At 42.6% G+C, this 115343-nt stretch carries 104 protein-coding genes, 1 riboswitch and 1 other annotated feature (1 of these 106 running past the window's edge); of the genes, 20 read left to right on the forward strand and 84 right to left on the reverse strand.

What is annotated here, in order from left to right; all coding sequences use genetic code 11:
• The 3 genes from BLU58_RS05940 to pepF form a co-directional block, all read left to right on the forward strand.
• Nucleotides 1-567 (forward strand): replication initiation factor domain-containing protein (locus BLU58_RS05940; protein ID WP_143123720.1); only part of this gene is annotated, 567 nt, incomplete at its 5' end.
• Nucleotides 568-581: 14 nt separating this feature from the next.
• A complete protein-coding gene (locus BLU58_RS05945) occupies nucleotides 582-1736 on the forward strand; it encodes a site-specific integrase (RefSeq protein WP_093291316.1) in 1155 nt (384 codons plus the stop codon).
• A 362-nt stretch (nucleotides 1737-2098) separates the two neighbouring features.
• On the forward strand, nucleotides 2099-3913 hold the full coding sequence (gene pepF, locus BLU58_RS05950; RefSeq protein ID WP_093291317.1) for an oligoendopeptidase F: 1815 nt from the start codon (nucleotides 2099-2101) through the stop codon (nucleotides 3911-3913).
• A 49-nt stretch (nucleotides 3914-3962) separates the two neighbouring features.
• On the opposite strand, the gene BLU58_RS05955 is transcribed toward pepF, so the two are convergent.
• The 7 genes from BLU58_RS05955 to BLU58_RS05985 all read right to left on the reverse strand — a co-directional run bounded on the left by BLU58_RS05955 (nucleotide 3963) and on the right by BLU58_RS05985 (nucleotide 11783).
• Nucleotides 3963-4451 (reverse strand): hypothetical protein, encoded by a 489-nt coding sequence (locus BLU58_RS05955; protein ID WP_093291318.1) that lies wholly within the window; start codon nucleotides 4449-4451, stop codon nucleotides 3963-3965.
• 580 nt (nucleotides 4452-5031) lie between these two features.
• A complete protein-coding gene (gene recG, locus BLU58_RS05960) occupies nucleotides 5032-7080 on the reverse strand; it encodes an ATP-dependent DNA helicase RecG (protein ID WP_093291319.1) in 2049 nt (682 codons plus the stop codon).
• Entirely contained in the window at nucleotides 7077-7967 is an 891-nt protein-coding gene (sdaAA, locus tag BLU58_RS05965) for an L-serine ammonia-lyase, iron-sulfur-dependent, subunit alpha (RefSeq protein ID WP_093291451.1), read from the reverse strand. Before sdaAA ends, recG begins: the two co-directional genes overlap by 4 nt.
• A gap of 86 nt (nucleotides 7968-8053) precedes the next feature.
• Nucleotides 8054-8713: an L-serine ammonia-lyase, iron-sulfur-dependent subunit beta gene (gene sdaAB, locus BLU58_RS05970; protein WP_093291320.1), complete on the reverse strand. Its 660-nt coding sequence runs from the start codon at nucleotides 8711-8713 to the stop codon at nucleotides 8054-8056.
• A gap of 113 nt (nucleotides 8714-8826) precedes the next feature.
• Entirely contained in the window at nucleotides 8827-9690 is an 864-nt protein-coding gene (locus BLU58_RS05975) for a DegV family protein (protein ID WP_093291321.1), read from the reverse strand.
• A gap of 11 nt (nucleotides 9691-9701) precedes the next feature.
• Nucleotides 9702-11405 carry a DAK2 domain-containing protein gene (locus BLU58_RS05980; protein ID WP_369813688.1) on the reverse strand — a complete coding sequence of 568 codons (1704 nt, stop codon included), beginning with the start codon at nucleotides 11403-11405 and terminating at the stop codon, nucleotides 9702-9704.
• 12 nt (nucleotides 11406-11417) lie between these two features.
• On the reverse strand, nucleotides 11418-11783 hold the full coding sequence (locus tag BLU58_RS05985) for an Asp23/Gls24 family envelope stress response protein (protein ID WP_072334258.1): 366 nt from the start codon (nucleotides 11781-11783) through the stop codon (nucleotides 11418-11420).
• Nucleotides 11784-12009: 226 nt separating this feature from the next.
• Here BLU58_RS05985 and rpmB point away from each other — a divergent pair, with 226 nt between their 5' ends.
• Complete coding sequence (gene rpmB / locus BLU58_RS05990) at nucleotides 12010-12198, forward strand: 50S ribosomal protein L28 (RefSeq protein WP_072334255.1); 189 nt, start codon at nucleotides 12010-12012, stop codon at nucleotides 12196-12198.
• 99 nt (nucleotides 12199-12297) lie between these two features.
• Here rpmB and spoVM read toward each other — a convergent pair whose 3' ends face one another.
• The 11 genes from spoVM to BLU58_RS06040 all read right to left on the reverse strand — a co-directional run bounded on the left by spoVM (nucleotide 12298) and on the right by BLU58_RS06040 (nucleotide 23080).
• Nucleotides 12298-12378 carry a stage V sporulation protein SpoVM gene (gene spoVM, locus BLU58_RS05995; protein ID WP_131848127.1) on the reverse strand — a complete coding sequence of 27 codons (81 nt, stop codon included), beginning with the start codon at nucleotides 12376-12378 and terminating at the stop codon, nucleotides 12298-12300.
• Between the two features lie 130 nt (nucleotides 12379-12508).
• The gene (locus tag BLU58_RS06000) at nucleotides 12509-13153 is read right to left on the reverse strand and encodes a thiamine diphosphokinase (protein WP_093291322.1); all 645 of its coding nucleotides are present in this window, start codon (nucleotides 13151-13153) and stop codon (nucleotides 12509-12511) included.
• Nucleotides 13154-13165: 12 nt separating this feature from the next.
• On the reverse strand, nucleotides 13166-13828 hold the full coding sequence (rpe, locus tag BLU58_RS06005) for a ribulose-phosphate 3-epimerase (RefSeq protein WP_093291323.1): 663 nt from the start codon (nucleotides 13826-13828) through the stop codon (nucleotides 13166-13168).
• A 1-nt stretch (nucleotide 13829) separates the two neighbouring features.
• Nucleotides 13830-14720: a ribosome small subunit-dependent GTPase A gene (rsgA, locus tag BLU58_RS06010; protein ID WP_093291324.1), complete on the reverse strand. Its 891-nt coding sequence runs from the start codon at nucleotides 14718-14720 to the stop codon at nucleotides 13830-13832.
• A gap of 79 nt (nucleotides 14721-14799) precedes the next feature.
• Complete coding sequence (locus BLU58_RS16865) at nucleotides 14800-14934, reverse strand: hypothetical protein (RefSeq protein ID WP_255404625.1); 135 nt, start codon at nucleotides 14932-14934, stop codon at nucleotides 14800-14802.
• A 257-nt stretch (nucleotides 14935-15191) separates the two neighbouring features.
• A complete protein-coding gene (pknB, locus tag BLU58_RS06015; protein ID WP_093291325.1) occupies nucleotides 15192-16946 on the reverse strand; it encodes a Stk1 family PASTA domain-containing Ser/Thr kinase in 1755 nt (584 codons plus the stop codon).
• Nucleotides 16947-16972: 26 nt separating this feature from the next.
• Nucleotides 16973-17710, reverse strand: a complete 738-nt coding sequence (locus BLU58_RS06020; RefSeq protein ID WP_093291326.1) for a Stp1/IreP family PP2C-type Ser/Thr phosphatase — start codon at nucleotides 17708-17710, stop codon at nucleotides 16973-16975.
• A gap of 171 nt (nucleotides 17711-17881) precedes the next feature.
• Nucleotides 17882-18922: a dual-specificity RNA methyltransferase RlmN gene (gene rlmN / locus BLU58_RS06025; protein ID WP_093291453.1), complete on the reverse strand. Its 1041-nt coding sequence runs from the start codon at nucleotides 18920-18922 to the stop codon at nucleotides 17882-17884.
• Between the two features lie 136 nt (nucleotides 18923-19058).
• The gene (locus BLU58_RS06030) at nucleotides 19059-20189 is read right to left on the reverse strand and encodes a Ger(x)C family spore germination protein (protein ID WP_093291327.1); all 1131 of its coding nucleotides are present in this window, start codon (nucleotides 20187-20189) and stop codon (nucleotides 19059-19061) included.
• Nucleotides 20173-21393 carry a GerAB/ArcD/ProY family transporter gene (locus BLU58_RS06035; RefSeq protein ID WP_176786519.1) on the reverse strand — a complete coding sequence of 407 codons (1221 nt, stop codon included), beginning with the start codon at nucleotides 21391-21393 and terminating at the stop codon, nucleotides 20173-20175. The genes BLU58_RS06030 and BLU58_RS06035 overlap by 17 nt, the downstream gene beginning before the upstream one ends.
• Nucleotides 21380-23080, reverse strand: coding sequence for a spore germination protein (locus BLU58_RS06040; RefSeq protein ID WP_255404626.1), 1701 nt, complete (start codon nucleotides 23078-23080; stop codon nucleotides 21380-21382). Before BLU58_RS06040 ends, BLU58_RS06035 begins: the two co-directional genes overlap by 14 nt.
• A 153-nt stretch (nucleotides 23081-23233) precedes the next feature.
• Here BLU58_RS06040 and BLU58_RS06045 point away from each other — a divergent pair, with 153 nt between their 5' ends.
• Together BLU58_RS06045 and BLU58_RS06050 are read left to right on the forward strand one after the other, a co-directional pair.
• On the forward strand, nucleotides 23234-24436 hold the full coding sequence (locus BLU58_RS06045) for a S8 family peptidase (protein WP_093291329.1): 1203 nt from the start codon (nucleotides 23234-23236) through the stop codon (nucleotides 24434-24436).
• Between the two features lie 91 nt (nucleotides 24437-24527).
• Nucleotides 24528-25352: a cobalamin-binding protein gene (locus tag BLU58_RS06050; RefSeq protein WP_093291330.1), complete on the forward strand. Its 825-nt coding sequence runs from the start codon at nucleotides 24528-24530 to the stop codon at nucleotides 25350-25352.
• Between the two features lie 120 nt (nucleotides 25353-25472).
• Here the strand turns inward: BLU58_RS06050 and rsmB are convergent, their stop codons facing one another.
• The 13 genes from rsmB to BLU58_RS06115 form a co-directional block, all read right to left on the reverse strand.
• Nucleotides 25473-26843: a 16S rRNA (cytosine(967)-C(5))-methyltransferase RsmB gene (gene rsmB, locus BLU58_RS06055; protein WP_093291331.1), complete on the reverse strand. Its 1371-nt coding sequence runs from the start codon at nucleotides 26841-26843 to the stop codon at nucleotides 25473-25475.
• A 3-nt stretch (nucleotides 26844-26846) separates the two neighbouring features.
• Nucleotides 26847-27800: a methionyl-tRNA formyltransferase gene (gene fmt, locus BLU58_RS06060; protein WP_093291332.1), complete on the reverse strand. Its 954-nt coding sequence runs from the start codon at nucleotides 27798-27800 to the stop codon at nucleotides 26847-26849.
• A gap of 3 nt (nucleotides 27801-27803) precedes the next feature.
• Nucleotides 27804-28271, reverse strand: coding sequence for a peptide deformylase (gene def, locus BLU58_RS06065; protein WP_093291333.1), 468 nt, complete (start codon nucleotides 28269-28271; stop codon nucleotides 27804-27806).
• A 40-nt stretch (nucleotides 28272-28311) separates the two neighbouring features.
• The gene (priA, locus tag BLU58_RS06070) at nucleotides 28312-30762 is read right to left on the reverse strand and encodes a primosomal protein N' (RefSeq protein ID WP_255404627.1); all 2451 of its coding nucleotides are present in this window, start codon (nucleotides 30760-30762) and stop codon (nucleotides 28312-28314) included.
• The gene (coaBC, locus tag BLU58_RS06075; protein ID WP_093291334.1) at nucleotides 30749-31957 is read right to left on the reverse strand and encodes a bifunctional phosphopantothenoylcysteine decarboxylase/phosphopantothenate--cysteine ligase CoaBC; all 1209 of its coding nucleotides are present in this window, start codon (nucleotides 31955-31957) and stop codon (nucleotides 30749-30751) included. Before coaBC ends, priA begins: the two co-directional genes overlap by 14 nt.
• 79 nt (nucleotides 31958-32036) lie before the next feature.
• On the reverse strand, nucleotides 32037-32243 hold the full coding sequence (gene rpoZ / locus BLU58_RS06080; RefSeq protein WP_093291335.1) for a DNA-directed RNA polymerase subunit omega: 207 nt from the start codon (nucleotides 32241-32243) through the stop codon (nucleotides 32037-32039).
• Between the two features lie 21 nt (nucleotides 32244-32264).
• A complete protein-coding gene (gmk, locus tag BLU58_RS06085) occupies nucleotides 32265-32867 on the reverse strand; it encodes a guanylate kinase (RefSeq protein ID WP_093291336.1) in 603 nt (200 codons plus the stop codon).
• Between the two features lie 16 nt (nucleotides 32868-32883).
• On the reverse strand, nucleotides 32884-33153 hold the full coding sequence (gene remA / locus BLU58_RS06090; RefSeq protein WP_072334172.1) for an extracellular matrix/biofilm regulator RemA: 270 nt from the start codon (nucleotides 33151-33153) through the stop codon (nucleotides 32884-32886).
• A 142-nt stretch (nucleotides 33154-33295) separates the two neighbouring features.
• Complete coding sequence (locus tag BLU58_RS06095; RefSeq protein ID WP_093291337.1) at nucleotides 33296-34201, reverse strand: YicC/YloC family endoribonuclease; 906 nt, start codon at nucleotides 34199-34201, stop codon at nucleotides 33296-33298.
• A gap of 67 nt (nucleotides 34202-34268) precedes the next feature.
• Nucleotides 34269-34565 carry a 3'-5' exonuclease gene (locus BLU58_RS06100; RefSeq protein ID WP_255404628.1) on the reverse strand — a complete coding sequence of 99 codons (297 nt, stop codon included), beginning with the start codon at nucleotides 34563-34565 and terminating at the stop codon, nucleotides 34269-34271.
• A 95-nt stretch (nucleotides 34566-34660) separates the two neighbouring features.
• The gene (locus BLU58_RS06105) at nucleotides 34661-35131 is read right to left on the reverse strand and encodes a hypothetical protein (protein ID WP_143123721.1); all 471 of its coding nucleotides are present in this window, start codon (nucleotides 35129-35131) and stop codon (nucleotides 34661-34663) included.
• 16 nt (nucleotides 35132-35147) lie between these two features.
• Nucleotides 35148-36359 carry a polymorphic toxin-type HINT domain-containing protein gene (locus BLU58_RS06110; RefSeq protein WP_176786520.1) on the reverse strand — a complete coding sequence of 404 codons (1212 nt, stop codon included), beginning with the start codon at nucleotides 36357-36359 and terminating at the stop codon, nucleotides 35148-35150.
• A gap of 73 nt (nucleotides 36360-36432) precedes the next feature.
• Nucleotides 36433-37275, reverse strand: a complete 843-nt coding sequence (locus BLU58_RS06115; protein ID WP_143123722.1) for a hypothetical protein — start codon at nucleotides 37273-37275, stop codon at nucleotides 36433-36435.
• Nucleotides 37276-37510: 235 nt separating this feature from the next.
• Between BLU58_RS06115 and fabV the strand changes: the two genes are divergently transcribed.
• The 3 genes from fabV (at nucleotide 37511) to BLU58_RS06130 (ending at nucleotide 42723) form a co-directional block, all read left to right on the forward strand.
• Nucleotides 37511-38656, forward strand: coding sequence for an enoyl-ACP reductase FabV (gene fabV, locus BLU58_RS06120; RefSeq protein WP_093291341.1), 1146 nt, complete (start codon nucleotides 37511-37513; stop codon nucleotides 38654-38656).
• A 114-nt stretch (nucleotides 38657-38770) separates the two neighbouring features.
• Nucleotides 38771-40378: a putative polysaccharide biosynthesis protein gene (locus BLU58_RS06125; protein WP_093291342.1), complete on the forward strand. Its 1608-nt coding sequence runs from the start codon at nucleotides 38771-38773 to the stop codon at nucleotides 40376-40378.
• A 167-nt stretch (nucleotides 40379-40545) separates the two neighbouring features.
• On the forward strand, nucleotides 40546-42723 hold the full coding sequence (locus BLU58_RS06130) for a S8 family serine peptidase (RefSeq protein ID WP_176786521.1): 2178 nt from the start codon (nucleotides 40546-40548) through the stop codon (nucleotides 42721-42723).
• Nucleotides 42724-42770: 47 nt separating this feature from the next.
• Here the strand turns inward: BLU58_RS06130 and BLU58_RS06135 are convergent, their stop codons facing one another.
• From BLU58_RS06135 to BLU58_RS06155, 5 genes are all read right to left on the reverse strand, one after another.
• Nucleotides 42771-43391, reverse strand: coding sequence for a nitroreductase family protein (locus tag BLU58_RS06135; protein ID WP_093291344.1), 621 nt, complete (start codon nucleotides 43389-43391; stop codon nucleotides 42771-42773).
• Nucleotides 43392-43553: 162 nt separating this feature from the next.
• Nucleotides 43554-44972, reverse strand: a complete 1419-nt coding sequence (locus BLU58_RS06140; RefSeq protein WP_093291345.1) for an amino acid permease — start codon at nucleotides 44970-44972, stop codon at nucleotides 43554-43556.
• A gap of 197 nt (nucleotides 44973-45169) precedes the next feature.
• Nucleotides 45170-45754, reverse strand: coding sequence for a putative glycolipid-binding domain-containing protein (locus BLU58_RS06145; protein ID WP_176786522.1), 585 nt, complete (start codon nucleotides 45752-45754; stop codon nucleotides 45170-45172).
• A gap of 120 nt (nucleotides 45755-45874) precedes the next feature.
• Nucleotides 45875-46399 (reverse strand): hypothetical protein, encoded by a 525-nt coding sequence (locus tag BLU58_RS06150; RefSeq protein ID WP_093291347.1) that lies wholly within the window; start codon nucleotides 46397-46399, stop codon nucleotides 45875-45877.
• Nucleotides 46400-46597: 198 nt separating this feature from the next.
• Nucleotides 46598-47956 (reverse strand): glucose-6-phosphate isomerase, encoded by a 1359-nt coding sequence (locus tag BLU58_RS06155; RefSeq protein WP_093291348.1) that lies wholly within the window; start codon nucleotides 47954-47956, stop codon nucleotides 46598-46600.
• Nucleotides 47957-48040: 84 nt separating this feature from the next.
• Here BLU58_RS06155 and BLU58_RS06160 point away from each other — a divergent pair, with 84 nt between their 5' ends.
• Nucleotides 48041-48811, forward strand: coding sequence for a DUF3153 domain-containing protein (locus BLU58_RS06160; protein WP_093291349.1), 771 nt, complete (start codon nucleotides 48041-48043; stop codon nucleotides 48809-48811).
• 84 nt (nucleotides 48812-48895) lie between these two features.
• On the opposite strand, the gene dapF is transcribed toward BLU58_RS06160, so the two are convergent.
• Entirely contained in the window at nucleotides 48896-49750 is an 855-nt protein-coding gene (gene dapF, locus BLU58_RS06165) for a diaminopimelate epimerase (RefSeq protein ID WP_093291350.1), read from the reverse strand.
• A 135-nt stretch (nucleotides 49751-49885) separates the two neighbouring features.
• Nucleotides 49886-52615, reverse strand: coding sequence for a calcium-translocating P-type ATPase, SERCA-type (locus BLU58_RS06170; RefSeq protein WP_093291351.1), 2730 nt, complete (start codon nucleotides 52613-52615; stop codon nucleotides 49886-49888).
• A gap of 168 nt (nucleotides 52616-52783) precedes the next feature.
• Here BLU58_RS06170 and BLU58_RS06175 point away from each other — a divergent pair, with 168 nt between their 5' ends.
• Nucleotides 52784-53158, forward strand: a complete 375-nt coding sequence (locus tag BLU58_RS06175; protein ID WP_093291352.1) for an ArsR/SmtB family transcription factor — start codon at nucleotides 52784-52786, stop codon at nucleotides 53156-53158.
• Between the two features lie 16 nt (nucleotides 53159-53174).
• Nucleotides 53175-55307 carry a heavy metal translocating P-type ATPase gene (locus tag BLU58_RS06180; RefSeq protein ID WP_093291457.1) on the forward strand — a complete coding sequence of 711 codons (2133 nt, stop codon included), beginning with the start codon at nucleotides 53175-53177 and terminating at the stop codon, nucleotides 55305-55307.
• A 189-nt stretch (nucleotides 55308-55496) separates the two neighbouring features.
• Here the strand turns inward: BLU58_RS06180 and BLU58_RS06185 are convergent, their stop codons facing one another.
• Entirely contained in the window at nucleotides 55497-56108 is a 612-nt protein-coding gene (locus BLU58_RS06185) for a lipoprotein BA_5634 family protein (protein WP_093291353.1), read from the reverse strand.
• A gap of 127 nt (nucleotides 56109-56235) precedes the next feature.
• Entirely contained in the window at nucleotides 56236-57054 is an 819-nt protein-coding gene (locus tag BLU58_RS06190; RefSeq protein ID WP_093291354.1) for a methyltransferase domain-containing protein, read from the reverse strand.
• A 153-nt stretch (nucleotides 57055-57207) separates the two neighbouring features.
• Between BLU58_RS06190 and BLU58_RS06195 the strand changes: the two genes are divergently transcribed.
• The 4 genes from BLU58_RS06195 (at nucleotide 57208) to BLU58_RS06210 (ending at nucleotide 60677) form a co-directional block, all read left to right on the forward strand.
• A complete protein-coding gene (locus tag BLU58_RS06195; RefSeq protein WP_093291355.1) occupies nucleotides 57208-58932 on the forward strand; it encodes an Rqc2 family fibronectin-binding protein in 1725 nt (574 codons plus the stop codon).
• Between the two features lie 25 nt (nucleotides 58933-58957).
• Complete coding sequence (gene pcp / locus BLU58_RS06200; protein ID WP_093291356.1) at nucleotides 58958-59599, forward strand: pyroglutamyl-peptidase I; 642 nt, start codon at nucleotides 58958-58960, stop codon at nucleotides 59597-59599.
• Nucleotides 59600-59711: 112 nt separating this feature from the next.
• Nucleotides 59712-59963, forward strand: a complete 252-nt coding sequence (locus BLU58_RS06205; RefSeq protein WP_093291357.1) for a hypothetical protein — start codon at nucleotides 59712-59714, stop codon at nucleotides 59961-59963.
• Nucleotides 59964-60011: 48 nt separating this feature from the next.
• Nucleotides 60012-60677 carry a hypothetical protein gene (locus tag BLU58_RS06210; protein WP_093291358.1) on the forward strand — a complete coding sequence of 222 codons (666 nt, stop codon included), beginning with the start codon at nucleotides 60012-60014 and terminating at the stop codon, nucleotides 60675-60677.
• A 55-nt stretch (nucleotides 60678-60732) separates the two neighbouring features.
• Here the strand turns inward: BLU58_RS06210 and pyrE are convergent, their stop codons facing one another.
• From pyrE to BLU58_RS06250, 8 genes are all read right to left on the reverse strand, one after another.
• Nucleotides 60733-61320: an orotate phosphoribosyltransferase gene (gene pyrE, locus BLU58_RS06215; RefSeq protein ID WP_093291359.1), complete on the reverse strand. Its 588-nt coding sequence runs from the start codon at nucleotides 61318-61320 to the stop codon at nucleotides 60733-60735.
• The gene (pyrF, locus tag BLU58_RS06220) at nucleotides 61317-62054 is read right to left on the reverse strand and encodes an orotidine-5'-phosphate decarboxylase (RefSeq protein ID WP_093291360.1); all 738 of its coding nucleotides are present in this window, start codon (nucleotides 62052-62054) and stop codon (nucleotides 61317-61319) included. The genes pyrE and pyrF overlap by 4 nt, the downstream gene beginning before the upstream one ends.
• A 72-nt stretch (nucleotides 62055-62126) precedes the next feature.
• On the reverse strand, nucleotides 62127-65351 hold the full coding sequence (carB, locus tag BLU58_RS06225) for a carbamoyl-phosphate synthase large subunit (protein WP_093291361.1): 3225 nt from the start codon (nucleotides 65349-65351) through the stop codon (nucleotides 62127-62129).
• Nucleotides 65344-66453, reverse strand: coding sequence for a glutamine-hydrolyzing carbamoyl-phosphate synthase small subunit (gene carA, locus BLU58_RS06230; RefSeq protein WP_093291362.1), 1110 nt, complete (start codon nucleotides 66451-66453; stop codon nucleotides 65344-65346). Before carA ends, carB begins: the two co-directional genes overlap by 8 nt.
• Nucleotides 66454-66468: 15 nt before the next feature.
• Nucleotides 66469-67752 (reverse strand): dihydroorotase, encoded by a 1284-nt coding sequence (locus BLU58_RS06235; RefSeq protein WP_093291363.1) that lies wholly within the window; start codon nucleotides 67750-67752, stop codon nucleotides 66469-66471.
• Nucleotide 67753: 1 nt separating this feature from the next.
• Entirely contained in the window at nucleotides 67754-68674 is a 921-nt protein-coding gene (locus tag BLU58_RS06240) for an aspartate carbamoyltransferase catalytic subunit (protein ID WP_255404629.1), read from the reverse strand.
• A 208-nt stretch (nucleotides 68675-68882) separates the two neighbouring features.
• Nucleotides 68883-69425 carry a bifunctional pyr operon transcriptional regulator/uracil phosphoribosyltransferase PyrR gene (gene pyrR / locus BLU58_RS06245; protein WP_093291364.1) on the reverse strand — a complete coding sequence of 181 codons (543 nt, stop codon included), beginning with the start codon at nucleotides 69423-69425 and terminating at the stop codon, nucleotides 68883-68885.
• Nucleotides 69426-69590: 165 nt separating this feature from the next.
• Complete coding sequence (locus BLU58_RS06250; RefSeq protein WP_093291365.1) at nucleotides 69591-77024, reverse strand: non-ribosomal peptide synthetase; 7434 nt, start codon at nucleotides 77022-77024, stop codon at nucleotides 69591-69593.
• A gap of 377 nt (nucleotides 77025-77401) precedes the next feature.
• Here BLU58_RS06250 and BLU58_RS06255 point away from each other — a divergent pair, with 377 nt between their 5' ends.
• On the forward strand, nucleotides 77402-78682 hold the full coding sequence (locus tag BLU58_RS06255) for an MFS transporter (RefSeq protein ID WP_093291366.1): 1281 nt from the start codon (nucleotides 77402-77404) through the stop codon (nucleotides 78680-78682).
• A gap of 216 nt (nucleotides 78683-78898) precedes the next feature.
• Here the strand turns inward: BLU58_RS06255 and BLU58_RS06260 are convergent, their stop codons facing one another.
• The 6 genes from BLU58_RS06260 to thiD form a co-directional block, all read right to left on the reverse strand.
• Nucleotides 78899-79771: a calcium-binding protein gene (locus BLU58_RS06260; protein WP_176786523.1), complete on the reverse strand. Its 873-nt coding sequence runs from the start codon at nucleotides 79769-79771 to the stop codon at nucleotides 78899-78901.
• Between the two features lie 86 nt (nucleotides 79772-79857).
• Nucleotides 79858-80652, reverse strand: a complete 795-nt coding sequence (locus BLU58_RS06265) for an energy-coupling factor transporter transmembrane component T family protein (protein ID WP_093291368.1) — start codon at nucleotides 80650-80652, stop codon at nucleotides 79858-79860.
• Nucleotides 80606-82114 carry an ABC transporter ATP-binding protein gene (locus BLU58_RS06270; RefSeq protein WP_093291369.1) on the reverse strand — a complete coding sequence of 503 codons (1509 nt, stop codon included), beginning with the start codon at nucleotides 82112-82114 and terminating at the stop codon, nucleotides 80606-80608. The genes BLU58_RS06265 and BLU58_RS06270 overlap by 47 nt, the downstream gene beginning before the upstream one ends.
• Nucleotides 82092-82673 carry an ECF transporter S component gene (locus tag BLU58_RS06275; protein ID WP_093291370.1) on the reverse strand — a complete coding sequence of 194 codons (582 nt, stop codon included), beginning with the start codon at nucleotides 82671-82673 and terminating at the stop codon, nucleotides 82092-82094. The genes BLU58_RS06270 and BLU58_RS06275 overlap by 23 nt, the downstream gene beginning before the upstream one ends.
• Before the next feature lie 23 nt (nucleotides 82674-82696).
• Nucleotides 82697-83335, reverse strand: a complete 639-nt coding sequence (thiE, locus tag BLU58_RS06280; protein ID WP_176786524.1) for a thiamine phosphate synthase — start codon at nucleotides 83333-83335, stop codon at nucleotides 82697-82699.
• On the reverse strand, nucleotides 83316-84128 hold the full coding sequence (gene thiD, locus BLU58_RS06285; RefSeq protein ID WP_093291372.1) for a bifunctional hydroxymethylpyrimidine kinase/phosphomethylpyrimidine kinase: 813 nt from the start codon (nucleotides 84126-84128) through the stop codon (nucleotides 83316-83318). Before thiD ends, thiE begins: the two co-directional genes overlap by 20 nt.
• A 60-nt stretch (nucleotides 84129-84188) precedes the next feature.
• A riboswitch (TPP riboswitch) is annotated at nucleotides 84189-84289 on the reverse strand.
• A 157-nt stretch (nucleotides 84290-84446) separates the two neighbouring features.
• Between thiD and BLU58_RS06290 the strand changes: the two genes are divergently transcribed.
• Complete coding sequence (locus tag BLU58_RS06290; RefSeq protein ID WP_093291373.1) at nucleotides 84447-85016, forward strand: TVP38/TMEM64 family protein; 570 nt, start codon at nucleotides 84447-84449, stop codon at nucleotides 85014-85016.
• A gap of 66 nt (nucleotides 85017-85082) precedes the next feature.
• The gene (locus tag BLU58_RS06295; protein ID WP_093291374.1) at nucleotides 85083-85337 is read left to right on the forward strand and encodes a YciI family protein; all 255 of its coding nucleotides are present in this window, start codon (nucleotides 85083-85085) and stop codon (nucleotides 85335-85337) included.
• A gap of 71 nt (nucleotides 85338-85408) precedes the next feature.
• On the opposite strand, the gene BLU58_RS06300 is transcribed toward BLU58_RS06295, so the two are convergent.
• The 17 genes from BLU58_RS06300 to BLU58_RS06375 form a co-directional block, all read right to left on the reverse strand.
• Nucleotides 85409-86056: a class I SAM-dependent methyltransferase gene (locus BLU58_RS06300; protein WP_093291375.1), complete on the reverse strand. Its 648-nt coding sequence runs from the start codon at nucleotides 86054-86056 to the stop codon at nucleotides 85409-85411.
• Nucleotides 86057-86207: 151 nt separating this feature from the next.
• Nucleotides 86208-87131: an RluA family pseudouridine synthase gene (locus BLU58_RS06305; RefSeq protein WP_093291459.1), complete on the reverse strand. Its 924-nt coding sequence runs from the start codon at nucleotides 87129-87131 to the stop codon at nucleotides 86208-86210.
• A 15-nt stretch (nucleotides 87132-87146) separates the two neighbouring features.
• Nucleotides 87147-87638 (reverse strand): signal peptidase II, encoded by a 492-nt coding sequence (gene lspA, locus BLU58_RS06310; protein ID WP_093291376.1) that lies wholly within the window; start codon nucleotides 87636-87638, stop codon nucleotides 87147-87149.
• An 80-nt stretch (nucleotides 87639-87718) separates the two neighbouring features.
• Nucleotides 87719-90505 (reverse strand): isoleucine--tRNA ligase, encoded by a 2787-nt coding sequence (gene ileS / locus BLU58_RS06315; RefSeq protein ID WP_093291377.1) that lies wholly within the window; start codon nucleotides 90503-90505, stop codon nucleotides 87719-87721.
• Between the two features lie 66 nt (nucleotides 90506-90571).
• Nucleotides 90572-90809 (reverse strand) — a binding site (T-box leader).
• Nucleotides 90810-90882: 73 nt separating this feature from the next.
• Nucleotides 90883-91842 carry a DivIVA domain-containing protein gene (locus BLU58_RS06320; protein WP_093291378.1) on the reverse strand — a complete coding sequence of 320 codons (960 nt, stop codon included), beginning with the start codon at nucleotides 91840-91842 and terminating at the stop codon, nucleotides 90883-90885.
• A gap of 100 nt (nucleotides 91843-91942) precedes the next feature.
• Nucleotides 91943-92722 (reverse strand): YlmH family RNA-binding protein, encoded by a 780-nt coding sequence (locus BLU58_RS06325; protein ID WP_093291379.1) that lies wholly within the window; start codon nucleotides 92720-92722, stop codon nucleotides 91943-91945.
• A gap of 11 nt (nucleotides 92723-92733) precedes the next feature.
• A complete protein-coding gene (locus BLU58_RS06330) occupies nucleotides 92734-93009 on the reverse strand; it encodes a YggT family protein (protein ID WP_369813689.1) in 276 nt (91 codons plus the stop codon).
• 26 nt (nucleotides 93010-93035) lie between these two features.
• The gene (locus tag BLU58_RS06335) at nucleotides 93036-93449 is read right to left on the reverse strand and encodes a cell division protein SepF (RefSeq protein ID WP_218122186.1); all 414 of its coding nucleotides are present in this window, start codon (nucleotides 93447-93449) and stop codon (nucleotides 93036-93038) included.
• A gap of 22 nt (nucleotides 93450-93471) precedes the next feature.
• Entirely contained in the window at nucleotides 93472-94155 is a 684-nt protein-coding gene (locus BLU58_RS06340) for a YggS family pyridoxal phosphate-dependent enzyme (protein WP_093291381.1), read from the reverse strand.
• Between the two features lie 7 nt (nucleotides 94156-94162).
• Nucleotides 94163-94990, reverse strand: a complete 828-nt coding sequence (gene pgeF / locus BLU58_RS06345; RefSeq protein ID WP_093291382.1) for a peptidoglycan editing factor PgeF — start codon at nucleotides 94988-94990, stop codon at nucleotides 94163-94165.
• A gap of 51 nt (nucleotides 94991-95041) precedes the next feature.
• The gene (locus BLU58_RS06350; protein ID WP_072331676.1) at nucleotides 95042-95344 is read right to left on the reverse strand and encodes a YlmC/YmxH family sporulation protein; all 303 of its coding nucleotides are present in this window, start codon (nucleotides 95342-95344) and stop codon (nucleotides 95042-95044) included.
• Nucleotides 95345-95526: 182 nt separating this feature from the next.
• A complete protein-coding gene (locus tag BLU58_RS06355) occupies nucleotides 95527-96177 on the reverse strand; it encodes a response regulator transcription factor (RefSeq protein WP_176786525.1) in 651 nt (216 codons plus the stop codon).
• A gap of 51 nt (nucleotides 96178-96228) precedes the next feature.
• Entirely contained in the window at nucleotides 96229-97656 is a 1428-nt protein-coding gene (locus BLU58_RS06360) for a sensor histidine kinase (protein WP_093291384.1), read from the reverse strand.
• Nucleotides 97657-97671: 15 nt separating this feature from the next.
• On the reverse strand, nucleotides 97672-98676 hold the full coding sequence (locus BLU58_RS06365; RefSeq protein WP_093291385.1) for an alpha/beta hydrolase family protein: 1005 nt from the start codon (nucleotides 98674-98676) through the stop codon (nucleotides 97672-97674).
• 118 nt (nucleotides 98677-98794) lie between these two features.
• Nucleotides 98795-98950, reverse strand: coding sequence for a hypothetical protein (locus tag BLU58_RS16330; protein ID WP_176786526.1), 156 nt, complete (start codon nucleotides 98948-98950; stop codon nucleotides 98795-98797).
• A gap of 38 nt (nucleotides 98951-98988) precedes the next feature.
• Nucleotides 98989-99927: an ABC transporter ATP-binding protein gene (locus tag BLU58_RS06370; RefSeq protein ID WP_093291386.1), complete on the reverse strand. Its 939-nt coding sequence runs from the start codon at nucleotides 99925-99927 to the stop codon at nucleotides 98989-98991.
• Nucleotides 99928-100157: 230 nt separating this feature from the next.
• Nucleotides 100158-101873, reverse strand: coding sequence for an acyl-CoA dehydrogenase family protein (locus BLU58_RS06375; protein WP_093291387.1), 1716 nt, complete (start codon nucleotides 101871-101873; stop codon nucleotides 100158-100160).
• Nucleotides 101874-102050: 177 nt separating this feature from the next.
• Here BLU58_RS06375 and BLU58_RS06380 point away from each other — a divergent pair, with 177 nt between their 5' ends.
• Nucleotides 102051-102818: a nucleotidyltransferase domain-containing protein gene (locus BLU58_RS06380; RefSeq protein WP_093291388.1), complete on the forward strand. Its 768-nt coding sequence runs from the start codon at nucleotides 102051-102053 to the stop codon at nucleotides 102816-102818.
• A gap of 89 nt (nucleotides 102819-102907) precedes the next feature.
• Here the strand turns inward: BLU58_RS06380 and BLU58_RS06385 are convergent, their stop codons facing one another.
• From BLU58_RS06385 to murF, 13 genes are all read right to left on the reverse strand, one after another.
• The gene (locus tag BLU58_RS06385) at nucleotides 102908-103405 is read right to left on the reverse strand and encodes a D-glycero-alpha-D-manno-heptose-1,7-bisphosphate 7-phosphatase (RefSeq protein WP_093291389.1); all 498 of its coding nucleotides are present in this window, start codon (nucleotides 103403-103405) and stop codon (nucleotides 102908-102910) included.
• 21 nt (nucleotides 103406-103426) lie between these two features.
• The gene (locus BLU58_RS06390) at nucleotides 103427-103906 is read right to left on the reverse strand and encodes a DUF6530 family protein (RefSeq protein ID WP_093291390.1); all 480 of its coding nucleotides are present in this window, start codon (nucleotides 103904-103906) and stop codon (nucleotides 103427-103429) included.
• Nucleotides 103907-104073: 167 nt separating this feature from the next.
• Nucleotides 104074-104850, reverse strand: coding sequence for an RNA polymerase sporulation sigma factor SigG (sigG, locus tag BLU58_RS06395; protein ID WP_093291391.1), 777 nt, complete (start codon nucleotides 104848-104850; stop codon nucleotides 104074-104076).
• 153 nt (nucleotides 104851-105003) lie between these two features.
• Nucleotides 105004-105726 (reverse strand): RNA polymerase sporulation sigma factor SigE, encoded by a 723-nt coding sequence (sigE, locus tag BLU58_RS06400; RefSeq protein ID WP_093291392.1) that lies wholly within the window; start codon nucleotides 105724-105726, stop codon nucleotides 105004-105006.
• A 33-nt stretch (nucleotides 105727-105759) separates the two neighbouring features.
• Nucleotides 105760-106671 carry a sigma-E processing peptidase SpoIIGA gene (gene spoIIGA, locus BLU58_RS06405; RefSeq protein ID WP_176786527.1) on the reverse strand — a complete coding sequence of 304 codons (912 nt, stop codon included), beginning with the start codon at nucleotides 106669-106671 and terminating at the stop codon, nucleotides 105760-105762.
• Nucleotides 106672-106834: 163 nt separating this feature from the next.
• On the reverse strand, nucleotides 106835-108061 hold the full coding sequence (gene ftsZ, locus BLU58_RS06410) for a cell division protein FtsZ (RefSeq protein WP_176786528.1): 1227 nt from the start codon (nucleotides 108059-108061) through the stop codon (nucleotides 106835-106837).
• Between the two features lie 54 nt (nucleotides 108062-108115).
• Entirely contained in the window at nucleotides 108116-109351 is a 1236-nt protein-coding gene (ftsA, locus tag BLU58_RS06415; protein ID WP_176786529.1) for a cell division protein FtsA, read from the reverse strand.
• A gap of 140 nt (nucleotides 109352-109491) precedes the next feature.
• Nucleotides 109492-110220: a cell division protein FtsQ/DivIB gene (locus BLU58_RS06420; protein WP_093291395.1), complete on the reverse strand. Its 729-nt coding sequence runs from the start codon at nucleotides 110218-110220 to the stop codon at nucleotides 109492-109494.
• Between the two features lie 176 nt (nucleotides 110221-110396).
• Complete coding sequence (gene murB / locus BLU58_RS06425; protein WP_093291396.1) at nucleotides 110397-111308, reverse strand: UDP-N-acetylmuramate dehydrogenase; 912 nt, start codon at nucleotides 111306-111308, stop codon at nucleotides 110397-110399.
• Between the two features lie 79 nt (nucleotides 111309-111387).
• A complete protein-coding gene (gene spoVE, locus BLU58_RS06430; protein ID WP_093291397.1) occupies nucleotides 111388-112488 on the reverse strand; it encodes a stage V sporulation protein E in 1101 nt (366 codons plus the stop codon).
• 39 nt (nucleotides 112489-112527) lie between these two features.
• Nucleotides 112528-113898 carry a UDP-N-acetylmuramoyl-L-alanine--D-glutamate ligase gene (murD, locus tag BLU58_RS06435; RefSeq protein WP_093291398.1) on the reverse strand — a complete coding sequence of 457 codons (1371 nt, stop codon included), beginning with the start codon at nucleotides 113896-113898 and terminating at the stop codon, nucleotides 112528-112530.
• Nucleotides 113899-114954 carry a phospho-N-acetylmuramoyl-pentapeptide-transferase gene (gene mraY, locus BLU58_RS06440; RefSeq protein ID WP_218122187.1) on the reverse strand — a complete coding sequence of 352 codons (1056 nt, stop codon included), beginning with the start codon at nucleotides 114952-114954 and terminating at the stop codon, nucleotides 113899-113901.
• Between the two features lie 19 nt (nucleotides 114955-114973).
• On the reverse strand, nucleotides 114974-115343 hold the final stretch of the coding sequence (murF, locus tag BLU58_RS06445) for a UDP-N-acetylmuramoyl-tripeptide--D-alanyl-D-alanine ligase (RefSeq protein WP_093291400.1). It continues 1022 nt past the right edge of the window; the window shows 370 of its 1392 coding nt (coding positions 1023-1392); its start codon lies beyond the right edge, outside the window; its stop codon occupies nucleotides 114974-114976.

Raw genomic sequence — 115343 nt, forward strand, 5'->3', positions numbered from 1 at the left:
AAAGATGGGAAAGAGGATGAATTAGAAGGGATCCAGTTCTGGAACCGCACAGAGTTGGAATTAAAGGACGAAAGAGCCGTTAAGGTTGCTTGGCTAATCGCAAATGAAATGGATGCAGGTGAGATTGTAACGGGAGTTTTAAATCACTATGTACGCTTCACGACCAAAGGAACGGATAGTAATAAATGCCGCTGGAAGACATGGAAGAAGTGGGAACGCTTCATCGGAGACGCATCCAAAATCAAGCTTACAGAACTACCAAAAGAAAGAACCGTTGAAACGAAACTTAGTTGGTTAGAACGCCAAGTAGCCCCTACCCTAGCTACTATCGTGAAAGCAGAATCCGAAGGGTTCTTATTGGATCTAGTGAAGAAAGCAATTTCACGATTAAAAGAGAAAGACTTCATGATGATTGATCAGTACAAAGACACCAAGAAAGAGCGGAACAGGGAACTGTGGAATCGCACCAAGCATATTAGGTGGAAGTTGATGGGGATTGAAGTAGACGAGACAACGGGTGAGATTAGTTCGAAGTATCTGCCATTGAAAGACTCGACAGCCATATAAGGAGGAAACAGACAATGAGAGGTCATGTACGCAAAAGAGGTTCTAAATGGTGTTATGTTATTGATGTTGGTCGTGATCCTCAGACAGGAAAGCGTAAGCAAAAGTGGTCAAAAGGATTCCCAACTAAAAGAGAAGCTGAGAGGGAATTAAATAAGACGATCAATGAAATTGAAAACGGAACCTTTGTAGAATCAAACAAGATGACATTAGGAGAGTATCTGGAGATCTGGCTTCAAGATTATGCCAAAAATGCTGTAAAGCCTACTACTCTAGAATCTTATTCCTATCTAATTAAAACACACATTGTTCCTTTCCTTGGCCCTCTGTCTTTAGATAAATTGCAGGCTATCCATGTACAACGTTTTTATAACAAAATGCTAGAAGAAGGTCGAATAAAAAGTGAAGGTGGTTTGTCGTCTGGAACCGTTCGTAGGCTCCACGGCCTTTTAAACACAGCATTGAATCAGGCAGTTAAATGGCGATTAGTGAATCTTAACGTAGTCACATTGGTTGAATCGCCTAAACACCGTAAGAAAGAGATTTCACCTCTTAATCTCGAAGAAGTAAAACGATTTCTGTTTTATGCCAAAAATGATCGATACTATATAACATTTCTTTTGGCTATCACTACAGGACTGAGAAGGGGGGAGATACTAGGACTGCGATGGAAGGATGTTGATATGAACACATGTACAGCAAGTATTCGGAAAAATCTCGTTCTTGTTAGTCATACACCTGTATTACAAGAACCCAAAACGAGGAGAAGTGTGAGATCAGTCACTTTACCACCTATTGTGATACAAGCACTAAAAAATCATAAACAGGTACAAGATCAAGAGAAAACTAATGAACTTTATCAATGTTATGATTTGATTACCGCAACTTGTTTTGGTTCACCTTTAAATCCATTACATTTGCGCAAAAGATTTAAAAAAATACTGACGAAAGCTAATCTCCCAGACATCCGATTTCACGACCTTCGTCACACTCATGCCACACTCATGTTACAGCAAGGGGAACATCCGAAAGTAGTTTCAGAAAGGTTGGGTCACTCAAATATAAACATTACATTAGATACCTACAGCCATGTACTACCTAACATGCAACAGGAAGCAGTGGAGAGGTTTGAAAAGATGTTGCTTCATGATGAGGAGAATAACGATTCATAGTAGTTGGAGGTATCAATCGTATTGTTTGCAATTTGTTTGCAAACCCACTTTTTTTCACTTCCCTCCTCTTAGTTAACCTTAATTAAGTCTTGGTATCTAAGCTTTATTGGACTATGGGTGTTATGGTGGTACTCTTTTAATCATAAAGGTTTTTACTAGGCTTGACCAGTCCTTCAGCGGGAATTACCCATTCAGTCAAAATGATGACACTTGTGTATGAGAATACTATCATACATTTATTGCATAAAAATCCATTCGAAAATTCGGCGTACTTGCAATTCGATTTACCTCGCATCATCACATCGGTATAATAAGTTAAGAATGTCCATTTTTATCGTTTTATATCATAAGGAGGGTCTGCGATGGAGTCGAAAGCAAAAAAATTACCGAAACGATCTGAAATTGCCACTCCAGATACATGGCGATTAGAAGACATATTTGCCACAGATGATGCATGGGAACAGGAATATAAGGAGATCAAAGCAACTCTTCCTCAGTTTACCCAGTTTCAAGGAAAGCTAGGAAGTTCAGCCAATATTCTTTTTCAAGCATTACAAACTCGTGACCAAGTTTCAGAGAGATTAGGAAAAGTATTTGTCTATGCTCGTATGCGTTACGACCAAGACACCACCAACTCTCATTATCAAGCATACAACGATCGAGCCGCTAGCTTAATGACGGAAGCAAGTAATGCGATGTCCTACTATCGCCCTGAAATCTTAGCAATTCCCGAAGAAAAAGTCACCTCTTTCGTGAAAGAACACGAAAAACTTTCTCTATATGGATATGAACTGGAAATACTAAATCGTTTCCGTTCCCATACCTTATCCGAAAAAGAAGAATCACTACTCGCACAAGCCAGCGAGGTATTAGGATCATCTAGCCGAACCTTTAGTTACATAAACAATGCCGACATCAAATTCCCTTCGATTCTGGATGAAAAGGGCGAAGAAGTGGAGATTACCCACGGCCGCTACATTCAGCTTCTCGAAAATAAAGATCCTCGAGTACGAAAAGAAGCGTTCCAATCCGTCTATGAAACATACGGCAAACTACGTAATACCCTTGCAAGTACATTATCCGGACAGGTGAAAAAGCAAAACCTCATTGCGAAAATCCGTCATTACGGATCGGCACGCCAAAAGGCGCTACATGACAATCAAATCCCTGAATCGGTGTACGATCAACTAATCGAGACCGTTCATGAACACCTACCACTTCTCTACCGCTACTTTGATATCCGAAAAAAAGCACTTGGCCTCGAGGAGCTACATCTCTACGATTTATTCGTTCCCCTCACTTCTGAGCTAGAGATGAAGGTTAGCTACGAAGAAGCAAAAGAATTGCTCCTCAAAGGCTTGCATCCACTTGGGGATGAGTATCTACAAGTGTTACAAACGGCTTTTGATAACCGGTGGGTCGACGTATATGAGAACCAAGGGAAGCGAAGTGGAGCTTACTCTTTTGGAACCTATGGAACCAATCCATACATCCTCATGAACTGGCAAAACTCCGTTGATAACCTATTTACACTCGCTCACGAATTTGGTCATTCGGTCCATAGTTATTACACTCGGAAGACCCAACCACACGTCTACGGCGACTATTCCATCTTTGTAGCGGAAGTCGCTTCCACTTGTAACGAAAACTTGTTGAACGACTACTTACTAAAAAACACCACAGATCCTCAGAAGCGTCTCTATCTAATCACGCATCATTTGGATAAGTTCCGTAGCACCATTGTTCGTCAAACCATGTTTGCGGAATTCGAGCTACTGATTCATCAAAAAGATCAGGCTGGCGAGGCGTTAACAGCAGATGTGCTTTCTCAGATGTACTATGACCTAAACAAGAAATACTTTGGTGAAGGTGTCGTAATCGATCCAGAAATTGCTCTAGAGTGGGCTCGTATCCCTCACTTCTACTACAATTTTTATGTATACCAGTATTCCACGGGGATTAGTGCGGCTACTGCCTTGTCTAAGCAAATTCTCGAAGAAGGACAGCCGGCAGTAGATCGTTATCTAGACTTCTTGAAAGCAGGAAGCTCACAAAGTCCGATTGACATCCTCAAACATGCAGGTGTCGATATGAACTCTCCAGAGCCGATTCGCGAAGCATTTGTAGTGTTTAAGGAGTACTTAGATGAGTTGGAAATGTTGCTAGGGCAAAAGTAAGAGACTTCAATAAAAACAGCCTAACCGATATATAGTTAGGCTGTTTCGTTTATAACAGTTTTTGGATCGTATTTAAGGGACTTTGTAATCCTAAGCATACTAGGAAAACCGCAATCACTATGCAACTCATAACGATCTTAAGCATTTTGTTATCATTCTGGCATATCTTTTTCCCACGGAATTTACTTACAATGATATCTGTAAGAAAGTAGATATAAGAAAAAAACACAGTCAAATATATCATGGTGAACTCAGAATCAAATGATAGCATTGCATCTGCCATATAGCCAAAGGTACCGTACAAAGCAATTTTTAGTGCCCGTTTGAAAATTTTATTCTCCATATCGTGAGAAATCCAATCAATATAAATCGAAGAAGCTGTACCAAAAGAGGCTGAGATCAGAAAGCATGCGAAGAACGTAATGATAGTATAGATTATTAGATCCTCCAAATCATAATACAAACAAAAATATAGAAGCGCACAAACAAAGCCAGTAACAGCTGCAACCTTCGTTTTTCTCAATACAATACTTTCCAAAACTTTTATTCTCCTTTGCTTATTAAAGATAAACCTCTTAGCGATTCACACTAAGAGGTTATCACCAAACAAACTATTCCATGTTCAAAATTATATTAGTAGATGCAGTATTACCAACGACATACAACCTATTTGTACACGACAACTATCTATAACAGCAATAGTTTGTCCTTCTGTACGAAGAATTCCTTTCGCAAGTTTCAAAATCGTTTTTCCCAATAACATGTTGGTGCACCTGGAATAAGATAACCAAAGCCCAATTGATTGGATTTCTCACGATATGGAGAATAAAATTTTCAAACAGGCACTAAAATGTGGTTTTTTTATGTTATTTAACAATAAAATTACACAAAAAATTATATATGCATATACACACTTAGGTCAACACATACATTAATCAAAACAGGTATGTTGATTAAAAAAATAGAATAAAAATAGAGAAAGACACCTTTCTCCAAAATGGTAAAGTACCAACTAAACTAGAAGAAAGGGTCTTCATGAAGCAGACTACTATCCTTTTATCAAAACACTACCATACCTGAAATCAGCAGATGAATTGCTACAGTAGGGGATCTTCACCTTAATCAAAACTCTTACTCTCCAGCCCCTCAGCCTGCAAACGATCGTACATCTGCTTCGTCTCTGGCTTAGATCCGAACTCAGGATTATTGACGATCAGAGTCGCATCGGCTCTAGCTATCTCCATGATCTTCAGATCCTCAGCTAAATTGGCAACTTTAAACGCAGGAAGCCCGCTTTGCTTCACGCCTAGGAAGTCCCCTGGGCCTCTCATCTCTAGGTCGCGTCGTGAGATCTCAAATCCATCTGTGGTCTCCGTCATCACTCTCATCCGTTCATTCCCTTGCTCAGAACGAGGATCGGCAACTAGAACACAGGTAGATGCACCGCCACCCCTCCCTACCCGCCCACGCAACTGGTGAAGCTGGGCTAGGCCGAAGCGATCAGCATCATAGATCACCATCACCGTAGCATTGGGGACGTTTACGCCTACTTCGACGACTGTTGTAGAGACTAGCACTTGAATCTCATTTTCAGAAAAGGCTCGCATCACTTCTTCTTTTTCCGCTGGGTTCATCTTCCCATGAAGAAGCCCAACTCGCACGGGCGAAAGCTCTAACGTTAGCTGTTCATATAAATCATGCGCGTTTTGCAAGTCTAACTTCTCTGACTCTTCGATAAGCGGACAAATCACGTATGCTTGATGGCCTGTCTGGCATTCTTTTTCAACAAAGGAAACGATGCGGGGAAATAGATCTTTTTTTACCCAATATGTATCAATCGGCTGTCGCCCGGCTGGCATCTCATCGATCGTAGAGATATCCATTTCGCCAAAGACAGAGATAGCTAGCGTACGCGGGATCGGGGTCGCTGTCATAAATAAAACATCGGGGTTACTCCCTTTTTCACGAAGCAAGGCACGTTGTTTGACTCCAAAACGATGCTGTTCATCCGTAATCACAAGGCCTAGTTGACGGTAAACAACCCCCTCTTGAATAAGGGCATGTGTCCCTACAACAATATCCGCTAGTCCCATTTGAATCTGGCTTAATGTGTCCCGGCGTTCTCTTGCTTTCATATTCCCTGTGAGCGAGACAATCGTAAGGCCTAGTGGCCCTAGAATAGCTCGCAGTGATTCTGCATGTTGATCCGCTAAGATCTCCGTTGGAACCATTAACGCTCCTTGGTAACCAGATAAGTAGTTAGCATATAAGACAATCGCGGCAACTACGGTTTTCCCAGATCCCACATCTCCCTGTAGTAACCGATTCATCTGAGAAGATGCTTGTAAATCATCTAAAATTTCGTCTACGACCCGCCTTTGCGCACCTGTCAGCGGAAAGTCCAGTCTAGAGATAAGTTCCTCTACTTTATCATGGTCAAAACGATGAGAAATCCCCTCTATCTCCGTCTTTTGGAGCCTTCGGAGATAAAGTAATTTTGCTTCATAAAGGAGGAGTTCCTCATATGCCATCCGTCTGCGCGCCTGATGACCTTCTTGCTGTCCCTTAGGAAAGTGGAGATAGTACATCGCTGTGGCACGAGGAAGCAGACGGTATTGGTCAATGATATCAGAAGGCAAAATCTCCTCGATCTCCCCTCCAAATCGCCGGTAAGCCTCTTCGATCAATTTTCGTAGCCAGTTTATTTGTACATTAGCATTTACAGAGTAGACAGGTTCTAAGCGACCAGCCTGCTTCTCTTGCTCAGCCTGACTCACAAATGTCCGCTTCGCTAAAATCTCCAATTTATGACGATCAAAGCGCCCCGAAACCATAATTGTTTTTCCGGGGATCAGTTTATCTTTTAAAAAATGTTGATTAAACCAGACCACTTGGACTATGATTCCATCTACATCCAGACGAGCCGATAACCTGGAGCTATTCTTTTTAAACCACCGGAAGCTAGGGGTTTGATACACTTTTCCTTGAACTGTTACTTGGGATTCGTGCTCTGCCTCCCCTAGATCCGTCACTCGGTAGTCGATATAACGATATGGGTAATACTCTAAAACATCCTGAATCGTGGAAATTCCTAGTTCCTCCAGATGTTGCTTCCGTTGAGGTCCCACACCCGACAACACATCAACCGGATACTGAGCCAAACTCATGATTCAGATGTCTCATTTCCAAAAATTTGCCGCTCCAAACTACGACCTGTCGGAGTAGCGGCTAAACCGCCAAGTGCTGTCTCACGCAATGCTACCGGCATATCTCGACCGATTTTATACATCGCATCGATCACTTCATCAGTCGGAATCACACTTTCAACCCCCGCCATAGCAAGGTCAGCGGCTACCATCGCAATCGCCGCACCCATTGCATTCCTCTTCACACAAGGAGCCTCCACTAATCCAGCTACCGGATCACAGACGAGTCCTAGCATATTTTTAAGCGCGATGGCTACTGCTTGTGCCGACTGAGAGGGGGTCCCACCAGCCATCTCGACCACAGCGGCCGCAGCCATGGCAGTCGCAGAACCTACTTCTGCTTGGCACCCACCAGCTGCACCGGAGATACAAGCATTATTCGCGATACAAAAGCCAATCGCACCGGCTACAAATAAGGCTCGTACCATATCATCACGACTAGATTTCAATTTTTTCGATGCAGTCGAAATCGTGCCAGGTAAAATCCCACAAGCTCCAGCAGTTGGAGTCGCGACGACGATCCCCATGGCCGCATTTACTTCCGAAACCGCTGTAGCACTGGCAACCGCTTCTAAAACAGTCGATCCCGTTAACAAAACTGGAGCATTTCCACGATATCTCATAATCTTCCGTGCGTCTCCACCGGAAAGCCCACTTTTGGACTTTAGATCTTCAGTTGTACCTCGTTCAATGGCTAATTCCATCACTCGAAGGTTTTCTTCCATTTCACGATAAATTTCTTCTATCGGACGATTCATAACATCGGACTCTTGCCTCATCATCACATCCGAAATTTTTAGTTGTTCTGATTCTGCATATTCGACTAGTTCTGCCACTGAGCGGAACAACATACTTAACTCCCCTTTCCAACAGTAGAATAACCCAAGAAAAAGACACTTTCAAAGGCCTTCTTACTTGGGTTACAAGTTGTTATTTATGAAAGAACGGTAACTGAAAGCATGCCATGTTGTTTGCGAATCTCTTCTTGGAGTGATTCATCCACAACTTGATCTGTCTCAATCGACATCAATGCTTGAGACCCTTTTTCTTTACGAGATACTTGCATATATCCAATATTAATTTCGTGTTTGGCCAAGATCGTAGCTACGGCAGCGACCGCTCCATGTTGGTCATGGTGGTAGACCAACAAAACAGGAGCATTTCCCGATAAACTGAGCTGGAAACCATTTAATTCGATAATCTCCATCTTCCCCCCACCAATCGAGATACCTACCACTTCTAGGCGATGATCACCATCCTGAAGGATCAAACGAGCCGTATTCGGATGATCTGTAAGTTCATCCGACTCGATAAACTCGACATCCATGCCCATTTCACTGGCAATGTCTAAAGACTCGGCCATACGTGTATCAAACGTATCAAAGTCAAGTAATCCCCCGACTAGAGCGATATCAGTTCCATGACCGCGATACGTTCTTGCAAAAGAGCCATATAAAATGATACTAACACGCTGAGGCATCTTCCCAAACATGGTGCGTGCCGCTCTACCGATCCTCGCCGCGCCTGCTGTATGTGAACTAGAAGGGCCGATCATAACTGGCCCAATGATATCGAAAACTGTACGATATTTCATATGCAATCGCACCCTATCCATCTAAGATCTACAAAATCCGCTTACCAAATCAATTATTAACAAATGTATCAGACCATGAAAAAAGGTACAAGGGATTTCATCATAGAACCTCGTTAGACTTCTAGGTACGGTACTACTGAGATCGCAACAGTACCTGGTCCTGCATGCGTTCCAATTACCGGACCGATTTCCGTCACAATTAGCTCTTTCACTTCAAACTCCTGCTCGACTCGTCGCACCCATTTATCCGCTTCCTCTGGATTGCGTGCATGCATAACTCCAACTGATACAGCTCCTGCTTGAACCTGCTCTTTGATCAGCCCGAATAATCGTTCAAACGCTTTATTTTTTCCCCGCACTTTATCCACTGCATAAACAACGCCTTCTTGGTTTACAGACAAAATGGGTTTAATGTTCAAAAGTGAGCCGACAACTGCGGAAGCTTTCCCGATTCGTCCACCTTTTTGAAGGTATTCCAATGTATCTACTAAGAAAAAAATAGAAGTATGTTCGCGATTTGATTCCAAAAGCCCCTTGATTTCCTCTAAAGACTTACCCGCCTTTGCCGCACGCGCAGCTGCAATGACTTGTAATCCACTACCTAAAGAAGCAGAGCGAGAATCAAATACTTCGATCTCCACATCTGGATTTTCCAGCATAGTAGAGGCAAGAACAGCCGTCTGATATGAACCACTTAAACCAGATGAAAGAGAAACGAGCAGAATTTTCTTCGCTCCTTCATCAATCGCTTTCTGGTATGCATTTACATAATCCATCGGCGAAGGCTGAGAAGTAAATGGAATCTCTTTGCTCTCTGCTAATTCTGCATAAAACTGGTCAGCAAAGATATCTACCCCATCATAATACGTCGTTCCTTCAATATGACACGGAATCGAAACAAGGCCGATCCCAAGCTCCTCCCTTAACTCTTGAGGTAAATCTGCAGCGCTATCACAAATTACATATACTTGATTCATAAGGCACCTCGCTATTCAACAGAAAATAAGAAGTAATAGAGTGGCTGTCCTCCGTCATGAACCTCAATTTCTACATCTGGATATGCATCTCCCAGACGCTTTGTAAGCTCATTTGCTTGATCGGAAGAGACATCTTGACCGTAAATCACAGTAACTACATCTGCTCCATCAACTGCCATCTCGTCTAACAGCGTCAAGGCAGTATCCATCAAATCTTGACCCACTACCTCAATCTTACCTTCTGTAATTCCTAGATAATCACCTTGTTTAATCTGATGCTCATCAATCTGCGTATCACGCACGGCATAAGTAAGCTCACCAGACCGGATAGCCTGATAAGCCGAAGTCATATTCATTTTGTTTGCCTCAGGAGTGGCATCCTTATCAAATGACAATAATGAAGCTATGCCCTGCGGAATCGTCTTAGTAGCAAGAACCGTTACAGGCACTTCCACTACTTCGCCAACTTGTTCCGCAGTCCAAATGATGTTCTTGTTATTTGGCAAAATGATAATATGCTCTGCATGAATTTGGCCAATTGCCTTCACGATATCTTCCGTACTTGGATTCATCGTTTGACCACCTTCGATCACGACATCGACCCCCAAACTACGCATAATATCTGCTACTCCAGAGCCTGCCACTATCGAGACAATTCCATATGGCTTTTTCTCTATTTCTATAGCTGGTTTTTCTACTTGTTTGCTATGAGAATGAGTAGATGTATGCCCTTCCGTTGCCGTTGCATATTGTTCACGCATATTTTCAATCTTGATTTTAATGAGATCACCATATTTTTGAGCATAACTAAGAGCGTCACCTGGATGTTCCGCATGAATATGCACCTTTACAAGCTCTTCGTCTGAGATTACTAAGAGGGAGTCCCCAAATTCAGATAGCTCTTCACGGAATTCTCCTTCAGAAAATGCGTCTACCGGGCGACGAGTTGTTTTTAAATCCACCATAAACTCAGTGCAGTAGCCATTCTCAATCGTAGCTGGATCAATTTTCGCTTGTGCATTATCATGGGCCATTTCAGCTAAACTTTCTAAACTAGGAAGATTCTCTTTGGTTGTTGCTTGATCTACAACCACTTCACCTGTTAAAACAGAGAGCATTCCCTTGTATACTAGTAACAAACCTTCTCCACCTGCATCCACAACTCCCGCTTGCTTTAATACAGGGAGCATCTCGGGTGTACGGTCTAAAGTCGCTTTTGCTTCGTTTACAACCGTTTCTAATACTTCAATCGGATCGTTAGTACTCCGAGAACGCTTTACACCGGCCTCTGCCGCTTCCCTCGCAACCGTAAGGATCGTTCCCTCAACCGGTTTGAGAACCGCCTTATATGCCGTCTCCACTCCTCGTTGAAACGCTTCTGCTAACTGACGAGGGCTCATCGTTTCATTTCCTGCTAGTGCTTTTGAAAAACCACGGAAAAGCTGAGACAAAATAACACCGGAATTTCCTCTTGCACCCATCAGTAATCCTTTTGCAAGCGCTTCCGCTAGTTTCCCGATGTTCTCTTCATGTGCAAACTTCTCCATCTCTTTTACACCAGAGGTAATCGTCAAACTCATATTGGTTCCAGTATCACCATCTGGAACAGGGAAAACGTTGAGGGCGTTTACCATCTCAACGTTGCGATTAAGATTGTTTGCGCCCGCCCGCATCATTTGTAAAAATAGACTTGCAACAATTTCGCGTTGTGCCAACTGGGCTCCTCCTTACTCTTCATTCACCAATCGAACACCTTGAACAAAGACATTTACATAGTTTACTTTAATTCCTACTAATTGATCTAAAGTATATTTCACTTTTGCTTGCACATTATGTGCTACCACGGAGATTTTCGTACCATATCCCACAATAATATGCATATCGACGATCAGCTCGTTTTCTTCTTGACGAACCTCAATGCCTTTACTGAGATTTTCACGACCGAGCAATTCCGCAATTCCATCTTTAATTTGTTTACGGGAAGCCATTCCTACGAGTCCATAGCAATCCATCGCAGAAATCCCTGCAATCGTAGCAATAACATCATTGGAAACTTCGATTTGACCTAGATTGGTCGAAACATCAATACTCATAACTACTCCTCCTTGAAGAGGTTTCTCAGGCGTTTTTACTAGGACAATTTTACAACAACCCTCTTGATAAAGAAAGAGAAAAAGCCTTATCTACTATTATACTCGCATCCCGCCCATCAATAATGGAAACTACCTTGCAGAGAACAGGCATGTGTGTTAGAATTGCATGGTGATTTATACCGACCGATCGTACGTGATTGTGATGGTTTAGGTAGGAGGTGCAAAAATGGCTCGTCGTTGTTTTATTACTGGTAAACAAGGCTCTACTGGAAACAAAGTTAGCCACTCTAACCGTAAAAGTCGTAAAAAATGGGGCGCGAACGTTCAAAAAGTGCGCATCTTGGTAGATGGTAAACCAAAACGCGTTTATGTAAGCACCAGAGCTTTAAAATCTGGCAAAGTAACCCGCGTTTAGATATCGTGGGTTTTTTAACGCCCAACCATACTGAAAAAAGCACTCGATTATACGGGTGCTTTTTTTGTATCTTTATCATTCCCTATCAGATTATTTCTATCAGCTTTTTTTAAATACCCCGATCAATGCCTTGACCATCCCACCGAGGAATTTCGGAAGCTTGATGGTATAGAACTTCACCCCGATTCCCTCCTTGTTCTATTAGCGTTTGGATCCGCACGATGACGAGCCCCATCGTGTCATCACTTATTTATATTCTATCCCCACTATTATGTACCTAGAACAAAGAAAGAAAATTCCCTTAGGAAAGTTAACGATCAGCACTTTGCATACAAAAACATTTACCCAAGCGGATCGTAATCTCACCCGATTCCTGAGCAATTTCATTGCTTACACCTAAGCTGACTCCCCGAATCAAGGTAGCATCGTTTAGAGGGTAACGAAAGCCCTTTAAAGTGACCCCAACAACCTGATCACTACATGGCAAAAGAGAGATATACCCAGTATCCCCTTTCGTTACCCGAATCGTCGTCGGGCCGACTAATAGACAAATCTGATTCTTTCCCGAAACGAGCGTACAGGGAATAGAAGTAGTAGCAATCCACTCTAACAAATATAGATTTGCTAGGGCATGATCAAATCGAGACCCACCTAGTGCTCCTAACAGTAAAATCTCACTGGGCTGTAGCTTAACTGCTTCTTCGAGTGCAAAATGTGTATCCGTAACATCCTTTTCACGTGGCAATGTACGATACGGAATTTTCAGGTCTTGAAGCTGAAATAGGTAGTCCTGCTTGGTGGTATCGAAATCTCCCACAGCTAAATGAGGGCGCATTCCCAGATCAAGTAGGGGCTCAACCCCTGCATCCGCTGTAATAAGAAAATCATCTGATTGGATGAGGTGTAAATCTTCAGGGGACACTTCTCCCCCCGCAATCACAACAACCCGCTTCATCCACTCCACTCCTTACTTAGAGCCCGATAAAGCCGCATCGCGAATCTCCGTGATAGCGCGAGCACGATCTTTTGCACCGAACACGGCCGATCCTGCAACAAGCACGTTTGCACCTGCTTCTGCCACTAACCCGGCCGTCTTATTATTTACACCACCATCTACTTCGATGTCTAAGTTTATGCCCAATCGGTCTGCCATATCCCGTACTTGGCGGATTTTTGGCAGTACCGAATGAATAAACTTCTGACCACCGAATCCTGGGTTAACGGTCATTAATAATACAAGATCTATATCAGGAAGGATCGATTCAATCGTAGATGCCGGTGTTGCTGGATTCAAAACGACTCCTGCTTTTGCACCACATTCTTTAATATGATAAATCGTGCGATGAAGGTGAGGGCATGCTTCTTGATGAACCGTAATAATATCAGCACCCGCCTGCGCAAAAGCCGGGATATACTGGTCTGGATTTTCAATCATGAGGTGACAATCAAGCGGTAACTTCGTATGCGGACGAATCGCCTCTACCACTAGGGGCCCCAGCGTAATATTAGGTACAAAGTGACCATCCATCGCATCTACATGAATCCAATCTGCTCCAGCTTGATCGATTAACTTTATATCTCGCTCTAAATTTGCAAAGTCTGCTGATAAAATTGATGGTGCAATCTTCATGTCAGTACCTCCGAAGTTGAAGTTCTTTGATCTCTTCTAAAAATGTTACATAGTGTTCATAGCGTTTCGGGTCAATCTCGCCAGTTTCCGCCGCGTCCCTTACCTTACAGCTTGGTTCATTTAAGTGTAGGCATCCACGGAAACGGCACTCTTCCGCCTTCTCACGAAACTCAGGGAAACAATGCCCAAGATCCGCGGGCTCCATACCATCAAAGGTGAGCTGGCTAAATCCGGGAGAGTCAGCCACTAGTCCACCCGTTTCAAGCGGAATGATTTCCACGGAACGGGTAGTGTGTCGTCCCCTGCCGATTTTTTGGCTTACTGCGCCCGTCTCTAGTTCACGATCCGGGATGATTTTGTTCAGCAGAGATGACTTTCCCACTCCAGACTGTCCTGCAAACACTGAAGTCTGGTCTTTTAAGTATGGCTTGATCTGCTCGATCCCGTCTGTCGTTTCGATACTGGTAGCCACAATAGGGTAGCCTGTAGGTGCGTAACGGGTGCGAATCGCTTCTAGTTCAGCAGGGTCTTCTAACAAATCTAATTTTGTTAGCACAACCACGATTTCGAGCCTAGCATGTTCGGCATGGACTAAGAAGCGATCTAGTGGCATCTGTTGGAACGAAGGCTCCCGTAGTGAGCAAACGACCACCGCCTGCGTTACATTGGCAATCGCAGGACGCACTAACTCGGTCTGACGTGATTCAATTGCAGTTATGTATCCCTTTCCCATGTCTGTTTCGTCAAACTGTACATAATCCCCTACTAGTGGCTTACATTTTTTCTTCTCAAATTTGAATACACCACGGGCTTTGCATTCATATAGTTCTTCATGCTCCGTTCGAACGTAATAAAATCCGCTGATTGCTTTGATAATTTGACCTGATGGCATACATACCTCCTATAGGGTAAAGTCCCTCTGTTCAAGTTTGATTATTAACCATTTATTGGGTTGTTTAGGGGAATCTATTCTATCTGGTCACTGCTAGTCCAGGGCATGTATCTGTCCACAGCTCAAATAGTGAACCTAAGAAGATGTGAGGATGTCCGCTTCGTCCTTCTTCGCTGCGGGCAAGTGGCAAAACTCGCAAAGAACGCTCAAACATTGCCACAAAACTCCCTAGCTCAGAGGGACTACGCTAAGTAGGTTCACTAACATCGCAGTAGTCAGATACATTACCCCTAACCTATTCTGAACCACAATAGATCTGTTGATTAGGGAGAGATGGAGTGGGTCCTTCTCATGATTTTGTGGTTAATGAACAAATGCATCTTATGTAGACAGGAGGTTGCTTGGTCTGTAACGAGACGGAAGCAACCTCCTGTGATGGCATATTAGTTATATGTTTACAATTTAGTTACCTTACCATTTTCCATCTTGTGAAGGCGGAGGCTTGCTACATTGTTTATTAACATTCATCCAAGCATAAATCACTTTATCATCTGGAATTGGGTCGCCTGCTTTGGGAATCGTTTCAATAATAGCACCATGCCCTGCTCTACCACCTGTCGTATCTGTCCAACAATGGCGATTATCATATTTAAACGTTAATCCTGCAGCTGTAGCTCTTGCCTGTGCTGTTGTGGCTGGAAGCCCCACAAAATCAGGAACCGTACCAGCACTACTATCCATTCCACCTTTAGGTCCAAGACTTAACGTAACCGTTATCGAATTACCTTTTTGCTCGACCTCAAGCACTGTATTTTTCGGTTCATCACTTGTCTTAAAGTTTTGCGTTCCATCAATCTTTACGTTGTTAGCTTTCGCCCACTTCTGTAACTCACTAAAAGGCTTTCCCTTAAAATCAGTGGCCTTCTTTTGCTCTTTCTCTTGAGCCTGAGAACTGCCTTCGGATACGGGAGCCGCACCACCTTTATTATTTTGACCGAGGAATCCGATAGCGGTGTTAAATAGCCACAGTGCAAGAGCAAAAATAAGTACAATACTAATGAGTCCAAAGATTGCTTTTTTCCACCAGGGTAGCTTTTGTTGCACGTCGTCTAGCCAGACAACTGTTTTTTGAAGAACGGTCTGTTCTCCCACAGGAATGTTACGGAGCCCTTCGATTCGGCTTTTCGTTAGTCCGAACTTCCCTGTAGTGGGACGATCAAATTTCCGCCCGTCGTCCTGTAGCTCACTACCACCACGGAATTTATTACGGCTCTTGGGTATCGAATCGGTTTCGGATTGATCGTTTGAAAAATTCGTATCACCTGTCAATGGAACGGTTGCATAGAAATCTTTCGTCCGTGACTTTTCCTTGCTATTGCCCCAAGTAAATTCATTGCGATGTCCGATTTGGAGCGCGTAGCGAATATCTTGCATCATTGCTCTTACGGACGTGTATCTCATCTCCGGATCTTTTTCCATCGAACGGAGCAAGATTTTTACGATATTATCGGGAATGTCTGGATTGAGCTCTTTTGGATCTGGCACAGGTTCTTGTAAATGTTGCAGGGCAATCCCAATCGCAGAATCACCGTCGAAAGGAAGTTTTCCTGTAAGCATTTCATAAAACACAACACCGAGAGAGTAGATATCTGATTTCTCGGTAATCACTCCGCCGCGTGCTTGTTCAGGTGAGAAGTAATGTACGGATCCCATGACCGACCCTGTTTGGGTAATCGTCGAGGAACTTGCGGCCCTAGCGATCCCGAAGTCCGTTACTTTTGCTCGACCATTCCCGCCGAGTAAGATATTATGAGGCTTGATATCTCTGTGAACGATACCGTTATCATGCGCATTAGATAAGCCATCACAGATTTGAATGGCGATCTCCGCTGCTTCTTCTACAGAAAGAGGTCCTTGTTCTTGAATATGTTGTTTAAGAGTTGGACCTTCGATTAATTCCATTACGATAAATTGCGTATAGTCGTCTTGCCCCACATCGTAAACATTTACAATATTCGGATGAGACAAACTAGCTGCTGCTTGAGCTTCTCGACTAAAGCGACGAATAAACTCTGAATCATTACTGAGCGATTCGCTGAGCACTTTCACTGCTACATTACGATGAAGAGACATGTCTTTAGCTTTATATACGACTGCCATCCCACCGCCACCGATCCTATTTAGGATCTCGTAACGACCACTCAGTCTCTTCCCTTCCATCCGCATAATTACCTTGCTCCTCCTCAGCCTATTTATAATATCTCTGTATTCTTTAGTAGGATTACGGAAATATTATCTTTGCCACCCGCTTGAATGGCTTGCTGAATTAGCTCATCAGCTTTTTCTTCAATCGTTATCTCGCTTGATAAAACTAATCCAATTTCGCGTTCGGCTACCATATCGGTTAATCCATCGGAACATAGAAGTAACATGTCATCTGGGTTCCATGGGGTGTGAATGAGATCCACCTCTACATCCTCAGCAGTGCCGATCGCTCTAACGACCATGTTTCGTTGAGGGTGATTCTTTGCTTCCTCTGTCGTGATTTGCCCATATTTTTGTAACAAATTCACGTATGTGTGATCTTCTGTTAGCTGATAGAGACCACCTTTATGTAACATGTAAGCCCGACTATCCCCTACATGTCCCAATACAACCTCACATGAATCCATAATACCCGCTATAACGGTAGTGCCCATTCCTTGATATTGCTCATTATTTTGAGATAAATAAAACACTTCGGCATTTGCTTTTCCAACCGCACTTAGTATGGAATTGGTCCGCTCTTCTGTGGAGTGGAAATTTTTACTTTGTAAGATGGATTCAATCACCTTGACTGTTGTCTGACTGGCAATTTCACCAGCTTGATGTCCACCCATACCATCTGCCACAATTGCAAGTACTGACCCATCTTCACGGCGGACAAGAGCAGCACTATCCTCGTTTAAGTCACGCACGAGACCGACATTTGTTCGGTGTGCAATCTCCATTGCGGCTTACCCCTTTCCCATCGGCATTCCTAAAATTCGTGAGAACCATATGTGAAGAAATACCTTTCATTTCTATCATTTTGAAAATGAAAGAAGAAGATAGGAGCTATATCTCCTCCTTCATTCAGGGTACTCTAACTCTATATTATATTGTAAACGATTTGGGCTTAGTTAGACTAATTTATTATGCTTAGCACGTAACTGTCCGCAAGCAGCATCTATATCGTGACCTTGCTCACGGCGAATCGTCGTATTGATTTTATATGAATCCAATACCTTTTTAAACTCGAAAATTTGGTTTCGGGAGGTTCTTGTAAAATCGCGCTCTGGTACATAATTAACAGGAATCAAGTTTACTAAGCAGTTCATTCCTTGTAATAATTTCCCTAGTTCATGTGCATGCTCCAATTGATCATTTTTCCCACCAATAAGGGCATATTCAAATGTGAGCCTGCGACCGGTCGTCCGTAGGTAGTACCAACAAGCATCCAACAATTCTGCCAACGGATGTCTGCGGTTAATCGGCATTAAGCTAGAGCGCAAGTCTTGATTCGGCGCATGTAGGGAGATGGCCAATCCTACTTGCCAACCTTCATCCGCAAAACGATAAATATTCGGAACCACACCACTGGTCGATACTGTAATATGACGTTGCCCGATGTTAAGCCCTTTTGGCGAGTTGATAATCTTAACAAACTGGATCGTAGGCTCGTAGTTCTCAAACGGCTCACCCGATCCCATAATCACAACCGACTTCACTCGCTCTTCAGATTCATCTAGCGCTTTCTGAGCAGTCATTACTTGAGCAACAATCTCACCCGCGGTAAGGTTCCGTTTCAAACCTCCCAGAGTAGAGGCGCAAAATGTACAACCAATTCGACAACCGACTTGAGTCGTTACACAAACACTCACCCCATAATTATGGCGCATCACCACTGTTTCAATTGCGTGATCATCCACTAATCCAAATAAAAACTTAATCGTCCCATCTTGTGATTCTTGAGAAGTGATGATTTTTAATGGTTGTAACTCAAATGCATCTGCTAAACGATCACGGAGTTTCTTAGAAAGATTGCTCATCTCTTCAAACGAATTCACTCGTTTTTCATATAACCAATCCATTACTTGTCCAGCGCGGAACTCTGGTTCACCATGCTCTTTCATCCAATCTTTCCAATCAGGTAAATCTAAATCATATGCAAATGGTTTCATAAACTTTTTCACCAGATCTTCCTCAATTTATCTTCATCATCCTTTAAAAAACTTTCCCTATTATATCAATCCATAACGGGAAAGAAAAGGAAATAACCCCCTTTTTCAGCCCTTCTTGTTTCGAATTTTTGACAAGTTAGTCTGAGCTAATTCCATACCGATGAATGGTTACATGATACTTGGTTGTAATGGGGATGTTCGGATAATCCTCTTGCCAATTGATGCTATTGTAAAACTTCGGTTGATACGCTCGTACATACTCACCTAAATTAAAAATATCTGCCTTTAACTCTTTTTGAGAACGATTAACCAAATCCTTCATCTGATTTTGATAGGTCGCTGATACTTGATTGCCAACATCTTCCAGAACTTCCGCTTTCGATAAATCATCTGTAGATGTTTTCTCTTGAATAAGTCCCGTCACTTCTATATTGATAACAACGGAACCATCTGGATTCACCTTAATTTTCCGATTGCTACTGTATGGATGAAATGCAATCATACCATCCTTACGCTGTACGATGACCACATGCCCTTTTTGATTGGTTCTAACCTGAAGAACTCCCGCAACGTTTTGTCTTCCCTCTATAGCACCAACCATTTTCTCTCCTTTAAATACAGCGATTCCGTCCCACCTATACCCGCCTTCTATCGGCTCCATATAGTTCATAATAGGAAATTGACAGCCCGGAAGCCCCATATCAATGAGAAGTTGTCCAAGTGTAATATCGGCATAAATACCATTTCTCGTTCCAGAACGTAACATTCCTCGTATATAATTGATTGGAATCTCCTCAGATGGCACTTTCACATTGAGCGCATCTTTTGCTTTTCCCTTCACCACAATTGGATATAATTGGCGTCGAACTTCGGAAGTACGTTTAACGGCATCCATAAAGCGTTCGATTCCCTTTTTAGCTTGATCTTCAGAGATCATAACAACCTGCATATTCCCGAAGAATAATGGATCATTAGAAGAGACAACAATTTGATGCATAGCTTCCGAATATGTCTTTCCAACCCCGGACAGTAGCTCAAAAGGCCCACTCGGCCCTTTCCCCCCTTCCGCTTGACCACCGCCTCCTCCTCCCACTACCTGATTTGGAATTGGAATTTGAACACTAATCTCCGCTGTATCATCATCCTCCGTACTATCAATGGCAATAGCCGATACATATAACCGATCCTCTATCTCCCTTCGGTCCCAACAACCTGCCAAAAGAGGGAAGATCAACAAAAGAATTATAATCTTAGGAAGGTGTCGCATGATGATTCTCTGCCCCTTTCTGGTCTTTTTTCTTAGATGGGACTTTTTTACGACGAATGATCGCCAGTAAAAATAAAACAACTGGTACCACGATTGAAAAAACAAAGCCAATATAGCTGTATTCTTGAAACTTGGTGAAGAAATCACTTATATTTTCCGAAACCATCGCTCCACCATAGAAAAAAGGAAGTAACGTCCAAGCCACATATTTGGTTTGTTCTTCTTTTACACGAAATGCTTCACAGATGGTGCGAACTAAAACAAACTGTAAATTCGTTATCGCAATAAAAGCAATCACGACCCAAATGGCTAGAACAAATGCCTCAATTCGCTCAATCACTAACAACTCAGGCCTTACCTCTTTGTAAAAATCGAGAGCCGACCATAGATTTTTAGATAACGCATCTACTCCGAATACAAGGTATTGGGCAATGATGGTACTGGAAAGTAAAATCATAGTAGTTAAGATGGCCTTAGCACTCACCTTAGCCGAATGTTCCACCTTTTGGCTGTAACCCATTATTAAAAACAACACTTCAAATCCAGAAAATCCTAGACCGTTTGATAATATCCCTTTACATAATCCCTTCCAATCACTTTGGAAGAGGGGAAGGATATGAACCCACTCCCCTTTTTTAAACACAACGTATAACTGTAATAAAAAAGGAAGTAAGATAATCGGAAATAAAAATTCATTTAACATTCCAATCACTGCCGGACGAGAATAAGAAGCGAAGGTAGACGCCAGCAATAATGTCAGAATCGTAACTTCAATCGGCGTTTTCGGCAACAATGTAGTATTGGTCGCTTCACTAAATAGCCGCACTTGAAACGAAATCTGATTCATCCAGTACAAAGCAAAACAAATAATAATGAGGCTAGCAATCCCCTTGCCAAGCCACTTCATCCGCTTCGTTTCAAAAATTTCCGGAATAAATTGTACAAAAGTTTGACCTGTAAATCGTTGACACAGCTTACTAACCATATAAACAAAGCCCATAAGTAGCAACCCTGATATCACGCTCAGCCAAACCCCATCCGGCCCTGCCTCCGCTGCTACAAAGCGAGGAAAGTTAAGTAAGGGCGCCCCAATAATAGAAAGTATAATCAAAACGTAAATCTGATAAGAAGAAAGACTGCCTTGATGATCCAGTTTCTTAGAGGCAGGAGACTGAGAAGATTGTGATGAGTTATTTGGTGTCATTGGATGCATCCCTCCCTGTCTTCACTGCTTCTTCTGAGCTCTGGTTTTTCTGTCTATATCGATCTTGTGGCTGCAAGAAACTAGGACGAGTATTCATATACTTCCACGGAACCCGTACTAAAGTATCTCTGATTGCCCCACGACGAAACGGAGCGAATGGAGTCATATAAGGTACACCAAACGAGCGGATCTGAACCATATGAAGAACCATCAGCATAAGAGAAATCATGATCCCAAACAGCCCTAATATGGAAGCAGCAATCATGAGTGGAAATCTCAGCAAACGAATACTAATCGCCGCATTGTAACTAGGATTGGCATACGAACTAATCGTAGTCATCCCAACCACAATTACGATCGCCGGCGAAACGAGACCTGCTTGTACGGCTGAAGTACCGATTACCAAGCCCCCTACGATGCCGATCGTGGGGCCAATCGGTCCCGGCAAACGAATACTTGCCTCCCTGAGCACCTCTATACTCCCTTCCATCACCAGTGCCTCGACAATAGACGGAAAAGGAACCGATGCCCTTCCTGCGGCCATCGCAATCGATAATTGATCTGGGATCAGCTCCGGATGAAATGAGACAAAGGCGATATAAAAAGCAGGCAATAACAAGGCAATGGCAAAACTACATAAACGGATCAGTCTTAAAAAACTCGAGATAAGGTAACGCTCGTAATAATCCTCAGGACTATTGTAGAATTGAGTAAAAACAGCTGGAGCAATCAAAGCATGTGGGGATCCATCTACCAATATCGCAATCCTTCCCTCTAGTAGATGTGCCACTACCGAATCCGGGCGCTCTGTGTTTTGGATTTGTGGAAACGGTGTCCATGTTTGATCCTGCAAAAATTCCTCCAGATACCCTGTTTCTAAAATCCCATCAATCTTGATATCCTTTAACCTATTTCTAGCCGTCTCCACGATCTGTTCGTTCGTTAATCCCTCTACATATAGAAGAGAAACAGCCGTTTGTGTCCTCTCCCCAATCACAAAAGATTGAATCCGAAGATCGGGATCTTTAAACCGATGCCGAATCATAGCCAAGCTAAAAGTAGACGTTTCGCTTAAACCCTCACGCGGCCCCCGCACAACAGACTCCGCACGTGGTTCCCCGACACTTCGCGTAGTCCAACCCTTTGTACCAATAACGAGAGCCCTGGTCGTCCCTTCCAATAAGAAGATCGTATCACCACTTAAAACCCCGTTGATGACATCCTTCATCTTCGTGATTTCCTTGACCTCTCCCGCTTCGATCAACTTCTGGACAACGTTTTTCCATATATCCGTTTGATCTTTAATCTCCTCTTGCATCAACGGCCTTAAAATATAATTATGAGTAATATCCTTATTCACCATTTCATCGATATAAATAACCGCACCCTTCAAATGATCTGGTGTTTTCATCGCAAACGTCCGCGTTATAATATCTGTCGAGTTTCCAAATACATTCTTTAGAAAATCCAGATTCTCATCCAGATCATCCGAAATACCCTTATTTTCAGATCGTTCTTCTACTTTCTTTTTACTATGTTGCTCTAATATTTTCTTCCGTTTCTGATCACGTAGAAAACGCAACTGTCTCATTTTCATATACATCACCGCCACAAGATTATGATGTGCGTGATGCATAGAAAGCATACACAATGTGCCAAGTTTGAGTCGCTCATTGTCCATTCGCATATTCTTACTCTCATTTTATTTATGGTATTTTTGTTGTTTTGTTCATTTTTCTTAATGAAAATGTTATTGTTATAAAAATAAATGACGAAGGAGGAATAATCGCAATTTTTATAGTATGTTGGTCCTTATATAAAAGGAAGAGGGGAAAATAAAATGAAGCATATAAAGCATTGGTACTCTTTGTTACTGGTTGTAGTTCTTGTTTCATCTCTATCATTGTCAAGCTCTCTTGCTGTACAAGCTGCTCCTAATAAACCAAGTACAACTGAAAATGAAAAACTCATTGTCAAATTTAAAAAAGGGGTCTCTTCAGAACAAAAAAATGCGCTTTATCAACAGAAAAATGCAAAAGTAATCTCCCGTAATTCACAAATTGGCTTTGAGGTCATTCAGGTACAAGGTCAATCCGTACAAGAGGCCCTGCAAGAATATCGTAAAATGCCAAATGTAGAGTATGCAGAGACAAGTAAAGTCTCTCAAGCAGTATGGACTCCAAACGATCATTACTACTCTTCAAACCAAAGTGCTCCCTTGCAAAAAATGCAGATTCCAGAGGCATGGGATATTACCCGCGGAAGCAATGATACTGTAGTAGCAGTTGTCGATTCAGGTGTTCAAGGCAATCATCCTGATCTAAAGGGAAAAGTCATCCCGGGTTACGATTTTGTACAAAATGATAATGATCCAAGCAATGATGAACTGGGACACGGTACGCATATAGCAGGAACCATCGCTGCCCAAACCAATAACGGTATTGGAGTGGCTGGAGTCGCTCCAAATGTAAAAGTACTCTCCGTTCGTGTACTAGATCGGAATGGATATTCATATAGCGAAGTCATTGCAAATGGAATTACGTATGCCGTTGATCATGGTGCAAAAGTCATCAATCTAAGCATCGCGATGTCTATCCCTGCCGAAGTATTAGAAGATGCAGTTAATTATGCTTGGAACAAGGGTGTCGTGGTAGTAGCAGGGGCAGGAAATTCGACTACTTCCGAGCCTTATTATCCAGCAGCCTACCCTAATGCGATCTCTGTAGCGGCTACGGATTCAGACGATGCAAAATGGAGCCGCTCCAACTATGGAACCACAGTAGATGTCGCCGCACCCGGGGTTGGCATCATGTCGACCGTTCCAACCAACTGGGACCCTGAAGATCCATATACCGTTAAAGAGGGGACCTCGATGGCTACCGCTAATGTATCGGGAGTAGCCGCACTCCTAGCCTCACAGGGCCTCACAAACAAACAAATTCGCTCCGCACTTGAAGAAAGCGCAGATAAAATCCCCGGTACAGGAGAATATTGGAAATTCGGAAGAGTAAATGCTTACAAAGCTCTACTTCATTTTCGTTAAGTAAAAAATAGCTTGAGAATCTGTCGTAGATTCTCAAGCTATCCTTCTGGATAACAAGCTGGAATTACCTTGGAAAGTAGGAGAGGCTGCTGTGAGAATTGTGTCAATCTGTCCTAGTAACACAGAAATCATCCATTACTTAGGGGCAAAAGATCTTCTAGTCGGAGTAGATGACTTTTCCGATTTCCCCCCTGATTATGTTGATCTACCTCGTTTAGGTCCTGATTTATCGATTCGCATTGACTTGGTCGAAAAATTACAACCAGATCTCGTCATCGCTTCCTTAAGTGTTCCTGGAATGGAGAAGAATATTAAGCAGCTTGAAGAAAGAGGAATTCCTCATATAACACTCAACCCAAAATCTTGGAATGATATTCTTGAAGATGTCTTACTTGTGGGATCATATATAGGACGATTACCAGAAGCTGAAAAGCTGGTTACTCATTTGAACCAAACCGTAGAAACGATCCGCTCACACATGTCCCCATTCCAGTCCATTCCCCAGATTTATTGGGAGTGGTGGCCCAAGCCAGTATTTACACCCGGGCAAGGAAATTGGTTAACCGAAGTATGCGAACTAGTAGGAGCATACAATATATTTGCCGATTATTCGCAAGAAAGTGTTCAAACAAACTGGCTCGAGGTGGCAAAACGTAATCCAGACCTCGTAATGGTTATATGGACAGGGATCGAGAAACATCGAATCAAGAAAGATATGTTTACAACTAGGCCCGATTGGCAAAATACCCCTCTAACCAACCCTAATCTCATTCATATCTGCGAAGAAGGCTGGTTTTGTCGACCCTCTCCTCGCTTATTAGTCGGAATCAAGCATTTAGCTCACTTACTAGCTCCCTCTCATTTCCGTCCAGCTAGGGAAGATTTATGGCAAGAACCACGGATTCAAGTCAAATAATCTCACTACCTACCACAGTGACTGGAATAGAAAAAAGCTTGGGATTCCACAGAGGGTTCTCAAGCTTTTTTCTATTTCAAGCCACTTTAGTAGTCAGCCACAGCCTTTAAAGAGTATTCATCAAACTCGTCGCTTCATCCGTGCAATAAAAAATCCATCACTATTGAAATGATGTGGGAGTAACTGCACCCATCCATCGCCGGTAATCCCACGTTTTTTTACTATCTCAGGTAATCGTTCAAACATCGTAGGATCTAGTTCAAATTCAGGGTGACGCTTCAGAAACTGCTCAACCTGCTCTCGATTTTCTTGCGGTTCCCATGTGCAAGTACTGTAAACGAGGGTTCCACCGGGTTTAACGAGGGTGGCCATGCGATCAAGTAGTTCGCTCTGAATCTTAGTGAGGTCACGAATCTGCTCTGTTTCTTTACTCCACTTAATGTCCGGTTTACGATGAATCACGCCTAAACCCGAACAAGGTGCGTCTAGTAGAATGGCATCGTATAAAGGCTCTCCATCCAACTGGATTTCCCTAGCATCCCTTACTCTTGTCTTGATGTGCTGGAGATCAAGCCGACGTGCATGTTCACGGATGAGATCCATCTTATGATTGTGGACGTCATAGGCGATGACGATTCCCTCATCGTTCATTAGCTCCGCAAGATGTGTTGTCTTCCCACCCGGAGCGGCGCATGCATCGAGTACTCGCATCCCTGGCTTCGGATCAACCGCCCGTGCCACTAGCATGGAGCTTTCATCTTGAACAGTGTAGGCACCCTCCTGATAGTAGAAGTGAGATGCCGCATTCCCAACTCCTTTCAAGATCACACCATCAGGGGCTAGTTCAGATGGTGAAGCCCCCCCTGTTTCTTCTTCGTTCCAAGCCTCGATAAAAGCATCCCGATCCCATCGCATCGAATTGATCCGCACACTTACCTTAGGTGGTTGGTTTTGCGCTTGTAATGCTTTTGCCGCTTCCTTGTCCCCATACACCTCATGAAGCCTCTTCACCATCCATAAGGGATGAGAATAGACAATCGCTTCTTCCTCGTGGGAAGTAGGAGTAAACGTTGGCGAAAACGTATCTTTATTTCGCAAGAAGTTGCGTAAGACTCCATTTACCAGACCGGAAATCCCTTTATGCCCTCTTGCTTTAGCGATTTCTACCGTTTCGTGAACCGCCGCTCTCTCTGGGATTTTATCGAGGTAGATCATCTGATATAAGCCCATACGAAGCAATTGCTTCACCCATGGCTCTACTGATTTACTACCTCGTGAGATAAGCTTATCCATCACCCAGTCCAATGAGTTTTGTCGCTGAATGACACCATAAACCAATTCCGTAACAAGCCGTTTATCCCGAGGCTCTAATTCACTTCGCTCTAGCGATCGATTTAATAATAGATTACTAAATGCCTCTTTTGATTCGTATTGAATTAATATCTGAAGCGCAACATCTCTTGCAGATGGTCGCTGGTTGTTCTTTTTCATGGGTTACTCTCCTAATCGATCTCCTACATGAATCTGACGACCATTTATTAATTGCGTAGCCGTCAGGCGTTTCTTACCAGAAGGCTGTAAATCCGTCAACTTGAGGCATCCATCCCCAGTTGCTACCACGATGCCATCTTTTTGCAGCGCAACTACACTTCCCGGTGTTTGATCTGACTTCTCATCCATTAAAGGTTCCGCCCACCAAATCTTCATAGGTTGTCCGTTCCATAGCGTAAATGCAACAGGCCAAGGGTGCATACCACGCACTTGGTTATATAACTGCAAAGCTGTACGATTCCAGTCTAGTATTTCTTGTTCTCGTTTAATAGTAGGGGCAAAGGTAACTTGCCTCGCATCTTGGGGCACTGCTTGAATCTCGCCACATAGCAGAGCCGGCAAGGTTTCCTTCAATAGGTTAGCCCCCACGACAGAAAGCTTCTCAAACATCGTGCCAACATGGTCTTCCTGCATAATCGGAACAGAGCTTTGTGCGATCATATCCCCTGCATCTAACGCTTCTACCATATACATAATGGTAACCCCCGTCGCCTCTTCTCCATCGATAATCGATTGATGAATCGGAGCGCCCCCACGATATTTTGGAAGCAAGGAAGCATGTACATTGATACATCCGTGTGTAGGTACATCTAGCAAAGCCTTTGGCAAGATTTGTCCGAAGGCAGCCGTGATGATGAGATCGGGTTTCAAGTTGATAATGGGTTTCATCTCTTCCGAAATCCGTATCTTTTCTGGCTGATATACAGGTAGTCCTAAGTCCTGTGCCGCTTCTTTGACCGGGGGAGGGGTTAATTCACGCTTCCGACCTTTCGGGCGATCTGGCTGGGTCACCACTTGAACGATATTGTAACCTTCTTCTACTAGCATACGTAAAACGGGCACAGCAAAATCCGGTGTGCCCATGAAAACAATTCGTGTATCTTTTATGCTATTCATCGATTATTCCCCCTCAGTTGGGTGGAACACTCGCTCAGCCACATCAGGAAATAAAATTCCATTTAGATGATCTACTTCATGCTGAAAAGCTCGGGACAAAAATCCATCTGCTTCGATTTCAATCGAGTGTCCATTCCGATCTTGACCTACTACCTTGATGTAGTCAGCACGACGAACTTCTCCAAGTAGATTCGGGATACTAAGACATCCTTCTGGTGGATTGAACTGTTCGCCACGCTTCTCTATGATTTCCGGGTTTATCACTTCATATAATTGATCACCTATATCGACCACGATGACCCGCTTCGAAATAGCAACTTGAGGAGCTGCCAGTCCTACTCCGTTTGCATCATACATCGTTTCCGCCATATCATCTAACAGTTTATGTAAACGAGCATGGAACTTCGTCACAGGCTTTGCCTTCTCTTTTAATATCGGTTCTCCAATTTGCACAATATTTCTGACGGACATATCATTCTCTCCCCTTCAAAAAACATACAATGATACTCTATCATACGCCATCGCGTTGTATCTGAATACGTAGATCTGAATCGTCCTGCAGCTGAGTTGCTTGCCGAACGCGCTCTTTTACATATGTGCTAAGTTCTGGGTTGGCTTCATATTTTATCATGATTTGCAAACGATAACGATCTTTTATCTTCGGAATCATCGCTGGGACAGGCCCTAACACTTGATAATCATACTGAAAGGTCCCTTGATTTAAACTACGTACTAGCTCTTGTCCATATTGCAATACTCGCAGACGATCTGGATGACTAATCACCATCGTATAGAGACGGCGAAAGGGTGGGTAAAGATGTAGCTTTCGCATCTGGCACTCTTGGCGGTAAAAATCTTCAATCCAATGTTCTGCAGCTGCCTGAATACTATAGTGATCGGTTGAATAAGTCTGGATAATCACTTTCCCTAGATACTCATGGCGACCCGCACGCCCACTTACTTGGGTGAGCAATTGATAGGTTCGCTCCGCCGCTCGGAAATCAGGCAGATGTAGCATCGAATCTGCGGCGATGACACCCACTAATGTAACTTTTGGAAAATCAAGCCCCTTCGCGATCATCTGTGTTCCGAGAAGAACATCTGCCCGCCCTGCACCAAAGTCGTTTAATAGACGCTCATGGGATCCCTTGCGCGAAGTCGTGTCTACGTCCATCCGGATCACACGGATCCCCGGAAAAGCTTTACTTAGCTCCGCCTCCACTTTCTGCGTACCCGTACCGAAGTGACGGATATGTTCACTCTCACATTGTGGGCAACGCTTAGGAAGTTGACTCGCATAACCGCAATAATGACAACGTACTGTACGATTCGTCTCATGGTAGGTTAACGAGATCTCACAATGAGGACAAGCAAGCGTTTCCCCGCAATCTCGACACATCACAAAAGTAGAGTATCCACGACGGTTTAAAAATAAAACAGCTTGCTCCCCGCGTTGGATACACTCGATCAGTTCCGTCTTTAACGATCGACTAAACATCGAGCGGTTTCCCTGTGCTAACTCTTCCCTTAAATCAACCACTTCCACTTTTGGCAAGGGTCGACCGTGCACTCTTTTATGTAGATTGACAAGGCGATACTCCCCCGTCCGAGCAGCGAAATAGCTCTCTACTTGTGGGGTAGCAGAACCTAAAACGAGAGCCGTTTGATGTTCGAGGATCCGCCACTGGGCAATCTCTCTCGCATGGTAACGCGGATTCTCTTCTTGTTTATAGGAAGATTCATGTTCTTCATCAATGATAATGATGCCTAATCGCTCAAAAGGAGCAAAAATCGCCGAGCGAGCACCTACAACAATCTTGACTTCCCCGCGACGGATCTTCAGCCATTCGTCAAAACGTTCTCCACTAGACAGTCGGCTATGGAGAACAGCCACTTGTGAGCCAAATCTTCCTTTAAATCGATCAACCATCTGCGGAGTGAGAGAGATCTCGGGTACAAGCACGATTGCTTCCTTTCCCTTGGCTAACACTTCCGCGATCGCTTGCAGATAGATTTCAGTCTTACCGCTCCCTGTAACACCGTGAAGCAAAATCGTCTCAGCTTGACCGTTTTTAATCGGCTTCATAATCGCCTCAAACGCATCAGCCTGCTCATCTGTAAAAGAGAGTGCTGTCGTTTGTTCAAAAGTCCGGTGTGCATATGGGTCACGATACTCTTCCCGCTCTTCCCATGAAACGATGCCTTTCTCTACCAAACTTTTCACCGTAGTGCGAGCCGTAGCCGTAGCAGAAAGCAACTCCGGAAGAGATACTTCCTCACCTTTTTCTAGCAGATACGAACATACTTCTCGTTGCTTCATCGCTCGTTTCGGTAAATCGCGTAACATCATCTCTCTATCAGCAGACGATGTAAGCCAGACCCATGTTGTGGTTTGTTTCGTAATCTTATCTCCGACCACTTCATAAATCCGAATCAATCCTTGCTCCGATAATCGCTTTAGGATGGCACGATGAATGCCCTGAATCTGACATGCTTCTTCCCAAGAAACAACTCCATTTCCTTGTGAAATCGCTTGGTGCAGAGAAACAAACATTTCTTCCAGCGATGCTGGCACTTTCCTCTGATCATAATCCGTCGCAAGAGTAATCCTCTTTTGATACGTTCCCTTTAAAACCGAGGGAACCATTGCTTGCAGAGCGGTAATCGTCGTACAAAGATATTCGTCCGCCATCCGTCGTCCAATCCGGACCAACTCAGGTGTAAGAGGTGGTTGTAGATCGAGTACCTCCTGAATCGCTTTTACCCGAGACGGAAGCTCACCTTCCCTCACATCAACCACATACCCAATTAACCTCCGCGGACCAAAGGGAACCTGCACTCGGCTCCCGATCTGAACATCGTCTCGCCATTCATCTGGGATTAAGTAACTATAAGGACGATCAACCGCTTTAGCCGGCACCTCCACATATACATCCGCCATCCAGCCACTACGCCTTGGCATGTAATCGCTCTCCAATCACTTGCACAATATGACGTGCCACCTCTTGTTTAGAAAGCTGTGGGAGCTCGATTTTATCTCCACTGCGATCATAGATGGTTACAATATTCGTATCCGTTCCAAAACCTGCACCCGGCTTCGTAACATCATTAGCAATGATGAGGTCCATGTTCTTCCGTTCTAACTTTCCTCTCGCATACCGCTCTACTTGTTGCGTTTCGGCGGCAAAGCCCACTAGCATCTGATCGGGTCTTTTCATCCGGCCCACTTCTGCAGCTATATCCGGATTTTTTTCCAACTCTAAAGTAAGCTCTTCTGCGTTCTTCTTTATTTTCTCATCAAAAATGACCTTAGAACGGTAATCGGCTACTGCCGCTGATTTCACAATAATATCGGAGGTAGCCAGCTCATTCATCACTGCATCCAGCATCTCGGTCGCCCGTTTTACGTGGATCACCCTTACTCCTTCTGGAGGGGATATCATGACAGGGCCACTTACTAGCACCACTTCGGCCCCTGCCTTTTTTGCCTGCTCTGCGATCGCATAGCCCATTTTGCCAGAGCTACGGTTAGAGAGGTAGCGAACTGGGTCAATCGGTTCGATCGTTGGCCCTGCAGTAATTAATAGCTTCTTTCCTGCTAAAGGCTTCTCGGCTTCATAAGCAAAATATTGAGCAATCCAATCCACAATGATTTCCGGCTCTTCCATTCTCCCTTGTCCTACATAACCGCATGCTAACTGACCGGAACCTGGCTCGATAAACTGTATCCCTACTTCCCGCAGGGTTTGAATATTTTTCTGAACGATTCCATTTTCATACATGTGAACATTCATCGCCGGCGCCATAACGATCGGCGCCGTTGTAGCGAGCAAAGTGGTAGACAATATATCATCACCTAATCCATGTGCTACCTTGCCGATGATATTTGCCGTTGCGGGTGCGACTACGATCAGATCCGCGTGATCCGCTAGATCAATATGAGAGACTACTTCTGGATCACGCTCGTCAAACGTATCCGTATAGACTTGGTGATGAGAAAGCGTTTGCAATGTCAGGGGGGTAATGAATTGCGTCGCCGATTTCGTCATAATGACACGGACATCTGCACCGCGCTGATAAAGTTGACTCGCAATCGTAGCCGCCTTGTAAGCAGCGATTCCCCCGGTAATCCCAAGCAGTATTCGTTTCCCCTTCATAACGCTTCATCCCTCTTCATATCATCTAAAAAAATAACAACCAACTGTGGTTGTTATTTTTTTAGATGCATCATATTCGTTACGCGTTTTTCGTTTTTCCTGGTGTAACAATCAAGTCAATCGCGATTTCTTCGAGAGCGGCACCTACGTATTTTTTCGAACGCGGCTTTAATTGAAGCTCATTTGTTCCTTCTAATAGACCACGGGCACGCTTCGCAGCAAGTACGACTAAAGCGTATTTACTATCTGCCTTTTCCATTAACTGGTCAATGGATGGATATAACATATTCTAACCCCCTATCTTTTCCTATTCTGACATGACTAAGCGATCCGCTCGGCAATGTTCCGCTAGTAAAACCGCTTCTACACGGTCACATGCTTTTTGTACCTCATCATTTATCACCACATAGTCATATCGGTGAATATGTTGATACTCGTCTTTTGCAGCACCGAGGCGATTTTCAAGTGAACTAGTCGTCTCAGAACCCCGATGTAAAATACGAGTACGTAGATCGTCCATAGAAGGAGGAACGAGAAAAATAAACACTCCATCCGGAAATGCTTCTTTTACTTGATAAGCACCTTGTACTTCGATTTCTAACACGATATCTTTCCCAGATGCTAGTGTGTCCTCCACATACCCACGAGGTGTTCCGTAGTAGTTTCCTACGTACTCCGCCCATTCGATGAGTTCATTATTTTGAATCATGTGTTCAAATTCGGCTCTCGTCTTAAAAAAATAATTGACTCCATCTCGTTCACCTGCACGAGGCTGACGAGTAGTAGCGGATACAGAGTATGCAAGGTTAGGCAATCGCTTACGAAGAGCCGAGCATACTGTTCCTTTTCCTACTCCAGATGGACCAGAGACTACGATCAAAAGACCTGATTGATGATATTCTGCTTTCATCTTGTCAACCTTTCTACTAATCCGCGACTTCTTCCGACGCCTGCTCTTTACTTGCTAAGCGGTGGGCTACTGTCTCTGGCTGAACCGCAGACAAGACCACATGATCACTATCTGTAATAATGACCGCTCTTGTGCGACGACCATATGTAGCATCGATTAAGACTCCGCGTTCCCGAGCTTCTTGGATAATTCGTTTAATGGGGGCAGAATCTGGACTAACAATCGATATGATTCGGTTTGCTGAAACAATGTTACCAAAGCCGATATTAATAAGTTTGATTCCCAACTCTGGTACCTCCTCGCCCTAATGTAAACAATCCTAGATGATGTCGAATTGGCTTATTCGTTCTTCTCGAATTCATCCTGCTCTAGCTATTGTAGACCGTTTTCTGTCAAGAATCAACGAGTTAGCTATGTTTCGTAACGAATTACTCCAGATTTTGCACCTGTTCTTTCATTTTTTCCAATATACTCTTACAATCTACCACCCACAGAGCAATTTCTGCATGATTCGATTTAGAACCAATCGTATTCATCTCTCGATTCATCTCCTGAATCAAGAAATCAAGTTTTCTCCCAATTGGTTCATCCCGTTCAAACGAACTCCGAAACTGCTGACTATGACTCACAAGTCTCGTAATCTCTTCTGTAATGTCTGTACGTTCTGCAAAGATAGCAACTTCGGTTAACAAACGCTCCTCTAAATCTCCCATCCTCGCCTCGAACTCAAGCAAACGATTTTGCAACCGTTCACGATAGTGCTGGGTAGCTTGTGGGGCCATGTCCGCTATCTTCTCCACTATCTCATCGAAAGATGTTAACAGCGCAAGCAAGTCCCTCTCTAGAGCCTGTCCCTCTAGCATCCGCATCTCTTGTAGTGTATTTAGAGCTAGCTGAATCGATTCTCGTATCCACTCACCATACTCATCCCAATCCCGCTTCATCTCTTCCATCTTCCACAATTCTTGCCTACTCCATACATCTTGGATTGTCAATGAGCCCATTACAATCCCCTCATCACATAATTTTCGACTAATCGATAGATAAGATTGTAGTAACTCCTCATCCAACACAACCTTTTTCCCCGACTCCCCTTCCTCTTTTATATAAATCGATAGCTCCACACGTCCCCGGCGAACGGACTCACGCACCTGCTTACGAATCCACTCTTCCTGTCCCACAAATCCTTGGGGCAGGCGAAGAACCAAATCCAAAAAACGATGATTCACCGTACGAATCTCCGTAATAACTTGCATCTCAGACGTGCTTACCTCTCCACGTCCAAAGCCAGTCATACTCACTGTATACGGTTTAGCTGTTTGTAAAGGTTTCATATCTCTATTGTGACAAAAAAAATAGCCCTTGTGCAATCCAATTTGGGATTTGCACAAGGGTGACTCGTCAATCAGTCATTTTACTCCGTTGCATTTTCTCATACCAATCATCATCAATATCAACAATTGATTCATAAGTAAGACCGTTTTCTTTTAAGTAAGAATTTAAATCATCACCGTTCTCATCTTTTTTTATTTCTTGTGCGTTATACCATAAGGCCTCACATTCATCACGGATATATTTTACACCTAATGACAGAATCCTCGCCTTATAGATTAAACCATTACCATCATACCAAGGACAAACAACTCTACCTTTAAAAGTTTCTAAATCAATGTCCTTCTTACACCACCTGACAAACAAGCCTGTACTAGTAATACACCATTATCCCAAACTTTGGGGATAAAATTTTGGACTGATTGCAAAGGTGACTCACCAGACTACGTTTTTCCTTCAAACTAAATATTAACTACCATTATACCTTCTTGATACTCCTCCAAAGAATGAATATCAATCCATGGTATTGAATCATGTCTTTTCATATAAAATCTCAGGACACATTCTTCTCCGTCAAAAGATAACACTAAGACAAACTCCTTCTCTGGAAATTGCTTCTTCAGTGAAGATCGCCAAACTCTTATAATCTCTAAACCAAATTTCAAAACTAACAATGGATCATGTTCATCTATATAGTCATTTAGGTGAACATGATTGAAGCCAGCCTCATATCCAGTTCGATCTGGACAAAAATGATTGGGAATAAATCGCTCTGGCAAACTCATGTCACAATCCTGTACTAGTAATACACAATTATCCCATTCTACAAACTGTGGAGCTAAAAGATGATTAGCGAAAGATTCAACACAAACCTCATTTAACCCTGATTTTTCTAATTCACCAATATGCCCCAACATTGCCTTATTTTTCAAAAAAACCACCACATTTCTAAGGTTTAAATGGTTCCTCTCCTAGATATTTCGTTAAACCAACGTTGAGCTTTGTAACAAAATCCTTATCCTCTAACATTTTCTGTACTTTCTTTGGAGCACTTTTCCCCGTTTTTTGATCATAAAAAGTTCCAGCATATGGATCAAAATAGTATTTTACATTATTTGCATCTTGATAATGAATTTGGCCTGGTCTCTTTCCGGGATTAGGATTTTCAACATCAATCCTAGCTTTACTCCCCTTTTCTTTCCATATTGTCTTACTAGTAACCTGTACACCATCGGCTCCAATCATCTTCTTCATCGCCTTGTTATGCACAAAGACTCCCAGATCAGACACGAAGTACGTGTGATAACCCTCAACCTCAATATTGTAAACGGTTGTGTGCTTCTTCTTCACTATAATTTTCTGAATCGGAAGTTGTTTTCCTTCTGAGGTGAGAAGTTGATCCTGTTCTCGTAGGTCTTTTACTTTCGTCCATCCTTTGCCTTCAACCCAAAATGGATGCTCGGCTGTTGTTTCAATTTTATGACCGGAAACGAAGATTTTGTATATCTCATCTACTTCTCTTATAAAGGGGTGGACTACTTGTTTATATCCTAGTTTCCCTGATTTCTCATCCCTTGCTAAAACAATGTCCCCAACTCGAATCTTCTCAATCGGCTTCTTGCCATCTCGAGTTTGAATCATCGTTCCAGCTATGAAACAAGATCCTGTAGGCACATCACCAGCTGTATCAATTGCTTTTTCTACTTTAGATAACTTTCCTACCTTGGTAGCACCTTTAGACCCGATAAAAATCTCTAAGAGGTTGACAGCACCATATCCAAAGGCTCCTGCATAATCCCCTTTCTCAATCCGTTCTTTGATCGGATCAATGAACGCGTCTACTAGTATGTTTGGATCGTCCCATACTGCCTTTAATCCATCTATTAACTTACTTGGATCCTTTATCACATCGACGACACCGGTATCAAGATCTTCTCCTGCATCGTAACTCCCTTTAAAAAATCTACATGCTCCATCCCAGAGATACTCTGTGCCATCAGCAAAAGCATCTGCCCCATCACTTAGCAAACCGGTAACAGAACCCCACCAACTCACTTTTTCTGTAGGAGTACCTGCAATATCTGTTGGAAATTCAGAATTTACCTCTGGTATTTTTATATCGAAATCCACAGCATGAACTGTATTTACTACGGACCCCAATCCAATCATAAAAACCATTATGAATGATATGAATCGTAAGGGCAGGGTGTCTTTGATGCAAATTCTAGTCACGCTATTTTGATGAAAAGTGCGTAAAAACACGTGGAGCGATTTTATCGCGAAACCGAGTTGTAATAATGAATTGCTCTACGAGAATCATAATTGGGATGAACACGCATGTGAGAATAAGCAACATGACCATGAAAATAAATGGATATCCATCTGGCGTAATCCAAGTATCGATTTTATATATCAAAGCAAGGCTTAATACATATAAAATCAACACACCTGTTGATGCCAAACGAGCCAATATCGAACTTAGTAACGTTGGACCAAAGGCATCACGGATGGTAACCATCCCCCATTTGATCGACTCCATTACTCCTAGTTCATACTCATGACGAGCAATAAACACATGAAAAGTCGCTGAATATATCGCAATCAGGAGTACGAAAAGAAAAATTGACACAAGTTCCTTCACGATTGGAATCATTAATACCAATCCAATAGGTATGAGGACTACCAAGAAACTCAAAAGCAAAAGCAGTTGAACTTTCATCGTACCCCAGAGGTTTTGAAACCCATAGCGAATTCCACTCCATCTAGAAGATTCATTACGAAACACGACATCGTTTACAGAACCAATCATTCCAGCTACAGTAAAGCACGATGTAAAGACGAACAAGAAGAGCATTATGAAAGAACCGCCCATCTTAGCCCATAAACTAACCGTATTTTCGTCTAGTTCAAAAGAATCCACTGCATCCGTGCCTAAACTAGACAACATTTCAAATATCGGGAAACCGTATAGCAAAAGGATTGTGATAAATCCAACAACCCCCACTACCATTAAAATCAATCCACTTAATAACGAGTTAATAGTTAGATTTAATCCATGACGCTTTATTACATTCATTATGTATCTATATAAAAGAATCAACTTCTATATAGATGTCACCCCCTAAAAAACAATTAGATTTTTAATAAATAATTACAATAAAGAATATTTTAATATAGCAATCAAAATATGTCTATATTGGATGATAGAAAATACTCATTCCCCCTCTAAAACTTACTGAAAGGCGATTTTTGTTTTCCATTATGGTATGATAACCCAAGATATTTTGGACTGACAGAAAGGAATTATTTCTATGGAATTAAAACCTAGATTTCGTGGCTTTATTTGTACTAATGCTCATCCAGAGGGTTGCAAAGAACAGGTAAGGAAACAGATTGATTTTGTTCAACAACAACCCAGATTGACGAATGGCCCTAAGAATGTGCTGGTCATCGGGGCTTCGAAGGGCTTCGGGCTGTCGGCACGAATTGTGTCTGCTTTTGGAGCAGGGGCAAGTACGATTGGCGTTTTTTCGGGCGGACAGGGAAACGCTAGACGCGGGGCATCGGCTGGCTGGTATAATTCGATGGCGTTTGAGGAATTTGCGCATCAAGAAGGACTCTATGCCAAACATGTAAATGGAGATGCTTTTTCCAATGAGATAAAGGAAGAAACGATTCAACTGATTAAGCAGGATTTAGGCAAAATTGACTTAGTAATCTATAGCCTCGCTACTGCTAAGCGGATCGATCCGCAAACAGGAAAGGCCTATTACTCTGTGTTAAAACCAATTGGCACACCGTATCATAATAAAACGGTACATTTCCATACAGGAGAAGTAACGAATGTGGAAATACAGCCGGCAAATGAGGAAGAGATTTCAGATACGGTAAAAGTAATGGGCGGGGAAGATTGGCGTTCGTGGATGCTTGCGCTAAAAGAAGCAGATGTTTTAAGTCAAGGTGTGAAAACCATCGCCTTCTCCTATATCGGTCCAGAGATGACGCATCCTATTTATCGCAATGGAACGATCGGACGCGCGAAGGATCATCTGGAGGCAACGGCTCATGAATTAAGTGAGGAGCTGTCTTCTGTAAAGGGACAAGCAATCGTGACAGTATGTAAAGGGCTGGTTACCCAATCAAGTACCGCTATCCCCGTTATCCCGCTCTATATATCCGCCTTGTACAAAGTGATGAAGGAAAAAGAGATCCACGAAGGCTGTATCGAGCAGATGAACCGTCTCTATCAAGATTTTCTCTACTCGAATCAGTCTCTTTCGCTTGATGAAGAGGGGCGAATCCGTATTGATGATTGGGAAATGCGCGCGGACGTCCAACAGGAAGTGGCCAAGATTTTAGAGAAGGTGAATTCGGAAAATGTATACGAACTCACAGATCTAAAAGGGTTCAGAGAAGACTTTTTCCATCTATTTGGTTTTGAGGCTGATCAAGATTAGGATAACCCTCTTCTTTTCTTTTCAAATTTGACATCTTCGTACATATGCAGAATATACTTAACCTGCTAAAATAAACATCATGCACTTTTTTTCGCACAAAGGAAGTATGAATCCATGTCAAATAAGCTAGTCAAAGGAACACTAATTCTAAGCATACTAACCCTTTTTACAAAAATTATCGGGAGCCTTTTTTGGGCTCCGTTTCAAAATATCGCGGGTGACGAGACGGTAGGAATCTATCGAATCTCCTTCCCGTTCTACTCGATTCTTTTAATGATCGCAACAGCTGGAATTCCGATCACGGTTTCAAAGTTTGTAGCAGAGCACCTCTCTCAAGATGATTATCCCGGAGCACGTCGCGTTTTACGAGTCGCCTCTCTCATCTTAACTCTAACTGGGATTCTTTCTTTTTGTATCTTATTTTTTGGAGCAGAGTATATCTCGAAGGTGATACTAGGTAACTCAGCTGCGACTTCTTCTATGAAGGTATTGGCCTGTGCGATTTTATTTGTCCCGATCATGGGTGCGTACCGTGGTTTTTTTCAGGGACAACAGCAGATGGTGCCAACTGGGATCTCACAACTAATCGAACAAATTGTGCGAGTGGGAGTCCTTATTGGGCTAACATACTGGATGGTTCAAGAAGGTATGAGTCTTGCAACTGTAGCGGCCGGAGCAACGGCTGGGGCCCTATTTGGCGCGATCGCAGGCTTAATGGTAATGCTCTGGTACAACCAGCGTGATAAAAAAGAGCAACTATATCAAAAATGGAATCCCCCCTTGCGTCGCCCTGAGTCATTTAGGAGATTATCAAAGAAAATTATTACCTACGCAATTCCGATCTCGTTAGCGACACTAGTCCTTCCCTTGATCGGACTCATTGATTCTTTTACCGTCCCCCGATTATTAATGGACTCAGGACTAACGGACAAAGAAGCCACCGAATGGTTCGGCATCTATGGCCGAGGAGAGCCATTTGTCAATGTGATCTCAGTCTTCTCCAGCTCTCTTACTCTCGCACTGATCCCGGCGATTGCAGCGCATATGTCTCGCGAAGAGTACGAGGCAGTAGAGCATAAGATCTCACAATCTTGGTTGATGACACTTGTGATCAGCTTACCAGCCAGTCTCGCACTAGCTGTGTTAGTAGAACCGCTTAACATCGCCATGTACAAAGATAATAATGGAGGAGACACGTTAGCGATCCTTGCGTTCTCTGCCATCTTTAGCACATTAGCCGTTACCTGTTCAGGCATTTTACAAGGATTAGGGTTTAATAAACTCCCAGTCCGCCATCTATTAATCGGTGCTGGTGTTAAAGTTATAGCAAATTTCTTATTTATCCCTACAATGGGGATTCGGGGCTCCGCATTGGCAATGGTGCTCGCTTATATTGTCGTTTGTGGGCTCAATCTGTGGCAAGTCGTACGAATCACAGGCATTCGCTTCCGTTTTGGGTCTTATGTCTTAAAGCCATTTCTTAGCGCTGGAATTATGTTGGCTATCCTCTATCTCTTCTATAAATCCATGATCTTCCTAACTGATAAACCAAGTCGCCTATTTTATATCTTTATCAGCTTGGCTATGGTATTGATTGGATCATTTGTTTATCTATTTGCCCTCATTATCACTCGAACTCTTACAGAGAGGGATCTTAGCATGATTCCAATGGGTGGGAGAATCATTACACTCTTTACCCGTTTACGGATTTTACAACGATAATGAAACAAAAATGCTAGAAAGAACATAAATCGTTCTTTCTAGCATTTTTTATTTGCAAATAAAATTTGTAATTTACAAATAAAAAAGAAGGATTTGAATGTTAGTTATAGTATTATATATCTATGACTTGAATCATGGGTCAATATTCACCTTTGGGAGGGCAATTCATGAAGAGAAAATGGCGTATTCCTGCATCTATGCTTCTAAGTGGAGTATTGGTACTATCCAGCGTATCAAGTGTATTGGCAAATGATCCAAACACCGATGCAAAAATTTCTACCCCAGCTACCTCAGGCTACTACTTTGTAGAACTAGCTGATGAGCCAGTAGCTACATACGATGGAGGCATTAAAGGCTTTGCGCCAACGCAACCAGCTCCAGATAAGGATCTAAACACAAAATCTTCCGATGTAAAGAATTATCAATCTTATCTGACGAAGAAACGTGACTCTGTAAAGAAATACATCAAAGAAAAAACCAATTCAAAAGTCGTTTCTGAGTTTAGTACTACTTTCAATGGCTTCTCGGTAAAGGCACCTAGCACAGATGTCAAAACACTTGAGAAGGCACCTGGTGTCAAGCGTGTTGTGCAAAGTAAACAATACCGCCCGACCATGAATAAATCGCTTGAGCTCATAAACACTCTTCCTGCGTGGAAGTCTGGATATAAAGGGAAAGGCGTAAAAGTAGCCGTGATTGACTCTGGAATCGATCAGGATCACCCATTCTTTAAAGATTCATCTCTCCCAATGCCAGAAGGGTTCCCAAAAGTACAAGCTGATTTAAGCGGAACTGGCTCGATGGATGAATGGTTAAAATATACGAGCAATAAAGTAATCACAGCAAAAGTATACCATCCAGAAGCGATGAACTATCAGGCGGATGGAAAAGGGACTCGTACACCAGAAGCAATCGGGTCTCACGGAACTCACGTTGCAGGTACGATTGCTGGAATTGAAGGATATAAGGATCCATCTGGTGTAGCGAAAACGCCTTTAAGTGGTGTTGCACCTAAAGCATACTTAGGAAACTATAATGTATTCCCTTGCGATGACTGTAACGCGGATAGCACATTTATCGCTAAAGCAGTAGAAGATGCTGTAAATGATGGTATGGATGTAGCAAACCTAAGTTTAGGTGGCCCTGCTACTACTGGTTTTGACTTACTCGTAGAGGTAGTCAACGCTGCTTCCCGTGCGGGTATGACAACCGTTATCTCCGCTGGTAATAACGGTCCAGGCGCACAAACCATCGGTTCCCCTGGAATTGCATCGGATGTTATTACAGTAGCTGCTGTAAGTAACAGCCATTTCTTCGGAAAAGCGATCCAAGCAACGGTGAAAGGACAAGCTAAAACACTTCCAGTCGGTTCTGCTTCTCCGGGTGGAACCGTTGAAAAAGAAGTAACGGCTCCTCTACAACCAGTCAAAGATGCTTCCGATAATCTCGAACTTGCTTGCGAACCCCTTACAAGTGATTTAACAGGCAAAATTGCTATCGTGAAGCGTGGCGAGTGTACCTTTACCCAAAAAGCAACGAATGCCCAAGCAAAAGGGGCAGTAGGGGTACTAATCGTAAATAATCAATCCGGTGCACCTACCTCCCCATCAGTGGAAACAAGCGTGACCGTTCCCGTTGCCATGGTTTCGGATGTGGATGGAACATGGCTCACAAGTGGAGAAGGCTCTGTCAAGTTCAGCCCTGGTCCTGACAATGAATTCTTTACACCAGATTCTTTGCAAATAGCAGGATTCTCTTCCCGTGGTCCAACGATTAACTACACCTTAAAACCTGATGTAGCAGCAGTGGGCGTAAACGTTTACTCCAGTGTTGTCGGTGGTGGATTAGCAGCTTACAATGGTACTTCCATGTCTGCTCCGCACGTTGCCGGTGCATCTGCTCTCTTAACCCAAGCTCGCCCTACCTGGACTCCGCAAGATATCAAGTCTGCGTTAATGGGTACAGCAGTTAATCCAAAAAGTGCCGCACTTCCAGTAGAAGTGGGTGCTGGTGTAATCAACGTAGGAAAAGCATTAAATTCGGTCTTGATGGCTAATCCAGCAAGTTTAAGCTTCGGAAAACTATCCAAAACGGGCGATCAAGTAAAACTCCAAGTTACATTGAAAAACCCAACCTCCAAGCGTCAAGTGTACCAAATCAAAGGGAATTCCCTTGTGAAGTCAGATAGAACCTTGCTCACCCTTGCCAAAGGAAAATCCACTACATTTAATGTAACGGTTAATCCGAAGAAAAAAGCTGATGGCGATTATCAAGGTTATATTACGATCGTGAATGAGAAAAACACACCCATTCGCATCCCGTTCTATTACTATGTAGGTGCTTAAATGGCATAACAAAGCCTGCTTCGTGTGAAGAAGCAGGCTTTTGTGGTTTACAATGTTTCCAGCAAGACTGTATCTAGATTTAAACGACCAGTAGGACGGGCTGGCTGGGCTGCCTTCCCGATCGTGATGAGCATTACAGGAACATAGCGATCCGGAATATTAAATTGCTTTATCAGTGCCTCTTTATTAAACCCACCCATAGCACAAGTATCAAACCCTTTTGCTTTTGCTGCTAGCATTAATTGCATAGCGGAGAGACTTGCATTTGAAAAAGCTGCATCACGAGCAAATTGATGGTTCTGATAGGCACCATCAATTTGCCCAATCGTCCGATCATAAATTTCTTGTGTTAATTCTCCTTGCTCGAGTGCCTCCCCAAAAACAAGGCGAGCTGCTTTGTTTGCTTCCGTATCTCCTAAGATCGCAATTACGACAGAAGATTCGGTCACCTGAATTTGATTGTAGGCGATAGGAAGTAAGCGTTGTTTTGCTTCTTCACTTTGAATGGCTAGATAGCGCCAGTGTTGAAGATTCCAAGCAGATGGAGCACTTGATGCGAGTGTTAACAGCTCATCTAACTCTTCTTTTGGCATTTCGTATGTATCATATCGTTTCACACTACCACGGGATAGCATAACTTCTTTCACTGCTTGAAAGTTTGTATTCATTCTTATTCCTCCCTAGTACTTTGTTCTAGTCTCTAGAAATTCACTTTATAATCTTTGCTTAGTATATAAAAATAAGTACCTAATAACAAGCGTAATTTTCTTTCATAGAAAGCAAAAAACAAGCTACAAGAACTTTCGCTCCTATAGCTTGTCTACCATCATTTAGTTCTTCTTTTTCATGGAATCTTGACCTATCAAAGAATGTTTTCGAGAGTACCCGAAGTATACGACAAGTCCAATTACAAACCAGATACCAAATGCGATCCAAGTAATCAATTGCAATTGTAAAATAAGATATCCACAGAATAATATACCTAAAGCTGGAACAAACGGAACAAATGGTGTTTTAAATTTACGTGGTAAGTCTGGTTCCGTCTTGCGAAGCACTAAAACTCCGATACAAACAAGCATGAAGGCAAACAACGTTCCGATATTCACCATCTCAGCTAACGTGTCTAGCTTGAAAACTCCACCGATGAGAGCAGCGATCGTTCCAACTAACCAAGTCGCTTTGTAAGGGGTAGAATGTTTCTCATCTACATCAGAGAAGAATTTCGGTAATAGACCATCACGAGACATTGCGTAGAAAATACGGGTTTGTCCATATAGCATAACGAGAATAACCGTTGTGAGACCGAGGATTGCTCCCACATCGATAAAACCAGCAACCCAATTCTGTCCTACTTGATCCATAACAAAGGAAGCCGGATGAGCAATCCCTTTAAACTGACCATACGGAACCGCTCCAGTCATGATTGCCGAAACAACTACATATAGCAGCGTACAAATACCAAGCGACCATAAAATCCCTCGAGGTAGGTCACGTTGTGGATTTTTTGTTTCCTCCGCTGCAGATGCTACTGCATCAAAACCAATATATGCAAAGAATACTGTAGCCGCTGCAAGGGAAATCCCGCCAAAACCAAATGGTGCATATGGTACCCAGTTACTTGGCTGTACATAGAATACACCGACCAAAATAAAGAGAAGGACAACACCTACTTTTACAAGAACCATAATGTTGTTTAATTTTTTCGAAGCTTGGATCCCTGTAGCTAATAAAAAGGTGATAAATAAGACAATTAAGACAGCAGGTAAGTTAAATAATGTACCTTGATCTGGATCATATGCCGCAGTTAAGGCTTTCGGAAAATGAAGACCAAATCCTGATAATAGGTTTTGGAAGTAACCCGACCACCCTACGGCAACGGAACTAACAGCGAACAAATACTCTAACACTAAATCCCAACCAATAACCCAAGCAATGAGCTCACCTAGTGTGGCATAGCTATACGTATAAACCGAACCAGATGCTGGAACAAGTGATGCAAACTCAGCATAACAAAGCGCGGCAAATGCACAAGCTAAACCAGCTAATAAGAAAGAAATGGTAAGTGCTGGACCTGCCTGCAAAGCACCTGTACCTGTTAGGACGAAAATCCCTGTACCGATAATGGCACCGATTCCCAGCAAGGCCAAATCCCATGCAGTTAAATTTCTTTGTAATTTTGACTTTGTTTGCGCATCTTGCACAAAACTTTGAATACTTTTCTTACGAAAAAGCCCCGTAGATGACTTCAAGGTAAGTCCCCCCTATTCCTTATAATGCTAAAACACAACAATTTGAACAATTCGAACGACTAATATTCTATAAAATATTAATATGTGCTAGCTTTAAGCAATTTTACATAAATGCTTTTATGTAGTCAAGTGATAATTAGGTATAAATTTAATAGGTAATTTATATTAATAGGTATAATTCCCAAAAAAAAAGCCGCTTATTCAGCGACTTCTACTTCTACTTCTACTTTTCGGCGAAATGAACCAGGGTAGTCTATGACGAGTCCATGTTCATCAACCCAAAACTCTTTGGTAAATCCTTTATACAGATTTTCGAAGCTATATTTCACTAGGGGGCCATTACGTTTTAAATGTATATAACGTTGGCACCCTCGCTCCAGAGATAAACTCGGTACATCAATATAGACAACGGGCATAGCATTAGTGGGCCGAATCGGAAAGTGAAGTCGACGAATGGGTAGGATGTTCGTAAAAGGAGAGATGGAAAGGTCAATATCAATACATCCTTCTAGTTCCTCAATCGGACCTCCATCTTGATAGCTCCAATTTCCCTCTCCATCTGAGAGTAGGTGGAGAAACCGGGGTTGTTCTTCATGTGACACTAGAAGAGAAACTTCTCGCGTCCTCCATTCTTTATCACAAATTAAGTGATATGAGATACAAATAGGATGAACTCCACTTGTTGCTGTGATAACAGAGTTTGCGATAATCTGGGTATCTTTGATGTCAAAAGATAGATGCTCTAATGTTGATTCATCCCAAGAACGCCAAATTGCATCCATGTGCATGGCAGTCCCCTCATTTCGTCCATAACTCCTTTCTCTATACCCGTAATTGTAATATCGTAATCCGAAAATTTATCTAAAAAACAACTTCCTTTTTCTCCATAGTTACATTCTCAACTACTTCTGATTACTGGTATTATCCACTTTGATATAGTCAATTGTAATTGTACCTGTAATAGGAAGCGGTTTCTCTCCGATCGCTGTGTTTCCTGTAAAGTTAACAGCGCCCAATAGTAGCGGCATACCCGGCTTTACTCTAGCGATAAATTCTTTTGTTTCTCCATTTTTAACATTAAATGATGCAGTAACAGGAATAAACATATCTGCTGTATCGTGTTTACGTGATAATTGCCACGAAGAGGTGACTTTTTTATCTGTATTTAATTGGCTCGTCGTAATCTTGACACGAACTAACTTCTCCGTAGGGGTAAAAAAAGCAAAATCACCAAACGCACCTTTGTCCCCTAGTGTATACTTTTCCGTTAGCGCATTGGATATGACCGTATAATTGGCTTCCTGAGGTTGGGAAAAAGATGCTTCCTTTGTGTCATCAGCATGCGTGAAAGACGGCATTGAAATCCCTGCTCCTGTTACGATAGCACTACAAGTGACAACTCCTGCGATAAAATGTTTACATTTCATTTGATTTATTCTCCTTTTGAGCTGATTCATACGATATTTTATATAACGATTATATTAATATCATATAGAAACAAATGAACACACTACACTAACTTGCATTTTTTTGATACTAAAGTCTTGAGAACAAAAAAAGAGACGGCATCGAAACCGTCCCTTACCGTTTTATATTCATAGAGCCTAAAGGCAAATACATAATCCCTAGCTCCTTTGCTCCAAACGTTCCATTAGTTTCTCCCGTTCATCCTCATAACCAGGCTTACCAAGCAAAGCAAACATGTTTTTCTTATAAGCCTCTACCCCAGGCTGATCAAATGGGTTCACTCCTAGTAGATAGCCACTAACTCCACAAGCTTTTTCAAAGAAGTAGATCAGATGCCCCACTGCCTTCGGAGTCAGCTCATCGATTCGTAAGACGAGGTTCGGGACTCCCCCATCAGTATGAGCCAACAAGGTTCCTTCAAATGCTTTTTCGTTCACAAAGTCAAGATCTTTCCCCGCTAGATAGTTTAATCCATCTAGATCATCTGCTGCTTTCTCAATCACAATCTTTTGCGAGGAGTGATTCACAAAGAGAACGGTTTCGAAAATCGTACGAAGCCCTTCTTGGATGTATTGCCCCATCGAGTGAAGATCGGAAGTAAAGTTAACTGATGCTGGAAACAATCCTTTTTGATCCTTTCCTTCACTCTCTCCAAACAACTGCTTCCACCATTCCGAGAAATATTGGAGTGCTGGATCATAGTTCACCAATATTTCAGTCGTTTTTCCTTTGCGATACAAGGCATTTCGTGCGGCAACATATTGATAACATGGATTAGATCCTAGATCTGAATTGGCATATTGCTTTTCTGCTTCTTGAGCACCTTCCATTAGCTCTTGAATCGGGATTCCTGATACGGCAATCGGCAAAAGGCCAACTGCTGTAAGAACGGAATAACGCCCTCCCACATCGTCAGGAATCACGAATGTTTCATAATCCTCTGCTGTAGCAAGTTTCTTCAGTGCGCCTCTCTCCCGATCGGTAGTGGCAAAAATCCGTTTCCGGGCCTCTTCTAAGCCATATCGTTTTTCTAGGTAGTCACGAAACACTCGGAAAGCAATGGCTGGCTCTGTCGTTGTCCCCGATTTAGAGATCACATTCACACTTACATCTTTTCCCTCGATCATTTGAAGGAGGTTCGCAACATAGTGAGAACTTATATGATGACCTACAAAGTAAATCTCGGGTGTTTTGCGTTGCTCTTTGGTCTGCATATTATAGAAAGAGTGAGACAACATTTCAATTACCGCACGCGCACCTAAGTAGGAACCTCCAATCCCAATGACGATTAATACATCCGAATTCGCTTGGATTCGCTCTGCAGCAGTCTGAATTCGCGCAAATTCTTCTCGGTCATATTGGGATGGCAGATTGACCCATCCTAGGAAATCAGAGCCTACACCTGTTCCGTTATGTACTTGTTCATGTGCTAATTGAATGGCAGGCGCAAGTTGCATTACTTCATGATCCTCTAAAAACGGACTAGCTGTCTGGAATTGGAACTGAATATTACTCATAAATGCCCTCCACAAGTATCATTTTCTCTTTTTTTTTATATTGTCCATCTCAAAACATATAAACCCTGAAAAGGAGAGATTCCCATGCCTTTCATCCACAAAATCCAAATGTTCTTCATCGGACTATGTTGTATTCTACTCCTAACTAGCTGTGCCCAAGCCAATATCCATATGAATATCCATTGGGACTTATCTGGTACATATGCGTTTCACATCGTCAATGATCCCAGGCTTAGTAAAATAACAAATTGGTTATCTGATCATTATAGGCAAAGAGGCTATCTGATCACTCCCATTAAAACAAGTGAAGAGATCGGGTTCTCTGCTGAGAAAAAAGTCAAAAACGTTCTCGATAGCCCTATCCAGCAAGATTTCCCTGACTTCTCACAACTAATGAACTCATGGACCACGATCCTCCAAAGCGATCTCCCTAGTTTGCAATTACTAGACTCTGCATCAAGTAAAACCAACCCAAACAAGCACTTAACGTGGAATTCGGATTTATTTACCACTCAGATCCGATATCGAAACACAGAACTAGATTTAACTCGCTTACCTGTTAATAAAATATATGCTAGCTATCAACATTATTTTGGTAAAAAGAATGAAACCCCACCCTCTTTACAGTTTCAGATCACTCTGCCCATCGCGCCAGATAATAGTAATGCAAGTCAAGTTCGCGATGAAGGAAAGACATTAGGCTGGGATTTAAAGTTCGGACAAAAAAACCCAATCTTCATGTCCGTTGAAATCCCAAATCCGATTACCGTCGGTGTTTTGTCCTTCTTAGCTCTTCTATTCCTTGGTGTTGTTCTTTTCACGACTATGAAGAAGCGAAAAGGTGCTGAGAAATAGAAAAGCCCCTCATCCGGTATATATCCTAGACAAGAGACTTTCGTACCCATTCGGTTACCTTATGCTATGCAATGACCCTACAATCTATGCAAGGTGAATAGGTCTTAGTAATTCCCAATTTCCGTCAAAGGAATACGCGGCAGGTCCTGTCATGTAAACATGGTCATCTTCTACTCGCCATTCAATGAGAAGGTCTCCACCCTTTAGATGAACTGTTGCTTTACGATCCAGTCTTCCTTTACGAGCCGATGCTACCACCGTAGCACAAGCCCCTGAACCACAAGCAAAAGTCTCTCCCACTCCTCTCTCCCAGACCCGCATGGTGACAGAGGTAGAATGATGGATTGAGATAAATTCTACATTGGTGCGGTTTGGGAAATGGGGATGATTTTCGATTAGCGGACCGTACTGATGAAGAGGAAACTCCGATGCATTCTCCACTTCAATTACAGCATGTGGATTCCCCATAGATACAGCACTGTATACAAACCTACGATCTTGCACCACCAATTGCTCATCTTGAGCAATGGTTTGGGCTGAGAGCACAGGAACTTGGCTTGCTTCCAAAATCGGCTGACCCATATCCACACGAATGTGAGTCACTTTTCCTTCTTTCACAGTAAGCCAAACCGGTTGAATCGCTCTTTTGGTTTCAATCTTAAGTTCTGCTCTTCCGCTTGATATCCGCTCATAAAAATACTTTGCAACACAGCGAATTGCATTTCCGCATTGCTCTGCTTCACTACCATCTCCATTAAAAATACGCATCTGACAATCGGCTACCTCAGATGGCAAGATATATACTAAGCCATCTGCCCCGATCCCGGTATGCCGATTGCATATGGCGACAGCAAGTTGAGCTATATTGGCCGGTACACCTTCGCGATCTACTACGATCACAAAATCATTACCAAGACCATGCATTTTCGTAAATCGCATACGGAAAAATCCCCTTTGTGAGAAAGATTAACTCACTCAACATATCAAAAAATATTTATCCTGAAAAGAGGATTTAATAAAAATGAACAGACAGAAAGGCTCGATTGGCTCATCTGTCTGTTCATCATACATGGATTAATTGGTTCCTAACTTACATAACTTGCGTACTGTCAGTGCGACCGAGTCTAACAAACCTGCCAAGAGGACCGGTAGCGAAGCTGTAACCGTAACGAGAATCCAGTCCCGAAGTCCAAGTGGTACCGTATGGAAGATAGGTTGTAGGGGTGAATAGTAAATGACTGCTAACAACAAGAGTACTGATGAGGCCACTGCCAAAAGCAAGGCTTTGTTATTAAATGGGGTTCTCTGAAAAATCGTCCCTTCTGAGCGACAATCAAATACATAGATTAATTGAGCCATAACCAATGTGGCAAAAGCGACTGTTTGTGAAATGATGAGATCATTTGGATACTGTATAAAAGTCAACCAAAAAGCAAGCAATGAGCATAAACCAATTAATAATCCACGTGTGAGAATCTTCCAGCCTACTCCCCTAGCAAAAACACTTTCCCTGCTGTTTCGAGGAACACGGGCCATTGTATTTTCCTCAGCAGGATCTACACCGAGTGCCATCGCCGGTAAACCATCCGTTACTAAATTTACCCATAAAATTTGAATCGGTAACAAGGGGAGAGGAAGCCCTATTAACATCGCAAAAAACATGACCAAAATCTCACCCACATTACTAGCTAACAAGTAACTAATAAATTTGCGAATGTTATCATAGATATGCCTTCCCTCTTCAATCGCGGAAACGATCGTTGCAAAGTTATCATCTGCTAGTATGAGAGAAGAGGCTTCTTTACTAACATCCGTCCCTGCTATCCCCATCGCAATCCCGATATTGGCTGCTTTTATAGCTGGGGCATCGTTTACACCATCTCCTGTCATCGCCACCACATGTCCTGCCTGCTGTAAGGCTTTTACGATTCGTAGTTTATGTTCGGGAGAAACTCGCGCATACACGTCAATCTCATTCACCCTACTTTGTAATTGCTCATCATTCATCTCGCTTAGTTGTTGTCCACTGATTGCTACTCCAGATGTTGATTTAATTCCTAATTCACAAGCAATTGCTTCCGCTGTAGCTTGGTGATCACCTGTAATCATAACCGTTTTAATACCAGCTTTTCGGCATATTTCAATCGCCTCTTTCACTTCCGGACGGGGTGGGTCCATCATTCCAGCTAGTCCGACGAAGATTAATTTCTGCTCAAGAGTTTTTTGGGGGCTTTGTTGTTCTCCTCTTCCTACTTCGCGGTAAGCAAACGCTAAGTTACGTAGTGCCATACTTGCTAAACTTTCATTTTGCTCTTGGACTTGCGCACGAAGTTTGTCTGAAAGATGAGTCACTTTTCCTTGGATAAGAGCGTGTGTACAGCTTTCTAGAAGCACATCTGGCGCCCCTTTGGCATACAGGAAACATTTGCCTGATGGGCTGTTTAACAGGACCGACATCATTTTTCGCTTCGAATCAAATGGGAACTCTCTCATTCGTTTCCATGAGTTCGTTAAGACATCTTGATATAAACCCGCCTTCCCACCAGCGACTAGAAGAGCTCCTTCTGTCGGATCACCATCTACTTGCCATGTATCCACCCGATCTGGCCCTATACGTTCTAACACAGCGTTATTACACAAGACCGAGATTTCTAAAAGTCGAGTAATGCCTAAATCTTTCTGGGGTGAGATAACCTGATTTTGAATTCGAAAACAGTCATGATGAGCAGAAATATTTGGATCTACCTCTACTTCTTTTCCCAATGTCCATAACCGGGTAACGGTCATCTTATTTTGTGTCAATGTCCCTGTTTTGTCTGAACAAATTACCGTTGCACAACCCAAAGTTTCCACAGAAGGCAATTTGCGCACGATGGCTCTTCTCCTGATCATACGCTGAACACCGAGCGCCAGAGCTACTGTTACAATGGCTGGTAATCCTTCCGGAATCGCGGCAACCGCTAAACTCACACCTGCTAAGAACATCTTATACATCTCTTGCCCATGCCAAATCCCTGTTCCAACCACTACAGCGGTCAAAAATAGCGCAGCGACAATTAACACCTTTCCCAATTGTTCTAGGCGATGCTGAAGGGGTGTCTCTGTCGATTCCGTTGCTTGAATCAGATGAGCTATTTTCCCCATCTCGGTTTGCATGCCTGTATTTACCACTAAACCAATACCAGTACCTTGAATCACTAAAGTTCCCATATATCCCATGTTTCTTCGATCACCTAACGGCACATCCGCACGAGGTAAACGACTTGATATTTTTTCAACGGGTAGCGATTCCCCCGTCAATGCTGATTCTTCTATACGTAGCGAAACGGCCTTAAAGAAGCGAACATCTGCTGGAATCCGATCTCCACCTTCAAGAAAAATAAGATCACCTGGAACTAATTCCTCAGCTTGAATTCGGATCCATTTTCCCTCCCGCATCACGCGAGCAGTAGGTGAGGAAAGCTTTTTAAGTGCTGCTAGAGATTTTTCCGCTTTTATCTCTTGGATAAAGCCTAGAACCGCATTTAACATCACAATCGCAATAATCGCAATCGCATCCGTATACTCACCCAGTAAACCCGAAATCAAGGTAGCCGCCAATAAGACCAGTACCATAAAATCTTTAAATTGATCTACAAAAACAGATACTAAGGAGGCTTTTTCGCCTTCACTAATCTGGTTCGGCCCTATTTGTTTTATTCTTTTTTTGACTTCATTTGCTGTAAGTCCCTTTTCTGGATCAACTCCCAGCTCTTGTGCGACCCGTTTTGGATCGAGATCAATCCACTGTCTTGTGTCCGACACACATAGTTCCCCCTTTGTCCCATGTTGCTCTGTACATGTTATTCAAGGACAAGTCAGTTCATTCGGACGAGTTATGGTTGATTCATATATTCAAACAAACATTTGACTGACGAAAACAAAAGCAATATAATACATTCAAACATATACTTGAATAAAGGACTGAGTGTCATGAACCCATCTTCTCTTAGATCAGAAGAACAATGCGAAGTTATCTGTGTTGACGAGTCCAAAGTGACACGTATTCAACAAGATCTGCAAACAGAAGACTTTGAAGGTACTGCTCAGCTATTTAAAGCATTGGCCGATCCAACACGGCTCAAAATCGCTTATGCTATCCATCAAGAAGGGGAGTTATGTGTCTGTGATATTGCCGAGATCATCTCATCCTCTATAGCGACCGCTTCCCATCATCTACGGTTGTTAAAAAAAATGGGGCTTGCCAAGATTCGAAAAGAAGGAAAACTCGTATACTACTCCTTAGACGATGACCATGTAAGTCAATTAATTCAACTTGCTTTTGTCCATCAGAAAGAGGTGAGATAAAATGACTCAAAATGATATGGCTCAAACAGCACAAGATGAAACCGTATATCGATTAGATAACCTAACATGTGGCTCCTGCGCGCCCAAGTTCGAAAAAAATGTAAAATCACTCCCAAATGTACGGGATTGTAAGGTTAATTTCGGTGCTTCTAAAATGACAGTATACGGAAAAGCGACGATCTCTGAATTAGAAGAAGCAGGTGCTTTCGATCATATTAAAGTTCGAACAGATCAGCAGGGGACTGCGGAAACAAAAAAGGTACCTTTTTGGAAGAATCGAGAAAATCTTCAACTTCTATTCTCTTTGGTATTGCTACTTCTAGGGGCTTTCGCCTCTTCTACTTTTGGAGAGAAGGAAGTCCTCACAATCACCCTTTATATTGGCTCCATTGTAGTCGGTGGATGGAGACTCTTCTTAAGTGGATTGAAAAATTTAGTTCGCCTGCAATTCGATATGAAAGTTTTGATGACGATTGCGATCCTCGGGGCGGCTGCGATTGGCGAATGGAGTGAAGGCGCAACCGTTGTCATCTTATTTGCCATCAGCGAATCGTTGGAACGGTACTCGATGGAACGTGCGCGAAAATCGATTCGTTCTCTAATGGAGATCGCGCCTAAGCAAGCTACGATTCGGCGAGACGGTAAAGAAATAACACTTTCAGTCGATGAAATTCAAGTAGGCGATCTGATGCTCGTAAAACCGGGACAAAAAATCCCGATGGATGGCATCATTAGCCTTGGATCTTCCTACGTAAATCAAGCACCCATCACGGGTGAGTCGATTCCTGTTAGCAAAGGTATAGGAGACGATGTATTCGCTGGAACGATTAATCAGGAAGGCTACTTGGAAATTCAAGTAACCAAACGGGTAAAAGACACCACTCTTTCCAAGATTGTTCACCTTGTAGAAGAAGCACAGGCAGAGCGTGCTCCCGCACAAGCCTTTGTGGATCGTTTTGCCAGATACTATACACCTGCGATCATGTTACTTGCTCTATTGATCGCCGTCCTCCCACCTCTTTTTATCGGCGGATGGTCCGAGTGGATTTATCGGGCTTTAGCGCTACTGGTTGTAGGGTGTCCTTGTGCACTCGTGATTTCTACACCTGTCGCCATCGTCACCGCAATTGGAAATGCGGCTCGCCATGGCGTACTCATTAAAGGCGGAATTCACTTAGAAACAGCAGGATCGATTGATACGATTGCTTTTGACAAAACCGGAACTTTGACCAAAGGAACTCCCACCGTCACCCACTTTGAAATGTTGTCCGAAGCAGAAACGGAAGAAACACTTCTTGATATTGCGTATGCTTTAGAAAAAAACTCCCAGCACCCGATTGCCGCCGCCATTTCACGCTATGCACAGGAACAGGGAGGAAAAGTGGAAAAACAAGTAGTAGCATTCACATCTGTCACGGGTAAAGGTGTAGAAGGTAGGATAGGAGAAACACTCTATCGCTTAGGGAAGCCGTCTTATATAGCAGAATCGCTCACAAACACCCTCCCTAACCCTGTCCAGCAAGCAGTCCAGCAACAACAAGCAAAGGGACAAACGGTTATGTTGTTAACAGCTGATCAGCAAGTACTGGCACTGTTCGCTGTTCAAGATGAGATTCGTTCGAATAGTGCAGACGTGATTCAACAATTGCACCGTGTTGGGATTAGACAAACGGTTATGTTAACAGGTGACAATCAAGCAACGGCACAGGTAATCGGGAAACAACTAGGCATCAGTCAGATTCAAGCGGAGCTATTGCCAGAAGATAAACTCGCACAGATTCAAGCGTTACGGAATCAAGGGGCTAAGGTCGCGATGGTTGGGGATGGAATTAATGATGCACCTGCGCTCGCGACCGCTAATCTAGGAATTGCGATGGGTGGGGCTGGTACAGATACCGCTTTAGAGACGGCAGATATCGCCCTCATGGGAGATGATTTGCAGAAGATCCCGTTTACGATTCGGTTAAGTCGAAAGGCTCTTCAAGTGATCAAGCAGAATATCTCGTTTGCGTTCGGGTTAAAATTGTTGGCTTTGTTGTTGATTATTCCGGGGTATTTGACTTTATGGATGGCGGTGTTTACCGATCTGGGTGGGACTTTGATTGTGACAGCTAATGCGTTGAGGCTGTTGCGAGTAGGAGAGAAGTAAGACCCGTATCTACATCGTTGAAATAATCCAAATGATGACTATGGAAAAAGCTCAGGGCTGTATCTGCCTGCGCCTCAAATAGTGAGTCCCGAGATATGAAATACAAACATCAAAAAAGAAGCTAGTTGTCAAAAGCTAGCTTCTTTGATTTATCAGACACAATTTTTTGATTGACGCTTTGTTTCGTGTTCAAGGCTTTATACTCGTATTTGAATATTCTACCGCGTCTGGATAGTGGATGGAATCTCCATCTGTTAGAAATACAGCTAGTAGCTTTTCTGACGCTTTGATGGACGAAAACGTATTATTATCTACGATTACGTAGGAAGCATCTTGGGGAAGGCGAGAACCGCTTATGATGGTATCACTTTTATATTCTGTAGTCACGTTATGTTCGGACTCTACTTCTTTGGTAAGGATTTCTTTCCATTCTTCTCGAGTAAACAGAATGCCTTTGCCCGCTGGAATCGAAGGGAGCGTACTTAGTTTTTCTAGATCTATTCCATTCCCTTTCGCTTTTTTGATCGTTTGAAAGACGCGTTTTTTGTGTAATGCTTCCGCTGTAGTTTTCGATAGGAAAAGAACTTTTTTGTCACCAACAATCCCTTCCTTGACGACATAAGTCTGCTGAGCAGAAATTTTATCCTTAGAAGTAGATAACACCCGTTGCACTTCTGCTTTATCTCCTAACACGATAGCTCCATTATGTCGACCGAAATAATGAAGAGCATCTGCTCTAAAGAAAAAATAAGCACCAATGAATACAGCAACGATACTAACGAAAATAAAAAACTTCTTCATAAACCACTGCTCCCTTATTTATTCATACTATTTCAATTTACACATTACAATTTACTGTGTATCGCTTATGGCTTCCATCGATTTTCATTACACATACCTTACTTGCTTGTAAGATTTCTGTTCTACATCATATCTTCCTAGCCACCACCCTATTCATAGCATGTCTATGTGGAATACCTGATGAATTACAATTCATAATGTCCTCTGAACTACTCTCTATCAACCAGTCATGATAATGCGATAATAACTCTCCCGACCTCCAATCATGATGATTTGGTTCGTTTTCGGGTGGAGGTGGAATGAAGGGCTTTTGTACGAATACGTTGAAGAAATGCATTCCCCCTGGATGGGTATAGTCCTTGTAGTTTTGAAATAGCTCTTCTCGATACTTAAGGCTTATATAATGGAGTACTCCACTGGAGAAGAGAATGTCAAAGTGAGTGTTTAGTCGAAAGTCTAGTAAATCGGCTTTAAACACCTTTACCTCTACTCCCACGTGGTCAGCCAGTCTCTTCGTTTTTTCAATTCCTGCATCTGAAATGTCAAATGCGGTTACATCATAGCCATTTCTTGCAAAAAAGACCGCATTTCTCCCCTCCCCGCATCCAATATCTAATAGTTTCACATTCCGAATAGGTGGTATATATTCGAGAATCTGATAGCAGTCTGCATTCGGCTGGAACCCCCAGTAGTAATCTGGTGTTTCGTAAGCTTTTTCGTAAATCGTAATTTGTTTATCATGGGAAACGTAGCCCAATAATTTATCTATGCTTACTTCCAGTATCTTCGATATCGCAGGAAGCAGTGTAATATCTGGCATAGCTTGTTCATTCTCCCATTTTGAGATCGCCTGATGGGTAATTCCTAATGAATGCGCAAGTCTTTCTTGTGTCAATCCCTTTTCTTTTCGATAACGATAAATGTTTTTAGCAATTTGGTTCATCATTTTGTATCCACTCCTATAACGCAATTGTAATTGGATTGGGTGGAAGCAAACAATAACTTGTAAATTGACTTTTTTCTTTCTGCAACAGGAAGTTGAATTCAGGTACAATAGGAATACCGATAAATGTAATGGATAAAAGGACTGAATATACTTATGTCATTTGACGGAATCGTAACCCGTGCAGTTACACATGAACTGATAACCAAGTTGATTGGAGGACGAATCAGTAAAATCTACCAACCAAGTGATACAGAACTGATGCTATATATTCGTTCGCAAGGGCAAAACCATAAACTATACATATCTGCCCACCCTGCTTATCCTCGCTTCCAATTTACTGAGTCTCCTGTGGATCATCCAAAGGAACCGCCTATGTTTTGTATGCTTCTTCGCAAACATATGGAGGGTTCTTTGATTCAAGCGATCAGGCAGGTAGGCATGGAGCGGATTGTACAGATTGATATTCGAGGGGTAAACGAATTAGGGGATGAAGTACTGCGAAGGCTCTCGATTGAAATATTAGGTCGTACAAGTAATGTCATCCTGCTGGACCTTGAGACAAATCGAATCATGGATGCGCTTCGCCGGGTCCCTTACTCGGTAAGTAAAGTACGTCCAGTCTTACCCGGTCGGGATTATGAATATCCACCTGCTCAAGAGAAGCTAGACCCGTTTGAGGTGGATGAAACGACCTTTCTCTCTGGATTTGACTATCTTGCGGGCCGGCTAGACAAACAGTTAGTAAATCGGTTTCTCGGACTGGGCCCTTTAGTTGCCAAAGAGATTGTGTTTCGTGCAGGGATCGGAGATCGAAAAAATCTGTGGAATGCTTTTCATCAGCTAATAGAGGAGTTTCGTACTCATCAATATCAACCAACCCGTGTGGAAGTAGAGGGAAGGCATTATTTCTATGGCACGGAACTAACCCACCTATCGGGTGAGTATCTTCATTTTGAAACGATGAGCGAGTGCCTCGATTCATTTTATTACGGAAAAGCAGATCGCGATCGAATTCGCGGGCAGACGCTAGATCTCATTAAACGATTGACGAATGAGCTGGAGAAAAACGAGAAGAAAATCGAAATACTACGCAAGGAAGTTGCTGAATCGGATTTAGTGGAAGAAGAGCGTATCAAGGGGGAACTGTTAACGACATATATGCACGAACTACAGCGTGGAGACTCGTTTGTCCGTCTTGTTAACTACTATGATCCAGAAGAAAAACAGATCGAGATTCAGTTAGACCCTCTACTCTCCCCTTCTGAAAATGCACAACGATATTATAAACGTTATAACAAACGAAAAGCATCCAAGAAGTACAATCTGGAACAGATCGCCATCGCGCAAGAAGAGATTCAGTATTTAGAATCGGTACTTGTATTGTTAGAAAACAGCTCTTTAAAAGAAGTGGAACAGATTCGGGAAGAGCTGGAAGAAGAATGCTGGATACGTACACAGCGTCGCCCGAATCGAAAGAAGAAAGAGAAGCCGAATCCCATCAGTATGTATGCAAAAGATGGGACGCTCATTTTAGTGGGGAAAAATAATAAGCAAAATGATTATCTCACCCATCAACTCGCCCATAACTCCGATACATGGCTTCATACCAAAGATATCCCCGGCTCACATGTCGTCATTCGTAGTAAAGAAATCAGTGAGGAAACGCTTTTAGAGGCGGCTACACTAGCGGCATATTACAGCAAAGCCCGCGAGTCGAGTCAAGTTCCAGTTGATTATGTCACAATCAAGCATGTGAAAAAGCCTGCAGGTGCTCGTCCTGGATTTGTTATTTATGAAAATCAACAAACATTGTATGTAACCCCAGATGAAAATATCGTTCGCGAGATGTTAAAGCGGACCAAACCCAAAGCACATTAATCCTTTACAGATGGGGAGTCTGAGGATGAAAACCATATTGCTAACTGGATTTGAAGCATTTGGAGGGGAGAAAATCAATCCCTCACTGGAGATTGCAAAAGCTCTTGATGAAAGGGAAACGGAAACATATAAGATCGTTTCTTTTGAACTTCCTTGTGTTTTTGGAGAAGCGATTGATCAATTAAGGTTGGCTTTACAAGAAGTAAAGCCTGATATTGTGATTTGTGTGGGACAGGCTGGGGGGCGCTCTGACCTATCCATCGAACGAATCGCGATTAATATAGATGACGCGGGAATCCCCGATAATAAAGGGAATCAGCCGATCGATGAGCCCATTATCAAGGAAGGACCTGCAGCATTTTGGTCCAGCTTACCGATTAAAGCGATTGTGAAGCATTTACGTGATGCTGGACTACCTGCCTCCGTCTCTCAAACAGCTGGAACCTATGTATGCAACCACGTTTTTTACGGACTCATGCATGAAATTAGAAAAAGTAGTATTCGTGGCGGGTTTATCCATATCCCTTTTCTACCCGAGCAGATCCAAACGCGCCCCCTGATGGCATCCCTGCCTTTAAATGAAATGATACGCGGGATTGAGATAGCGATTCAAGTATCTGTGGGCTATGAACAAGATCTGCTCCTAGAAGGCGGACAAACTCATTAAAAAAAAACGACTGAGCTGGCCAAGTAGCTCAGTCGTTTTTTTATTAGAATAAACATAATAATCTGTTATAATCATATTAACAACCTTTTGTACGAAAGTGAGTTGTCTCTCCGTGAAGGTGGAATTTCATTTCTGGTTTCCATTTCTCTATTTTTGTGTGATCCTTTTTCATCTTCTTGGGTTTGATCAAAAACAAATCTTATTGGATCTAACAAGTCCCTTGCGTTGGTATGAACTAGCACAAGGTGGAGTCGGTTTCTCTTCCATTGGTATCTATTTGTACAGTATGTTGATATGGTATGCATTTGGATGGTTACTAGATGGTTTGATTTTACTGATTGGTAGAGGAAAGCAATCCAAATGAAAAAGGTTTTGATATCTTCAATCTGTGGAGACAGGGGTGTAGCGGCCAATGCGTACAGATAAAACCAGTCCTTTCACATGGGTACAAAGAAGCATTGGATTATGTATCTATCTCATGATTACGATCTTCCTTCCATCTCCAGCATTCCTATTTCTGCTGGCAACCCTGTATCTACTCTTTAGTACCGCCAAGTATGAGATTCAGCAGCAACGATCCGAATCCCTTATCCGATTTGCATTTCTCCTGTTTAGCTTAGGAAGTTTGCATGACATCGGTCGAACAGAGCACTTTGGAATAGCTAGTTTTTTAGGCGGCCTGATCGGCTGGACTATCTTCCTTTTTGTATACGGCAGACAACTTCATAGCCACCTCTCCCGCTCTTCTGATTCACCTGTCGAAGTGATCCTTCATCCAGTCGTTATCGATTGGCTCCAACGGATTTGGGGGTTCCTTGTTTTTGTATTGTGTGCCCTGTTTGACCCTTATCACATCGATACTCTTATCTTTGCAGGGAAGCTATACTGTTTTATCTCCACCATTAAATATCTCCTTCGGAAACAATATGAAAAAGGATACACCCGTCTCAGCTTCGTCATGATCCCTATTGCTATCAAAACGGATACAGGGTTTCAAGGAATGTGGCAAGACTGGTTTCAACTCGTTTTTTGCCTCTTCTGTTTTGGAATTGTAGGATATTTAAATTGGGAGAAATAAAAAAAGTCGATCTCCTCGAACATATCGCTTGGAGATCGACTTTTTTAGATGTTTATTACTTCTTTGATACAGGTGTTCGACTTCCAGGCTTGACGACAGGAGTCCCTTCTGCACAAAGAGGACACTCCTCTGCTTCCCACGACTGAATCTCGATTGGCATCAGAGCACGGTAAGGTACAGTGAAAGGTGTTTTCCCTTGGCTTCGATCAACGATGGAACCAATTCCAACTACATCCGCCCCCATTCCTTCTAAAAGGGTAACCACTTCTTGTACCGAGCCACCTGTGGTAACGACATCCTCTACTGCTAGAACGCGTTCTCCCATTTCTACTTCAAATCCACGACGAAGTTCCATAACGCCCTCTTTTCGTTCGGCAAATAGACAGCGAACTCCTAAGGCACGAGCTACTTCATGAGCGATCACCACTCCGCCAAGTGCAGGACCTACTACCACATCAATCTCTAAATCACGAAACAGATTCGCGATGGCTTGTCCTGCTTGCTCTGCATCTGATGGGTGTTGAAGTAACTGAGCACATTGCATATATTGTTTGCTATGTCGCCCTGAAGAAAGAAGAAAATGTCCCTCTTTTACAACTCCAGTACGTGTGAGTGCTTCGGATAAATTCCATTCTGGTTTCATCTGTGATTCCCCCTGGCGTCTATGATTTCTTGTAGGATTTGATGATACGCTTTGAGTGGATCAAGTGCATGGGTAATCGCGCGTCCGACTACTAGATGATCTGCTCCTGCCTGAATCGCCGCAGTCGGAGTGACAACTCTTTTCTGATCGTTTACAGAGGCTCCTACAGGGCGAATCCCTGGTGTTACGGCTAGAAAGAAAGGCTCTGTCGCATCTTTAATCGCTCTTGCTTCTTGACCTGAACAGATCACTCCATCCGCCCCTGCTTGATGAGCAAGCTTGGCTGATCGTAAAACCGCTTGCTCCATTGAACCGTTGATGCCGATTTCATCGTGTAACATTTCCTCGTGCGTACTTGTCAGTTGGGTAACCGCTAGAAGACGGGTCCGACATTCGGAAGAGGAAGCACATTTCTCAGCAGATTCACGAGCATGCTTTATCATCTCAGAGCCTCCCATGGCATGAAGGGTTAAGAAATCTACATCTAGCTTGCTAATCGATTCTACTGCTTTGGCTACCGTATTCGGTATGTCGTGTAGCTTTAAATCAAGAAAAATTGAGTATCCTTCTTGTTTTCGCTCATAGATCCAACGTGGGCCTGTTGCATAGAACAATTGGTAACCTACTTTAATCCACGGTTTTTCTTCCCCCTGCCAATGGGTAAGAAATTTCTCTGCATCCTCTCCAGATGGTAGATCTAGAGCGATCATCAATTGGCGACGTGCTTGATCCATACTCAAAACCCTTCCTATAAAATGCTATGAAATGCGGTGCGGGTGTTTCAGGGTCCTTACCTGACTCTCTATTCATCCAATAAACACAGCTTCTTGTTTTTTTGTCACCACTGGCGGACTCATTGGCTCCGCTGACATATGAATCGACTCCAATGTAGTAAGAAGGGCTTCCACCGTATCCAAGGATGTGAGACAAGCTATTCCGTGCTCAACTGCTTCTCGGCGGATGCGGAACCCGTCACGAGCGGGAGTCTTGCCTCTGGTCCAGGTATTTACGACTAGATCGGCTTCCCCTTTGCGAATGAGGTCGATAATGTTCGGGGAGCCTTCTGTTAGTTTGCAGACACGTCTTACGGGAAGTCCTGCTTCTTCGAGTGCATCTGCCGTTCCAGCTGTTGATACAATCTGGAAACCAAGCTGGTGGAAACGGCGCATGAGCGGGATCGCTTCATCTTTCTCTTTGTCACCGATGGTGGCTACAATGGTTCCAAAGCGAGGCATATGAATACCTGCGGCAACGAGACCTTTATAGACAGCGCGAGCATAATCACGATCTCGGCCCATCACTTCACCAGTTGATTTCATCTCTGGTCCTAGTGTAACATCTACCCTGCGCAATTTAGCGAAGGAGAAGACGGGCACTTTTACAGCCACTTCTGGAGCCTCAGGCCATAAGCCTTCTTCATACCCCTGGTCTTGTAGCGTTTCTCCAAGCATGATGCGGGTGGCTACTTGTGCCATTGGGATTCCGGTTACTTTGCTCAAGAAAGGCACGGTTCGAGAAGCTCGAGGGTTTACTTCTAGCACATACATCTCTTCTTTATAGAGAACAAACTGGATATTGATTAGACCTCTTGTTTGAAGGGACTTAGCAATATTTGTAGTGATCTCTACCAATTTCTGCTTGTGGGTTTCGGTGATAAATTGGGGTGGATAGACGGCAATTGAGTCTCCTGAGTGAACACCCGCTCGTTCGATATGTTCCATAATTCCTGGAATGAGCACTGTTTCGCCATCACATATTGCATCCACTTCTAACTCTTTCCCTAGTAAATAGCGGTCGATGAGAACCGGATGTTCTGGATTTACTTTCACCGCTTGCACCATGTATTGTCTCAGTTCAGCTTCACCGTAGACGATCTCCATCGCCCTGCCTCCTAGTACATAAGAAGGGCGGACTAGTACGGGATAGCCCAGTTTCGTTGCTGTCTCCACAGCCGCTTCAATTGAGGTAACAGCCGCTCCAGGTGGTTGTGCGATTCCAGTTTCACTTAAAAGTTTCTCGAATTTTTTTCGATCCTCTGCTCGATCGATCTCTTCCAAGGATGTACCTAAAATCGGAATCCCTTCTTCCCGTAGGTCCCGAGCTAAGTTAAGTGCCGTTTGTCCACCAAACTGCACAATGACGCCAACTGGATTCTCTTTTTCAATAATGTGGAGCACATCTTCTCTATGAAGTGGCTCAAAGTAAAGCCGGTCGGAAGTATTAAAGTCGGTCGAAACCGTTTCCGGGTTGTTATTAATAATAACCGCTTCCATCCCCGCCTCACGGATCGCCCAGATCGCGTGTACCGTAGCATAGTCAAACTCTACCCCTTGACCAATGCGAATGGGACCTGATCCGAGTACGAGTACGGTCTTTTTATTGCTTTTCTTTCCTTCGTCCTCTTGCTCGTAAGTTGAGTAGTAATAAGGGGTTGCGGCTTCAAACTCAGCGGCACACGTATCTACTATTTTATATACAGGTTTGATTTGTAGTTCTTTTCGTAGATCTCGAACATGACGTTCTGTTTCTCTTCGCAGACGAGCAATCGTAGAATCCGTGAAGCCCATTCGTTTAGCTTCTAACATGAGCTCATGTGATAACGATTCCTCCTTTGCAATCTTTTCTTCTAAGCTTATAATGCGCCCGATTTTATAAAGGAAGAATCGGTCAATCTTCGTAATCTCATAGGCAGTTTCTAGCGAACATCCTCTGCGGAACCATTCTCCTAGCAGGTAAAGTCGCTCATCATCCGCTTCGGCGAGTCGCTTCTCTAACTCTTCTTGGGTTAATTGCTTCGCTTCGGCAAGTTCGATGTGATCTAGCCCGATCTCCAAAGAACGAACTGCTTTAAGCAGAGATTCTTCTAGTGTACGACCGATCGCCATTACTTCCCCTGTGGCTTTCATCTGCGTTCCAAGACGACGATTGGCAGAGATAAACTTATCAAACGGCCAGCGCGGAATCTTGCTAACCACGTAATCAAGAGCAGGTTCAAAGCAAGCGTATGTTTGACCTGTTACCGGATTTTTTAGTTCATCTAGTGTGTAGCCCAGCGCTATTTTCGCCGCAATCCGCGCGATCGGGTAACCCGTTGCTTTGGAAGCAAGAGCACTGGAACGGCTTACCCGCGGATTTACTTCGATCACATAGTATTGGAAGCTATGTGGATCGAGGGCGTACTGCACATTGCATCCCCCTTTAATATCAAGGGCGCGGATGATTTTAAGCGCAGAGCTACGAAGCATATGATATTCACGATCTGATAACGTTTGACTCGGAGCAAACACAATACTGTCCCCTGTATGAACCCCTACTGGATCAAAGTTTTCCATATTACAAACCACGATACAGTTATCATTCGCATCGCGCATCACTTCGTACTCAATCTCTTTCATTCCCGCGATGCTCTGTTCAATCAGGCATTGGGTAATGGGACTATATCGCAATCCATTATCTACAATCTCTCGGAGTTCCGCTTCATCTTTTGCAATTCCGCCACCTGTACCCCCTAATGTATAAGCAGGACGTACGATAACCGGATATCCATTGCTCGTAGCGAAGGATACAGCTTCTTCAACTGTGTTCACAATCACACTTGAAGGAACCGGTTCATTTATCTCGTACATCAAAGTACGAAACTCATCCCGATCTTCTGCACAGGTAATCGCTCGTAAATCGGTACCAAGCAGTTTCACACCTTCTCGTTCCAGTACACCTTGTTTAGCCAACTCCACCGCTAGGTTAAGACCTGTCTGTCCACCTAATGTCGGGAGCAAGCCATCTGGACGCTCTCTGCGAATAATTTGTGTAACAAACTCGGGAGTAAGAGGTTCAATGTAAACTCGATCCGCCATGTTGGTATCGGTCATAATCGTTGCCGGGTTGGAGTTGATCAGGATTACTTCCACTCCCTCTCCCTTCAACGCTTGACAAGCTTGTGTTCCTGCATAATCAAACTCTGCTGCTTGGCCAATCACGATAGGACCAGAACCAATTACTAGGATTTTCTTAAGTGTAAGATCTTTAGGCACGAACCTTCTCCCCTTTCTTCTCATAGGCATCTTTTCCGTGTTCCATCATTTCCATAAAACGGTCAAATAGATAGCCGGAATCAAGTGGTCCAGGAGCCGATTCTGGGTGATATTGCACACTAAATGCTGGGAAATCGAGATGTTCTACTCCCTCTATCGTTCCATCATTTAACGCCACATGACTAATGCGTAACCTCGTGCGATCAATCGATTCCGCCGTTACCGTGTAGCCATGATTTTGTGCTGTCATCACCGTTCGCCCAGAAGATATTTCTTTGACCGGGTGATTCCCCCCACGGTGTCCAAACTTCAACTTCTCTGTATCTGCCCCACAAGCTAGCGAAAGGAGTTGATGACCGAGACAGATGCCAAAAATGGGCACTTTTCCGAGTAGAGACCGCACGGTTTCGATCGCCTCTGGAACATCTTTGGGATCCCCAGGCCCATTCGTTAAGATAACCCCATCTGGCCGATAACGGAGGATTTCTTCCGCTGTTGTACGATATGGCACCGAAATCACTTCACCATTTCGTTCTGATAACTCTCGCTGAATATTGTGCTTACTACCAAAGTCCATCAACACCACTCTTTTTCCAGTGTTGGGACTGATATGCACGCTACGAGTACTTACATTCTTCACTTGATCTGTAATCAAAGGCGTATTACGCAATACTTCTTGTAATTCGTCTTCTGAGGCCGTACCTGTAGTTAAAATCCCCCTCATCGTTCCATGCAAGCGAATTTTTCGGGTCAGCATGCGTGTATCAATTCCGGAGATCCCTACGATTTTGTGTAACTTCAACCACTCGTCAATCGAGTCTTCTTGCCGCCAATTACTCATGTATTCGGCGTGCTCCCTAACAATTAATCCAAATGCGTAAGGGCGAATCGATTCATCATCATCACGAGTAAAACCATAATTTCCGATAAGCGGATAGGTAAGCGTGATCATCTGTCCATAGTAAGAAGGATCGGTTAAAATCTCCTGATATCCAGTCATACTCGTATTAAACACCACTTCACCTACAGAGGTTCCTTCTGCACCGAATGATTTCCCAACTAAACATGTTCCATCTTCTAACAACAACCGTGCCTGCTTCATATGGATCTCCTCCTTCTACTTCTCGTTTTCTTGATACGTAATCATTCCATTTAGTAAGGTAAGTACGGGCCATCCTTTACATTTCCAACCTGTGAATGGCGTATTCTTTCCTTTCGAGTAGAAGCTCGCAGGATCGATCTCTTTTTCTATCTCTAAATCGATTACGGTGAGGTCGGCTCGCTTCCCCTCAGCTAGTTCGCCGTATGGAAGCCCAAAGATTTCTGCTGGTTTCCTTGTCATCTTCTCTACCAGCTCAGACAAGAGTAGTTCACCTGTGCAAACTAGATGTGTATACATCAGTGGAAATGCGGTTTCAAGTCCAACGATGCCAAATGGTGCCTGTTCCATTCCCATCGCTTTTTCTTCCAATGTATGAGGCGCATGATCCGTAGCGATGATCTCAATGGTACCATCTTTCAAACCGGCAATAAGTGCGGCACGATCCTCAGCTGAACGAAGCGGCGGGTTCATCTTATACAGTGGATCCAGTCCTGGAATCTCTCTATCTGTCAGAAGTAAGTGGTGTGGAGTTACTTCCGCTGTCACCTTTTGCCCACGCGATTTTGCTTCTCGCACAAGGCGAACCGATTGTTCTGTACTAATGTGGCAAACATGATAATGAACCCCCACATCCTCCGCTAACAAGATATCCCTACCTACATGAATCGCCTCTGCTTCATTAGGAATTCCTAGCAATCCATGCTTTTTTGCAAACTCTCCATCATGGACACAGCCACTTTTTGCAAGCGTATCATCCTCACAGTGTGCCACAATCGATAAGCCGAGTTCATGTGCTTTTCGCATTGCCTCCTTCATCATGTGACTATTCTGTACTCCCACTCCATCATCCGAAAGTGCGACGATTCCTGCTTTTTTTAGCGCCCTAAAGTCCGTTAGCTCCTGTCCTAATTCGCGGATCGTAATCGCTCCAAGTGGTAAGACGCGAGCTTTTCCTACACGCTTAGCTTCCTGAATAATCTTCTCTACTGTTTCGGGTGTATCAATGACAGGCCTTGTATTTGGCATGCAAGCAATCGTCGTAAAACCACCACGTGCCGCCGCTAAACTCCCTGTCTCAATCGTTTCTTTCTTTTCAAATCCAGGTTCTCGAAGATGAACATGCATGTCAATCAATCCCGGAATGACTAGCTTACCTGCGAGGGGGATCACATGCATTTTATCCTCCGCTTGAATTTCGGAAGCCATTTGTACTACTTTGCTTCCTTCGATTAAAATATCTTGTTTGATCAAGGTATTATCCTTGCTTAGTATTTGTCCATTTTGTAATAATAGTCGCATTTTAGTGTCCTCCTCTTCCTAAATAAGCCCGTTCTAACACAGCCATCCGTGTCCACACCCCATTGCACATCTGCGTAAAAATCTTAGAACGCGGATATTCTACTACTTCATCTGCAATCTCTACCCCGCGATTCATCGGTGCCGGATGCATGAGAATGGCATGAGATTTCATCTGAGCAAATCGTTCTTGCGACATACCGTAGCTTTGCAGGTAAGCCTCTGCACCCTCAAATACCTTTTGTTCATGACGCTCTAATTGCACCCTGAGCAACATCACTACATCTGAACTCCGAATCGCTTCCTCAAAATCCACATAACGGACCCGCTTTTCGATCTCTGCGTCCCTCATCATAGGAGGACCACTCACAACTACTTCGGCTCCAAATTTCTGTAACGACCAAATGTTGGAGCGAACCACACGACTATGTTTTAAATCCCCAATGATCGCGACACGTAATCCTTTTATCTCATCACCAAAGTGCCCCCAGATGGTGTATAAGTCTAATAAAGCTTGCGTTGGATGGGCCCAAGAACCTGCACCTGCATTAATAAATGTACAACCTGTATCTTGCTTCGCTAATTCCGTAATCACTCTTTCATCTCGATGGCGAATGACAACCGTCTCCACTCCAATCGAAGAGAGTAGTTTCACCGTGTCATACATGGACTCACCCTTCGTCGTACTGGAGACCTCTTCACTAAAATGAAGTACATTTAAACCAAGACGTTTTTCTGCAACCTCGAAGGAGAAGCGGGTGCGAGTGCTTGGTTCAAAAAAGAGATTCGCCACAAAGCGATTTTGAAACATTTTCGTGCTCTCTTCATGATGCTCTTCAAAAAAACGAGCTCGGCTCAGTAAACTCTGCATCTCTTCTTTACTGAGAAATTCAGTATCTAATAAATGCTGATATGGTTTCACCACGATAAAAGTCTCTCCCCCGCTCGAATGATCGTTTTATATAGAAAAAAACTCTTTACCAGTTGGCAAAGAGTTAGGTATCTACACAGAATAAGTCTACTTAGTGTGGTTCACTTAGCCCGTTATATACGTGTGCCCATGAACCGATTCTGTATATCCTTTCCCTTTGCCAGCCTCTCTGGACTATCTTAAAAGGGTGCTTTATTTATTTTTAAGATCGTTGCTCTTTTTCACGAATCGTAACCGAATCTGTCAAACCATCTACTTCACTCACGACTACTGAGACAATCTCATTACGAGAAGTGGGAACGTTTTTTCCGATGAAATCTGGACGGATCGGCAATTCTCTATGCCCGCGATCAATTAAGACTGCAAGTTGGATCAACTGTGGTCGCCCTATGTCGATTAGTGCATCCATCGCCGCGCGAATCGTTCTACCTGTAAACAATACATCATCTACAAGAATTACTCTTTTCCCAATGATATCAGGGATTGCTGTCTCTCGAACATGAGGATGCTCGCTCTTCTCAGAGAGATCGTCACGGTACAACGTAATGTCCAATTCACCAATGGATAACTCCTTACCTTCGATTTGCTTGATTCTCTCAGCAAGACGCTCAGCCAGCGTTACACCACGCGTCTTTATCCCGACTAGTACCATATCTTCTACGCCTTTATTTCGTTCTAATATCTCATAAGCGATTCGGGTCAAGGCCCGACGGATTGCCGCCTCGTCTAAGATGACTTTTTCCACATTTATCCTCCTTCCGGGCAAAAAAGATGCTTCTTGTCCTAGCTAGACAAGAAGCACAAGTGGACAAACGCCACCATTTCATATCCGTGCCCTTGCCAGCCTCTCTGGACTGGATTTAAAGGTTCTGATCTTCCCTACTCATTATGACGAAGTTTGAGTGGCCTGTCAAACGAATTTTAGAGAGTATGTTTTCGCAAAGTTCACTTTCATCATATGCTCGATTACCTTCTCTAAATACGTTTCATCCAAGGTCGGATACACAAAGTGAATCTGCTTCAAGTAATGACGAGTTAGAGAGGAATCAACTTGAACCCAAGTATTTGGATCCGTATTAGCATGTTGCCCGTACGCTACTAATCCAGCAAGAGCCTCGCTTCTCTCGCTCTTCAAAATCTCTCTAACCAATTCCTCAGCTTCCTCAGTACTCGGAATCTGGACATCAATCCCAAGATGATGGAATGCATTACATAACTTTTCGCAAGGTACTTGGCGATGATGAAAGATGTGGAACACCCGATTGGCTGCTTCTTTCGTCCGAGCAATATTTACGATCGCCCGGGCACAGATATCAACTGGTGTAAATTCAATCGATTGACCTACCATTTGTGGAATAATCATTTTCATATCCATAAAAGACTTAAGCGTGAGGTAGAACATATTTTCATGGATATTCTCTTGAAACACACCATCGGTCATTCTACCTGTTAGGTTACCAACCCGGTAAATAGAAGCGCTCAGTCCTTTTTCCATCGCATCAAAAATCACTTTCTCCGCTTCAAATTTACTTCGCACATAGACATTATCCCGGTAGTCTTGTCCGATGTAAAAATCGCTTTCTGTGAATATAGGTGGTTTCTTGGACCCCTCTACAATCAAACCCGAAACGCTAACCGTTGAAACTTGATGGAATGAAATATCATGTTCTAGGCAAAACGATACTGCATGTTCTACACTTTGTACATTTGTCAGTCTAAACTCTTCATACTCTCCAAAATGCTTTACCAATGCCGCTGTATTGACAACCGTATCTACTGTTTGACATAGGTTTTCGTATTCATTAGACCGGAGTCCAAATTTTTCACTGGTCAGGTCTCCTTTGAGAATATGGACTCGATCTAAGATACCTTGCTGTTCTGCACTGAGCAGATCTGGGAAATAAAAACGAATCTTATCTCGGAATCGTTTCTCTGCTTCTTGTCCATCCACACCTCGTACCACACAGTAAAGGGTAGCAGAAGTCGTCACTAACAGCTCATGAAGGATATGCGCTCCTAAGAATCCGGTTGCACCTAGTAATAAGATGTTTCGCATTACACGCTTATCGCCACTTAGCTCGATTTCAGATAAAGATACCCGTCGGTCGGTGGTTATTTCGGAGAAAGATGGTTCCATTTCTGACGGCACTTCTAAATCCCCTGCCACCTTACGGGCCATTTCCTCAATCGTTTTCAGCGCATAGAAATCTTTGATACTTAGATCCCAGCCGTATTCATAAACTCCACCTAAAACCTTGATCATCGAAAGCGAATGTCCACCTAAATCAAAGAAGTTATCCTTGACCCCTACTTGCTCTAATCCTAGTACCGTTTGCCAGATAGTAGCTAGTTTCTCCTCGATCTCATTAGAAGGCGCGATATAATTCACATGACTATCCATCGATAAATCAGGTGCAGGAAGAGCACGGTAATCAATCTTCCCATTAGCAGTAGTAGGAAGTTGATCCATTTTGACAAAGTAAGGGGGAACCATATAATCCGGAATCATCGTCTTCAGGTAATCACGAAGCTCATATATCAAATGCTCTTCTTCCAGCACGACATATCCACAAAGGTATGATACATCTTTGTCATTTCTCGCTATGACCGTGGCATCCTTTACAGCAGGATGGGTAAGTAAACCATTCGTAATCTCACCCAATTCGATTCGATATCCCCGAATTTTCACCTGATCATCGATCCGTTCCATAAACTCAATCGTCCCATCAACCAGCCATCTAGCACGATCCCCGGTTCGATACATCTTGGTTCCCGGAAGAAAGGGATTATCCAAGAATCTTTCTTCCGTCAGATCAGGTCTCTTCCAATAACCTCGTGCGATTCCTTCTCCACCAATGTAAATCTCACCCGGTATTCCAATTGGCTGGAGCTTTTGATCTTTATTTAAAATATAAATCTGCTTGTTCACAATCGGCTTCCCAATCGATGGTTTCATCTCTCCCGGTTTACATGCTCCAACCGATGCATCGACTGTCGTCTCAGAAGGGCCATAAGCATTTAAGAACGTCCGATTTTCTCCCCAAGTTTGAACCACATCACTTGTAAGGACTTCACCACCTGTACTAATCGTATGAAGGCGAGGTAGTTCTACATAAGGTAATTGCTTTAAGAAGGATACTGGAACAAAATGAATAATGGTTATCTCTTTTCTCTTCAACCAATCAACTAATCCTAAACCAGAAAGCATAGTCTCCCTACTTGGGATAAAGAGACTGGCACCCGTCAACAAGGTATAAAATATATCTCCTACTGAGGAGTCAAAGCTAATAGAAGCCAACTGCAATACTCGCTCCCCGGCTTTAATTCCGTAGGCTCTAGCATTCAATACTAGATTCATGACCGCCTGATGCTCGATCATAATTCCTTTAGGCTTACCCGTTGAACCCGATGTATAAATGATATATGCCAAGTCATTTGCTTGATTAATCGGCTCAAGGGTCCGTGACTCCCCATTATAAATCGTTGCTTCATCAACGAATACAATCTCCCCACGATATGTGGTTGGCTTTTTGATCCCTTGCTGAACCAACAAGAGTTCCACATCACAGTCATCTAACATGTACTCAATCCGGTCTTCTGGATAACTAGGGTCAATCGGAAGATAAGCTCCACCTGCTTTTAAAATCCCAAATACCCCTATCATCATCTCCAAAGAACGATCTACCATCAGCCCCACTATTTTTTCACGACCCACACCGCGTGATCGAAGTCCGTAAGCTAGTTGATCGGCACGTCTGCTCAGCTCCTGAAAGGTTAACTCCTCATCTTCATAGACAACTGCCACCCGATCCGGATATTGTTTCACCTTTTCTTCAAATATCTCCACAATCGTTTTCTCTTTGTCATAAGGTACCATCGTATCGTTGAAACTTTGAAGAATCGCTTCTTCCTGCTTAGGAAGCATATGTAACTCCCCGATTTTACTCGTTGGATCTTGACATACCTGACTCACAAGCTCCACCAAATGACTCGCCATTCGCTCAATCGTTTCGTGTTTAAATAGATTCACATCGTACTCCAAACGGAAACAGAGCCTTTCTCCTTCTTCTACAGCATCCAAGGTAAGATCGAATTTGGCTATGCGGTACTCTTGCTCATAAGGGGAAAGTCTACTATCATCTAGTACGATCTCCGGAATATCGATATCTTGCATCGAAAACATCGTATCAAAGAGCGGATTCCGACTAAGATCCCTTGGTACATCTATTTTTTCAACCAATTCCTCAAACGGATAATCCTGATGCTTGTACGACTCTAGTGCATTTGCTTTTACTTCTCCCATGAACTGAGCGAATGTTTTTTCACTGCTAGGATAGTTTCGCATCGCCAGTGTATTCACGAACATCCCAACCATATTCTCCACATCAGCATGAGGCCTCCCGGCAATCGGCGAGCCCACAATGATGTCTTCCTGCGCACTATACTTGTGAAGTAATGTAGTATAGATAGCTAGGAGCGCCATATACAACGTCGAATCTTGCTTACGAGCTAACTGCTTCAACTTGTCCGTCGCTTCTTCACTTAACTGGATCTCCACCACGGAACCTTCAAAACCACGGACCAGCGGTCTCGAATAGTCGGTTGGTAGATTTAGCACAGGAAGCTCTCCCTCCAATGCCTCAAGCCAATACTTCTCTTGTTTTAATGACCAGTCAGTTTCTTGTAACCCCTGTTGCCACATCGCATAATCTTTATACTGAATCCGATGCTCAGGCAACTCTTCCCCTTTATAAAGTTCCATCAAGTCGTGAAAGAGTATGCTCATCGAAATACCATCTGAAATAATATGATTCATATCCAATAAAAAGAGTGCTTCATCTGCCGATAACGTAACCCATGAAGCCCTTAGCAACGGAGCCTGACTTAAATCAAATGGACGCAGGAATTCTTCTACCACTTGCTTCGCTTCTGACTCTGATGAATCGATCCGTATCATAGAGAAAGGGACTTCTGCTGCAATCACTTGGTGCGGTTTTCCTTCTATCATTTTAAACGAAGTTCGGAGCGATTCGTGCCTCTTAATCAACTGACATAGCGCTTCTTCCAAACGACCTACATCCAGACTTCCTTTCACACGCATCATCATCGGCATATTATAGCTAACCGAATCGGGGTCCATTTGCTGAACGAGATACATCCGTCTCTGAGCAGAAGAAACTGGGTAATACTGCCTGCATTCAACTGCTGGGATCGAAGTGTACATAGATGGCGCCGTCACTTGAATCTGTTTTGCCATATCTTTTAGCATAGTAGTTCTAAATACTTCTTGTAATGGGAACGCCACTCCAAACTCTCTTTGAATCTGAGACACTAATCTCATTGCTTTTAGTGAGTGTCCGCCTAAGTCAAAGAAGTTATCCTCTATTCCTATCTGCACCACCCCCAAGACCTCTTGCCAAATGCCGGCTAGTCTCGCCTCTGTTTCATTGGTTGGTGCCACATAGATATGGGACTGGCTCGTTTGATCTGGTTCTGGCAATGACTGTACATCAATCTTGCCATTTACAGTCAGCGGAATTTCCTCCATCGCAACAAAAGCAGACGGAATCATATAGCCCGGTAAGCTTTGCGATAAATAAAGTTTGAGGTCCTCCCAATTTTGATTTCCTACTACATATGCACATAGATAGGGTTGCTTATTTGAATCACTTCGAGTGATTACAACCGCCTCTTTTATAGCTGGATGCGATAAAAGTTGAGAGGCAATTTCACCTAATTCAATTCGATAACCGCGAATTTTAACTTGGTTATCGGTGCGACCTAAATATTCGATTTCTCCATTCGGCAGCCATCTCACGAGATCCCCCGTCCGATACATTCTCTCTCCTGGTACAAACGGATGATCGATAAACGTCTTCGCGGTCAACTCTGGATTATTTAGATACCCTCTCGCCAATCCATCCCCAGCGATGCACAGTTCTCCCGCTACTCCAATCGGTTGAATCTGCTGACGGGAATCAAGCACATACACACTTACATTATCAATCGGTTTCCCAATCGGTATATTTACCATCTGTTCATTTACTGTGTAAGCTGTCGTAACGACTGTATTTTCCGTTGGACCATAGCTGTTTATCACTTTATAATCCTGCGGTATATGCTTAGTCAGCTTATCGCCACCGGTAAGAAGAATACGTAAAGACTGATTCTTCCATTCCATAAAATGCTCGCAAAGTTGTGTAGGTAAAAAACTGATCGTGATTCGATTTTGCTCAAAATATTGATTTAATTGATTTAGATCAAGGCGCATTTCATCTGGAAGCATATAAATTGCTGCTCCGGAGATGAGATAAGGAAAAATCTCCCACACAGAAGCATCAAAACCAAAACTAGCGAATTTAGCCGTCCGATCTACCTCGGTCACATCGTACTCTCGATTATGCCAACACGATAGATTGACCAATGAACGATGTTCGACCAACACACCTTTCGGTTTTCCAGTAGAGCCTGATGTATAGATCACATAAGCTACATTCTCAGATGTCACTCCACTCACGGGTGCAATCGTACTCTCGATCGAAATCATCCCTTGATCTCGATCTAAACAAACTACGTCTAGTTCTTCCGGCACCCACCCTCGTAACTCTTCCTTTGTAACCAATACTTGAACGCCTGCATCCTCCACCATATATAAGAGTCTACTTTCGGGATGTGTAGGATCTAGCGGAACATACGCTCCTCCTGCTTTTAAAATCCCTAAGACACTCACAATCATCTCCAGAGATGGCTCCACACACAAACCTATTAGCGATTCTGAACCCATTCCCTTCTTCTGCAAATAGTGAGCTAATTGATTCGCTTTTTGATCTAATTCGCGATATGTGAGCTGCTGTTCTTTATATACAACGGCTACATTCTCTGGTGTGCACTTTACCTGCTTTTCGAACAGTTCATGAATCGTACTTTCTCGCGGATACTCTGTTTGTGTACAGTTCCAATCCTCCAATAGCTGCCTTTGTTCTGACTCAGGAACAAAACACGCTTCCGAAATAAGACCATCTGGGTGATCCAAGAAGGAGCGAACCAATTGGTCAAAATAAGTAGTGAACCTCTTTACTGTATGTTCATCCAGTACATCACGATTATATTCAAAGTGGCAACAAATGCGCTCTTCCTCTTCTTCAGCGTGAAGGGAAAGGATAAACTTTGGATTTTGTTTTTCTATTTTGATAGGTTCAAACAATAAACCATGCACATCAAATAAATTAGTAGCATTTCCCAGAGTAATGGCTCCATTTTGTTTCCACGCTTTTTGTAGTACAAAGACAGTCTGAAAAATAGGATGATGACTATTATCTTGAGTTGATACACATTCCTCTACCATCTTAGAAAAAGGAAAGTCTTGGTATTCAAGAGACTGATCCATTTCATCACGCACACGATGCAGTAGATCACGGAATGAATCTCCTGCGGAAAATTGAATTTGAATCGGTAGCATATTAACAAAATAACCTGCTGTCATCCGAAAGTCTTTCTTTTTTCGGCCGAATCGTGGTGTCCCGATCACGATATGTTCTTGACCCGTTAATCTATATAGTAAAACGGAGTAAAGAGAAAACATGACGGTATTGACTGTAGTATGAACCTTTTGACAAAAATCACGTAACTGCTGTGTGGTGTCTTCCTGTAACGAAAATGAAAATTCACTACCCTGTTCAGGTGGCGTAGAATGAGGGTTTGGATACGTTGGTAAGCTTAATACAGGGAGCTCATTTGAGAGTTTCATTTTCCAAAAGCGAGTCGCTGCTTCTCTCTGTTCACCTAAAACAACATTCTTTTGCCAAGTAACAAAATCGGAATATTGGGTCATTACAGGATCTAGATGTAATTCAGACCCTTCACAAAAATGTTGATAGAATAAGCCAACTTCATCTAGCATAAGTGAAAGGGTCCAACCATCTATAATCATATGATGACAGACAAAGAGCAGAATATACTTCTCATCTGAAATACGAAGCACACGAATTCTACAAGCTACACCTTCTTCTAAAACAAATCGCCTACGAGCCTCTGACGAAAAATAATTTCGTAGAAGCACATCATCTGCACCTTCCATATCCAAATACTCGAAATCGACAATAGGCTCACGATATACCTTTTGTACAGGTTCCTCTTCTAAAACAAAAATAGACCGAAAAACCTCATGCCTCTTCATAAACTCAATGAAAGCACGGCATAAGTTTTCGACATCCAATTTCGCATGTATATACCAAGCAACTGATTCGTTGTATGTAGAATGATCAGAGTTTACCTGATAATGAATAAAGATTAGCTTTTGACCTTCTGATAAAGGATATTCCTTTATAAAATCTTTATGAGACATCAACCATTCCCCCTTAATTTTATCAGATAACTGTAGATTTAATACTATAAAATGTTTATAACATTAGGCAATTTAATCCCCTTATCTACATTACCTATCACAGAGTAACCACCACTCCATTCCCCTTTAATACAGAGAAGCGTCAGTCATTTGATTTTACCCCCACTTTAAACCCCATCAGATAGTAGCACATATAGAACCACTTTACAACCAATTATATATTTTATTATATTATTTTTAATTTGTATTTAATATTTTTTCTTGATTGCTTAATAAATTTATAAACACATAGGCCATTTCATCGTTTCCGATGAGTTATTTTTGAGTCTGTCAATTAACAGGGAAATCCTTTAATATAAAAATAGGAGTGATTTTCCATGAAAAAACCATTTTGGCTTCTTTTTTCTGCAGACGTACTTGTCGTGTTAGGTGAAGCGATTGGGCTTTTTTGTATTGAAGTTCTTCTGTTCCAAAAGACTGGTTCAACAGGTCTAATGGGGAGTCTCGTTTTCTGCTTTGTACTCCCTGAAACAATCCTGCGGTTACTTGGGACAGGCTTTATTGATCGTTTTGATCGGATTAAGTTAATGAGTACATTAAACATGATACGCGGCGTGGTGATCGGTGGGCTTGGTATCTCTTTATTCATGGGAACCTTTCACATCTGGCTATTCTTTATTGCCGCTATGATCTTAGGCTCTTGTGCTGCTCTATTTTTACCTGCTGGGATGGCATTAATCCCTAATTTGCTCGAAAAAGATCAGCTAGTACGAGGGTATTCGTTGCTAGAGTCGTTTTCCTCGTCCGCCCGCGTATCAGGCCCTTTAGTCGCTTCCTTTTTTATCGCATGGTCAGGTGCAGAGTCTGGGATGTGGATTTTTGCCGGAAGTGTATTTTTGGGGAGTATTTTAATTGGATTCATTAAAAATCCATCACAAGAATCCTCAGAAAAACCTACTAAGAATTCTACAATATCCTTCGCACAAATTAAAAAAGACATCGGGGAAGGATTTTCATTCTTCCGTCAGATCCCTGCTTTAACCGTGGTTATGCTTTTAGCGGCCATTACTACTATGGGTATGGCTATGTGGTTTATGTTACTCGTCCCCTACGGACAAAAGGTTTTACACATTAACTATACACAGATTAGTTTACTAAGTTCCTTATTTTTTGTAGGAATCATCTGTGCAGCTATCATAACTGGATGGATTGGAAATGTGCACTCGCGAAGTAAATTCATGATGGGAAGCTTGATTTCCACGGGCATTTTTACCTGTCTCATCTCTTTTACGACCAACTATTATCTTGCCTTATCTCTCTTTTTCTTACTAGGAATGACCATGCCTTTCTTTAATACTCATAGTCAGTCTATTTTCGCTCAGTTAATTCCTGATAGCCACCTCGGTCGGGTGATGTCTGTTAGACTTCTACTCGGACAAGGCTCTATTCCGCTCGGAAGTTTAACAGGTGGATGGATCTCAGAATGGTTCGGTACCCCGTCTATTTTCTTTATAGCAGGTGCTCTTTCCATCATAGCAGGTATAATCGGTTTATTGATTCCTTGGTTAAATCAAATTGATGGGAATTTAGATGAGTTAGCTAGTGAGATTAAGGAGAAGTTTGCTCCTCTTCCTGTACAGGAGAAGGAGACCGCGTAGATATGGATGGATCAACCTATCCTCTATAAGAAAATGGAATTTACTATAATGCATTAAGCGTTTTTTTACTACCCAAAGAAAAGAAAGAGGAGCAATCCTATTCTTAAAGTGTGTTTAGGAAGCTCCTCACATATTTTTATTCGGAAGATGTACAAAAAACCCCTTGGAATACCTCGGCGAAACGGTGTAAACGCCAAGGATCTACTCCATCAAATTTTAACAGTTCGTAACTGACTCGGTGTTCGTACAGGTATCGGCACCCGGACCAGCATCACCATTGTCGGTACCACTCCCACCATCAATGATGTCGTTATTACCGTTAGTAAGTGGTGTAAAATACTGATTACCATTTTTGACATCGCCATAAATGGTATCATCTCCTCCTCCACCATTAATCGTATCACGCAAAGCATTAACGGTAATCAACGCCCCTGTTAGCGTTTCAAAATCACCATAGATGGTATCATTACCCTCGCCACCATTAATTGTGTTGAGGCCATCATTAACCAATGTTGTTAGAGCATCAACAGTAAAATTCTGGCTCCAACCATAAATGGTATCATTACCCGCTCCACCATCAAGAGTGTCATCACTAGACCCTACATCGATTACAGCTGTGGCTATATGGAAATTGATGACACCACCTGTAATAATATCATCACCATTTCCACCTTCTATATAGTCTGAACCAGCGAGAGCGCCTACAGCAACAGCAGAGTCATAGTTATAAAAATCCCCCATGAGTAGATCGTTCCCGTTTTCACCAAAAATGCGGTCATTGCCAGCTATTAAAATAGGTGAGGCATTTTCGGATTCCCCATAAATCGTATCGTTACCCTCACCACCACAGATGCGATCATTCCCAACTAGCCCGTAGATAGTGTCATTACCAGCAAGCCCGACGATTACATCAGCGCCAGTAGTACCCGTGATTATATCATCCCCCGAAGTACCTACAATCGTGGCAGATAGTCCATCGCATGTGTACGTAGATACGAATTGTGCATGAACTGGAGCTGAAAAAGCAATTGAAAAAATGAGTATCAACGAACCAAGCACAGCAGAAGAATAAGATCGAACTTTTTTCAACATTAAGATATCCCCTCCCTTTAATAAAATATCTATTCAATTAGTTAATAAATATATCTTGAATTAGAAAAGAAAGGGATATCTCTCTACGTTAATCGAACATCTTGATTCGGTAGCAGTTGAACCCATTCACTACCGAACCACACAACTCCTGTAATCCCGACTAGGAATAGGAGAAATAAAACGTCCCACTTCCCAAGGGAAAGTTTGTAGTAGTAGGTTCGTTTCTGGTTTCCTTTGAATCGTTTCGCTTCCATAGCTACTGCGATTCGGTACGCACGGCGGATGCTTTGGGCAAGAAGCGGGACGGCGTAGGCAGATAGCTTTCGCTTGAAACCTTTCCAGCCCTTTCCTGGCGAAAATCCACGCACTTGATGGGCCATGCGGATCATTTGAAACTCGTCCCAAATGATCGGCAAGAGACGAATGGAAGCCATAAAACTATAAGCAAACTTAGATGGAAAATGGAGTTGTTGCATCAACGAGTAAAAAAGGCGAACAGGATGGGTAGTGCATACAAAGATTAACCCGATTAATCCAAAAGTAAGAGCACGAAAACCGAGGTGAACCCCTCGATAAAAGCTTTCTTCAGATACACGAAAGATCCCCCACTCCCACCAGAGCGTACTTCCTTTGCCGTATAATGCCATGGTTAATACGGAACTACAAAAGAGGAGAAAAAAGGGAAGAAAAAATAAGAGTGCAACCTTTTTCGAAACTCCTGTTCCAAAGGCAAAGCAAATCAGTATTACAATTGTAAGGAGTAGCATTACATTTAGATTATGAATAAATAAAAGCGAAATCAAAACTCCTAATGATAATAGGAGTTTGACACTAGGATTTACTCGATGAAGCCACGTCTCTCGCGCAATTCCCTCCATCTCCACACTCCTTTCCGTCCTCTTCATCGGAACTCACCTTCAGCAAGCAACCTTCCTCGATCCACCAGATTCGATCTGCGTAGTAACGGGCGATTTCCTCACTATGCGTTACCATTACGATAGTAGTACCACCTTGACGAAGTCGCTCAAGCCAATCCAGCAGTGAAAATGTATTTTGGGCATCTAATCCAAAAGTCGGCTCATCTAGCAATAGGATTTGATGTCTTCCATGAATCGTCGCACAAACACTTAATCGCCGTTTTTGGCCTATTGATAGTTGATACGGATGTTTCTGTCGATGTTCCCATAGCGCAAACAGCTCGAGGCGTTCCTGTACAACTCGATTAATCTCTTCTTCAGAAGGATTCTTCGAAGTTTGTCGAATAGTATAGGCAACTTCATCCCACACTGTACTCGCGACAAATTGCAATTCTGGATTTTGAAAGACAAAACCAATCTCCTGTAAATCATCTTGTACGATTGGTGATCCTTTGTAGAGTAGTTCTCCTTTGGTTTTTAATAATTGACGAATTCCCTGGAGTAAGGTGCTTTTCCCCGCCCCATTCTTCCCCATCACAGCAACCCATTCACCTTTTTGCAGATCAACATGATTGGTATATAACTTCACATTTCCCGAGTGAAGCACTTGGAAATTTCTTAATGAAAGCAAGGGAGAGTCTGCTTGATCGGAAATCTTTTCATCGGAACGATAAATCAACCGATCTTTCCAAATACCTGGATACCAGATACCATATTCTCTTAGCTGCTCCTGATGATTAGCCAAAACTTCCTCTTTTTTTCCGTCTGCTAAAATCGTTCCATCGGGACGAAATAAGACGATACGATCTATTACATCCAGCATCTGTTCAATCTTATGTTCCACGATTAGTAAGGTTTGCTCATCTGGGAGCTGACGAATCGTTTCCCACACTTGATTGGTCCCTTCCAAATCTAATAAAGCAGTTGGTTCATCTAAAAATAGCACCTCTGGCTGAAGAGCCATCGCAGAGGCGATCGCCAAGCGTTGTTTCATCCCTCCAGAAAGTGTATGGATTGGAGTATGTACATCTTCCAAGTTAAGTCCGACAGCAGAAACGTATTTTTGGATTTGAGCTGGCATTTCCTCTCTCGGAACTTGCAAATTTTCTAATACAAATGCAATTTCTTCATCCACACGAGTCATACAAAATTGACTATCTGGATCTTGAAATACAACCGCTGATGATTCAGGTACCATCACTTGCTCCGCTTTCATCGGGACATCTATCGTGTGCGGAATTAACCCTGCCAACACTTGAAGCAAGGTCGACTTCCCACAACCAGACGGGCCTAAGAATAAAATTTTCTCCCCTTTTTCGTATTGAAAATGACAATCCCGAAAAAGAAGGCTTTCATCACCTGGGAATTTTAGCCGAAGCTTATGAACCCCGTAACCGCTCTTAATCGTCAAGTGATCGCACATCCGCCTCTGTACTTCCTCTCACGAGTCCCGTAACACCTGTCTTTTCTAATGCTTTTGCAAGCCCATACGCGATAACACCTGCAATCAGTACCGACCCCACAAAGCGTGCGGTAAAGAATAGTCCTAAATTCCACCATACCAATGTATCGATATAACCCTGGAAATAATCAAACACAATCGACCCCGTACAAGAAGCAATGGCCGCTAAACTAACAACCAACACATTTGCCTTTTTATAACGGAACAAAGCAAGAATCAGTTCAGCAAGTAAACCCTGAATCAAGCCATATAGTAACGTTGATAAGCCCCATTCACTTCCCATAAGAAGTTCACCTGACGATGCTGCAGTCTCAGCTAGTAGCGCAACTCCTGGCTTTCGAATAATGAGAAACGCGAGGGGTCCCGCCATAAACCACATTCCATATAAGAGTTGATCCATGTGTAAACCAAGTGGTTTTACAGCCGAGTATACAGGGCTCCAAAGCTTATAAATAACACCAAACACAAGTGATATTACGATCGTTACTAGGATATCTGTAAGTTTTAATCCTTTTTTCATGAGTGTCTCCTCTTTCTGTGTCTTTAAATCTGTTGATAGTTGAGTACTGTTTCCACAGCTTCTCTCATCCGAACTGCCGCAGACTTAGGATCAGGTGCAGATAGTATAGAAGATATAATAGCAAATCCGTCTACTGCATCAGGTGGAACCCTTTTTATATTCTCTTCCGTAATACCACCGATCCCAACGATAGGGATACCAATCGCTTTTCGGATGGATCGTAAGGTATCGAGAGGAAGCGGGATCGTATCGGGCTTGGACGATGTTGGGAATAAAGCTCCTACACCTACATAATCGGCACCTGAACTCTCAGCCTCTAAAGCCTCTTCCACACTGTGGACGGATACCCCAATCTTAGTCCTAGATCCCACGATTGTCCTTGCAAATAGAATTCCCTTATCCTCTTGACCAATATGTAACCAATCTGCATTCACGGCGCGAGCTATCTCCACACGGTCATTGATAGCAAAGGGAATTTGATAAAGACGACACAGCTGTCTCACTTGCAAAGCTTCTTCGATGAATTGATCATCCGTTATCTTCTTTCGTCGAAGCTGAACACAAGTGATCCCCCCTTGTATTGCCTTTTCTACACGTGACAAAAGATCAGGGTACTCATCGGTGACAAGGTAAAGTCGAAGATCATGTGCTAGTGCCGCCATATACCTTCCCTCCTTGATCCCAATGATAAAAATGATGAATGGGACTATGACCATCTCCAATAGGAAAAGCATGACAAATCGCTTGAAATACATATTCCTTCGCCTTGGCTATTGCCTTCTCTATCGGCTCACCTAATGCCAGATACGCCGCAATAGCAGAAGACAGGCTACAACCGGTACCATGCGTATGTGGGGAATCAATACGGGGATGGCTAAATTCCCTGCCTGTGGACAAGATATCAACAGCATCTCCATTCAGATGTCCACCCTTTAACAGCACCTGTGTATTCATTTTTTCAGCGAGTTCTCTAACCGCTTGTCTCATTTCTTCTATGGAAGTGATATTATACCCCAGCAACTCTTCCGCTTCAGGCAAATTTGGCGTGATAAGCGTTGCTATCGGAAGGAGAACACGCTGCAACGTATCAATGGAGCCCTTCTGTAATAAAGCATCGCCAGACTTCGCAATCATGACTGGGTCCAATACTATATGAGGCGGTTGATTTCGCTTTATGCTATCTGCAATGACACCCATAATCTCATGATTCGAAACCATCCCAATTTTTACAGCATCTACTCGGATATCCGAAAATACCGCATCCAATTGCGACTTTACTACATGTGCATCGATCTCTTGAATCGCGGTAACCCCCTGCGTATTTTGGGCGGTCACTGCTGTAATGACACTCATGCCGTATGTCCCCAGTGCAGAAAAAACTTTCAAATCTGCCTGTATTCCTGCTCCACCTCCACTATCACTTCCAGCAATGGTAAGGACATGCTTCCTCTCCACATCTCATCCTTCCCTTCACATAACAAAAAAGCCGCACCTAGGAGGAGCGACTGGTCAATGTACGAGTCTACTCCACTTCCCTACGCTAGTATCAACTAGATCAGGTTCAAAGGGTCCGGGTTTCTCCCGTCTCAATCGCCTTGATTCCCCTAGTGGTTCAATCATATGTTATTAGAATGAAACAAGTTCAAAATACCATATTTTCATTTTATCGTCAAATTTTAGAGTGTGGATATTCTAACTCCCCATGGTATTCCGTGAAAATAACAAGTACACTTAAAAAGGAATGACGTTATTGCTCCGATTTGAGGTGACCTCTTGGCACAAACGATACTAGATTTTTTCTCCACCCTTGGTTTATGGGGCATCCCACTTAGCTTTTTCCTTACTGTCCTATTAAATTTGGCAGGTTTCGTCCCCTCCTTATTTGTAACCGGAATCAACATCGTTCTTTGGGGCCCTTGGTGGGGTTTCTTATTATCATGGTTAAGTGAATTAATTGGATCTTCCCTTGCATTTTGGCTCTATCGAAAAGGCTTTCAACAGTGGACGGGGAGGAAAAAAGACGATTGGCGTTGGATACAAAAATGTAACTCTCTCCCTAGGCGCAAACAACAACTTACCCTCATAACAGTCCGATTAGCTCCTTTTTTTCCGTCAGGAGTTATCAATGTAGCAGGCGCATTTACTAATGTCCGACTGTTTGATTTCATCTGGACAACTGGCATCGGTAAAATCCCCTCCATCACACTGGAAGTAATCACATTCCTCGGGTTTCAACAACTTAGTCAAACGTTACAATGGACCATTCTAGGTTTAGTAGTCGTTGGGACTCTCTTATGGTATTTAAACAAGAGGAGGAAAAACAGACTTGCTAACACCTCTTAAAAAGAGGACACTTAATTTGTATGCTTAGATTATACATCTACTGATATCTTATAAAGGAGATACAACATGTTAAAATATGCGGCCATTTTACATATGGAGAAACCTGAGTTGAATCTGGAATTTCGTGCAGCGCACGTGGATTATCTTCAAAACTTAGAACAACAGGGAAAAATCTTTGCCAAGGGGCCTTTTACTGATGGTGCAGGCGGCTTGGTAATCTATCTAGCCGATTCTCTAGAGGAAGCTCAAAAACTAGCTGGGCAAGATCCTTATGTATTACAAGGGGTTCGCAGATTAGAATTGCACGAATGGAAAGCATGACTCATTTGTCACTATACAAAAGGAAAAGGGGCTGTCCCTAAAAAAGGTAGCCCTCTATTAAGAAAAAACTTCTAAAAGGAAGGATTCCCTGTCATTTCATGAAAAGGTTGGCTCCTAGGTTTTTTTTCAAAAACCAAAATAGAGTCATAACAGCAAATAGACCAAGTAGAAGTAGTAAATAGATCTATATTTTCTGGCTGCTGATGCCATCCATTTAAGGAATCAATTATATTTTTGGAATAGTTAATAAAATTATCGCTGTGTAACCCTCCACCCATTTCGCTCCAATAGTTGGTGTGAAGATCCTCCACAAGAAATACCCCATTATTCGAAAGAACCGGAAACATTTCCTCGAATGTTATGATCTGCTGATGTATCAAGTGACCACCATCATCAATAATAATATCAAATTCAGGAAGTCCAGGCTTTATTTCCTTCCAAAAATCCCTATCTCCTTGATCACCAATTATGATTTTTATTCGATCTTCCTCTACACATTTACACCGTGGATCGATATCTATCCCATATAAAGTTGCTTGTTCTCCAAAGTAATTTTTCCACATTTGAAGAGAACCACCGTGTTGGACGCCAATTTCCAGAATATTTACTTTCTGATTCACGAAACGTTGAAAATGACGTTCATAAATCTCAAAATAATGATCCCATTTATGGATTAATCGTTTATCATTTGACTCAAAATACGCTTTTAATCTACCCATACTATCTCCCTTCCCTTAGCAAATATATAAATCTCTATATTCTATGAAAATATGAATCAACCGGTTCCTATCAATTCCTCTCCAAAAAAGGGACACAAAAAAACCTTCTGAAGTCAGAAATGAGCTCAGAAGGAGAAGAGTATCATTTTTTCTACACTTGATTTCTTAATTTCCGTAACAACTCTTGAAAATCTTCTGGTGGTTCAGCTTCAAATCTCATAAATTCACCTGTCCTCGGATGTTCGAATCCAAGTATTTGTGCATGGAGAGCTTGACCACCTTCAAAACGTATAGGACTTTTGGAAGGTCCGTATACAGGATCACCCACAAGAGGGAAGTTGATATATTTCATGTGAACCCGAATCTGATGGGTACGTCCTGTTTCCAGTCTACACTCAATCAGAGAAGTATCTTTCAAATGTTCTTTAACTCGGAAATGGGTAACAGCATCTTTGCCGTTATTGTGATTGATCGCCATGCGCTGGCGATGGATTGGATCACGACCGATTGGGGCATCTACTGTTCCGTGCTCATGAGGAATCAATCCATGGACAATCGCTACATAAACCCGTTCTACTGATTTCGCCTTTAATTGATCCACCAAAGAATGATGAGCACGATCATTTTTAGCTAACATCAATAGCCCAGAAGTATCTTTATCAATCCGGTGTACGACGCCTGGTCTAGCCACTCCTCCTATTCCGGATAAGCTATCCTTGCAGTGGTACAACAACGCATTTACTAGTGTTCCTGTATGATTCCCAGCTCCAGGGTGCACAACCATACCTCGTGGTTTATTTACAACAATGACATCTTCATCCTCATACACGATATCAAGTGGGATGTTTTCCGCTTCCACTTGTAACTCTTCCACAGGAGGAACGGAAATTTCCACCGTCTCTCCTGTACGAATCTTATAGTTGGACTTTTTCGGTTCCCCATCTACCTTGATCAAACCTGCACTAATCCACTCTTGCACCCGTACACGAGACCACTCTGGATCATAGGTACTCACCCATTTATCCAATCGTTCTCCAGCACGGTCTTCCTCCACTCGCAACGTTACTATTTCCATTTGTTCGCTCATTTTTTATGCTTCCTTCGTATGATTGGACTCTAATTTTTCTGGGACACGGTTTCTTGGCTCTAATAATATACCAAGAAATAAGATTGCTACTCCTATACAAACTGCACTATCTGCTACATTGAAAATCGCAAATTCATAGGAGCCAAACTGGAAATGTAGAAAATCCACGACTTCACCCATTCGAACACGATCGATATAGTTCCCAATCGCCCCACCTAATACAATCGCATATCCCCACTTCATAAGTGGATGCTCCTTGCGGCTTGCCCATAGGAAATAGATCAAAGCACAAATCACAATAGACGTAACCGTGATGAAAAACCATTTTTGATTTTGTAAAATGCCAAACGCCGCTCCACGATTTCGGTGAGACGTAAGATGAAAAAATCCATCAATAACCGTAATCGACTCCCCCAGTGTCATCTTAGAAGCGACTAGCCATTTTGTCCACTGATCTACCAAAATGATAGTCAATGCTGTGAGCCAATATCTCAAGTGGGTACCTCCCTATTTTAGCACTACAAGCGAGCATACATCCCTGTATACTCGCTCTCCTTACCAAACATTGATAGTGACTACTCCGCTTCTGTCTCAAAGTCAGGATACTCTTTTTCAACAATACTTGCACATCGCTCACATAGCTCCTGATGGTTACTGTATGAATGCGTTCCAACAGTAGGAGAAATGGTCCAACAACGGTTACATTTTTCTCCTTCGGCTACATGAACGATCACTTCTACCTTCTGATCGGCAGGAACTTCCGAAGAGGCAGGTAGAACCTCGACTCCGGAGACAATAAAGAGTTGGTGGAGGTTATCTAAATTTGCTAGCAACTGCGCACTCTCTAGATTTGGTACGATTTCAATTGTAGCGCCCAAAGAGTTTCCGATCAACTTTTCTGCACGTGCTTGTTCGAGTGCTTTTAACACAACGCTTCGAATATCAAGGAATCGATCCCATTTATCCTCTAGTACTTGATCACAGAACGTGCCATCCATCACAGGGAAGTCAGCAAGTTGAACACTCTGCTCGCTCACACCCGGGATATACTTCCATACTTCCTCTGCTGTATGAGGAATAATCGGACTGATCATCACATCTAGAGCTCGTAAAATCTCATACATAACCGTTTGGGCTGAACGACGTTGTAAGGAGTCTGTCTCTTCAACGTAAAGGATATCCTTTAATACATCTAAATAAAATTGGCTTAAGAACACGGTACAAAACGTATGGATACTACCATATACCTGGTGGAAATCATACGTATCATACCCATGGGTAACGGTTTTGATGAGGCTTTGTAACTTAGACAATACATAACGGTCTAGTTCTGTTAGCTGATCATAACGTACGCGATCTTCTGCCGGATCAAAATCCGCCAAGTTGCCTAGAAGGAAGCGGAATGTGTTACGTAACTTCCGATATACCTCCGCTACTTGCTTAATTAGCGGATCTGAGATTCTTACATCTGATTGATAATCAACAGAAGAAACCCATAGACGCAGGATGTCAGCACCATATTGATTTGCCACTTTATTCGGATCGACTACGTTTCCAATCGACTTGGACATCTTACGCCCTTCACCATCTAACACATATCCATGAGAAACAACCTGTTTATAAGGCGCTTTTCCAGTTGTAGCGACAGAAGTGGAAAGGGATGAGTTAAACCAACCACGGTACTGGTCAGATCCCTCGATATACAAATCCGCTGGGAAACTTAGGTCTTCTCTTTGTGCGAGTACAGCAAAGTGACTACTTCCAGAATCAAACCACACGTCCATAATATCCGTCTCTTTACGGAAGCAGGTACATCCACATTTGCTACATTTCTGACCAGCGGGCATCAAGTCGCTTACCTCTTTTGCATACCAAGCAGTTGATCCTTCTTTTGCAAATAGATTCGCGATAAAATCAATCGTCTCATCATTGATATGAGGTTCTGTACAATCTTGGCAATAAAAAATCGGAATCGGCACACCCCATGTACGCTGACGAGAAATACACCAATCTCCTCGGTCCGTGATCATATTGCCTAAACGCACTTCTCCCCATGCTGGCAACCACTCTACATCCTTGATCTCATCCAGCATCTCCTGCCTAAATCCATCAATCGAAGCAAACCATTGTTCCGTCGCACGATAGATGATCGGTTTCTTGGTTCTCCAGTCATGTGGGTACTGATGTTTGATAAAGCTCAACTTAAGCAATAAGCCCTGTTCCTCTAGCAATTCGGATACTTTTTTATTACCATCTTCGTAGAACATGCCTTCAAAACCAGGCGCTTGTGCAGTAAATACTCCACGTCCATCAACGGGGCACAGTACTTCTAAACCATATCGCTGTCCAATAGCAAAGTCTTCCTCACCATGTCCAGGAGCCGTATGAACACAACCCGTACCTGCGTCAAGTGTGACATGATCTCCAAAAACCAATGGAGATGGACGATCATAAAATGGATGTCGGCATACAACTCCATTTAACTCACGGCCCACCCAAGTAGAAACGATTTCATACTCCTCCACTTCCGCTGTCTTCATAACTTCCTCTACCAGTTCAGTGGCTATGATATATTTCTCATTCCCCACTTGAACGGCACTGTACGCAAGCTCAGGATTTAAAGAGATAGCCAAGTTAGCAGGGATGGTCCATGGAGTGGTAGTCCAAATGACGACAAAGGTATTTTCCTCGTCCAAGATCCCATTCCCATTTTGCACCGGGAACTTCACATATATCGATGCTGAGCGTTTCTCTTGATACTCGATCTCTGCCTCTGCAAGTGCAGATTCCGATGTCGGGGACCAATAGACCGTACGCATTCCACGGTAAATATGTCCCTTGCGGGCCATATCCCCGAACAAGCGAATCTGGGCTGACTCATACTCAGGTTGTAAGGTGATATATGGATTTTCAAAATCACCACGAATCGCCATACGTTTAAATTGATCAGCCTGTTTTTCAACAAAAGATAGTGCATATTCGGTACATAGATTACGGAAATCGACCACACTCACTGTTCTACGATCCACTTTCTTTTTCGTCACAACAGCGTGTTCAATCGGCAACCCATGTGTATCCCATCCAGGCACATAAGGCGCGTCAAACCCATTTAAACTTTTATAGCGAACAATAAAATCCTTCAGCGATTTATTTAGTACATGACCGACGTGGATATCTCCATTTGCATAAGGGGGTCCATCATGCAAAATAAACTGAGGGGATCCTTTGCGTTTCTCCTGAACCAAACGATAAATATCAATCTCATCCCACCATTTTTGCATCTCTGGCTCTCGGTTAGGAAGATTCCCCTTCATAGGGAAATCCGTCACAGGTAAATGAATCGTGCTACGATAATCAGCCATCTACTAACACATCCTTTATCTCAGTATCATCATATACAAATACAACACAAAAAACCTTCATCATCCTCTAGGGACGAGAAGGTTTCCCGCGGTACCACCCTAATGGCTCTGATCGTCTAACAGAAACGATCAAATCCGCTCTAACATTCGTAACGTGAATGACACGATCCATCCTACTCTCTCTGACAATTTCGGACGACAGTTCACGGGTGATATTCAAACGAAGACTTGACTGAGCTCACACCAACCCTCAGTTCGCTTAACAAAATCTTATCGCTCTACTTGTCCCGATCAAAACCATTATGGCTATGAGAATATGTTATTCATCATTATACACAGATGTTAGGTATTTGTTAACATCTACAAGGCTATTTCTTCTAAAACATTGCTTTTTTACGCATTTTGCGGGTTCTACGAAGGTTTGGCTCTTGATCTTCTTCCATGTATGTAGAAGCCACCTCGCCAAGCATATGGTTTTCACCCATTTGTGGGAATTCGTTTGCTAATTCGTTAGGAAACTCATTTGGAAACTCATCGTATTCATTTCCAAAACTATTGGCTCCCTCAATCAAGTACTCTTGTTGGGTCTGTGGTTGCTCGAGTGAAGGTGTTACAGGTTGCTCAGCAAATGCATCCAACTGCTTACCTGTCTCTTCTAAGTTTTCCTCTAATTCTTCCAAAGATTCCCAAGAAGAATTATCTAATACATCCAAGTGAGATTGTACCAAAGTACGGAAGCGGGCACGGTAGATCGTAGATTTTTGTTTCAAATCAAGCAATTCGCTGTGAACAGCACGAGCTTTTTGTAGCGCTTCATTGATGATGCGATCGGCATTCTTCTCTGCCTCTTGAACAATCAACTCTGCTTCTTTCTTCGCATTCAAGCGCACTTCCTCTGCCACTTCTTGTGCCACACGAATGGACTTATGAATGCTTTGCTCCATAGAAGCAAGTGCATTGGTATTTGGTTGCATAGCTTGCAGCTGGTTCTGCATCTGTTGTTGCATTTGTTGCATTTGTTGTTGCATCTGTATTTGGTTCTGTGGTGTTGGGTATTGATTTTGTTGTTGCTGTTGCTGCGTCATCATCGGTTGTTGTACTGGATCTACTTGGTATTGCGGTTGAGGTCTTGTCTGACTAAACGCTTCTCCGTCCATAATGCGCTCTAGTTCAGCTTGTAAATCTTCAACCTGTTGTTCCATCTCTAATTTTTCACGAGTCAACAACTCAAAATCTTTAATAATCTGATCTAGAAAGTCATTAACCTCGTCAACATCATATCCACGGAATGATCGTTTGAACTCCTTATTATGAATATCATAAGGTGTTAGTTTCATTACCGCACCTCCTGCGTCTATTTGCTTGCCTTTTCTATTCGACAATATTATCAGATATCCTTCTATTTGACCACCCAATAACCAAAATTAGGTTGATTATTCAAGATAAGGATAAAATCCGCACGACAATTCTTCCTTTTTTTGTCATTTTATCGACACAAATCACACAAATTCTCCCTGATCCCCGTACAGAGATCGTGTCACCCGGTTCTACCATTTTATCGCTTTGATCAACAAGCTGCCAATTTATTTTACATTTCTTCCCTTTAATCATCAACTGTGATTTAGAACGAGATATGTGAAATGCCTCTGATATAATCGCATCTAGTCGAAGCGATGCTACAATGATATTTTTCGTGATCCGATCTGGTTCGGAATAAAAAAATTGGTCTCGCGCGATTGTCTGTACAGTAACCTTTTTACGGCCTACTGCAGACAGATGAAGAGGGAGAAAATCACTCATCTCACGCGCGACAACCAAATCACAACCATGATTATGAGGTTGTATATCACCAATCATCTCTCGCTTAATTCCAAGACCTAGAACCGCCCCCAATACATCAGGATGTTCAAGTAGCCTGCGATCAGATGACTCAATCCGTAAAAAAGCTACATCAGACCAAGATTCGTCTATGGAAAAGTAGTCAGGTGCTAGGATCACCCTTTTTCGCTCGGCAACCGGATAGCCGCCATCTAACAAAGAAACGACATCTACTTCCCGATTACAGATCGACTGATAGATGAACTGTTCTCTAGGATCTAGAAAAGGAGTTATAACGACCATGCTTCGCTCTCTAGATGATGTGATCCAATCAAAGCAACGCTCCACAAAAGGTCGCTCTTCAGGACGAAAATGCATAAAGACCTTAGAATTGTTCATTGTTTATGGCCTCAACTAATTAAACTAAAAATGAAATCTAACACTACATATAAGCCACGTTGTACTAACTGTAACGCAAAAAGGGCAACAATCGGCGATATATCTATCATTCCAATCGGTGGAATAAACCGACGGAACACCGCCAAATAGGGTTCACAAATGCGCGACATAAAAACACCAATCGGGGATTGACGCACTTGCGGAAGCCAAGACATCAAGATATAGATCATCAAAGCAATCGAATACCCATAGAAAGCATAATTTAGAATGGTCATTATGATAAACACGTGACAAGAGTCACCTCACTTGCAACTTAGAGTGCGTCATCTTGTAGAATTTCAGTAATCGTTCCCTGCACATCTACATTGGATGGCGTGCAGATAAAAATATGAGCGCCTACTCGTTGAATACTCCCACCTAGAGCATAGACGGTTCCGCTTAAAAAATCAATTACGCGAGTCGCCTGATCCCGGCGAACTCGATGAAGATTTACAACAACAGGACGATGGCTTTTTAAGTTATCAGCAATCTCTTGTGTCTCTTCAAAAACCCGTGGCTCAATTAGCATAAGACGCACATTTTTTTGAGAATGTAACGACACGATGTTACTTTTTCCTTTAGTAGGGGATGGATGAGCATCACCCGATTCATTCTCCTCAATCAACTGTTCCTCATCCTCATGGACGCCAAAAAAATTCATGACCCGATTCATAAAGGTCAAGTTCATTCTCCTCCTTCTAACATTCCCCTTATTCCCCCACCAGAATCGAACCTAGACGAATCCATGTTGCTCCTTCTTCAATGGCTATTTCAAAGTCTTGCGACATACCCATTGACAATTCTGTCATGGGAACATGAGGAATTTGCTTCTTTTGTAATCGGTGTTGGCATTCTTTTAGCTCCCGGAAAACCGAGCGGATTTCTTCCCGATTTTCGATATGGGGCGCCATCGTCATTAAACCAACAACTTCGATACTAGAGAAATTCGCCATCTCTATCGTAAAATCTTCTAATTCTTTCCGAGAAATTCCAAATTTCGTCTCTTCACCCGAAATATTCACTTGAATAAAGCATTTCATCTTCGCTTGAATAGGTTGTGCACGCCGATCAATTTCTTTCGCCAGCTCAATATTTTCAAGGGAATGTAGATAGGAAAATCGACCCACTACTTCTTTCGCCTTATTTCGTTGAAGATGACCAATCATATGCCAAGTACCGCGGTTATGTAATTCTTTCCATTTAGGAACCGCATCTTGCACTCGGCTCTCACCTATATGAAGGCAGCCGGCATCTAGAACATGCTTCGTTTTTTCAATATCTATATATTTGGTTACAGCTACCACGTTAACCCCAGCTGGATCTCGCCCTACTCGCTGACAAGCTTGTTCAATCCTTTGCTGAACTTCACGTAAGCGCCTTTCTAACTCTTGCATGAAGAATTTAACTCCTTACTCGCTTGCCAATAAAAGCAATCATACGACCTGTATCGCCTTTATCTCTGCGATGAGAATGGAAATATTCCTTTGAACAGCTTGTACAATAGTTAGATTTCACAATTTGATCATCCCGTAAACCAACTTGTTTACATAATTGTGCATTTGCCTCTTTCAGATCTAGCATTGCTTTGTAAGTAGCTGTTGAAAGAGCAACGGACAAAGGTAAATCCTGACACGCTAGCGCATCCTTCATCGGGCGTAACACATGTTCATCCACTTCATAGCAACAGACGCCGATTGAAGGGCCGATTGCCACCCGAATTTTCGAACGGTCTGCCCCTTTCGTAACCATCTCATCAATCATTTTGGGACCGATTTTCTGGACGGTTCCTTTCCAACCAGCATGAGCAACTCCAATCACATCTATTTCAGGAGCATAGAAGAAGAGTGGCACACAATCAGCATAGAAGGAGGCAAGAAGAAGATCCTCTTCACTTGAAAAAAGCCCATCAGTATCGGAAAATGCAGACTCTCGGTCTCGATTTCCTCGGCCTCGATCCCTATCAGTCACATAAGCGATAGTTACTCCGTGGACTTGTTCGCCACAGGTAAAAGAATCCAAGGAGAAAGAAAGATCTCGCATCAAACTCTTCCTATTTTCGATTACGTGTGAGGGTCGATCTCTCACATGTAAGGCATAGTTATGATGCATAGGGGAAAAACCCTCTTCTCTAGCAGAAAACCCCACTGTCAGATGGGGAAATTCTTCTTGCCAAAGCGAAAGAACAAAATAGGGAATACTAGATTTCTTTTGCATTTGAAATGGTTCCATGTAGTCCCCTCCCTGTATTATCTTACCATAGTTTGAGGGATTGACATAGAATTAGTGAGAGGATTCATTCTGGTTCGACCATGGAAGTTGGCCATATGGTGACACAATTTCTTGAAAACGATGGTCAAGGCGAACCAAAATCACATCCGAGCCAATCTTCACAATTTGTTTCCAAGGTATTACCCACTCTTGCCCTCCTGCAAACCACCCAAAAAACTTTGTCTCACCTGGTACGATAATGGCTCGAACGACACCTGCTCGCAAATCCAGATCCAAGTCGTGAATCTGCCCCAACTTCCGTCCATCCGCTATGTTTACTACTTCTTTACTTTGGAGATCAGAGATTTTGATCATTAAGGTAATCCCCCTGTCACCCTATCTTTCGTAAATGTAATTTATGTATATGTGTAGAGTATATAAATCTGTACCATTGATTGAAAAAGGTTTCGTCAAAAATAAAAAGAATCTCCGATATGATACGCCTCCCGTAGGGTTTCCTTATGAAGAGCGTATCATATTGGAGATTCCGTTCAATTCTACACTATGATTTGAGTCACTTTTTTCACTACTTCTTGACTCGATTTACATTCCAATTTACGCATGATACTAGAGACATGTTTTTTTACCGTCCCAACCGATATAAAGAGTTCTTCTGCGATTTCTTTCTGTGAACATTCTTTTATCATTAGCTTTAAAATATTTTTCTCTGTTGGAGTTAACAGAGATTGTATCTTGTCCATTTCAAGTTGGCTTCTCTCAAATCGAACAAGCCTTCGAAACTCCTTCAAAATCTTATTAGCAAATCTAGGCTGAGGATTATGATAGTAGGTAGAACGAATCATATTTGGAATCTCCTCGAAATTAGATTTCACAATATAATTAACTGCCCCCGCCCCGTAAGAATCTAAAATAAAGTGATCTTCCTCAAGCGAGGTAAGCATAATTACTTTTGCTTGGTGAAACTGACAGATCTCTAAAGTTGCCTCAATCCCGCTGGCCGACCCTGCTAAACAAATATCCATCAAGATGACATCTACTTTTTCCATTCCGCTCGCAAATTGAATCGCTTCTTCCTTTGTTGCACAATGCCCCACTACGTATAAATCTGGTTGTCTCATCAAGTATTCGGCAAGTCCTCGTTGCCACCGTGGATCGTCTTCAACCAATAGGACGTGAATTGGTGCCAAATGGACTCCTCCTTTATCGCATAATACCTCATCACACAATCAGTTGTTTCATTACGTATTCGATAAGTCCTCGTTGCCACCGCGGATCGTCTTCGACCAATAGGACGTGAATTGGTGCCAAATGGACCCCTGCTTTGTCAGCGGAAAGGACATCAACACCGTTGTTCCTTCACCTAGTTGACTATGAAACTCCAATGAACCACCGTGCTTATCAAGGACACTATAGCAGTATGTAAGTCCAAGACCCATATTGTTTTCTAGATTTTGCTTTGTTGAAAAAAAAGGCTCTATTATACGATTTAAATGTTTGTCCGAAATTCCCATGCCGGTATCCTTTATTACGACTCTTGCTTGCTTGGAAGTATAGTAGATTCGAACAAAGAGTTCCCCACCGTTTGGCATCGCATCGATTCCATTCATTAGGATGTTATGAATTGCTTCTTCAATTTGAAGTTGATCACACATCCATCTAAACTCCACTTCAGGAAGTATCAAATGAACCTGAATCTCACTCTTTTCCAATAAGGGCTTTAACCTCTGCAAACTACTTTCTACCATCGCAGTTAAACTGTTTGAAGTAAGTTGCAGCTCTCTTTCATTTGTTTGATATTGAATTTTGTCTAAGAGAAACTGAAGTCGCTCATAGGAATCAATAATGATCTTCACATCGGTCTGTAGCTCTTTATCCCCACTCAGACTAGCCGCATAATCTACTTTATGGCCAAGTAATTTGATAATACCTAAATCATTTTTTAAAGAGTGATGAAGAAAAGCGGTACCGATATGAACAGCCTTGAGTGATTGATTCATTTGATGTTTTTGAATCAATAATCTAACTCCCGCAAAACCATCCCTAAAAACGGCATATAGAAAAACAGCTGCTGCATACATCACAATCCACAAGTTAAATCTCCATACATTTTCATACCCCAATCCACGAACCAAGTTATTCGTGATGACCACAAATAGAATCGTGGGGATATAAGCCACATTGGTCCAAAATCTCTCCCGCTTCGCAAACGGGTTCTCTTCCTTCATATACGAATAAGTCAACAAAAGTGACGCTACTAACACGTAAGGTCCAATCCAAACAAGTCCCGTTAAGTAAGGCACGATAAAGCGGGGATAAAATGGGTTTAGTAAAAACGTAAGAATAATCGGAATAAATAGCAAGATAGAGCATAACCACAGATTTTTTTTCGAAGGAGAAAATGATTTTACAATAGCAAACATAAGAAAAGAATAAGGTACGCCATACTGTGTGATAAATGAAGTCAAGTTGTTACCAAACATAGCAAGTTCGAATAAAAAGGAGTCACCTACACAAAAAGGCATGATATCATCTTCTATCACTGCCGACAAACCACCTGATGCCCCGCAAAAGATGGTTGTACTTGCCCAGCGTACACTTATACTTTTCGGTTCGGTGACAATTAATACAATTCCCATTGCCATTAAACACATAAAAACAAATAGCATCGGAGATATCCACCCTTAAATAGAATCATTCATGTTTTTTCTTAATTGATGTTGAATAAACTGGGCGACATCTTGAGCAATTCTCTTTCGGTATAAAGCAATTCCAGCATGCCCACACTTATAAAGAATGTGTTTCGGCTCTTTCCACGCACTCCAGAGTTGTTTCGAATCTGCCAATTCAACATATTGGTCATACAGCCCACTAATCAGCAAGATGTTTTCGTTTGAGACTCTAGGCACAAAACGGCTAGGTTCTAAAATCCTCCAATACTCTTGTAATGTATAATAATCCACACCTTGGCTTTCGAAATCCTGCTTGATATCATTCCCTACTGGTGTATTCCACACAGTATGAGATAAGTTATTTGCATACATTACAGAAACGAGGAGATCCACTTCCTCTTCTACTACACCTATCAAATTGGCAACCAATCCACCTAGGCTTATCCCGATTACTACAACCTTACCGCCACGCTGCTTCTTTAGCCAGTATATGAGCTTACGAATTTCCGTTACTGCTTGTTGAAACGCTCGGATCGTCCGTTCTATATGAGCACTGATCATATATTCACCGCTATAATCCGATCTCGAATCCGCCCGTTTCATATGATGCGGGAGCATGACAAAAAAGAGATTATAGCCTAAAGCAGAAAAAGAATCGAGGAACAACCTTTTCCCACGATCCAAGCTATCACTCTTCCAACCATGTATCACGATAACATGAACTTGTTGGTCCCTATTTGTTTGAAGGTAGTACTCTCCCTCTGAGAATTTCCCGCCTAAGTCTAACTCGGCCCCGCTCATATAGGAATATGTTCCCATCTCAAATTTTGTAAAATTTCCAATTGGACTAAGTTGAATATCATCTAAAGTCGGTTTAGGAAATGCTAGCTCTAGCCCTTTCTCAGTAGGTTCATAGCTACTTCCACCAACTGGCTGGAACTGAGATTGTTTACTTTTCTTTCGACAAAAGTTAGTCAACACAATCGAATCGATCAGTACAGAAAGATATTGATTCATAGTCATTCCTTTCGGAAACTAACGCTTTGATTCACGCATGGTATCATATTCAAATTTATGATTACTATATTATAAAAATATAATATAGTCAATTGTAAATATAATAACTAGATTATACTTAACAAACAAAAAAACGCCCACTTTCAGCGTTAGCAACCTTTTCATTCTCTTTTATCTTATCGTTTTGTAGTAGAACCTTCTGATCCGTATTTTCAAGAAAGATACCGAAACTCAGCACAATCATAAGTTTTATAATCAAATGAATTTGCTTCATACACCCACCTCATTTCTTTATTCATTGCTCGATCTCTATTACATACACTTTCTCATCTCTTTACCTGTCAATTCGATAAATACATCTTCTAATGTCCCGCTTTCAATCCGTATTTTCTCCCATTCAACCGATCCAAATAATTTACTACTAATTAAAGAGTCCAATAGATGACGTGTAACAGGTGTAGCAGTGATACAAACTTCTTTTTTGCCCCCTGCAGTCTCCGATATCCGTAACTCATCCACTCCTAATTCCTGTAACTGTTCTTCTGTTGGAGCCGACTCCACTTCGAAGACTAATTGTTGCTTTGGGAAATGCTGATAGATAAGCTCCTGTGGTGTCCCTTGAGCAATAATCTTTCCTTGATCTAATATAGCAATCTGGTCACATAAAGACTCCGCTTCTTCCATCGAATGGGTAGTGAGGAGAACACTACGCCCTCTTCTCTTTATGTCTTTGATCACTTCCCAGATGTATCGTCGTGCATGGGGATCTAGAGAGCTAGTCGGTTCATCTAAAAATAGGACTTCTGGATCCGATACGAGTGACACAGCGATTAACAACCGCCTCTTCTGTCCATCTGAAAGCTTTTTCACCATCACATTTTGTTTGTCAGCTAACCTTACGACTTCGAGAACCTCCATCACAGGCCTTGATTTTTCGTATAATGAAGCAAATAACTCGAGGAGCTCTCGAACAAGCAGGTTAGGAAATAAATTTTCTTCTTCTGGTTGGAGAGCCATCATCTCTAGTAGCTTCGATCTACTTGTTGCTGAATTTTCATTTACCATATAGATCTCTCCAGATGTTGGAGAACGTAAGCCGATAATCGATTCCAAAATCGTCGTTTTTCCTGCTCCATTAGGGCCAAGTAGGCCAAATACCTCATTTTTAGCCACTGAGAAGGAAACATGATCTACGACTACTTTATCTTCATACTTCTTAACCAATTCTTCGACGACAATCGAATTTTTCATAATGCGATATCCTTTCATAAATCCTGATTCTCAGGCATACCCGTCCGTATCATTTTCTAATTTGATTTTATATCGATAAATAAAAGTTAGAAAGTACCATGTTTTTTACTCTATTCAATTCAATATAAATGTTATATAATTAAATTTTTTCATTTTGTAGTGGAAAACAAAAGAAAGCCATCCTAAAAGCATTTGATCGGAATGACTTCCTCTATCGTTTTTAAATAGAATTAAACGTTAACTAATTTTCCATTCACGAAATCACTTACAATCTCATCAAAATATTCCACACTTGGGATACAAGATGAACCAATGTCATACTGGCTAGGTCGATAAGTACGATTGCAGTAGTACTTTGCTACCTTGATCATTCGTGTCTCATGATCTTGCTTCCATCCATACTCTGCTTGCTGCATGAGAAGAATAGCACATGTGAGCTGTGTTACAGATTTGAGAAAGTGAAGTGCGTGTGCTTGTTGTGTAACTGGGTCAGCTTGAGCTAGATAATCAAACTGGCTTCTCACTTTTTGTAACTCCTGCCGAATGATTTCTTGTTCTTCTGTGTAAGCAAGCAATGATGCCTCATTCAGCCCGTGAGACAAAAAGGATAAGAGAATATTTTGGTTAGAATCAGATTGATTACGGAACATGTTTTTCCAAAATTCCAATGCCATAATATTTGTTGAGCCTTCCCACACTGTGTTCACTTGCGCATCACGAAGAAGCCTAGGTGTAACATATTCTTCAATATATCCATTTCCACCATGCATCTCTAATGCCTCTTTAGCATGAAGAACCGATTGCTCGCTACACTTCACTTTTGCCATTGCCAGCAAACACCGTAGTAGGATAATCGTATCAGGGGAAGAGTCTTCTTGTGTTGTATGGACACGGTCAAAATGTAAGAGCATCTGCGCCACTAAAGTCCAACTGGCTTCTATATCTACTATCATATTAAGTAATGACTCGCGAACCATCGGATAGGCGATCAGAGGATTACCAAAAGTATGACGTTCTGATACATAGGTAAACGCTTCTGAAAAGGCTCTCTGTGAGATGGCTAGGGAACCCGTTGCCGTGCACATCCGCGAAACATTGAGCGCTTCCGCCATTAACTTAAATCCTTCTTGCTCCTTGCCGATTAAATATCCAATTGCATCTTGTAATACAAGTTCGCCACTCGCCACTGCTCGAACGCCTAACTTATCCTTTAAGCGTCTAATCGAGATGTGATTCTTGGATCCGTCCTTCAACTTGTTTGGCAAATAAAACAGGCTTAATCCCTTTGTTCCTAGAGTTTCTCCTGTACGTGCTAAAATGAGTGCTCCATCAGCATCACAATTACTTGCAAACCACTTCTCACCTGTCAAAAGATAATGCTCCCCATGTTTAATCGCTTTGGTCGTCACACTGCCTACATCCGATCCACCTTGAATTTCGGTTAAGAAAGTAGCTCCTTGATGAAGGGTTTCTCGGTTCATGCTTGCTAAACGGGGTAAAAATTCTTTTTTCTGTTCCTCTGTCGCATATTTTTCCATTACAAATGCCACAGACATCGTTAAGGTAACCGGACATGTAAAGCCAACCTCTGCTTTAGACATCAACATAAACATCAACTGTGTATAGAAAAAAGGAATCTTACAAGGCACATCCTCCCGATACCTCCAGCCCACCACACCCCATTCATAACAATCACCCACGGTTTGCAGATAGCCTTCGTTATACCAAATTTCGTTAATCTCCTCGCCTTGACGGTTGTAGCGAATTAGCTTGGGTGCTCCATCACGGTCTGTATAGCGGGCTCGCTCTTCCATAGGACCGGCACAATATTCACCTATTTGATAAAGCCTCTCCTCTCCCCACTCTTTTAAAAAAGATATATGTTGCCGAAAATACCTTTGCATGATTGGATCGTTTTGATACCAATTTTGTTTCTTGTTATCCATGTAAGTAGCTCCTCCATAAAATAGATACCTACTCTTTATTTCGACAATATTCAAATAAACACCTATTACATCTCCAAATGGGATGCGACAATTGGATCAAAATAAGAGGAGTTAGATGTCGACAAATTCAGGGAAGGAAGAAGGAATGGAAATGTAGAAAATGAGGAGTTATCACATATGAAACCAAACATCATGAACCAACTGATACAGATTGAAGAAGAACAAAGGGTCGAAATTTTGTATGCTGCTGAATCAGGAAGCAGGGCTTGGGGATTTGCCTCTGCTAACAGCGACTACGATGTCCGATTTATCTATAAGAGAAATGTATCCACATATCTCTCATTAGATCCTCCTAGAGATGTAATCGAAATCCCTATTCACCAAGATCTAGACTTCCATGGATGGGATTTATTTAAAGCACTTCGTTTGTTTCAAAGCTCCAATGCAACTTTATTGGAATGGCTTTCTTCTCCAACCATATACAAGGAGGAAGGAGGCATCGCTGAACAATTACGAAAATGTGCGATCGACCATTTCTCCATTAGGCGAACCAGTTTTCATTATCTCAATCTAGCAAAAAGGTACGATTTTAGACAGGTAAATCAAAAAGAGCGGGTTAAAATCAAAGCCTATTTGTATTTATTGCGGGCCTTATTCTGCCTAAACTGGATCGAACAAAATCAATCCCCACCTCCTACGCTTGTTTGGAGTCTATTAGATGGAATTCGTGTAGATCCTTGGATCCTCAATAAGTTTCACCAACTTGTAGACTTAAAAAAAGAGTCGGATGAGTTAGGGTTGATTGACATGAATATGGAGCTAAATGCCCTCATCCAGAAAGAATTAACTCGTTATGAAGGGCAAATCCCGTCTTTACCCGATCGTAAATTAGAAAGTACTTTGCTGAATCAGTTGATCTTGGAAGAGCTACATATCAAGATATAAACGGAAAAAGGATCACAGCCCATTCGTTACATAAGCTGTCATCCTTTTTTCGTTTGGCAAGGTGTGACGAAAACATCGAAAACAGGGAATCACCATGAAGAGGGGGCTCTCTCCCGTAGAACCTTCATAAATTCTTCTAAGCCTTGATTCGGCTTTACGAGGAAGGTCATACAACCTGCTCTTTCCCCTGCTTGAATATCTGTATCTCGGTCGCCCACCATCCACGATTTAGCCAGGCTGATACGATGCTTCTTTGCTAAATCTAAAATCATCTTCGGACTTGGCTTTCGGCAATCACATATCGTCCTTCTTGGATGATGGGGACACATCACAATCTCATCCACTTCGATTCGCGTCTGTAAGTGATCATGAATGGCATTTACTTGTTGGAGTGAATGAACACCCCAGTCAATACCTCCCTGATTGGTCACGACGAAGGTTTTAAATCCCATTTGTCGAAGCTCTTGAATATCTTCTACTATCCCCTGGCATAGGAATAGGTTTTTTGGAGATGTAACGAAAGTAACTCGATCACTTTGGCATTCGTTTATAACGCCATCCCTATCTAAGAAGATCGCTTTATTCATCGAAACTACCTCCCATATTCTTTAATACCCCATATCACGTAATATTTTTGCCAATGTTCTCAATCGCTCACTAATCATCTCATCATCTTCACTCAACGCTTGACTAAACAGCTTAATATCCTCATTAATTTTCTCATTATCCGTGCAAATCGCTACTGTCATCGCATCCCCTTGCAAACCAATCCGATCAATGACAGGCTTTTGCGGATCATATAAATTCTCATATCTGTATGCCTCACGAAAATGAGCTAACGAGCGACAAATCAGGATGGATAGATCCAGAACACGATGGAGTGGTAGCTCCTCTGATTGTCTTGACCACTTTTCTCCCGTATATCTCCATACTTTAGCAGAGATATCCACTTTTCCTCGATCGTTCCATTGCGCTAAACCCAAAGAAAGTCCTTTTGCATCTGTATGTTGGGAAAGCCTTCCGTCCACCTGTTCGTAATTTTCTGATACGACAACAGGCTTATGTTTTAACGTAGTCGGCAGTTTCATTTTTCTCCCTCTTCCTAGTTACTAAATTACTAAATCAGTAAATTACTAAAATCATCATATGTTACATTTCCATTTTCGTCAATCGAAATAACATACTTTTACTGTGGATAAAACAAAAAACCCTACTCAGTTAGAATCCGAATAGGGTCTTAGGATAATCTCTTAGCCTATGTTACATACTTATACATCTGATGGATCGCCGCTTTTTCTAAACGGGATACTTGTGCTTGTGAAATCCCAATTTCATCAGCAACCTCCATTTGGGTTTTTCCTTCGAAGAAACGCATAGATAAGATCATTTTTTCCCGATCATTTAATCGATTTAATGCTTCTTTTAGTGCAATCTCTTCAACCCACTGCAAATCTTTCGTTCTTTCATCACTCAATTGATCCATTACATAAATTGGGTCACCGCCATCTTGATAGACGGGTTCAAAGAGCGATACAGGATCCTGAATCGCATCCAAAGCAAAAACAACATCTTCTTTAGGAACATTAAGTATCTCAGAGATCTCATGAATAGTGGGTTCACGAGAATGTTTATTAGTTAACGCATCACGTACTTGCAATGCTTTATATGCAATATCACGCAATGAACGCGACACACGAATCGGGTTATTATCACGAAGGTATCTCCGGATCTCTCCGATAATCATCGGCACCGCATAAGTAGAAAATTTGACATTCTGGCCTAAATCAAAGTTATCGATTGCTTTCATAAGTCCGATACAACCGACTTGAAAAAGATCGTCTACATTCTCCCCACGGTTGTTAAAGCGCTGTATAACGCTTAGAACAAGACGCAAATTGCCATTTACCAGCTTTTCTCTGGCTGAGCGATCACCAGCTTGGTATTCGCGAAACAGCACCCGCATTTCCTGGTTCTTTAGTACGGGTAGCTTCGATGTATCAACTCCGCATATTTCTACTTTGTTCCGCGCCATAAATGTACCTCCTCAGATGCAACTATTGGTAAGTATCTCCTGAGGAGGAAAATTTATAATCAAACCCAAATAAATTAAATTTATACCATTACAAACAAAAAATTCCCTCTTTACCGAACGAGTGTTCTTGTTTTATAATGAACTAGGACAGGATCAAACCATCTTGTTAAATTCTTTTCGTAATCTCTTAATAATCCTTTTTTCCAAACGAGAAATATAAGATTGAGAGATTCCAAGTAAATCTGCAACATCTTTTTGTGTCTTTTCTTCACCACCATCTAATCCAAAGCGAAGAACCATAATCTTTCTTTCACGATCTGATAGATTTGAGAGAGCAGAACGCAAAATTTTTCGATCTACTTGATCTTCTAAATCACGGTAGATAATATCATTTTCCGTTCCCATCACATCAGACAACAATAATTCATTTCCGTCCCAATCTATGTTTAAGGGTTCATCGAAAGATACTTCGGACCGAATCTTATTATTACGACGTAGGAACATCAAAATTTCATTTTCAATACAACGAGAAGCATAAGTAGCCAGCTTAATTTTTTTGGAGGGATCAAATGTATTCACTGCCTTAATTAAGCCAATTGTGCCTATGGAGACTAAGTCCTCGATATTAATCCCTGTATTTTCAAACTTACGGGCAATATAGACGACCAGTCGAAGATTTCTTTCGATCAACATCGCTCGAACAGCAGTATCTCCACTTGGAAGGCGTAGAAGAAGGTGTTCTTCTTCCTCTCTTGTCAGCGGTGGCGGTAGTGCTTCGCTTCCACCAATATAATAGAGTCCTTCGCCTTTTAGCCCCATGTAGATTAGCATGCGATACCAAAAAAGTTGGCATAAGAGCTTCCACTTTATAACCATGGATCTACCCCTTTCATCGGTCTACATAGTGACTTAACTTACTACAGAGTAACAAGAAGGATGAATAATAGCTTGATAGGTTCCATCAGATGAGATTCGTCCGACATCTATTCCTATGAGAACTTTTCCTACATTATTCCACTCATCTTCTTTCCAAATTTCCACAGAATCTGGCTTAAAGGCAATCATCATTTCATGATCGCTACCTGCAACGCGATACGGAATAATGCGAATTTTAATCATCCACTCTGGCGGAATTTCCGTCCAGCCCTTCTCCCAATCCTTAGCCCGAACCATGGTGAATACTTCTTGTGGGAGAAAATCTTGTAACTGTTCCATCTCAACCAACATGACGGGCGAACGTGTAATAGGATCTCTTAGTTGATTCCCTGTGTCAACGAGTCCTGTACAATCCACTTTTATCCCATCTAATGTAATTCGCACAGGGACTAGAAACTGATGAAACTCAGATCTCTCTTGAATCGAGCCAAACGAAATCTTGGTGTAACCCCAAACAAGCGGAAATCCAATCATGAGAAATACCCATGAGACAGGAGAACCCCATCCGTTTGGAGACTCTGTAAACAATATTCCTCCACCAATGTCAGATGTCCCTGTAATGAAGTAATGCAGGGCCATCATGGCTCCACCTGTGACAAAACAAACGAGGTAGAATACTCCGAGGTTTCGTAGGTAGGCGTATGGATGGTGATAGCCAAATGCACACCAAATCATCAGCATCGATACTAATAACTTAGCTGGTAACGAATATGCTGGAATAAAGTCAGGCCATAATTGGAGGGTAGCATAGATCCCTCCCATGATTGCCGCACACCATAATCTCCACCAAGTGAAGCGCTGCTTACGAATCCCAGAAGTTAGCCATAGGAGTAATAAATCGATACAGCCATTGAGAAGGAATACGACATCTGCATAAACCGTCACAGAATCTATCCCTCCTCTGTCTCCTGAATGAATTTAGTATATCTTAATCTATATTTCAAAGTCTGTTGAAACTTGCCCAAAAAATCTTATTTCTTTCGTCGAAAAAAAGAAAAAAGAAGCGAAAATCGGTATCGATTCACGCTTCCATAACAGAGTACTTTCTTTATTTTTTTATTTGGTTACGTAAAAAAGTTGGGATATCATATGTTTCATCTAATACTCTGCCATCCCTACTATTTTTGGGTTGCTTTTGATCTTGTATAGGAGCATAGCGATATGAAGCTGTTTCATAGGATGTTTGATTTGACTGTGCATCTTCCATACGGAAACCATCGTTTGGAAACAGCGGTTTATAAGAATCAGATGAATTACGCATTCCATTAGACGAATTCATCTGTGGTTTTCTTCCTACACGTGGATCATTTTTAGCAGAATCAAAACCTGTAGCAATCACAGTAACACGAATCTCGTCTTTTAAATCTTCGTTAATAACAGCACCAAAAATCATATTGACATCTGCATGGGAGGCACGCATGACGATATCTGCCGCCTCATTCACCTCATAAAGACTTAGATTATTTCCACCCGTAATATTCATTAGAACTCCACGAGCTCCATCAATAGAAGTCTCTAACAATGGACTACATATTGCTTTACGAGCTGCTTCTGCCGCACGATTTTCACCAGAAGCCGAACCAATTCCCATCAAAGCAGAGCCTCTCTCGGTCATAATGGTTTTCACGTCTGCGAAGTCTAGGTTAATCAAACCAGGAACGGCAATCAAATCAGAGATCCCTTGTACACCCTGACGTAAAACATTATCGGCTTCCCGGAATGCTTCTAGCATAGGAGTATTTTTATCTACAATCTCTAACAGGCGATCGTTTGGAATAACAATTAGTGTATCTACATTTTCTTTTAGTGCGGTAACACCTGATTCAGCCTGAACCGATCTTTTCTTTCCTTCAAATGCAAATGGTTTCGTCACTACTCCTACCGTTAATGCGCCGATCTCTCTAGCAATCAATGCAATTTCTGGGGCAGCTCCTGTTCCAGTACCACCACCCATGCCTGCTGTCACAAAAACCATATCCGCACCACGAAGAGCGTTTTCGATCTGTTCCCTGCTCTCTTCTGCAGCCTTTTTTCCTACTTCCGGCTTCGCTCCTGCACCAAGTCCACGAGTTAGTTTCTCACCAATTTGTAGCTTTATAGGCGCTTTCGAACGGTGGAGTGCTTGGGCATCTGTATTCACTGCGATAAACTCTACACCTTGCACCCCTGCATCAATCATACGATTGACTGCGTTACTGCCACCACCACCCACTCCGATGACTTTAATCTGTGCAATCATCTCGTGGTCTAAATCCATACCAAATTCAAAACCCATGACCAGGTTCCCTCCTATGCGAAATATAATGACATAACTTCGTTTTTTAGCGAATTATATAAAATCACTAAACCAATTTTTCATCTTAGAAAAAGCAGATTCCCCATGTTGTTTCTTGGAACGAGCTACATCGTTAGGAATGGTTTCAGGTACTTGAATCATCCCACGTTGATCCAAATAGTGAACCATACTCACTCCACCCATATAACTAGGCTCATTTACCCCTATGTTTTCTGGCTGGGCCACGCGGACAGGTTGTCCTAAGTATTTTTGTGCTGTGGCAAGAATATTCCGCGTAGACATAACGCCACCCGTTAATACGAAGCCACCTGATGGGCGATCGCTCACTCCCATATACTGCAATTGTTGTCGCACTAGGTAGAACATCTCAGAAAGTCTTGACTCCATAATCTCTGCTAGGTTGTCTTGATGATAAACAACTTCCTTCTGATCATTGAGGGTCTGAACCGAAAAACTTTCATTTTTATTTGCTAGCTCAGCTAACGCACAACCATATTTACATTTGACTTCCTCAGCAACATCACTATGTGTTCGAAGCACGATGGCAATATCACTCGTTAGATATTCACCACCCATTGGGATGACTGCGGTTCCAGTTAAATTGCCTTGGTGATAGGCAGAGATCGTCATGGTACCACCACCGAAATCTAGTAGTACAACACCGATTTGTTTCTCATCTACGGTGAGACAAGCTTCTCCCAATGCATGAGGGAGATAAATCATACCCGCAATTTCTAACTGTGCTTTTTCTAAACAACGCTCCAAATTTTGTATAACGGTCTTAGTAGCAGTGAGCACCATTGCCTCTACCTCTAGTCGAACACCAAACATACCGCGAGGGTCTCGAATCTCGCTAACACCGTCCACGATATATTGGGTGGGTATCACATCAAAAATAGTACGCTCTTGAGGTAGATTAATAACACGACACGCCTGTAAGACTCGATCCAAATCCTGGTTCTCGATGACCCGAGACTCACTCGAAACAGCAACGAGACCATGACTATGCTGAACGGCAACATGGTTCCCAGAAATTCCTACATAGACTTTGGAAATCTCTATTCCAACCATTCGCTCGGCTTGTTGAATGGCTTGACGAACGGAGAATACTGCTTGGTCCAGATCAACGATGGCACCCTTTTTCATCCCCAGTGATTTGGCCGTGCCTACACCGACGATTTGTAAATTACCATCAGCATGCATTTCTGCAATAAACGCCTTTATTTGCGTAGTCCCAATGTCCAACGTCACAATGAACTGATCGTTCAAACTGGGCACCTCCTCGCCCGATTTGGCAACTCTTTTTTGGGAGGAAAAAGCATTACCCTCTGACTAATTCAACAGATCAAGAAAGATCACCTTTTTTTATAAAACGAAAAACAGTAAATAAATTACATCAATACCTAATATTAGGATTCATGTGCTGTGTTAGGTGTAAACCATACGCTCTCTAATAAATACAATGTACCAGAAGGCTGATTGTGAAAGGAAGAATAAAGTTTCATCTTTTTAGGTAAATCTTCGATACGAACATAAATTTTATGTCCCTTTTTACTGTAAAGGACCATTTGATCGGGATTTTCCTCTGCTGGATGAATATACGTTATCTCTTTAAAATCCGAAATGGAACAACGTGAGAACATCTCCACTGCCTGGCGAAATACCTCACTAGTAAGATCCCATTTTTCAAATATGGGTGCTTGTTGTAACATCGAAACCGAATTTCGCTGAGTCATGATCTTCCCATTCTCCAAAAGAGGAAAAACAGAGCCACCCTCTGTTCTCACAAATGCCACCATTCGTTGCTCTTGTAATGTAACGGTAACCTTGCTTGGAAATGACCTATATACTTCTACCCGTTTAATTTCTGGGATGTTCGCAATTGCTTTTTGAGCATCTTGCGGGCGAAATGCGAAATAGGAGCCACCTACTTTGGTCCCTAGCTTGCTGGAAATCTCCTTTTGTGGGACCAGTTGATTTCCTTCGATTATAATTTGTTCGATTTTCCCGAGCGGAGAGCGTAACAGAAGCACAAGCATAAAGCCCATAAAAAACAAAAAGATCAGAAGCAGAGCCCAGACCGAGGGGGCTTTTTTACGAACAGCCTTTACTCGTAACGGGGGAACGCGATCATTCAACCCAATCGTCCTCTCCTTATATCTGCCTGTCGAATCTATGGAGTACCCTCACAATAATCTTCCATATATATTACCACAAATAGTGCGAGGGAAAAGATAATAATAATCCTTTTTGATAATATGGACAAAAATTAAAACAGCTAACTTACTCAAAAGTCAGCTGTTCATGACTCCATTTACGCTTCGCCGATCACCTGTACTTCAGGTTCTAGTTCGACATGATACTTTTCACGAATGGTCTTTTGAACATGTGCAATCAAATCAAGTACATTTTGCGCTGTTGCTTGACCTCTATTTACGATGAAATTACAGTGCATGGTTGAGACTTCTGCATCACCGATTCGATATCCCCGAAGTCCAGCTTCCTCGATCAAGCGCCCTGAAAAATCGCCAGTCGGGTTACGGAATACACTGCCCGCACAAGGGAGTTGTAGAGGCTGTGTCTGACGACGACGATCTTTAAATCTAGTTAATGCTTCGGTAATAGCTACAGCATCTCCTGCCTCAAGCTGAAACGTCGCTTCTGTTACAATTCCACGCAAGTCTTTCTGCAGAACAGATGTACGATAGGAAAAGGCAAGTTGTTCATTCGTCAATGTAACCCACTCACCTGACTCTAACAACACCTCTGCTGAAACAAGCACCTCTGAAACGTCGGAACCATGAGCACCACCGTTCATATAGACAGCCCCGCCGATGTTACCTGGAATCCCTCCAGCAAATTCGAAACCAGTAAGCCCTTGTCGCGCTGTCTTCGTAGCAAGCATAACGGTGGAAGTTCCGCCCCCTGCGATCACCCTAGTCCCTTGAAATTCGAAGTACTCAAACCCTTTATCTAGCTTAAGTACCACCCCACGAATCCCTCCATCTCGGACTAAGAGATTTGAACCCCGACCAATCACTCTCCATGGGAGCTTATGCTTGCCTATCACTTTCATCACATTTTCTAGCTCATTTTTTGTCTGTACGTTAATCAAAAAATCTGCTGGTCCGCCCACTTTCCACGTGGTGTGACGGGACAATGGCTCGTTCTCTTTTATGTCTTGAACCCCTACATGGATCAAGTCTTCTATAAATCGTTTTCTCATCTTGTCCCCTCCTACTAGATGCTAGACCATGTGAGTGGGTCCTGAGATTCGTTCACATCTATGTTTTAAATCCATTTCCTTATCGATTCGCATTACGTGATAAATTTAAGAGAATTCCTACCGCTACAAGGGTTAATGTAAGAGAGGATCCACCATAGCTAAGAAAAGGTAAGGTGATCCCTGTAACAGGAAAGGTCCCTGAAACGACTCCAATATTAATGACGACTTGGATCATGAGCATAGAGGTGATCCCTGTTGCAACCAAGCAATTAAACAAATCGTGTGAGCGAATCGCAGTACGATAACCTCTCCAAATTAACACTCCAAATAACGTTATCACAATGGTAATTCCTAGGAAGCCTAGTTCTTCCGACAAAATTGAAAAAATAAAATCAGTATGGGGCTCTGGTAAGTATAAATGTTTTTGTCTACTCATGCCAAATCCTAACCCAAGGAGCCGACCGGGGCCAATCGCATAGAGCGACTGGATCAACTGATAACCCGTGCCTTGTGGATCTGACCAAGGGTCAAAAAAGGAGGTGATTCGCTTAATTCGATACGTAGCTTCTAAAACCAAACCCGTAAAACCTAGAGCACCGAGTAAAGCAAATCCTCCTAGATGCTGCATCTTTGCGCCTGCTACGAAGATTAGCAAGATCCCCGTCCCGACTAACACCGTGCCTGTTCCCAAGTCGGGTTGGCACATAATTAGTCCAAATGCTCCACCCAAGATTCCCATAGCTGGTAAGAGTCCTTTACGAAATCGCCTAATTTGAAAAGTGGGCTTAGAAAACAACTTAGCTAAGAAAAAAATCATCGCCAGCTTCGTAAATTCGGATGGTTGAATGCTAAAAGCCCCGATTCCGAGCCAACTACGAGCACCGTTCCTCCAGATCCCTACACCTGGTATCAAAACAATCACTAATAAGATGAAGCATATGATCACGGCAGGTTTTGCCATATCATATAGCTTCTTCCCGTCTACATTCGTTACGAGGAACATAAAAAACACGCCCAATGCCGCAAACAAGAGCTGACGCTTTGCGAAATAAAAGCTATCGCCATATTTGTGAAACGCCATCGAAGCACTAGCGCTATATACCATCATTACCCCAATGGTAAGTAGTAATAGAATAGCCACTACGATCACAAAATCAGGACTCTTTTTCGTTTTTTGCATAGACGTGCTCACCTCATTTAAGCTTCCGAAGCATTCTCTTTATACAAGCCTATGCACAGCTTGTTTAAAAATGCTTCCTCTTTGCTCAAATGAGGTATATAAATCCCAACTTGCACATGCCGGAGAGAGAACAACTACATCCCCAAAGCAGGAAATCTCGCGAGCGGAGTAAACAGCTTCTTCGACATCTTCTACTTGAATAATCGATTCTATACCCGCCTCTTTCGCTCGCAATGCTAAGATGGGAGCTGATTCCCCGTAAGCGATCACGGCTTGTACACGCTCAGATAGCACCGGGGTGAGCTCTTGAAAGTCTACACCTCGATCCAGTCCACCTGCAATCCAAACGATAGGCTCCTCAAAAGAAGTAAGCGCCGTTAAAGCCGCCTGCACATTTGTTGCTTTCGAATCGTTATAATATCGAATTCCTTCAACCGTTTCTACATACTCCAAACGATGTTCTACACCGCGAAACGTTCGAATCGTTTCTGCAACTTTCTCTGCACTCGCTCCAGCGACGATCGAGATAGCAGTTGCAGCTAGTACATTCTCTAGATTAAATGAACCAGGTAGAGCAACCTCTTCCACAGGGAGAATCACTGTCTCGTTCCCGTCTAGACTCGAGACGAGAAGGCCATCTTTTATATATACACCTTGGCTAGTCAATTTGTCTTTGGAAAACCAGATTACGCGACCCTTCAGATCCCCGTTCTCTGCTAACTCTCTACAAATAGCAGAATCAGCATTGAGTATGGCAACATCATCTTGAGCTTGATTTTGAAATAGGTTCCATTTTGATGCTATATAATCCTCCATCGTCTGATGGTAATCCATATGCGCTGGAGTCACATTTAACAATGCAGCGATTTTAGGGCGAAACGTTACCGTTCCCTTTAGCTGAAAGCTACTTAACTCCGCTACGAGCCAGTCGTTTTCTGAAAGCTGGGGGGTTACTTCCGATAATGCTTGGCCAATATTACCCGCTACCGTTGCCGATACTCCACTGCTTTGTAGCATCTTGCCTACTAAGGTGGTAGTCGTGGTTTTTCCATTGGAGCCTGTAATCCCAATAATAGGAGCCTTGCTAAATTGGCTTGCAATCTCCACTTCTGTTACCACCGGGATGCCTAGCTGGAGCGCTTGTTCAATCGGTCTAATATGATAAGGAATTCCAGGGTTCTTTACGACTAGGTCAACTTGCTTACTGATTAGATCGTCAGGGTGGCCGCCACAGATCACAGAAACCCCCATCTGCTCTAACGAACCCGCTTCACTCGCACAATCAACTCGCTCTCTCACATCATTTAGAGTCACCTTAGCTCCTTGCTCTACCAGCAACTTAGCTACAGCAAAACCGCTTCTCGCTAATCCGAGGACTACTACCTGTTTATCTTGAAACAAACCCGTCATCTATTTGCCTCCTCCTGGATGGAGCAGGGCAATTTCGAAGAACACTCCAAGAGCTCCACAAATTAAACCAACCAAACTAAATACCGCTACGATCTTCCACTCAGACCAGCCAATCAATTCAAAGTGATGATGTAGTGGACTCATCTTGAAGATCCGCTTTTTACGGAACTTAAAAGAGAGAACTTGTAGAATTACAGATAGCGTTTCGACCACAAATACAATTCCGATAAGAGGGAGTAAAAACTCTGTTTTCGTAATAATGGCGAGTGCAGCTAACCCACCACCGAGCGCTAGTGAGCCCGTATCCCCCATAAATACCTTGGCTGGATGTGCATTAAAGACGAGAAATCCCAGCAGAGCACCGATTACAGAAAAGGCAAAGATATAGACCGTTTGATTCCCTTGCCAAATTCCGATTACCGCATAAGCACCATACGCCATCACAGCCGTACTTGATAGAAGTCCATCTAAACCATCGGTTAAGTTTAACGCATTTGAAAAGCCTACCAATAGTAAAATCAAGAAAGGAAGGTAGAGCCAGTTGATAAAATAGGTTCCAATCCCAGGAACATGAACGCTAAAAATCGCCTTTGAGGCACCTTCTAGGTCTTGGGTATTTAGGTATCGAACGCTTAACAGGACATAAAATACAACAACCGCAATAAACAATTGTCCCAACAATTTTTGACTTGCGGTCAAACCCAAGCTTCGTTTCATAACCACTTTAATATAATCGTCCAAAAATCCAATAATTCCGTATCCGGCTGTAGCAAATAAAAGAATGAACAAGTCTGCATTGATGATCTTTGCGTCGCCACTTTCTCTGTTTAACAAAAAATAACTACTAAAAGGAAGTGCTGTCAACACGAGAGCGATTAAGATGATCACCCCACCCATTGTAGGCGTTCCTGCTTTTTTCAAATGGGCTTGCGGTCCCTCCTCACGGATGCTTTGTCCAAATTTAAGACGTCGTAACGTCGGGATCACCATAGGGCCCAGTATGACTGCTAGGCCAAATGCAACCATGATCGGGATTAAATACTCTCGAATATCTATGTTTGTCATGATAGCTTCATTACGCTCCTTCTACTAAAGATCGAATGACTTGATCTAGTTTCATCGCTCGCGAAGCCTTCACTAACATCAACGCTTGTGGATGACCGACCTTATCGATGTATTTGCCTGCTTCCTCAACACTAGAGAAATGAATCATTTCGCAAGACGGATCATGTCGTACTTCCTGTGCTCCCTCAGCAATCCACTTCCCCCGATCACCTACTGTAAAGAGTTTGTGAATTCCTTTTTCTATCACATATGCACCCAGTTCTCGATGATAGGACTCTTCCCACTCATCACCTAATTCACGAATATCACCAAGTAGTGCCCATTTTTCTTTCGTAGGCTCCATCTCTTGTAATAAGCGAATCGCCGCTTTCATAGAAGTA

The sequence above is a fragment of the Thermoactinomyces sp. DSM 45892 genome (genome assembly GCF_900107305.1).
GTDB lineage: Bacteria > Bacillota > Bacilli > Thermoactinomycetales > Thermoactinomycetaceae > Baia.

What these genes read in the sequence shown, in the direction of transcription:
- BLU58_RS05945 (WP_093291316.1), top strand. Translation starts at nt 582, where the DNA reads ATGAGAGGTCATGTACGCAAAAGAGGTTCTAAATGGTGTTATGTTATT.
- pepF (WP_093291317.1), top strand. Translation starts at nt 2,099, where the DNA reads ATGGAGTCGAAAGCAAAAAAATTACCGAAACGATCTGAAATTGCCACT.
- recG (WP_093291319.1), bottom strand. Translation starts at nt 7,080, where the DNA reads ATGAGTTTGGCTCAGTATCCGGTTGATGTGTTGTCGGGTGTGGGACCT.
- sdaAB (WP_093291320.1), bottom strand. Translation starts at nt 8,713, where the DNA reads ATGAAATATCGTACAGTTTTCGATATCATTGGGCCAGTTATGATCGGC.
- BLU58_RS05975 (WP_093291321.1), bottom strand. Translation starts at nt 9,690, where the DNA reads ATGAATCAAGTATATGTAATTTGTGATAGCGCTGCAGATTTACCTCAA.
- BLU58_RS05985 (WP_072334258.1), bottom strand. Translation starts at nt 11,783, where the DNA reads ATGAGTATTGATGTTTCGACCAATCTAGGTCAAATCGAAGTTTCCAAT.
- rpmB (WP_072334255.1), top strand. Translation starts at nt 12,010, where the DNA reads ATGGCTCGTCGTTGTTTTATTACTGGTAAACAAGGCTCTACTGGAAAC.
- BLU58_RS06000 (WP_093291322.1), bottom strand. Translation starts at nt 13,153, where the DNA reads ATGAAGCGGGTTGTTGTGATTGCGGGGGGAGAAGTGTCCCCTGAAGAT.
- rpe (WP_093291323.1), bottom strand. Translation starts at nt 13,828, where the DNA reads ATGAAGATTGCACCATCAATTTTATCAGCAGACTTTGCAAATTTAGAG.
- rsgA (WP_093291324.1), bottom strand. Translation starts at nt 14,720, where the DNA reads ATGCCATCAGGTCAAATTATCAAAGCAATCAGCGGATTTTATTACGTT.
- BLU58_RS16865 (WP_255404625.1), bottom strand. Translation starts at nt 14,934, where the DNA reads ATGTTTGAGCGTTCTTTGCGAGTTTTGCCACTTGCCCGCAGCGAAGAA.
- pknB (WP_093291325.1), bottom strand. Translation starts at nt 16,946, where the DNA reads ATGCGGATGGAAGGGAAGAGACTGAGTGGTCGTTACGAGATCCTAAAT.
- BLU58_RS06020 (WP_093291326.1), bottom strand. Translation starts at nt 17,710, where the DNA reads ATGGAGATTGCACACCGAACAAATGTCGGTCTCGTGCGTGACTTAAAC.
- rlmN (WP_093291453.1), bottom strand. Translation starts at nt 18,922, where the DNA reads ATGAAACCATTTGCATATGATTTAGATTTACCTGATTGGAAAGATTGG.
- BLU58_RS06030 (WP_093291327.1), bottom strand. Translation starts at nt 20,189, where the DNA reads ATGCGACACCTTCCTAAGATTATAATTCTTTTGTTGATCTTCCCTCTT.
- BLU58_RS06035 (WP_176786519.1), bottom strand. Translation starts at nt 21,393, where the DNA reads ATGACACCAAATAACTCATCACAATCTTCTCAGTCTCCTGCCTCTAAG.
- BLU58_RS06040 (WP_255404626.1), bottom strand. Translation starts at nt 23,080, where the DNA reads ATGCGAATGGACAATGAGCGACTCAAACTTGGCACATTGTGTATGCTT.
- BLU58_RS06045 (WP_093291329.1), top strand. Translation starts at nt 23,234, where the DNA reads ATGAAGCATATAAAGCATTGGTACTCTTTGTTACTGGTTGTAGTTCTT.
- rsmB (WP_093291331.1), bottom strand. Translation starts at nt 26,843, where the DNA reads ATGAAAAAGAACAACCAGCGACCATCTGCAAGAGATGTTGCGCTTCAG.
- fmt (WP_093291332.1), bottom strand. Translation starts at nt 27,800, where the DNA reads ATGAATAGCATAAAAGATACACGAATTGTTTTCATGGGCACACCGGAT.
- def (WP_093291333.1), bottom strand. Translation starts at nt 28,271, where the DNA reads ATGTCCGTCAGAAATATTGTGCAAATTGGAGAACCGATATTAAAAGAG.
- priA (WP_255404627.1), bottom strand. Translation starts at nt 30,762, where the DNA reads ATGCCAAGGCGTAGTGGCTGGATGGCGGATGTATATGTGGAGGTGCCG.
- coaBC (WP_093291334.1), bottom strand. Translation starts at nt 31,957, where the DNA reads ATGAAGGGGAAACGAATACTGCTTGGGATTACCGGGGGAATCGCTGCT.
- rpoZ (WP_093291335.1), bottom strand. Translation starts at nt 32,243, where the DNA reads ATGTTATATCCATCCATTGACCAGTTAATGGAAAAGGCAGATAGTAAA.
- gmk (WP_093291336.1), bottom strand. Translation starts at nt 32,867, where the DNA reads ATGAAAGCAGAATATCATCAATCAGGTCTTTTGATCGTAGTCTCTGGT.
- BLU58_RS06095 (WP_093291337.1), bottom strand. Translation starts at nt 34,201, where the DNA reads ATGAAACCTTTACAAACAGCTAAACCGTATACAGTGAGTATGACTGGC.
- BLU58_RS06115 (WP_143123722.1), bottom strand. Translation starts at nt 37,275, where the DNA reads ATGAATGTAATAAAGCGTCATGGATTAAATCTAACTATTAACTCGTTA.
- fabV (WP_093291341.1), top strand. Translation starts at nt 37,511, where the DNA reads ATGGAATTAAAACCTAGATTTCGTGGCTTTATTTGTACTAATGCTCAT.
- BLU58_RS06125 (WP_093291342.1), top strand. Translation starts at nt 38,771, where the DNA reads ATGTCAAATAAGCTAGTCAAAGGAACACTAATTCTAAGCATACTAACC.
- BLU58_RS06130 (WP_176786521.1), top strand. Translation starts at nt 40,546, where the DNA reads ATGAAGAGAAAATGGCGTATTCCTGCATCTATGCTTCTAAGTGGAGTA.
- BLU58_RS06135 (WP_093291344.1), bottom strand. Translation starts at nt 43,391, where the DNA reads ATGAATACAAACTTTCAAGCAGTGAAAGAAGTTATGCTATCCCGTGGT.
- BLU58_RS06145 (WP_176786522.1), bottom strand. Translation starts at nt 45,754, where the DNA reads ATGGATGCAATTTGGCGTTCTTGGGATGAATCAACATTAGAGCATCTA.
- BLU58_RS06150 (WP_093291347.1), bottom strand. Translation starts at nt 46,399, where the DNA reads ATGAAATGTAAACATTTTATCGCAGGAGTTGTCACTTGTAGTGCTATC.
- BLU58_RS06155 (WP_093291348.1), bottom strand. Translation starts at nt 47,956, where the DNA reads ATGAGTAATATTCAGTTCCAATTCCAGACAGCTAGTCCGTTTTTAGAG.
- BLU58_RS06160 (WP_093291349.1), top strand. Translation starts at nt 48,041, where the DNA reads ATGCCTTTCATCCACAAAATCCAAATGTTCTTCATCGGACTATGTTGT.
- dapF (WP_093291350.1), bottom strand. Translation starts at nt 49,750, where the DNA reads ATGCGATTTACGAAAATGCATGGTCTTGGTAATGATTTTGTGATCGTA.
- BLU58_RS06175 (WP_093291352.1), top strand. Translation starts at nt 52,784, where the DNA reads ATGAACCCATCTTCTCTTAGATCAGAAGAACAATGCGAAGTTATCTGT.
- BLU58_RS06180 (WP_093291457.1), top strand. Translation starts at nt 53,175, where the DNA reads ATGGCTCAAACAGCACAAGATGAAACCGTATATCGATTAGATAACCTA.
- BLU58_RS06185 (WP_093291353.1), bottom strand. Translation starts at nt 56,108, where the DNA reads ATGAAGAAGTTTTTTATTTTCGTTAGTATCGTTGCTGTATTCATTGGT.
- BLU58_RS06190 (WP_093291354.1), bottom strand. Translation starts at nt 57,054, where the DNA reads ATGATGAACCAAATTGCTAAAAACATTTATCGTTATCGAAAAGAAAAG.
- BLU58_RS06195 (WP_093291355.1), top strand. Translation starts at nt 57,208, where the DNA reads ATGTCATTTGACGGAATCGTAACCCGTGCAGTTACACATGAACTGATA.
- pcp (WP_093291356.1), top strand. Translation starts at nt 58,958, where the DNA reads ATGAAAACCATATTGCTAACTGGATTTGAAGCATTTGGAGGGGAGAAA.
- BLU58_RS06210 (WP_093291358.1), top strand. Translation starts at nt 60,012, where the DNA reads ATGCGTACAGATAAAACCAGTCCTTTCACATGGGTACAAAGAAGCATT.
- pyrE (WP_093291359.1), bottom strand. Translation starts at nt 61,320, where the DNA reads ATGAAACCAGAATGGAATTTATCCGAAGCACTCACACGTACTGGAGTT.
- pyrF (WP_093291360.1), bottom strand. Translation starts at nt 62,054, where the DNA reads ATGGATCAAGCACGTCGCCAATTGATGATCGCTCTAGATCTACCATCT.
- carA (WP_093291362.1), bottom strand. Translation starts at nt 66,453, where the DNA reads ATGAAGCAGGCACGGTTGTTGTTAGAAGATGGAACATGTTTAGTTGGG.
- BLU58_RS06235 (WP_093291363.1), bottom strand. Translation starts at nt 67,752, where the DNA reads ATGCGACTATTATTACAAAATGGACAAATACTAAGCAAGGATAATACC.
- BLU58_RS06250 (WP_093291365.1), bottom strand. Translation starts at nt 77,024, where the DNA reads ATGTCTCATAAAGATTTTATAAAGGAATATCCTTTATCAGAAGGTCAA.
- BLU58_RS06255 (WP_093291366.1), top strand. Translation starts at nt 77,402, where the DNA reads ATGAAAAAACCATTTTGGCTTCTTTTTTCTGCAGACGTACTTGTCGTG.
- BLU58_RS06265 (WP_093291368.1), bottom strand. Translation starts at nt 80,652, where the DNA reads ATGGAGGGAATTGCGCGAGAGACGTGGCTTCATCGAGTAAATCCTAGT.
- BLU58_RS06270 (WP_093291369.1), bottom strand. Translation starts at nt 82,114, where the DNA reads ATGTGCGATCACTTGACGATTAAGAGCGGTTACGGGGTTCATAAGCTT.
- BLU58_RS06275 (WP_093291370.1), bottom strand. Translation starts at nt 82,673, where the DNA reads ATGAAAAAAGGATTAAAACTTACAGATATCCTAGTAACGATCGTAATA.
- thiE (WP_176786524.1), bottom strand. Translation starts at nt 83,335, where the DNA reads ATGGCGGCACTAGCACATGATCTTCGACTTTACCTTGTCACCGATGAG.
- BLU58_RS06295 (WP_093291374.1), top strand. Translation starts at nt 85,083, where the DNA reads ATGTTAAAATATGCGGCCATTTTACATATGGAGAAACCTGAGTTGAAT.
- BLU58_RS06300 (WP_093291375.1), bottom strand. Translation starts at nt 86,056, where the DNA reads ATGGGTAGATTAAAAGCGTATTTTGAGTCAAATGATAAACGATTAATC.
- BLU58_RS06305 (WP_093291459.1), bottom strand. Translation starts at nt 87,131, where the DNA reads ATGGAAATAGTAACGTTGCGAGTGGAGGAAGACCGTGCTGGAGAACGA.
- ileS (WP_093291377.1), bottom strand. Translation starts at nt 90,505, where the DNA reads ATGGCTGATTATCGTAGCACGATTCATTTACCTGTGACGGATTTCCCT.
- BLU58_RS06320 (WP_093291378.1), bottom strand. Translation starts at nt 91,842, where the DNA reads ATGAAACTAACACCTTATGATATTCATAATAAGGAGTTCAAACGATCA.
- BLU58_RS06325 (WP_093291379.1), bottom strand. Translation starts at nt 92,722, where the DNA reads ATGAACAATTCTAAGGTCTTTATGCATTTTCGTCCTGAAGAGCGACCT.
- BLU58_RS06335 (WP_218122186.1), bottom strand. Translation starts at nt 93,449, where the DNA reads ATGAACTTGACCTTTATGAATCGGGTCATGAATTTTTTTGGCGTCCAT.
- BLU58_RS06340 (WP_093291381.1), bottom strand. Translation starts at nt 94,155, where the DNA reads ATGCAAGAGTTAGAAAGGCGCTTACGTGAAGTTCAGCAAAGGATTGAA.
- pgeF (WP_093291382.1), bottom strand. Translation starts at nt 94,990, where the DNA reads ATGGAACCATTTCAAATGCAAAAGAAATCTAGTATTCCCTATTTTGTT.
- BLU58_RS06350 (WP_072331676.1), bottom strand. Translation starts at nt 95,344, where the DNA reads ATGATCAAAATCTCTGATCTCCAAAGTAAAGAAGTAGTAAACATAGCG.
- BLU58_RS06360 (WP_093291384.1), bottom strand. Translation starts at nt 97,656, where the DNA reads ATGCTATTTGTTTTTATGTGTTTAATGGCAATGGGAATTGTATTAATT.
- BLU58_RS06365 (WP_093291385.1), bottom strand. Translation starts at nt 98,676, where the DNA reads ATGAATCAATATCTTTCTGTACTGATCGATTCGATTGTGTTGACTAAC.
- BLU58_RS16330 (WP_176786526.1), bottom strand. Translation starts at nt 98,950, where the DNA reads ATGAAGCAAATTCATTTGATTATAAAACTTATGATTGTGCTGAGTTTC.
- BLU58_RS06370 (WP_093291386.1), bottom strand. Translation starts at nt 99,927, where the DNA reads ATGAAAAATTCGATTGTCGTCGAAGAATTGGTTAAGAAGTATGAAGAT.
- BLU58_RS06375 (WP_093291387.1), bottom strand. Translation starts at nt 101,873, where the DNA reads ATGGATAACAAGAAACAAAATTGGTATCAAAACGATCCAATCATGCAA.
- BLU58_RS06380 (WP_093291388.1), top strand. Translation starts at nt 102,051, where the DNA reads ATGAAACCAAACATCATGAACCAACTGATACAGATTGAAGAAGAACAA.
- BLU58_RS06385 (WP_093291389.1), bottom strand. Translation starts at nt 103,405, where the DNA reads ATGAATAAAGCGATCTTCTTAGATAGGGATGGCGTTATAAACGAATGC.
- BLU58_RS06390 (WP_093291390.1), bottom strand. Translation starts at nt 103,906, where the DNA reads ATGAAACTGCCGACTACGTTAAAACATAAGCCTGTTGTCGTATCAGAA.
- sigG (WP_093291391.1), bottom strand. Translation starts at nt 104,850, where the DNA reads ATGGCGCGGAACAAAGTAGAAATATGCGGAGTTGATACATCGAAGCTA.
- sigE (WP_093291392.1), bottom strand. Translation starts at nt 105,726, where the DNA reads ATGGTTATAAAGTGGAAGCTCTTATGCCAACTTTTTTGGTATCGCATG.
- ftsZ (WP_176786528.1), bottom strand. Translation starts at nt 108,061, where the DNA reads ATGGGTTTTGAATTTGGTATGGATTTAGACCACGAGATGATTGCACAG.
- murB (WP_093291396.1), bottom strand. Translation starts at nt 111,308, where the DNA reads ATGAGAAAACGATTTATAGAAGACTTGATCCATGTAGGGGTTCAAGAC.
- spoVE (WP_093291397.1), bottom strand. Translation starts at nt 112,488, where the DNA reads ATGCAAAAAACGAAAAAGAGTCCTGATTTTGTGATCGTAGTGGCTATT.
- murD (WP_093291398.1), bottom strand. Translation starts at nt 113,898, where the DNA reads ATGACGGGTTTGTTTCAAGATAAACAGGTAGTAGTCCTCGGATTAGCG.